The organism is Brucella sp. NBRC 12950, assembly GCF_030268145.1.
Lineage (GTDB): Bacteria > Pseudomonadota > Alphaproteobacteria > Rhizobiales > Rhizobiaceae > Brucella.
Genome location: NZ_BSQC01000003.1, coordinates 170,961 through 286,303 on the forward strand (window position 1 = coordinate 170,961; position 115,343 = coordinate 286,303).

A 115,343-nucleotide genomic window follows, 5' to 3' on the forward strand; every position below is an offset into this window, starting at 1 on the left:
AATCCATTGAAAGCGTCAATGCCATCGATGCAAACACAGTCGAGTTCAAGCTGAAAGAGCCGTTCGCGCCCTTCCTGTCAAACCTCGCCTATCCGACCGGCCTCATCGTTTCGCCAGCCGCCGTCGAACAATATAGCGCTGAATTTGGTCGCCATCCGTCGGGCACCGGCCCATTCAAATTTGCAGAATGGCAGTCTGGCCAGCGCGTGGTGGTCGAGCGTAATCCCGACTATTGGGATAAGGCTCCGACCTTGAACGCGATTGTTTTCCGTCCCATCACCGACGCCAATACCCGCGTTGCTGAAATGATGGCAGGTGGCATCGACATCATGGTTGAGGTTCCGCCGGATAATCTCGCAACCTTCAAGCAGGATGCAAACTTCGCTGTCACAGAACAGGCGGGACCTCATGTCTGGTTCAGCATTCTCAACACCAAAAGCGGACCGTTCGCCGACAAGAAAGTCCGCCAGGCTGCAAATTATGCAGTCAACAAACAAGGTTTGGTCGATAATGTCCTGCAAGGTTCTGCAACTGTCGCGGCTGGTCCCGTGCCACCTGCATTCAACTGGGTTGATGATAAAACCGAGCCTTATCCTTACGATCCGGAAAAGGCCAAGGCGCTGTTAAAGGAAGCAGGAGCTACCAATCCTGAACTCACTTTCTATGTGACAGAAGGGGGCTCGGGGATGCTTGACCCGCTTAACATGGGTGCAGCTATTCAGGCGGATCTTCAGGCCGTCGGCTTCAAGGTGAAGATTGAAACCTACGAGTGGAACACCTTTCTTGGTCGTGTGAATTCCGGTCTCGATGGCAAAGCAGACATGGCTGAAATGGCATGGATGACCAATGATCCAGACACGGTTCCATTTCTCACGCTTCGCACCGAAGCCCTGCCGGACAAAGGCGGCTTTAACTCGGGCTATTATTCCAATCCGAAAGTCGATGAATTGCTGACCAAGGCCCGCACATCGACCGATCAGGCAGAGCGCGGCAAGCTCTACGGCGAGATCCAGTCCATCGTCCACGACGATGCGCCATGGCTCTTTGTTGCCAACTGGAAACAGAATGCTGTCACAACAGCTGCAGTTCAGGGCTTCAAGCTCCAGCCGTCATTCCTGCTGCATCTCAAAGATGTGACCAAACAATAAAGCTTTGCGCCAAAGGTCCGAGGCCGCTGGCGCAATTTTGCTTACGCATTTTAAGCAGAAGCGAAACCCGGTTTTGCAAGAAATGCGCCCTAGCTGAAGCGGAGGAGGGCCAATGCCAGCCTATATCTTCAAGCGGCTCATCGCAGTCGTTCCCGTACTTTTCGGGCTGTCCATCATCGTGTTTCTGGTGATGGCATCAATTCCCGGCGATACTGCCACGGCCTTGCTCGGCTCTTATGCGACGCCGGAAAATGTCGAGCGTATCAATCGCGATCTCGGCCTCGACAAGCCACTGGTCCAGCAATATTTCATCTGGATCGGCAATCTGTTGCACGGCGATTTCGGTCGCTCCTTCGTGCTTAATCGTCCTGTTATCGATGAGGTGCTGGAACGCTTTCAGGCAACGCTTATTCTGGCGGGCGTTTCTCTCGTGCTCTGTTCGATCTTCGGACTTTTCGCAGGTATTGTCTCAGCCGTTCGTCAGTTTGGCTGGGCAGATCGCACCATCACCTTCATCGTTCTGGCAGGCATTTCGATCCCTTCATTCTGGCTTGGCCTTCTGTTGATTTATCTCTTCGCGGTGCATTGGCGCATCCTTCCGGCATCGGGCATGTATGCAGTCTATGGCGGCGGCGATCTTAAGGATCTGATCTGGCATTTGATCCTGCCTGCATCGACGCTTGCAGTCGTTGCTGCTGGTGTGATTGCCCGGCTGACGCGCGGCGCAATGCTTGAAGTGCTGCGTCAGGATTATATCCGCACCGCACGCGCCAAAGGGCTCAATGAGCGTCGCGTGATTTACGGCCACGCCTTTCGTGCAGCCCTTGTCAGTGTCATTCCCGTCATCGGCATTCAGGCGGGCTTTGTGCTGGGCGGTGCAGTCTATATCGAGACTGTGTTTCAATGGCCCGGTATCGGCGCCATGCTTGTGAAGGCAATTTCGACTCGCGACATCCTGCTTGTGCAGGGCGGCGTGCTGATCGTCGCAGCCAGCTATGTGCTGTTCAATCTGCTCGCCGATGTCCTTCAGACCATGCTTGATCCGAGGATACGCCCATGAGTGCCCTTCCGGAAACCTACACCCCAGCCGCTCCTGCACGTCTGTCGTCATGGCGACTGCTGATGAGTAATCGTCTGGCAGCTTTTGGCTTTTTCCTGCTTGCGCTAATCTGCGTGCTGATAATACTTGTGCCAGTCTTGCCATTGCCCAACCCGGATGCGACAGCACCCGCAAACCGGCTACAACCGGTCTTCTCTGCAGGTCATCTGTTGGGCACAGACCAGCTTGGACGCGATATTCTGAGCCGCCTTCTCTGGGGCTCACGTGTCTCGGTGGCGGTTGGCTTTGCAGCCACGCTGATTGCCGCCGTGATCGGCTCGGCTATCGGCATCGTCGCAGGCTATGCAGGCGGGCGCACCGACAACCTTATGATGCGCGGCATCGATATGCTGATGGCCTTCCCCTATATCCTGCTGGCTCTTGCAATCGTTGCTGCGCTGGGACCGGGATTGATGAATGCGCTTTATGCCATTGCCGTGGTCAATATCCCGTTCTTTGCACGTAATGTGCGCGGCACAACACTCGGCCTTGCCAATCGCGAATTCGTGGACGCTGCCCGGCTTTCCGGCAAAGGGCACATTTCAATCCTGCTTACCGAAGTGTTGCCCAATGTATTGCCGGTTATCGTCATCACCATGTCAACCACGGCAGGCTGGATGATCCTTGAAACGGCAGGCCTCAGCTTTCTGGGTCTTGGTGCGCAGCCGCCACAGGCTGATCTTGGCTCGATGCTCGGTGAAGGCCGCGCGCAGATGTTCACGGCACCACATGTTTCCATCGTGCCGGGCCTGATGATCTTTCTTATTGTCATCAGCCTCAATGTGCTGGGCGACGGCATCCGCGATGTGCTTGATCCCCGTTTACGCTCCGGTGCCCTTGCCCGCCCCGGCTCAGTAACGGCAATCGCCAAGAACAGAACCGCGCCCAAGACGAGGATGATGGATGCAGCCCTCGCGGTCGAAAAGCTCGAAACAGGATTCGTCAACAATGGCAACTACACGCCTGCGGTCAACAGTGTTTCCCTGCATCTTAATCGCGGTGAATGTCTTGGCCTGATTGGCGAAAGCGGCTCAGGCAAAAGCGTCACCGCACTTTCCATCATGGGGCTGGTGGCCTCACCGCCTGGATTGATCCGCAACGGCGCCATCCATCTTGACGGCGAAGACGTACTCGACATGAGCGAAACCGAACTGACCGCCACGCGCGGCAGCAAGGTCGCCTATGTATTTCAAGATCCTTTGACCACGCTGCACCCGATGTACTCAATCGGCAAACAGGTGGAAGAGGCAATCGCTGCGCATAAATCGATCAGCGCATCCGAACGCCGGGCAGAAGCCATCGCCTTGCTGGAGAAAGTGGGTATTCCGGATGCAAAGGAGCGTGCAGATCATTACCCGCACCAGCTTTCAGGCGGTCAGCGTCAGCGTGTCGGCATAGCCATGGCACTTGCAAATGATCCCGACATCATCATCGCCGATGAGCCGACCACCGCACTTGATGTGACCGTACAGGCGCGCATTCTCGAGCTTTTACGCGATCTGCAGCGCGAACGCGGCATGGCGCTTTTGTTCATCACTCATGACTTTGGCGTCGTTTCCGAAATCTGCGATCGCGTTGCCGTCATGAAAGACGGGGTGATCGTCGAGACAGGGACCGCCAGAGAGGTGCTCGCCTATCCGCAACACAGCTATACCAAGCGGCTGATTGCCTGCGTGCCAGAACTTGGCCACGGCAAGGACTTCTATGAGCGCGTGGCAAAGCTGTTCAGTCGCAAACAGACGGAGGCCGCAACATGAGTCAGGCTGCAATCAGTGTCCACAATCTGAGCAAAACCTTTGGTGGCGGACGCACATTTTTCGGCAAACAGCGCCATGCTGTTGAAGCGGTCAAGTCTGTATCGCTCAATCTCGCGCGCGGCGAAACATTGGCAATCGTAGGCGAAAGCGGCTCAGGAAAAAGCACCCTGGCGCGAATGCTGGTGGGGCTGACAGAGCCGAGCGACGGCACGATGAAAATCGCCGGACGGGATGCCAGCGCACTTCGTCGCTCTGGTCCACAGGCTTTTGGCAAGGTGATCCAATATGTGTTTCAGGACCCCGTGGCGTCGCTTAATCCGCGCAAGTCCATCCGGCAGATACTGGAAACACCCTTAAAGCTGCTCGGTGAACTTGATAGTCAAAAGCGCGAGACGCGTATGGAAGAACTGCTCGATGCCGTGCAGATGCCAAAAGATACTCTTCTGCGCTACCCGCATGAGTTTTCCGGCGGGCAGGCTCAGCGTATCGCCATTGCCCGCACACTTGCAGCAAATGCCGAAATCATCGTGCTGGATGAGCCGGTAAGTGCGCTTGATGTCTCCGTTCAGGCGCAGGTGCTGTTGCTGCTCGATGAGCTTAAACAGCAGTTCGGCCTGTCCTATCTCTTCATCAGCCATGATCTTGCGGTGGTGGAAGCCATCAGCGACCGCGTTGCCGTCATGTATTATGGGGAAATCGTCGAGGAAGCGACCGCCGGGGACCTTTTTGCGAAGCCACAACATGCCTATACACGTCAGCTGATAGACAGCGCGCCGCGTATGAAAAGAGAGTAGCAAGGTATGGCCCGGAACAGCCGCAGCAAATCGGACAATGCTTCGCTGACCAGATCAAAGCGACGGCCTGAGGTCATTGCTGACCGTATCAAAGACGTGATTCAGACCGACCATCTCAAACCCGGTGATCGGCTGCCACAGGAAAAAGACCTGATCGACCAGTTCAAGGCGGCCAAGGGTACTGTGCGCGAGGCGATGAAGGCGCTCGAAACCCAGGGCTTGCTCTTCACCCGCACCGGTCCCGGTGGCGGTGTTTTCGTTGCGGAACCATCTGCGCAACATGCGATGGAAATGCTCGGCAATTATTTTTTCTTCGACCAGCCAAGCCTTCAGGAAATCTATTCCCTACGCAAGCTGCTGGAGCCTGAGATCGCCGCATCCCTTGCCGGCAGATTGAGCAATGAAGATCTTACGAAACTGGAGAGCACAATGCGGTTTTACGACCGCCCTCCGACCAATCTGGACGACCAGTTTCAGCAGCGTGTGGCAGAGCTGGATTTTCATACACAGCTCGCACAACTCTGCCCGGACCGCCTCCTGGGCTTCATGTGTGGTCTAACGCATAATTTGCTGCGCAACATGCCTGTTGCCCGCTCAATCTATGCCGATCCGACACCCGCATCCCGCGAAGAAGGCCTGCTTTTTCAACATCGCCTTCTGACAGCTCTGATGGAAAACAGGGCCGAAGATGCACGCAAAATCGCGCTGGAACATATGATTTCCGCCGAAAAATACATGCATTCCAAAGAAAACGAACTGAAAAAAGCATCAAGCGCATAAAAATCAGAAATTTCGGAACCATCCCGGCGTGCGTGCATTAGCCAATATGCAGGCCGCCGCCATAACTCATGCGACGGCCTTGCTTGTTGTGTTTGATCATGGAGGTTTTGACCCTTTTTATGTGTGGAATTTGCGGAGAAGTCAGGTTCGACGGTGCGACACCGTCGGTTTCGGCAATCTCGAAAATGGCAGACATTCTTGCCCCCAGAGGGCCAGACGCTTCTGGCATCGTTGTGCGTGGCAATGTCGGCTTTGGACACCGGCGATTGAGAATTCTCGATCTTTCGGAGAAATCCCAGCAGCCCATGATCGACGCTGATCTTGGCATAAGCGTTGTCTTCAACGGCTGCATTTACAATTTCCGCGAATTGCGCGCTGAGCTCGAAGCCAAGGGCTACCGCTTCTTTTCTGATGGCGACACAGAAGTCATCATCAAGGCATGGCACGCCTGGGGCGAGGAATGTGTTTCCCGCTTTTACGGCATGTTCGCCTTTGCCATCCATGAGCGCGATACCGGCAGACTGATCTTTGCCCGCGACCGTTTTGGTATAAAACCGCTTTATCTGGCAGAGGTCAGCGGCGCTTTGCGCTTTGCCTCGTCGCTGCCTGCCCTTGTGAAGGCTGGCGGTGTCGATACCTCAATCGACCACGCGGCACTGCATAATTATATGAGCTTCCACGCTGTGGTTCCACCACCGCGCACCATCTATAACGGTGTGCGCAAGCTGCCTGCGGCAACGATCCGTGTTTATCAGGCCAATGGCGAATTTCGTGATCGCATCTATTGGCAGCCGCCGCATAGCCGTCTGGCTGGCGACAGCACTATCAGCCGTGAAGACTGGCAGGAACAGCTCCTCGACATGCTGCGCGTTGCCGTCAAACGCCGCATGATTTCTGACGTGCCGGTTGGCGTTCTTCTGTCAGGTGGTGTGGATTCGAGCCTGATTGTCGGTCTTCTTGCGGAAGCAGGTCAGACCGGCCTCATGAGCTTTTCGGTCGGCTTTGAAGAAGCCAACGGCGAAAAAGGCGACGAGTTCGTCTATTCCGATCTGATTGCAAAACATTTCGGCACCGATCATCACAAGATTTTTGTGCCTAGTTCTGATTTGATGGATGCGCTTCCCGGTACGATTGCCGCCATGTCGGAACCAATGGTTTCCTACGACAATGTCGGCTTTTATCTGCTGTCGAAGGAAGTTTCCAAACATATCAAGGTCGTGCAATCCGGTCAGGGTGCCGATGAGGTCTTTGCGGGCTATCACTGGTATCCGCCACTGGTCGACTCCAATGATGTGGTGAGCGATTATGCCAAGGCATTCTGTGACCGCTCGCATGATGTGCTTAAAACCCAGCTGTCGCCCGACTGGATGACCGATCGCGACTATAGCCGCGAACTCATCGAAGAGCATTTGTTGCGCGATGGCGCTGATACACCCGTTGACCGCGCACTTCGTCTCGACAGCAATATCATGCTGGTCGATGACCCCGTCAAACGCGTCGATAACATGACGATGGCCTGGGGGCTGGAAGCCCGCGTTCCGTTTCTCGACCATGAACTCGTGGAACTTGCAGCGCGTATGCCGCCAGAAGAAAAGCTGCGGGATGGCGGCAAGGGCATTCTGAAGGATGTCGCCCGCAAGGTTGTGCCAAGCGAGGTGATCGATCGCAAGAAGGGTTACTTCCCGGTGCCGCAGCTCAAATATATCGCTGGCCCCTATCTCGACATGCTGCGCGATGCTTTGTCATCGCAGAAGGCACGCGAACGCGGGCTTTTCCAGCGCGATTATCTCGACCGGTTGTTCGCAACTCCTTCCGAACACATCACCCCTTTGCGCGGCTCGGAGCTTTGGCAGGCCGGACTGCTCGAAATGTGGCTTCAAACTCAGGAAGCATGAGGTCGGGAGGCCCAAAATGAAAAAGACAGGTGAGGTTGAAATGACCCGGCAGAAAGCAAGGGGCAGAAATGCTTTCTCGCACAGGCTCACGCGACTGCGCACACCCGAAAGTGCGGGCTTTTATCAGGAGCATCTGCACGGTTACGCGCAGGAAGATGAACGTTCCGCCAACCGCAATATCGTGCTCGACTGCGGTTGGGGGCGGTTGCTTTTCGCACAGACGTTCGAGAGCAATGAAGGGATCATCGAAGCATTGCGCGCCGAGGCTCCTTTAAGCCGCGATATCCTGTTTTATGTCAGCGATCCGCATGTGCTTCTATCGCAGGCACCGCAGGAAATCTTTCTCGATCCCTCGCACACCTACCGGCTTGAACTTTCCAATTACCGCGCCGGTGGGCGTCGCACACGCGGCATCACCATTCGTCGCGCAGTATCGGAAATTGACGCGGATGGCATCAATGCGGTCTATGCCGCCTGTGGGATGGTCCAGTTGCGGGCTGATTTCTTCTCATCAGAACGCGATAACCGTGCCGTCACCTATTTCGTCGCGCAAGATGATGCGACGGGCGAAATTGTCGGGACAGTCACCGGAATTAATCACCAACGCCTGTTCAATGATCCTGATCAGGGTGGTTCGCTCTGGTGCCTGGCGGTGCATCCGCAGGCGCGCCAGCCCGGCATTGGTGAGAAGCTGGTTCGCAAATTGGCCGAGCATTTTCAGGCGCGTGGGCTCAACCATGTCGATCTGTCGGTGCTGTATGACAATGACAATGCAATCCGCCTCTATGAGAAGCTGAAGTTTCGTCGCGTCCCGCTTTTTGCGATCAAACGCAAAAACGCGATCAATGAGAAATTTTTCGCCCAGCCGATCAACTCCCTTGATGCGCTCAATCCTTACGCCCGTCTCATTGTGGACGAAGCGTTGCGTCGCGGAGTGCATGTGGACATCACCGATGCGGAAGGCGGCTTCTTCCGCCTCTCCCATGGCGGACGCTCGATCCATTGCCGCGAAAGCCTGTCTGAAATGACATCAGGTGTCGCCATGTCGATCTGCGACGACAAGGCAGTCACCCGCCGCACCGTCGCAAAAGCCGGTCTGAGCGTACCTGAGCAAATCGCAGCCGATGCAGATGATGAAACGCTGGAAGCCTTTCTTGCCAAACATCAGAAGCTGGTTGTGAAGCCCGCGCGCGGCGAACAAGGTCGCGGGATTTCTGTCGGTGTCACCACGATGAAGGACTTGCGTGCTGCCATCAAGCAAGCGCGAGAGGTTTGCAATCAGGTGTTGCTCGAAGCCTGTTTTGAAGGTGAAGATCTGCGACTGGTGATTATCGATTACAAGCTGGTTGCCGCCGCGGTGCGTCGTCCACCACGCGTGATCGGCGACGGCAAATCAACGATCAGACGCCTTATCGAAGTTCAATCACGCCGCCGTATGGCTGCAACGGGTGGTGAAAGCCGCATTCCGGTTGATGCCGAGACAAAGCGTTGTCTTGAGCAGCAAGGTCTGATACTAGATGACGTGCTTACAGACAGACGTGAAATTACCGTTCGTAAAGCAGCCAACCTTCATACCGGTGGCACGATCCACGATGTAACGACTATCGTGGAACCGACATTGGTTGACGCTGCGTGCAAGGCAGCACGCGCTATTGATATTCCGGTTGTGGGCATTGATTTCATGGTGAAGTCACCCGAAACACCAGAATATGTGTTCATCGAAGCGAACGAGCGTCCTGGCCTTGCAAATCATGAACCGCAGCCGACAGCTGCGCGTTTTATTGAATGTTTGTTTCCTCAACTGGGAACCAATATTCCATAATCGAAGTTTGTTTTGCACTGAAAGTGCCATTCACAATCCGGTAGCACAAACGTGACATCGGATTGTCGTGGATTTGGTCTATATTGCGACCTTCGCCCAAGATTCATCATTCGTGGAGCAAAATATATGCTGGCAGAAGCCAAAGTAGAACAGCTGGGTATTACGATCGATGTATATCAGCGAGAAGCACGTCACTGGATTGCATCCGGTGTATTCGATGGAAAGCATATTGTTGTAGAAAATGTGACGCAGGGAACTGCGGTAAGTGCGTGGAGAGACTGTGCCCTGGCATTATCAAACCGGGCGGCCTAATTATTTATCTTCAAATTACTGAACTTAATTACTGAGCGGCTTCTGCGATAATTGGTATGGCAGGGGTCTTTTTCTCAAGCGTCATCGTCTTGAGATTACCTGAAAATAGAATGCCGGTGATCGGCAGAACTGGTTCCGCAGGCAGTGCTTCATGGTGGGTGCTGTCTTTTGGAACATGAAGCTTATGCTCGGTGCCTTCATCGGCACCGGACATGATAAGCGATACATTCCCGCGCGCTTCCAGCAATTTTGTCCCGTACAGGAACTCGAAGCTCAGCATCGAAACGAGGAATTTATAGGTTCCGTCGCGCACGCCACCCTTCATCATGGCGGCGCGATGGACCTCCTCGCCGATTGCTACATCAAGCGGCGGAATACGGGGATCACAAACATAGCCAAGCGCGAGCAGTTGGCCGTTATCAACCTCAAAGCGCATTCTGTCTGCACCAAGATCGAGCGCGGAAATTGAAAAGCGGCGGTTGCTATATTGAATTGGCACGCGTCCTAACCGCTTGCAAAGCTGTTCGCCACTCAACGCGCGTGCATTGGCGAAATGGTCGGGATCAATAGCAAATGGCAGCGCTTTTGGGCGATGCTGCACAGACAAAGCTGGTTCGAGAACATCAGCGATCAAGTTGGCTACAATCGTCGTTGAAACAGGGCGCGCATAATGACCCTGATCGAGATAGAAAGCCGGATTGCTTACGACATCACGGCCATATTGCTGCATCAGCATCCGCGAAACATCGACTGAAATGGTGCCATACCATTGCGATATGTAATTGATGCCCGCGTCAATTGAAGGAACAGAATTCAGGAACGAGCCATTGCGTGCGCCAAATACAAGCGTTGCGACCCGCAGGTTTGGATTGCGTTCCAGCGCGTAACGAACGATCCCTTCGTAAAATCGTGCCCAATGGCGAAACGGACGCCGTTCATCACCGTAAACAAAGGCATCATTGATCGCATATTCGATCAGCAGCAGCTCGCAATCCTCGAGGTGTTCAAACTGCTTGAGCTGATAAAGGCCAAGTGCGCTCGTGGTGCCGCCCACGGCAAGATCAGCAACAATGTCCAGCTCCACGCCGCGTTTTGCCATCGTCCCCAGAAGGGTTGGTAGATAGCCGGGCAGCATGACGGTGTTTGAACCACCGATGATTACAGTCCTGAGCTTCATTTCGTCACCGTTGCAGCTTGGCCTGCCGGCGTCAGCGAACCGCAACGCCACACACCGTAAGTGCTTGCATCCCAATCAAAATAATAAGCGGCTGCGATCTGGCCACTATGCATCATCTGACGAAACCGATCGCGTGCCTTCTCGACCAGCTGTTCGCGGTTGTTGTCATTGGCCGGGCAGGCTTTGGAGGTATTCGCAAAACCCCATTCGGTGATCCAGCATGGCTTGCCATCGGTACCACCGCAGAAAGACAGCGCACTGGTGATGTGTTTCGCGCGTGCAGCCCGTGTGCCGCGGCTTCCCGGATAAATGTGAATGCCATAGCCGTCGGCCACATCATTGAGACCATATTTCCTGAGAAGATCCGTAAAGACGGCTGGATCAACGCTGTCTATTCCGCGCCGGTCGGCATCAATGAAAGGAATATCGGACAAACCAGCAGATACAACTTTGGCTTTGGCGCTTTGCTTGGTCTTTGCAAGCTCCGTCCTGACAATGCGCAGAAGATCGACGTATTTTTCTGCACCCTTTTCGACCAAAGGCAGTTCTTCCATCTCATCCAAAGAACGTGCGGTCTTCATCTTTTCCTTGGGTAGAATGGCAAGATCGCCATTATAGGCACCCCAATTGATCTCATTGCCGGGTTCCACAGCAACCAGAGACACTCCAATTGCATCAATCTTTTGCAAGGCATCAGCGATCGCCTGCTGAAAGCGATCCGGCGATATATCTGAAAGCCGATACATATCCCAGATGCGCCCGCGACCGGATCGGGGCTTTGTTCCTTCAGGATAGAAATCCGCGTTATTGAGCGAGATTTCGAGCAGGATGGCCAAACCTTTTTCATGAGCAAGACGCACCGCATCGATACTCTGATCTACTGGTCGCGTGAGGGACAGCCGAACTGCCACCACGCCATTATCCACCATCTGATCGAAAATCTGCTCACGCTCTGCTGGCTTGAGCCAGGCCATATTGACCCGGTTGACGCCGAAGCGCGTATCGGCAAGAGCGCTTTGAGGCTGGAGAGCCAACGACAAAGCTCCCGCAAGCGCTAACATCGTCACCATCTTGCCCCTGATGCTCTTGCCGCTTGGCATCATCTTATCCCGATATCCTTGAGTGCGCCGTTGAAATTGGCTTCACATTCCGAATAGCGATTGATGGCAGCAGGCACATCGATCTTGGAAAGGAAGTCACGCAGATAGGCCTTCTTCTGCGGCTCACGGTTCCAGATGCTTGCATCAATATGTGGAAAGCCGACGAAGCCGAGCATTTCTCGCATTCGGTCATCGACCGCGATCATCAGCCCCGGAACACCCGACTGCATACCGATGATCGTGCCGTGGAAACGACGGCTTAACCCGAAATCCTGGCTGGAAATCCAGCTGCGCCATTTATGCGTATCGAAAAACACCAGCAACTCGTTTTTGCGCTGCCACTTTTCCATGTGCTTGTAATCGACAGGTGCGGTGATGCGGCTTGCAGCCTCATCGAAAGCTTGCGCATGATCTTCGCCTGCGATGTTCATATTATAGACGATCACCTCGTCCTGAATGACATAGCTTGCAACGCTGTCTTTTTCGAGCAGCGCATGTGCATCGACAATCGTATCGGCGACACTCCCGAGATAGCCGCCGAATGAGATTTTTTGCGCATCCGCAAGGCTTGGATCAGCAAGACGGCTCAGCGATAGCTTCATCTGCTCTGGCCGATAGTAGAGCGAAGGGCAGCCAGTCGGACGGACATATTTCATGCCCGCATCTTTTAGAAACGCTTCCGTGAAATGCCCGCGTGTGAGGAAGAAACTTTCCTTGCGGCGCAGAATTTCCAAAAATCGGCGCGTGCCTTCCGGCAATTCGGCTTTCAGATTTTCCTTCTTCTGAATGCCGATGCCCATGACGACAATCGGCATGTTCAGCTTTTCAAAGACGAAGGATTCGGTTGTTGCGGCATAACCGGGACGCAAAAGATTTGCCGATGCAAACAGGCAGAGGTCAAAGCTTTCATTGAGCTTTGCATAGGTGTCAGGTGAATTGAGGCTGTTGGCCAGATGCCAGAACGGAACATAGGTCACATCATGGCCGCGGACGGCATTGGCAGCGCCTTCACCAATGAGGTAATTGCCGGTATTGGCAATCTTTTTGACCTGATCGATTACATCCTTTTTGGTGCGGATGGGCTCGAAATAAGGGCGGTGTTTAACACTTGCGCCCGAGACGCTTTCGACGGTCCGCATCAAATAGGACGGAATGCCGGTAATCATTATGCGCATGGTGATCCATCTTCGCTTAAATTAAAGAAAATTGCTGGATTTGGATTAGGCGTGAGATGCCCCAATGCCGATGTCTGAAAGCACGCTTCGGAAATTGCGTTCGCGAGCCGAGTATTTTTCAACCACATCAGGGATGTTCATTGCTGCGATATGATCGCTCACGAAAGCGCGCCGGTCGTTGGCTGCATTGAGATCACGGGCATCGATCTTTGGCAGACCGGAGAAATTGAGCATTTCACGCATGCGGTCATCAACGGCGACCATAAGGCTTGGTACGCCCGCCTGCATGGAGATGATATTTCCGTGGAAGCGGCGACCGAATGAGAAGTCCATCGTCGAGCACCAGGCACGCCATTGATTGGTGTCAAGGAAAGCGTGAACGCTGAGCTTCTTCTTGAGATCGCTTGAGCCTTTGTAGGTCAGCGGCCCTACCAGCTCGCCAGTCGTTGAATCATAAGCACGGCCATTGGTGTCCGATTCAAGCTGCATATCGAAATGCAAGAGCTCATCCTGAACCACATAGGCTGAACGACCGTCATCCGAACTCAGCGCATTCATGTCGCCGATGGTTTCAAGTTCTGCACCCATATAGCCTGTGAAAACTGTGCGGCCTTCACCTACTTTGACCTGCGGTAGACGCGTAATGGCCTTGCGCATATTATCAGGACGGAAATAAAGCGACGGGCAACCAACCGGACGCACATAGGAAAAGCCCTGATCACGAAGATAGCCGGCTGCATTTTCACCGCGGGTAAGGAAATAATGCTCGCGGGATTTAAGCACTTCGAGAAGCTTCTTCGTGCCAGCAGGCAAACCGTCTTCGCCTTCAATATCAGGGCGGTTCTGGATACCAATGCCGAGCATAACCACCGGCATATCGAGCTTGGATATAACCAGCGCTTCCGCATCTGCTGACAGGCCTTTGCGCAGAAGGTTTGCGCAAGTGAAGACGCAGATATCGAACTCCTTATTGATCTCCTCGACACCTGTTCCATTGTTCACGCAATTATAGAGATGCCAGAACGGAATATGCTTGGCTGACGGCAGAAGAGCCGTCATCGCGCCCTCGCCGATCAGATAATTTCCGGTATTGGAGATGTTTTTCAGTTCCTGGATAAAATTATCCCTGGATTCTGAGTCCTTCTGCTTTTCTGAATAATAGACCTGCGCTTTGTCTGCGCGATCAATGAGACGTGTCAGATGGCTCGGAATGCCGGTGACAAGAATTCTTGGGTTGGTTGGGCGGCTCATAGGTCGACCTTTCTGGTATAATCAGGCAACTGCACGGCCGGGGAAAACGGCAATCGTGCTCGTATCGTCTGCAACGTCCGGCTGGGAGGACCGGGATTTCGGATAGACCGGGCTTATTTCATTGGCCCAATCGGTAAATTCGGAGAAAGCAGCGCTCCAGGTGCGGTGGGCGGCTGACGCCAATGCGCCTTCAGCCGTACGCATCAGGGCTTCACGATCCTGCGCGAGAATGGTGAGAATGCGCGTCATATCGGCCACGATCTGCGCATCATTGCCATTGCGGATTAAGATGCCGTCGCGACCATGATTGATCAGCTCATCGACAGCACCTACCGCAGTCGCAACCGGCACACAGCCGAGCTGCTGGGCTTCGGCAATCATCAGCGGTGCGCCTTCCCAGCGCGACGGCATCAAAAGCACATCTGCCCAGGCGAGATGGTTTGCGATATCTCTGCCGTCGAAGACCGGTGGCGAGACCTTCACGCCCGCATCTTTGAGACGCGTCATCCAAGATGCACTTGGATCGTCGGAAAGGATTTCTCCACCGATGGCTTGCGCTTCAAACACAATGCCCTGCTCTTTGAGCTTGACGATTGCGTCATGTAACCGGTCGATCCCCTTTTGGCGATCAAGACGGCCCATATAAAGCATCCGAAAGGGCTCTCCCTTGCGTATCTGCTTACGCGCCGCTGTTACCTGCGCGCGCAGCTTTGAATCAATAGAGAAGCTCGCACCATTAGGCACCGAGAATACCTTCTCAAACGGCACGCCAAAGCTGTGCAGGTAGATTTTCAACTGATCTGAACAGGTGAGAAACGCGTCATAAGCGTGTTCGAAAGCAATCGCCGCATAGGGCTGGCCCGCTTGCCTGCGGAAGACGGTTTCGTCCACCACATGCAGATAACAGGCCGTGCGTGTGCCTTCCGAACGCAGCTTGCCCATTAATGGATGCGCTGCCATGACGTGATTGTTTACCACCAGATCGAAACCGGAGAGTTGCCCCCGCAGGATGCCCCAATCAAGCGGATGATCCTCGGTTATGAAGTCCTGCCCAAGGAAGCGGTTTGTGTCGCCCCACGCCGGAATACCGTCTTTCCAGAAGTGCAAATAGTCGAAGGATTGATCGAACTCGTCGAGCACATCCATGCGCTCATTGCCAAGCACGAACAGATGCGTTTCAAACCCCTGGTTCTTGAGCTCACGACCAGCCGCATAAGCCACCTTCTCTGCTCCCCCAAACGAGGCATTGGGCACCAGAACTGCAGCCGTCTTCTTTCTTGCGATGTTATGCGCAAGCGGCAGAACTGGTCCACCGCCCATTTCATCGCGCAGCACCTGATACATTTCTGAAAGTGCTGGCAGACGACGCGGACGCCATGTCCAGCGCATGGCGGCACTTTGTTTAAGCGGGCTTGTCGCAATCGATGTCACCAGATTGAGCATCGACTGTTCGGGGCGGGAAAGCGCCCTGCGCTGTCGGACGCGCGGAAAAGGGAAGCGGACTTTCATGCGCGCCGAGGTGGGCCATAATTGCTGCGTACCCAATGACGCAAACCAATCCAGCGCATCGTTTTCGATGATGTCTTTGATCAGTTTCGTCGAGACGAAAATCAGATCCGCATGAGGCTGGCGCGTGCCGGAAGGCATGATTTCAGTATCGATACGCCGCTCGTCTTCAACATTGGTCAGCTCAACAAAGACGATATTCGCGTGTTCAGAAAGCCTCTCAAGCCGAGACAGGATGTTTGGCAACAGCCGCGACCGCGCCAGAAGCTTCAAAGTTTCAGTGTTGGATGAAGCAAGAAATGGCGGGAAGTGAAAATTATCCGGCTCGGACACGCTACCCCAAAATGCGCGGATGGCATCATCAAATTTAAGATCAGTCGTGCCAAGGCTAAGATCAGTAAAAAGACTGACTGTTCCTTCGCCTGCACGGATCACGCCATAGCGCGGACATTCCTCATGCTCGAAACCCACAAGCGTCGGGCGACGAAACAGCGCCTTATGTCGTTTGCGGAGAAAATTTATGGAGCCAGAGCGGTCGCGATTGGCTTCCTTGAAGCGGCTCTCGGCCCGCAGGCGATATTCGAAACCGGTGTCATGGCACGGCGTTCCGACGAAACCCGCTTCAATGGCCGAAAGCCAGAATTCCCAGTCTTCAAAACCATTCTGCCGGTCGTCGTCAAAGCGCACGCCGCTGCGGAACACTTCCGCTGAAATCATCGAGCCGGTATCGCAGATATTGTCAGTAATGCAGTGAATAAGCCGCGAATAGCTATCGCCATAATGCGCGCGCCAATTGACCGAAAACGTGTCGATATTGGTGTAAACCCAACCGGCATTGCTCGCGAGAAGCTTGCGATAAAGCGTGTCGATAGTTTGCGGTTGCACCCGATTATCGGCATCTACGAAATAGACGGCTTTCACATCCGGCATATCTTCGAGAATATAATCGACCGCGCGGTTGCGTGCGCCACCGGGACCGGCATTCTCTCCGAAAATGACATGAATATTGGGATGTGCGGCCGCATAAAGCGCCAGACTGTCAAAAACTTCGCGACGCGGATCACCATCGACGGAGACGACGATCTGGGTACGGAAAACCGTTTCCGAGGCAAGAAGGGTTTCAAGCGCTTCAAGCGCAAGCGCCGCATGGCCATAAAGCGGCATGGCAACGACGATCAAATCTCTCGATCTATCGTACATTCGCAACCTCTTTGGCTAATTCCTGAACGGGGCTTGCGGCTTCGATGTGCTTGACAAGGCGGAAGTTGAAAATCTTCAACCAGGAAAAGTCGACTGAATCACCTGCAGCCTTGCTGAGCACAATCAGATCCATCGTGCGATCAATCGGCTCTTCGAGCATGAAATTGATATCGATCGGACGATTGGGTGCCACTTCCGACCAGCCACTGAACAAGACCTGTGCGCGCCGGCGGTCCATATTTGTGATCGCGTCGATCTCGTCCTTCACGTCGGACGCGAGATTGACGAGCAGCAAACCCGCCACGCATGGCTGCCCCTCAGGGTGGTCGATCACGGCACGCGCTGAAATCCGGACCGTACCGGGGGCAACAACCCGGCGGATGGCAGCGGCCGTAATACCTTCCTCAAGTGGATGACAACCAATTGCATCCTCATGTTCAAGAAACCGCACGGTTGGGAAATCCGGCGTCAGGGGGGTAACGGAAACATTGGCGACATTGCGCAGCAATTCAATCGGCAGGCGATAATCATCAACCTTGCGGCCATTGATGAGCGATGTCGGCACAATTGCGTTGGGCAATGATGCTGGCCGAACGCCCGGAAGCCCCGTAAAAATACGAAGTGCCAGCGGACGCATATCGAGATCGCCATGCGGGATGCGGGCACGAGCCGCATAGCGTTCATTGGCAATCACATTGCCCAACGAGAGTTCTGGTGGCACACCGCCGGTCGCGGAAATTCGCAGACGCAGGGTCCGGTGGCTACCATCGCAAGCCTTAGGCAGCGAGAAGAAATTCCATTCCGAATGAAGCGTGGCATAAGGCACGAGCCATTCGGCAATGCCTTCTCCATTCTCTAGATAATCGAGCGTCACGATCAGCTGTCCGTTGCGATTGGCAGGCATATCGCGGAAATGCAGGGCAAAGCCCGAGACGGCATAGCTTGAAACTGGAAAGAGCTGTTCGATTTCCGATTCACGCAGCAAGCGTGCAAAACCTTCATCCTTTGGATCAACCAAAGGCGCATGGCTGAAAATCTCTGTAGAGGAATCCCAGTTGCGGGCGTGAAAGGCATCCTCGATAGCGCGATAGTTTTCGAACATCGTTTCGCGTTCACGACGCAGCATCGCAAGCTCGGCATGCACTTTGCTCACATGGCCGACAAGCCGGTCGAGGCTGTTTTCAAGCAGCTGCGATACGAGAAGCGGTATGGTTTCAGGGGACGCCTCATCAACGCGCACGACGGGGACTTCAGGAATGGTGCGCATCCGATAAAGCTGCTGCAGAACGCCATTGAGTTCTTTTGCGCCCTCATCGGAAGCGGCAACAGCAACGAGTGGAAATGTATTGGCCAGACGCAGACGCTTGCCGTCTCCTTCAACGAAAGCTGTCAGTTCGCCGAGAGAAGTCGATTCCAATGCTTCACGATCACGCATTGAAGCGATGGCATAACGGCGGGTTTTCCGCGCCGAGATCGCTGGAAGTGGTGTGCTCAACATAATCATCCATTGTCTAAGAGCCAACTTGGGAGGTTTGGCTTCTACTCTCAATGAGAAAATACTGATTATGTATTGTCAACAATAATATAACGAAGACTATATGATAATATTGCGAATATTTGGAATCTATTTAATTCAAAATTTGAAACAATATGAAAACATATTGAACATAGCGCTTAAACACGCAGAAATACGGGATTTTCTATTATATCATTTGGCCTTGTATGCCCGATTGTCGCCACATAACACTCATCGGCCATCTAATACTGCTTCGATCAAGGTTTTTTGCTGTTGTAAACATTCCGACAACCGAAAGCGCGTTTCCACTGTTCTGCGTGCGGCAGCACGCATCGGCAGGCACGCATCGGGATCTCGAAGCACGTTCAGAATCGTTTCCGCCAATATGTCGGTATCGTAAAATGGTACCAGAAGGCCGTTTTTCCCTGCCCGTATCACCTCGCGCACCGGTGGCGTATCAGAGCCTATGATGAGCGCACCACATGCCATGGCCTCAATGACGGACCAGGACAGGACAAACGGGTAGGTGAGATAGATATGGGCGGTCGAGATCTGGTAGAGTTTGCGCAGCTGCGCATGGGAAATGGTGCCAGGGAAAACAATCCGGTCCGGTGGCAACTCGGTTTCACGAAGCAGATATTCGCGCCACGAACCACCACCGGGCGGCGGCGTGCCGTAGCTCACTCCATCTCCGCCAACAAACACGAATATCGCGTCGTTATTTTGCCGGATAACTTTTTGCGCCGCTTCCAGTGCCTGAGGGAAACCTCTATAGGGCTCGAGATCGCGCGCAACAAATGTAATCACCCGGGATTCACCTGCCTTGAGGACGCGCGCGCCCGGCAGTTCAATTGAAGCGTGCCGGTCTGGATAAAACAATTTCGTATCCACGCCCTCATGCACGACAGCAATCCGCTTCTGGGCAGATTTGGGGTAAAGGCTCTTCTGCCAGTGCGTGGGGCTGAAACCGCCATCAATACCGTCGAGCGTAACAAGCTGGGCCATATTTCGCAGGCGCAGCCGCTTTCGGGTTTCCATATCCGGCCTGTCATCAGGCGCAAAGCCGACATCCGCGCCATGCGCGCGGTAGAAGAATTCGCAGTAACCCAGCGCGGGTGTGGTGGGCAGTACGTCTTTGACGAACATCATACTGCCCCAACCGATGTGACCGATCACAATGTCGGGCGCTTGGCCATGACGTGCCATGGATTCCAGGGTTTCAGCCACCCGATACCCGATCCTCGTATGATGATCGGGTATTTCCAGATATCTGGCCATCGCCCCATTTGGGCGAGGACCAGATTCTACTCGGTGGCGGATGACGCGGACCGCTGGGAGGCGACGGTCCACTGTCTCACAAATCAGGCTGACATCATGTCCACTGGTAGCCAGATTTTCGGCTAACGCAGCAAACTGGCCGAAACCGCGCCTGTGCACAAAAGCTATACGCATGTCACAAAAAGTGTCCGGTTATCGGTCGAAAAACCGCGATTCAGCATCAAATGCCATAACGCGCGGCATTGCCCCACACGAGCTCAAGCCGGTGCAGAGTCTGGTATGCGATTTCGAGATTTCGAAGATCGTCGTCATCGCGGGCAAGCACATGGCTGTAGGTTCTGCTTGCATTTCGCAAGCTCGTACACAGCCGTTCACCCTTGTCAGTCAGACGAATACGAGCCGATCTTTTATCCCTCTGAGAGGCAACGCGATCGACATACCCGCCGTCTGTAAGTTGTTTAAGATAATAGGAAATGTTGGAACCGACATAGTGCCCGCGATCCAATAGTTCACCCACAGTGAGCTCGACATCGCCAATAGCCATCAGAACCAAAGTCTGTGCTGGGCCAACGTCTTCCACGCCCAACTTGGTAAGCTCCGTTTTCAGAAGGCTTACAAAGCGACGATTCACTCTTTCTATCATCCGGGCCAGCTCGAAATGGGTAATTACAACTGTATGAACCGGATGTCTGCGTTCCTGTTTTTCGGCGGTAACTTCAGGAAAGTCGACGGAAGTAAATCTATCGACTGATGTCTCGACTTCCACTCCCTCGTGCAGAAGTTTTTGCATCTTTAGCTCTCCATTTTTCAATTTTACTTCAAATTTTGAAGAAATTTGCAGTTATATTTATTTGGCTCCTTTCACATTTCCCCGCCATAAAAACTTTTTTCTGTCACATTCTCTGCAGTATTACTTTACTGATCTTTAGAACTAGACCACACTTTTTAGGGATATCCGCCACCTGTGACCATTACAAGGCAGATCGCGTATGAATGATACTCGCGAAAACAATCCAGTTGGCAAGAGCCCAGCGGATAAAAAAAGGCCCGACGATTCTGTAACTACGTCCAAAAGCCTTATTTTCAAGGCTCGGCGCGTTTTCCTGTCAGGCCTGCTTTATGCGGTGCTTTTGAGTGCCTGTATCAATTTGCTACAACTCACTGTGCCCCTCTATATGTTGCAGGTTCATGATAGGGTGCTGAACAGCCGAAGCATGGACACACTGACCATGCTCACGATTCTGGCCGTGGGCGCGATGCTCGTATTCGGCGTTCTGGAATACATTCGGGCACTTTCGTTTCAGGCCATGGGCAGCGCACTCGTTCGCCGGCTAAACTTGGCAGTGCTGACTGCGGCCGTGCAGGCATCGGTCAACCAAGGCCTGCCAAAAGCCACCCAAACGCTGCGCGATCTAACTGAACTGCGCAGCTTTCTAACCTCACCCGCCATCAATGCGCCGCTTGATGCGGCTTGGTCGCCGATCTTCCTTGGTGTGCTGTTCATGCTGCATCCAATGCTCGGCCTGATCGGTCTGGTCGCAGTTATCATTCTGGTCGCCTGTGGCGTGCTGACAGATCTTTTGACCCGCAATCTCATACAGGAAGCCAATCAGGCCAATGTCGAGGCTGTCGCCAAAATCGGCAGCAGCCTGCGTCATGCGGAAGCCATTGAAGCCATGGGCATGTTGCCCGCTTTGGCACGCCGCTGGCGCACCATGCAGATGCAGGCGCTTGAAGTGCTTGATCTGGGCGGAACACGAGCCCGCGCTATGTCATCCATTGCGCGAACGGCACGCTTCATCGTGCAGATCGGCTCACTTGGCGCCGGCACGCTTCTGGCGATGCAGCAGGAAATCACGCCGGGCGCAATGATTGCTACCAGTATCATCATTGGTCGCCTGCTGATGCCATTTGACAGGATTGTTGAGAACTGGCGTCAGTGGGTCAGCGCAATTGCAAGCTGGAAACGCGTTCAATCCCTGCTTTCCGAAAACCTTGCTGTGCGTCAGACAATGCCCACCCCCCGCCCCAACGGTGATCTGGTTGTCGACAAGCTGATCTATGCGGCACCCGGCGTCGATGTGCCGATCATCAAAGGCATTTCATTTTCGATCTCACCGGGCGAAGTGCTTGGCGTCGTCGGCCCCTCGGCTGCTGGGAAGTCTACGCTTGCTCGCTTGCTGATCGGTATCGTTAAGCCAACGTCCGGCGGTGTTTTCCTGGATGGCAACAATGTCTATCTCTGGGAACGCGGCTCTTTTGGCGAAATTGCCGGCTATCTGCCGCAATCGGTATCGCTACTCGACGGCACGATCAAAGACAACATCGCCCGCATGGGTGACAGCGATCCGCAGCGCGTATTGGAAGCCGCACGCCTTGCTGATGTGCACGAGATGATCGGGCGTATGCCACTTGGCTATGATACGCCTGTTGGTGACGGACGACTGACACTTTCGGGCGGTCAGCGCCAGCGAATCGGATTGGCACGCTGCCTCTATAACCGTCCGCGCATCATCGTATTAGACGAGCCGAACTCGAACCTTGATGCGGTTGGCGAACGCGCCCTAATGCGTGCTATCGAACACGCGCGCGACGACGGTGCCATTGTTATCATGATCGCACACCGCCCGTCTATCATGCAGGTCGCAGACAAGCTGCTTGTGCTCGAAAACGGTCGGATTTCGCAATTCGGCCCACGAACCGATGTGGTCTCCACACTCACCCCGGCCACGACTGGCCCTAAAATGGGAGCAGCAAGCGCATGATGGGCAAATCCGTTATTCCGCGTCGTGTTTCCAGCCTGCTCGCCCCGCGTGCAGAATCATCCGACAACAAGTCGTTGACCAGATTTGGCTCTGTTAAGCCAGAATGGGCGCATGATATCGAACAGGAAGATATGAAATCGCCGCTGCGGGGGCTGATTATCGCTGGGCTTGCAACAATCGGCGTTGCCTTTGGCGGCTTTTTTGCCTGGGCCTATTCCGCCAATCTTGGCAGCGCGGCTGTGGCACTGGGTACGGTTATTGTTGATTCCAAACGCAAAACGATCAGCCATCTCGAAGGCGGCATTCTTGATCGGCTACTGGTGCAGGAAGGCGATGTCGTCAAAGTTGGTCAGCCGTTAGTCCGGCTCGATGCAACAAAGGCGCGATCCGAACTTCAATCACTCGAAAGCCGTCGGATCGGTCTGATTGCAAAACTTGCGCGCCTGCGTGCAGAGCAGTCTGGTGCAAAGGAAATCACCTTTCCTGAAAAGTTTGCTGAAGGTGGCGAGAATGCTGAAAACGCCGTTCGCGCGGAGAACATCTTCTTTCAGAAGCGCCTCGCCCAGAAGCTGAGCAAAATCGACATTCAGCAAAAAACCATTGAGCAATATACCGAGCAGGAAAAGGCTTCGACTTCACAGATTTCCGCAACTGATCGCCAGATCGAACTGATCACTGAACAGCGCAATGCCATCGCAAGTCTTGTTGAGAAAGGCTTCGCGCAGAAATCAAAGCTCACTGAAATCGATACACGTTTGAGCCAGCTTTCCGGTGATCGTGGTGAATATGCTGGCGACAAGGCAAAGGCTGGACAGGCAAAAGCCGGTGCCGAATTTGCACTGAGCGCGATTGAAAGCGACCTTCAGTCAGAAATTGCTGGCGAGATTACATCAAGTCAGGTCGAATTGTCCGATGTGCAAGAAAGGATCGTGGCGGCCAAGGATGTCATGCGTCGTGTCGAAGTAAATTCACCACAACAGGGCATTGTTGCCAATATCCGACTGCGGACGCCTGGCGGCGTTGTGGCTCCGGGTGAACCGATCATGGATATCGTACCGGAAAACGAACCCATGGTGGTGGAAATGAAGATCAGCCCACGCGACATCGATAGTATTTCTGTGGGGGCAAGCGCGCAGATCAAACTGACAGCTTACAACCAGCGCTCAATGCCACCGCTCGACGGCAGACTGACCTATATCGCCGCCGACCAGTCGCTCGACGAAAAGACAGATACGGCTTATTTCGTCGCCCGCGCTGAAATTACGCCTGAGGCGATTGTCGCCAATCCAACTGCACGGCTTTATCCCGGTATGCCTGCAGAAATCATTATCGTTCACAAAGACCGCCGCGCAATCGACTATCTCGTGTCGCCGATTACCGACAGTCTCAATCGCGCATTCCGCGAAGATTAAACTGCATCCGGCTGCGTGCTTAACACAACAACAGCCGGATAGTCGTCAAACGTAACGAAAGAGTATTCTATAATATAACTCATCCATAGGTTGAATAAACTGAAAATACCTGCGCCGCGCATGTTCCAACATGCGCGGCTTCATCATATTGAAATATATTAATTTTTCTATTCGAATCGATCCAGTTCAAAATTTGAAGTAAATTGGATTTAAATATAATATAAATAGAAATTATATTGATATTAAATATACATCATAATTGTGTTTACAAAAATGTAATATAAATTATTCGTAATAATTTGTTACTTACGGATGCCAAAATTGCAACAATTAATAGTGTTGCAATCCTTATTGATGCGGCGCAAACTACTACAAGCATGATGGTCGGTTTATTCCCGACCTTTTTGTAACCCATACAGGAACACAAGGAGAAGCAGATGGCCACTTTAGAAGGCGGCGCCTACGACGACGTGTTGTTCGGTTCCCGCTTTGACGATTTCATCCGCGCCCATGGCGGTGATGATCTCGTATTCGGAGGTGATGGCAATGACACCATCTTCGGCGATGACGGGAATGACATCCTCTTCGGCGGAAATGGTGATGACCTCCTTTTCGGCGGAAACGGAAATGACATTCTGTTCGGTGATGCAGGAAACGACGTCCTAAGCGGCGGCGATGGGAACGATGTGCTGTTTGGCGGCGCTGGAGACGATGTTCTTCAGGGCGGTGCAGGCTCGGATCTTCTCTTCGGCGGCGAAGAGAATGACATTCTCTTGGGCGGCGACGGCAACGACATCCTCGATGGCGGTGCTGGAGACGACATCCTTATCGGCGGCGCCGGTAGCGACGTCTTCTTGTTCAATGGCGGCGGCGGAAACGACGTCATCCTTGACTTCAACCCAGGCGAAGACATCCTTCAGATCCAGCAGGGCATCAATGGCCTTGATGTCAATTCGGCGGATGACCTCGCAGACCGTGTCACACAGGTTGGTGGCAATGTCGTTGTCGACCTTGGCAATGGCGACACCGTTACCCTCGTGAACACCAGTGCAGAAGATATACAGGCTCATCCCGACCAGTATTTCACTGTCCACTGATTAAACGATTGAGTGCGTGCCCGGCATCCTCCCGCCGGGCATGTTCCTTCTTTAATTCTTTTCAATCTCGACTTTTGGCCCGACCCAGCCTCGTTAGCGCTGCTTCAGGCCCTGCATTTCCAACAAGAATGAAAGGGCGCTCACATTGAACCTCGACCATTCGGCGGACACTGAAAGCAAAACCGAGAATCTCTCCATTTGCCGTCTATGCGCCGACGTGGCTGTGGTCATCTGGGATGTTCCCGGCCCGGCTCGCTCCACAAACAAATGCAAGCTGGAAACGCCTGTCCAGCCCGTCCCACTGCTCAGTGTTGGCATTCCGCTGGAAAATGGTGGGATGCGTATGTTCTGGGCCATGCGGACCGGAACCGAACCAATCGAATTATCGCTGAGTGCAGGTTCATTGGGACCTACGGCACAAGCAATCCTTTATCCGGCCAATGAGCTTGCAGCATTCGACGTCAATCATGTCGTCAGTGATCTCACTTTGCCCGGCCATATCAAGCTTCTGACCAATATCCTCACAACCTGGCGCAGCACGTTCCGGCTGACGCGAAATCAGGCATTCGCATCCCTCGTGCGCGAGCTGACTTTCGCGTTAACGCCGGAACCCCGGGAAGCACAGCATTGTGGTGAACCTGTTTCCGGGCATCATCTTCTCGAAACAGCCGTTGATCCGATGCTCGGCGAAATCTCTGCCATTTACGGCATAACGCCGGGCAGCGTCATGGTCATTCCGCCGCGATTTGTGCTTGGTCAGCAGGGCCGCAATGCCTGGCAGGCCTGCCATCTTCTGGTTGAAGCTCCGCAGGATCTGCCTTCATCGCTCCTGCTTGTACTAAGCGGGCAGAAGGGTGTCGCGGTGCGCAAGATGGCAACCCGAACGGCAGAACAAAACGACTTCACCAAATGGTGGAGCAAATGGCAGAGTAACGGTGCTTTGCGGGAATTTCTGGTTCGCCAACTGGGCAAAATCAATGCGGCAGGAACCGCCGTTGCCATTGATTTACAGACGCGCTCGCCGCTGCCTGTCCGTCAAATTGCACAATCTGCTTCTCAGCCGGCAGCCGAAATCGATCTGGCGCTGGCATTGGATGAGGGCCTGATCGTCGGTGGCTGGATGCATGATCCTTCGGCCATGCTAGCCGATATCGAATATTTACCTGAAGGCGGCAGCGCTCAGTCGCTCAAGCCTTATTTCCATAAGTTTGCAGGTAAAACTACCAAGCGTGAGGATGCTCCACAAAGGGACGTGACAGGCTTTGTTGCGTGGTTGCCGTCGGCAAAAAACCTTGGCCCATTGCTGCAGCCGCGTTTTCAGATGCGACTTACGTCGGGCAGCACCGCACCACTGGTGCCTGCGCCACAACCTTTTGAACCATCCGCGCAGCGAATGCGGATCTTGCGTTCCGTCCCGCCACAACAGGCGCGACCGCATGTTTTTGAACAGATTCTCGCGCCCGCACTCACAGAAGTTGAAAAGAAGATCGGCGCAACGGTGCGCATCACGGAAGTCAAAGAATTTGGCGAGACGCCTGCTTCTCCTTTGGCCTCGATCGTCATCCCGCTTTACCGCAATCTCGATTTCCTGCGGTTTCAGTTTTCATCGATGGCAACTGATCCGTGGCTGATCGCCAATGCTGAATTTATCTTCGTGCTCGATTCACCTGAAATTCAGGATGACACGGAGCATATGCTTGGCGGCCTCAACATCCTGCATGATATGCCGTTCAAGCTTGCAATCATGAACCGCAATGGCGGCTATGCGCGCGCCTGCAATGCGGGCGCAAGCATCGCGACAGGCACAACAATTGTTATGCTCAATTCGGATGTGGTGCCTTCCGAACATGGTTGGTTGCAGCAGCTGATCCAGCCGCTATTCGATGAGCCTAAGCTCGGTGCAATCGGTCCGCGCCTTTTGTTTGAAGATGGCTCTCTGCAACATGCCGGGCTTTACTTTGCCCGCGATCGACAGGGCATCTGGCTCAATCATCACTACCACAAGGGTATGCCGGGCAATTATGCGCCTGCGCGCCGTGGGCGTGATGTGCCTGGCGTTACCGGCGCGTGCCTGATTACCCGCAAGGACATCTTTGACCTCGTGGGCGGCTACAGTGAAGACTACGTCATCGGCGATTACGAAGACAGCGACCTGTGCCTGAAAATTCGCCAGCTCGGCTTCCAGATTTACTACGAGCCGAGCGTTGCCCTCTACCATTTCGAGCGCCGCTCAATCCGCCGCAGCGCGGATTATATGCGCGGCCTTGCCAGCCAATATAATTCCTGGCTGCACACACAGCGCTGGAACGAAGAAATCAGTGAATTGATGGCCCCGCAACACGACGAGATGCAGCTCTCAATGCCCTCAAATGTGATCGTGGCCAAATCTGAAAGGAGCGCCGCTTGACGGAAGTGGTAATGCTGAAACAGCCAGAACCTGAAGCCAAACCAGCAATACCCGAAGAACAGATTGACTGGCTGATACAATCTGTTTTGAAGAACCGGTTTCTGCCCTCACCCGACCCGAACAGCGTGTTCGTCGGAGACGGCGATTATCGCGCCGTGGGTGCCGAGTTCCTTAGTCATTTCATCCGCAAGGGCGGGCTGAGGCCTGATTCACGCGTGTTGGATATCGGTTCGGGGATTGGCCGCATGGCCGTACCCCTGACGCAATATCTCGACACGGCGAAGACACGCTATGCCGGTATTGATCCTGTGGTCGGTGGCGTTAACTGGTGCCGCCAGAACATCACTGCGCGCTATCCCAATTTCGAGTTCCGTCATCTCGACATTGCCCATGATCTTTATAATCCAAAAGGAAGCGTGAGCGGTCTGACCCTCACATTGCCTTTTGCGGATAAGAGCTTCGACTTCGTCATCATGACCTCAGTGGTCACGCATTTACCGCCTGACGAGGTAAAATCCTATCTGGAACAGATTTCGCGCGTCCTGGCGCCTGGTGGCAAACTGTTCATGACTGCCTTTGTCGTAGACGACATTGCCGCTCGCGACCGGCACGGCAAGCGCGACAAGCGCCTCTCCTTTGAACGTCACGGAACCGGCCCATGCTGGTTTGTGCCGGAACTTCCGCCCCTTGCGGCGGTCGGCTTTGAAAACGGCTTTCTGGACCGTGCGCTTATAGGTGCCAAACTGGAGCTACAAACAAAGTCCTTTGGGCATTGGCGCGGCATTGAAGCCGATCACTATCAGGATATCTTCATTGCCTCGCGCGGAGGTGGTGTCTGATGGCCCCGCGTGTACTCATCGCAGCCCACAACCATCCATCGCTGCACCCCGGCGGAACGGAAATTTTCGCCCATGATCTGTTCCGCGCCTATCAGCGGGCAGGATGTGAAGCGATGTTTCTAGGTGCAACCAACAAGGTGCATCGCGAAGCGCGCCCGGGCACGAGCTTTCAGAGCATCGGCGATGGCGGCGATGAAATTCTGCTGTGGTCCGGGCACTTTGATCGCTTCTATATGAGCCAGATCGACCTATACGGCATTGTGCCGGATATTGTTGAACTGCTGCGTGACTTCAGGCCCGACATTGTGCACCTGCATCATCTGCTGCTTTTGGGCGCAGAATTCCCCCATATCGTGCGCCGCACACTGCCCGATTGCCGGATCGTCCTGACGCTGCACGATTATTACCCCATCTGTCATCATGACGGGCTGATGGTTCGTACCACCGGCAAAGAGCTTTGTCATGGGGCAAGTCCAGACCGCTGCCACGCTTGTTTCAAAGATATTGCGCTGGATAAATTTGTGCTTCGTGAGCGGCACATCAAATCGCTGCTGAGCACTGTCGATGCGTTTGTGTCCCCAAGTGCTTTTCTTAAACAGCGCTATGTAGAATGGGGCCTTGCCGATGATCGCATTCAGATCATCCCCAATGGCCAGCCGGAACGTGCAAGATCAACGGCTGTTCCGCAAGAGCGGGCCAAGCCGACCTTTGGCTATTTTGGCAATCTCAACCCGTGGAAGGGTGCAACGGTTCTGCTTGAGGCCGCAAAGCTGCTGATTGCCGAGGGATTTGATTTCGAGCTCCGTGTTCATGGAGCAGCTCCCTTCCAGAGCGAGAGCTTTGTTAGCGAAATCGATGAGCTTTTTGCCCAGACATCTCCTGTTGTGCAGCGGCGTGGTGCTTATCGCCGCGAGGATATCGCTCAACACATCCAATCCGTGGATTGCGCGATCATGCCTTCGATCTGGTGGGAAAACGCACCGCTTGTCATTCAGGAAGCACAGGGACAAAGCCGTCCCGTCATCTGCAGCAATATTGGTGGAATGGCCGAGATGATCACTGATGGCATCAATGGTCTCACTGTTCCGCCCAATGATCCGCTGGCGCTCGCCCAAGCAATGCGACGCATGGCGGAAAACCCGGACCTGCGCCAGTCACTTGGCGAAAACGCGCGGCACCCGGACACCATCGACACCACCGCAGCACGCTATCTCGATCTGATTGGATCCCTGCGCGCGGCCCGTGTCGAGGCAGCATGAGAGGTAGATCATGAACATCGCGACCAAAATTCCATCCGAAGTGGCACAAAAGCCGGTTGAAGCACAGAGCGCTTCGCCGACAGCTCAAAGGGCTGAAGCCATGAAAGGGCGCGTTGACGCTATTGAAGAAGGACGTCTTTACGGCTGGGCCTTTGATCCGTCCTATCCGACTGAGCGGCTTATCATTCGCGTTCTGTTGGACGACAAGCCTATTGCCGAAGCACCCGCCGACAAAGAGCGACCAGACCTCAAGCGCAATGGCATTGGCGATGGGCTCCACGCTTTCGAAGTGATGCTGCCGCAATTTGCTGCAGCCCGCGCTGGCGATCTGGTGGTCGTGGCAGCCAATGCCGCAGGCAATGAGCAAAAGCTGCGCGTTCCAAAGCCTGATGAGCAAGCGGCCGAAGCGCTCATCGCAGCACCGATGACCCGCATTCTCGATAAACTCGATATGCTGATGGCTGCACAGCGGCAATTGCAGGTCAACCAGCGGTCATTGCAGCGCGCGGCACCCACCATCGACAGTTCCGGCAATGCGGCACCAGCAGAGCTTCTCGATATCGCCGGTTCGGTTGATGCGCTGCGCACCGATCTTCACCAGCGCATGACCGAGCTTGATGTTCATATCATGCGCATGGATGGCGTGGTGGCGGGCCTTGAACAGCGCATGGAAGACGTGCGCAAGAGAAGCAGCGGTGACATCAAGGTACTTTTCGTGCTGGCTGCCGTTTTGACCGGCTTTGTCGCAGGCGCAATTCTGACGCTTGCAGTCATGCCGTAAGGACAAGCCGTATGGTGCAAGACGAACGTCCGAATTCAGCCCCAAAACAGCCCAGAACACCAGACCGCCCACCCATGATGATGGAGGGTGAAATGGTGGTCGGCAGCGTGATTGAGGACACGCTGGTTTTAGTGCTGGGTATTGGCAGTGCGACCAATGATCAGGTTACGGCCTTTCTGAACGGCGACCCGGCAATGAGTGTGAAAACAAATCTCATTACCTGGCCGCTGAAAGAACCTTCGTCTGCCGGAACGCACGGTTTTGTGGCAATTGTTCCGACCAATGTACTGCGTCGAGGCGTGCTCAAAACAATCATGTTCCAGCACCGGGCCAAGGTAGGGCGCTATAACTTTGCCTCACGATCCGCCTCCATTGCGGATTTTGTTGCAATGATTGCTGATCTGTCGGGTTCGGCTCTGCCCGGCGTCATTGACGAGCTCGTCGAAGGCCTGATTTCAGGACCAATCAGCCGGAAGAAGCTTTCAGCGATCACTGTTCTCTTACAAGCAGGAGCGCGTTCGGATGGCTGTATCGAATTGATCGGCGCTAGCGATGAAGGCGAGATTTTCGTTCAGGGCTGGGCACAGGATTTGATACCCAGTGTCACGCGACTGCTTATCAGCGGCAAAAATTCGTCGCTCGCCGAATGTGCGATCAGTGTTTTCGCCCGCCCTGACCTCAACGAACAAGCATCCGGTTTTGCCGGACTGCTGCTCTCCAATGAGCCGGTTGAAGCCAATGATATTGAGCGAATTCTGTTTCGCGGCAGGCGCGGCTGGCGGTTTACAGAAGTCTATGATCGCAGACTTTTGTCCGGCTCCCGCGAGACGCCGGCCCATATCCGCGCAATCCTGCCGCGCGTTAGAAGCTCAACAGATATTTTGTTAAGGCTGCGTTCGGCAGCCAATCGCTTTGACGGCACCGACACTGTTTCGGCCCTCCCGTTTCCGGTCCGGATTGGCATCGACAATGTTTTCCGCGTTGAAGGCAGTGGCCTTCTTGTTGCAGGCTGGTTGCTCGATCCCGACAGCCACGTGGAAGGTGTAAAACTGCGTCGTCATCGTGGAGAAATCCAGATCGACACAACATGGACGCGCATTGATCGTCCGGATGTGACGCGTGAATTTGACAATCAACCACCGTTCAATGCTGGTCTTGATCCAAGCAGACATGCTCATGGCTTTGTGGCATTTGCGGCGGAACTTGATGGTGACAGTACGTCACCCTTCTACCTAGAATTATCCATCAGCGACGGGCGGCGTGCCTTCTTTCCGCTAACGCCGACGCGCGTGACCTCGCGCGATGCAATCGTGCGGCAGCTTCGCGCAACGGACCCCAACGCCTGGGCATTACGCCACATCGTCGATCAGCAGCTGGTGCCGCTGCTGCGTGGCGTTACCCGCCCGGCACCTGAAGTATTCGGTGTGGTTGATTTGGGACCATTTGAAGACGCAATAGGGCCAGCAATCATCATCGGGATTGACGAGCGCGTCGAAGAGATCGAGCCATTGCTTGCGCTGCTTGCTCTTGATCCTGAAACGCGAATAGCACCGATTGTGATCGCAGCAGCAACCGAAATCATAGACCGCGTCGGCGTTCAGATCAGACGGCTTGCTGATTTCTATCGCCTGCGCATTCGACTTGTTTCGGCCAATGGCTCGGAAGATCTTTATGACGCGCTGGAAGTCGGCGCGCGCACTGTTACTACCGATCAGGTTGTCTTTCTGGCAGGCTCCCTGCTGCCACGAAAGGCTGGCTGGCTCAACAAGCTGGTCAATGCATATGAAACCCATAAAGACTGTGTGCTCTCTCCGACCCTTGCCTACGAAGATGATTCAATCCGCTGGGCAGGGACGTGGGTCGCAGGACCACAATCGGATCGCGCCCTCATCAGTCGCTATGCGGGCTATCCGATCGACGCCATATCCGGCATGTCGCTGACCGAAGTGGCAACGGCAACTTTTGAATGCTGCATCATGCCGCGCGAAGCATTGTTTTCAGCCGGAGGCTTCACACGAGGCTACCTCGGCACGCATGAAAAGGGCCTGGACCTTGGGCTAAAGCTCAAACAATCGGGCCTGCGTTCCTACTGGCTGCCATCAGCACAGATGCTCGGTGCGGATGATACTTCTCTCACCGACAAGGCCTCAACAATTGCTTTAATTGAACGGATCGACCGCCAGGTTTTCGACGCCCGGTGGTCGGCCATTCTCGCTGGCAAGCGCAAAATACAAATGGAGGAACCCGTATGAGCGAGAAGCTCCGCGTTCTGGTCATTTCCCACGCCCATCCGTCGATCTCACTCGGCGGTGGTGAAATTGCATCCTATAATCTGCACAGGGGCTTAAACACCATTCCCGACGTGCAGTCAGTCTATCTGGCACGCGCGGCACACCCCATCCCCCGGCATGGGACGACTGCACTGATGAGTATGCGTCGCGCAAGTGACGAAATTCTCTTTCATGCTGACGAGTATGATCACTTCTATCTTTCAAACAAAAACACCGACGAAATCCGCCGCGATCTGCTGCGGTTTGTGCGCGATTTCGACCCGGATATCATTCACTTTCACCACGTACTCGGCCTCGGCCTAGAAACGCTTTATGCTATTCGCGAGACATTGCCGGATCGCATCATTTTGGTGACGTTTCACGAGTTCCTCTCGATCTGCAACAATGACGGGCAGATGGTAAAAGCAGGCACCTCGAAGCTCTGCAATGAAGCGTCACCAATTGATTGTCACGCCTGCTTCCCGCAGATACCGCCTGCCCGCTTTTTAAAGCGCGAACGTTTCGTGCGCGGGATGCTGGAACTGGCAGACGCTTTCGTGTCGCCCAGCGAGTTTCTGGCAAACCGCTATCGCGAATGGGGTATAAATCCTCAGAAAATGGCAGTGATCGAAAACGGGATCGCGATCACACAGACAACGCCGCCGCGCGAGCTGACGGGACCGGACCCACGGCGCAGTCGCTTTGCCTTTTTCGGGCAGATCAACCCGTTCAAAGGCATTGACGTGCTTGTCGATGCGGTGTCACGCGTTCCCGAACAGGTATGGGGCGAGGATTCCCGCCTTATGATCTTTGGCGGTAATCTCGAAAAGCAACCGCCGGCATTTCAGGCACGAATGCAGAAGCTCATTGAAGAAGCAGGACCGCGTGTCCGCTTTTACGGCGCCTATCAGAATGCTGAAATGCCGCGGCTTATGCAGTCGGTGGACTGGGTTGTGATGCCTTCGATCTGGTGGGAAAATTCACCTATCGTCATTCAGGAAGCATTGCATCATCGCCGTCCTGTCATTTGCTCGAACATTGGCGGCATGGCCGAAAAAATTCGTGACGGCGAGGACGGCCTGCATTTCCGCGTGCGAAGCGCCGAAGATCTGGCTGATCGTTTTACTGAAGTGCTGAGCGATCCGAATATCTGGAACCGTCTTCATCAATCCATTCGCAAGCCTGTTCATTATGTCGATTGTGCAAGAGAGCACCTCGATCTTTATCACCAGTTACGGGAAGCCCATCCGCGCAGGCTAAAGCCTGCCGTGGATACAACCGTACTTTCACAGGCCAGCTGAGCCTGGCTCGCCTGTATCTGTTACAAAAGAAGGAATAGCCTATGGCACGCGCCCTCGTCATGATCCCCGCAGGAGAAGTGTACGATCACGACAATGTCCGCTGGTATCGTCATACCGACGTGCAGGGCAGCATCAATCACTATCACAATATCGGCGACGCCTTTGTTTTTGAATCTTCGCTGAAGCTGATGAATTATGAAAAAGCTTCCGAGCTGCCGATCACCAATTTCTCACCGGAGAAAATCGATCAGCTGCGGGAAGAATATGATTATGTGATCCTGCGTGGCTCGAACTACATAAACAAGGACATGAACTGGCGCGATACGATCCCTGTTTTGCAGCGATTGAAGTTGCCCGTCATCGCTTTTGGTGTTGGCGCACAAGCGCCGGTGCGCGGTGAAATCCAGCTGTCAGAGGAAACAAAGGCGGTTCTGCGCATGATCGCAGATTCAACCGTCTCTGTTGGAGTGCGTGGGGCTTATACGGCTCAGGTACTCAACGATATCGGAATTCAGAATGTCCGTATCATCGGTTGCCCGACGGCGTTTCGCCGTAACAATCAGCATCTGCGCATCAAACTGCCACCGCTTGAGGAAGTGAGCCAGGTTGGTGTTACGGTGCGGCGCGAGGTTTCACCGGCTTACGCGCAGGATATTGAACAATATCTGACCCGGCATCGCGATCTGATCCGCACAATGGCCGCACACTTTGACGTAACGCTCATGGCACAGGGCGAGATTGAAGAAAAAAAGATGGTGTTCGGCACGGCTGAACAAAAGGAAGAGGCTATCGCCGCCCTCAGAGCGCATCGCTGGACCGCTGACTGGTATTTCGATGACACAATCGAAAACCTTTATCGGCATCGCATGTTCTATTCGGATGTTGTTGCCGACTACGAGGAATTGGTGCGCAAGCAGCAATTGGTCCTGGGCTATCGCCTGCACGGAAATCTGATGGCGCTCGCTAACGGCATTCCATCGATCTATTTCACTTATGACAGCCGCACTGCGGAATTTGCCGAAACCTATAAAATCCCAAGTTATGATGTTTTCAGTGACAAGCAATTCCGTTTGGAAGATTACTGGGACCAGTCATTATTCGACAAATACAACCGCGCCTGGTTTGAGACCTATGCCGAAATGAAGCAGTTTCTCGATGAAAATGGTGTCGATAACAAAATGACCGACACCGGTCTGCCAATTGGAGAATTAAAGGTGGCCTGATGCTTATTGCGGCTTGGCCGGATCACTGGTTTTAGGCTCTTCGGGTTCTGGCTTGCTCAGATGCACTTCAAATGGAGCAATAAGCTTCTTGGGCTTGTCGCTTGGCATATCTGGCGTGAAAGGTGGAAAAGCTGCACCAGCGGTCGGAACTTTCAATGCTGCAGCATCGACGAGATCGTCGCCTGAACTTTCCACGAGCTCGACATCAGAGACAGCTCCATCCGGCGCCAGATAAAAGCTGATCTTCGGTTTGAAAACACCATTCAGTTCAAGAGGGCGGAGTTCGCGCGACAGAAGAACCCCATAGCGTCGGAGGATGCGGATGACAGCGCTTTGCCATTCAGTCTGATTGGTGATCGGAGGCTTTTCCGCCTCAGATGGTGCGGCCGGTGCCGTAACACGAGGCCCTGTCTGCGCAACAGATGACAAACTGTAGGACGTCACGGTCAGCAAAGAACCAAACATCATGAACAGGCGCCAACTCGTTTGATTTTTCATTTTCATGATCCTCAATGTTTGGTCTTTTACCCTTGAAAGCACCGATCATTCTTATCAGCCACGTGACCGGGAAAGACGTTATTACTATCCCGGCAATCCAAAAACCGCGTCAGCAATATCGGATTGGCTTACCTTTTCAAACTTCTCACCAATATATTCGGTCAAGAGAACGCCAACTTCTCCGATACCCAATTCATCAAGCTGATCTGGTGTGCCGAAGCCATATTCCATATGCCCACGCCCAATGATGCCGACGACAAGCGCTTCGGGCTTTTCTTTGAGATATGCCGCGATGTTGCAGGCAAAGGCCCGATCCCAGGTTTGCTGCGCACGAACAAAGCGGTCAAACTCAGGTGCGTCGGCAGGTTTTCCCTGCATGCTCGGCGGCCCGCCATTGGTCAGACGCAAAAGATGTTCGCGATGCGCAAGGCTCGCCGGACGTGCCGGGGTCAGGCCATCACGATCTTCTTCCGCAATCGCATCCCAGCCTTCTTTGCCCACACGGGTCACGAGATCGCGGCGACAATTAAGCGCCAGCATCTTGACGTTAAACTCGCGGCAGAAGTGGAAAAGCGGCCAATAAAGATCTGCATCAAAGCCCCAGACCTTGCCCCATTCAGCTTTCTCCAGAAACTGCTCGGCCTCAAGCTTGCCTGCCACCCATTCATCAAGCACTGGCTGAATTCTTCTCGGAAACATCTCAAAGCCGACGGCAAGCTTATCGCGAAGAGCAAGAAGAGACGCAGAAACATTCACCTGCCAGCGATGAATATCGTGCCGATCATGCTGTTCGCCGAGAAGCACAACGCGCTTCTTGGCCATTTCATGCATAACCGATTGATGCGTGCGAACTTCTGGCGTTATTGAATCAATCCATTGCCCGGCTTGTACCGATAAAGGCTCTAAGCTCATCGAAACGCATCCTTTTTGCCCGACACGACGAGACCCGTTTGCTGACCCGCCTCATTGAGAGCGTAGAAGCGATACTCATCCCCTTCTTCTACCTCATGCCAAGAAGCAACGTGGCCCGCTTTGAGATGCAGATGAAAATCCGGTTTCATCACATTGATAAAGCCGCGGGACGGACGCACGTCGGGCATTTCGCCCGACCATTCCTGCTTGAAGGCTGGTAAGTCGAGCGCAATGCGCACCTCTGCCTTATTGCGCTGGGCTGCCGCAAAAGGCTTCAAACCGGGTTCATCATCACCGACTTCCAGCGCTTCGCCGGTACCGCGATCTTTGTCTTTGGGTGGAAGAGCCGAGAACTCAAAGCCATTCAGAGCCTGATCGAACGGTTCCGCACCATCAAAGCCGATCACGCTGCCGACCACACTCTCATCTTCAGCAAGAAGATCGATACGGGGATAGACCTTCTCCTGCATTACACTGCTACGATCAGCAATCAGCGAGGCAATTGCCGAAAGATCGATGCGCGAATGATGCTCGCTACCTGAGAAATAAATCCAGCCGTCACGAACCTCAACCTGCTCCACGACACCGATACGCTCATGTGTCGCGCCGCCACTTTTGGAGTTGATCATAAGTTTGCCCATTAAGGGCAGCGTCTTCAGAACATCAGCCGCATCGGCCAAAAGCTTCAAGCGGATCGGTTGTTCGCTCATAATTTCCTCATGCAGTTTGTGGGACAGGTGCTTGCTTGCGCGTTTGGGCCGCGCCAAACGCTTCAAGATCGATCACGCTGTCGATTGAAAGATTGCCCGGCTCCCGGTGAGCCAGAATAACGATGGTTGAATTGGGAAGCTCACGTCGCAGGAGATCGAGCAACTCGGTTTCAGAAAGCTTATCCAGCGCACTCGTCGCCTCATCGAGAAAGAGCCATTCTGGCTTCATTAACAAGGCGCGAGCAAGGGCAAGCCTTTGCATCTCGCCGCCAGAGAGCGTTCCCGGCGCAATCTGCTGCGTCGATGCTGCGGGAAGTGAGAGTTTCGACAAGCCAACCTTTTCCAGGGCCGTCGCAATTTCGGCTTGGTCAAACTTTTCCGCAAAAAGCGGATAGGCTACGGCATCATGGAGAGGTGCATTCGGCATATAGGGCTTTTGTGAAAGCACCAGCATTGTCGCGTCAGGGCGGTGGAGAGTGCCGCTCGCAAAATTCCACGCGCCGGCAATAAGCCGAAGCAATGTCGTCTTTCCCAACCCCGAACGACCTCGCAACCAGACAGTTTTACCCGGTTCGATATCGAGATCCGAGATTTTCAACAGATCCTGCCCCTCTGGTGTCTTCAGCGCGACATCACGCAACTGCAGCGATGAATGTGCAGACCTTGCAACTGATAATTGTCCTTCACTACCAACAGTCTGAATCGCATTTAGGAATCCAGACAGTCGGGAGACTGCCGATACGAGTTCGGCCAATGTTTTATACTTGAATATGAACCACGAGAGGTTGGTAGAAACATGCGAGAAGGCTTGCCCGAGCTGCATCAGTCCGCCAAATGTTACTGTGCCCGCAAAATATGCCGGTAAACCAAGGAAGGTTGGAATTCGGAAAATGCTGTGGCGATAGGGAAATGTGAACACGCCGAGCTGCACCTGACGGAAGACCAATCGGTACCAGTTCTCACGGACAGAAGAAAATTTATCTGCCAGGATCTGCTTCTCACGGCCTTCGCCATTCATGATAGCAATGTCGCCAGCATGCTGCCGCACATGCGCCATAGCAAAGCGAAAGTCAGCTTCTTTCTTCTGTTGCTGAACGAAGGTTGCTTTCAAACGACGCCCACAGAAGTGAGTTACAAATGATGAAATGAAAACATAGAGAAAGGCTGCCCAGAGCATGTAACGTGGAATGGCCATATCTGTGCCGAAGACACTAAAGCTTAGCACATAAGTTGAGAGTCCCCAGAGCACGGCAACATAAGAAAACAGGGCTATTATTGTGGTGATAAGCCCCATACCTTCCGTCAATATGTGCTTAACAAACAGCTCGCAATCCTCGGCAATACGCTGATCCGGATTATCAGGCTTCTGTCCATCTTTGCGGATCGCCAGATGCCAATAGGCTTTATTCACCATCCAAGCAGAAATAACTGTCTCCGTAAGCTTCTCACGCCAGCGGATTTTCAATGTGCCCTGAAGATATTCGCCACTAAGGCCAAGACACGTATTAGTCAGGACGATGAGCCAGAAAACCCCGATTTGATTGACGGCATCCGAAACATTGCGTTGCTCAAGGGCATTATAAAAATCTGCGGTCCATTTGATGAGCCAGAGACCTGTATAGATACCAACCAGCTCCAGTGCGAATATCAAAGCAAGAAGCAGCCAGCCGAGGACTTTCCCCTCGCCAGAATTGCAATATTTGAGCAGCTGCCAAAATTGTTTAAGCACAGTGAACATAATCAACCGATACTGACATGAGAAAGCCGGAGCAGCTTTAACCCTGCCCCGGCATGTTGATCATCAATGGCGATCAAAAACGCATCGTGGCGCCAACCTTGAAGGTACGGCCTGGCGCAACTTGCATCTCAAGCGGATTGACATTGGCAACGGAGGACGTCTCCGGCGAATTGGCATAACCTGTCAGCGTATTTGGGAAATAGCGCTTGTCGAAGATGTTCTCGACACCGAAATTCACATCAATATGCTTGGTTGGAGACCATTTCGCATAGGCATCAAACACCGTGTAGCTCGAAGGTTTGAAGGCATCTTCGTCGGCACGGCGCTTCACACCGGATGCGAAAGTTCCAACAAACTCGGTTTCAAGGTTCCAGTCTGGAATTATGTAACGCAGGCCGAGAACGGTTGTAAGTGGCGACGCACCATCAAACGGCGTCTTCTGAGACCCGGCGTCCACACGCTGATCGCCACGCATATAAGAAAGCGCCGCGTTGGCAAAAACATTGTTGTAAACCTCGTACTCTCCGCCGAACTCGATACCCCAAACCTTCACGCTTTCCACGTTGTCGGATGTGTATTTATCTGCTTCTCCCGGAACCCGCTGCAAGCCACGGATAAAGTCCTTGTAATCCGAATAGAATGTGGAAGCGCTGAAATAGCCTCGATTAAATTCTCCGCGTAGACCAGCTTCATAACTGCGAACAAATTCCGGCTTCAGGTTCGGGTTTGGAATGACCTCAACCATGCTCGTTGCGCCGATAGAGGTGGACGAAACAAAGAGCTGCTGAGCAGTTGGCATTTTGAAGCCCTCGCCATAGGAGGCGAATACCGAATAGGTGTCGTCGAGCTTATAGATCGCACCGAGGCGCTTGATCAGACGGGTTTCATCCATCTTCTCCGGCTCAAACCCATCGAGTGACACATAGCCATCATCCTTGGTCGGATCGAGGGAATAGGTTGCCAGACGCAAGCCGGGTGTCAGCGTCAAACGTTCATCCAGCAGCTTGATTTCGTCCTGAACATAAAAGTCCGCACGAATTGTATCGACTTTCGGGAAATTGAAACCCTGCCGCGGCGTAACCGTCGTTATACCCGTGTTGAGATTGGTGGTGATATTATCACCATCATAATTGCTTTTGGTGATATCGCCCGCAAAACCATAGATGAATTTATGGCTTGTCTGACCAAGATCAAATGACGATGTCAGCTGAACATCTGCCTGTAGAAAGTCTTCGCTATAATTGCGAATCTGAATACGCTTTTCACGTCGCGGCGTTGCCAGAAGGGAGTAGTTGCGGATCTGAGTGCTGGTAGTATCGCGTTTTTGCGGTGAATAGGAAATGTTCCACTTCACCTCATCCAGCCAGGAGGAACCGACGGTCCAGCGATGATCCAAAGCAAAGCGAGCGCGCTGCATTTTCAGCGAACGATCCCAACTCTCGTTTTGGTAATAAAAACTGTAGTAAGCGGGCATGCTTGCATAAAGCGGGTTGGCAGCACCCGAATCATATTTCTGATCGACATCGGTATTCCGCTCAAACCACTCGCCCGTCAGCTTGAATTCATGATCGGCAGATGGATTCCACTGCAGTTTCATTAAGCCATTATAAGCGTCGGTATCCATTGGAAATGCCTTGTTGCAAGGCCAAATAGACTCACGTGGGCATCCCCAAATACCACCATCTGCACGAGCCTTACCCATATCTGGTTCAGACGAGCTCATATGTCCGAAACTACCGATAACCTTGAAGTCTCCGGCTTCGGCAGCACCGGTAATCTGCTTTCGGAACGATTTATCGAAACTGTCATAGCTGAACTTGGTTTCGACGGCCCATGGCTTGGTACCATCCAGAAGATCGTCGGCATCAAGCGTCCTGAAAAACACGACGCCGCCCAATGCGTCAGCACCCCACAGAACAGAGTTCGGCCCGCGCGTGATCTCAACCGATTTCATATTAAACGGATCGACAAAGTCGCGGCTACCATCGGTGGTGCGCTCCTGAACGCGCGCGCCATCGACCAGAATTTGCACACGGTTGCCGCCAACACCGCGAATATTGAAACTGTTGAGCTGTCCGAAAGGATTGGTGAGCGACGTCTGACGATCAACGCTTACACCCGGCTCATACCGCACCATATCCTGGATATCACGTACCTGATGACGGTCGAGCGTATCACGATCAATCACACTGATGGACATCGGAACATCGAGCAGGTTTTTGGCCGCGCGCTCCGCTGAAAGTGTGATTGTCTGCAACCTTATCACTTCAGCGGTTTCGCCCACGGTGTTCTGGCTTATAGCATTCTTTTCAGGCGCAGTCTGCGCATGAGCTGGAATCGCAGCCAACAGAGCGACGGAGGCGGAAAGAGCTTTCAACCAGCGCTGGTTGATCGTATTTTGGAAAGATGGAGTCCCCAGCATAATGTCCCCGAAATAGGCGTTGCATGATCGCTGGCTTGCCTATCGGGACTTGCTGGCTAAAGTTGAGTAAATTGGTCATTATATCATTTGCCGGTTGGCGCAATCGTCAAAGCGCTGGCATCAACAAGATTTAGACATCAGAAAGAACACAGAAGCATTTTTGCAACAGTTGCACCGGCTCATGCTACAACAGAAGGCACTCGAGCTTCTCTTGGAGAAATATCGTAGAAAGTTTCAAGCCTTGTGCCTCGCTCGGTTTTCCATGTTGTTACAATTTTTAGGACAGTAAAGCATTAGCACCAGAATTCGCTATTGTTGCATCAAAGACCAATAGATCCCGCAGAAACGTTAATCATACATTTTTGATCTTTGTTGGTCTTTGCAGCAGTTTTGGCACAGGCGGCAAGTAAAGCGTGATTAGCTCTTACAAGTTTATCCGAGCGGACCAGGCTACTCCAACCTGATGGACTAAACGCTTGCATAAGCCGAGATCCAGCTGTCCAACCATTCTCTTTGAGTACAATTGTAGCAACCGTCTCGTCGAAATCTCCGGGAACGATCTGTGGACCAAATAACACGAGTAATATCCCAACGATAACGCCTATACCACTGAAGCCTGTGAGCATTCGGTTTTGGCGGTCGCGATGACGGGCGCTCCTAAGTTGAGAGTTCAACATTTGTCTTAATTGCTTCAAATCCGCCGTCTCCCGCTCTAGCTGAAGAACTGTGCTGCGAACCAAACTGACGGCGCGTTGCTCTATGAGAGTTGCCATGGTCTGCGGATCCTGGTGCAGAACAGGCATGCGTTCAATCTTGTGAAGGATTTTCGCAATCTGGGCCAGTTGCTTTAATATCTGCGCAATTTCAGTATTGTAATCGTGAACACCGCCATGTCGGTCGAATTCTTCGAAAGCAGCCTCGACGCCTTTGCGGATGATTGTCATTTCACGGCTGAGATCACGCGCAACTGCATCCACAGTATATCGCAAACTATCGAAGGCCAAGGCGGGATCTGTTGAACCAGTTTCTGGTGCGGCCTGCGTCGAGGCGGTTATTTCTTTTGATACGGCCATGATAATCCCTCTACAGCTTAAGAACCAAATCGCGATCATGCTCTCGCACATGACGAATTCGTTGACGAAGCTCCTGAGAAAGGCTCTCGTGTCCACCCAGGACATAATGAAATCCCAGAGCTTGCCTTTGAGTGCGTAACTCCGCCTCAATCAGAGGGTTTTCAGAGAGGCTCTTCACTAGTGCATGCATCTGCCGCTCGACCTTTCGGCGATCATCGCGCGACCTCCAATCACAGAGGTGGCTATGTTGGATTTCTAATGTTTGCCAGCGCTCAATAAAGCGTTGCGCCCCTATCTCCGGATCAATTCGCGCTAAGTTTTCACGTCGCATACTCGCAACGAGGCGCGTAACGCGCTCCCGACCACTGAGCTCAGTTAGGCTGCGCGCTGCTTCAGGATCATGCTGCAAAGCGGACTCTAAAAGCACTCGCTTGCCGGTCCCCAACTCGTCCAGCTTATTTCCTGCATCCCGCAGTTCTCGCCTTTGTGTGGAGAGAACAGGAAGACCTTCGTTGATGTGACGTTCGATTGAGCTATAGGCTCGTGCGTAGCGATCAACCGCTACCTCAAGCGGCAGCAGGCGCCGCGTACGTTCAGCCAAAGCATCATTGCTTTTTCGAGAGCTAACGTATCGTGCGTCGGCGCCAGTAACCATCTGATGCAGTGAAGACTCGTAATGGATTAAGTCCACCTGAGCAGGTTCTGTATGAACTTTGAGCTTAAGGCCATCAAACATTCCGAGAGGTGTTTTACCAGTCACGGAAGGTGTACAGAGCGCCTTTTTTTCAGTTCGCTCTTTCTCGCGACTATGCCGTAGGGCGGGGATGTTCTGCGTAAGATTGGCTTGCTCCACCCGCTCAAATATTTCCAAGGCCATTGCGGCAGTAGTTCGTTGTATCGGGTGGCGGGATCCAACAATTGCCGGGTTATAGTCGATAACATTTTGTTTGATGCCTGACCGAGACAGCCGACGCGCCATGTGATCGAAAGCCATTTCCTCCTCGGTAACCACTTTCCACTTATTACGATGCGTCGGCGTTCCGTTTGACAGCACCAACGGATCAGAACCCTGGTGCTTGAGACCAATCGTATCTCCTATTTTTGGTGCAACGAGTTTCATAGCCCTTTCAAGATCAACACCCCATACCGTATTCCGTCCGATCCCCTCCTCTTCCAGTGTGACGAAGTAACTGAGCTCCTCGCTCGCGCGATGTTCGAAAGGAGCTTTACCATGCTCTACAAGGCGTCCGATTTTCCGCGACATATCTGGACGATGGAATGCGTCCAATGCAGCATATAACTTAACGTCCTCACGATGGCGGGTCATGGCGACATAGGTCAAATGCCGATCCATCGTAGCTGAAGCCAGCACAAAACTTCGGTCTACGGTCGCACCCTGATTTTTGTGGATCGTTGTTGCGTAGCCATGGTCAAATGAGCAATAGTTCTTCGTAGAAAATCGAACCATTTCGCCAGCTCGATCATCCAAGGTGACGCACATAGCGGAAATATTTCCCGCCCGGTCTGCTTGAATACTCGAGACGGTCCCGAGCATCCCGTTTCTGACACCGAGATTTCGGTCGTTCTTAAGAAAGACAAATCTGTCTCCCGTTGCAAAACCCCTTTTGCCAAGGCTTGTTTCGACAACCGCCTCGCTGCGTTCTGCTGTCTCGGACAAGCCTTTTTTCCCGACCTTTATTTCGCTAGAGTACTCAACGCGCGACAGCTCACCACGCTCCATCAGCGCCGAGCGGATTGCTTCGTTTATTGCGCGTACATCCACGCGCCGATGCGCCATGACCACGCGCGTTCCTAGCGGTCGTTCAAACCGATCAGCAAGATAATCCAAGACAATTGATTTACAGGCTGTCTCTTGGTCAGCAAAGAAATGAACTGCACCCTGATCTCTATAGGCTGCAAGCGCTGTAGATGTATCATGCGTCGCAAATGCAACTGAAGCTTCCTTCTGCCAGTCTGCTCGCTGCCGTCGGATCTCAGTCAGTTTCGCATAACCCGTTTCCTCAGCAATGGCTCGGAACGGAGCACCGGCACCGATTGCCTGTAACTGTTCGTGGTCTCCCACGAGAACGATCTTGGCACCCCGCGATTCAGCCTCAAATATCACACGGCTCATTTGCTGTGTTCCGATCATGCCCGCCTCATCGAGGACAAACACGTCACGACGGTTCAGATTGCAACGTTCTTGCTGCCATCCGTACTCCCAGGAGGCAAGCGTTCGGCTTGGTATTCCAGTCGCTGCCTCCAGCCCTTCAGCCGCTTTTCCAGACAGGGCCGCCCCATGAACTGCGTGGCCCTTTCCTTCCCAAGCTCGTCGCGCTTGCGCAAGCATGGTCGATTTCCCCGCACCCGCATATCCAACCACGACGGCGATCTGTTCAGGCCCAGTGACGTGTTCAACCGCCGCCATTTGCTCCAGTGACAGCTGTATCGTTTCGCGACATTCCTTTTGATCTTCCGAAGAATGCCACTCCGCATCATAGGAGCATGACTCACGCATAAGCATCGAAGCTTTCAACATGCGAGACTCAAGGTCCATCATCTCGCGCGTCGTGTAGCCGGCCGACGCCGATTTCCTGTGATCAGGATCACTGCATTTGTCTTCAAGTTCGACAAGTTCACGCGAAGACAACACGCGTGCAAACGCGTTTTGAAACTCACTAGGATCCCCATTAAGATAGCGATGCAGCGTTCTTGCAATATCCTGGCGATTAAACACAGATTTCTCATCAGTAATAATCGACAAGACTTGCGCGGGGTGTTCGCGAATCAAGGTTGCATTCTGTGCGACGGACGCTGCACTCAGCCGTGCCCGTTCCAAGTCAGATCCGCGGCGCTCAATCTGCGTTGCGTGCACGCCAATATGAACTGTCGGCTCAATCCGGTATCCGCGGTCCCAGTGCGAGCGATGATCAATGGTCCGACCGCATCCGGACACCGCAAGATGTGTGTTTGCAATGTTTTCCCAACAACGCCTGAGGTCGGCAATTTGCACGTCGGTTGTTGGACGATTGCGAGCCATCAACCACTTATTTTCGCGTTCAATTAGAGTCTTCTCACCCAAGCCTGTGGCTGTAACTTTTCTTACGGTCATCATTAGGTGAACATGGTGATTGCGCACGTCGCCTTCCCGATGAGGCTCGTGAACGGCAAAATCCACGGCAGATTCATAACGGTTTGCCAGGACCTGCGCGATAGCCTGAGCAGCATCCAAACGTTGGGCAGCCGTTAATTCGTGTGGCAATGCAATCTCAAATTCGCGTGCGACTCGAGCATCTTTGCGCTTCTCAGCAAACTCTGCGTTATTCCAAAGCTTTTCACGATTGTATGCCCAAGGCGCTTTCACGTGTTCCGGCAGAACGATCTGCGAATGAATCACACCCTCTTTGCGTGAGAAATCATGAGTGACACCATCGCGTTCATTTAAGAGCTTCGCAGCGGCGCGGTAGGCGATCGCTGCAACCGCACTGCGACCCTTTCCACGTGATACCGGCTTCATGCTGAAGTGATAGATCGCCACGCGAACTTCCTCTTCTCGGCTTTTAGGCTACATCTGATCTTAATCCGAGCTGGAGACCAACTCGTAAGTGCGCCCTTAGCAAAATTCTCCCTCTGGCCTGGCTTTCCCAATACCGACACGTTTGTCGTCCTTCTCAATCAAACCTGCGCATCAGTGTGACGTTTTTGCCTGCCATTTTCAAAGCCACACTCTTGGGAGTGACAACGGTCCCGTTTCCGCGCTCTGATAAGGGCAACAGGAGGATCACGATGACGCACAAAACGATTGAAGAGCGACTGGCACAACTTGATGCTCAGCGAAGCGCACTCAAATTGCGGCTTTCAAAACAGGAACGCGCGAATGAAACTCGCCGCAAAGTGCTGATTGGAACATTCGTTCTACAACGACTGGAGAGCAATGACGATCCTGAATTCTCGCGCAGACTGCGTGAGTGGTTGCGCCGGGAGCTACCCAATTTTTTGCGGCGAGAAATAGACCGATCCCTGTTTCAAGATTTGATCGGAACAGCACCCGACTTGCAACCACTCCAGACCCCAGGAGAATTAGCGAAATGAGCCAGATTCGGCAGGCATCCGTAGCTTTCAGGACCATGCTCAACGAGGCACGGCGCGATCCCATCTGGGCGATCACTCAACTCGCTTTTCTGCCTATTCGTGCCATCAAAGCACTGATCGGCGGTATCGTTCTCCTTGGGATCGTTGGACTGTTTTGCTGGAGCATTTCCACCGGTCTGCTTTTTGTTACCCATCTGGAAAATAATCCAATCGCCAACGCGATCGTCGTTTTCGGTGTGACAGCAATTCTGCTTGCTGTCGCATTCCGTCTATTGACCAATCCGTTGATCACCCATTTCGGAAGTCTGGACGGCAAAACGCACGGTACGGCTCGTTTCGCCAGTACGAAAGAAATCGCTGCTCTTTCTCAAATCAATTCTGGCTTGTTGATCGGGCGCGATGTCAAAAGCGGAAAAAAGCTTCGCTACGATGGTCCCGGGCATCTTCTGACGATCGCTCCAACACGGACCGGAAAAGGCGTCGGTACCGTCATTCCCAACCTGCTGACTGCCAATCGCTCGATCATCTGCGTAGATCCCAAAGGTGAGAATGCCAAAATCAGCTACCAAACCCGGCAAAAATTCGGAGCGGTTTACGTCCTTGATCCATTTGGAATTACCGATCGGCCTTCAGCCGCATTCAATCCCCTTTCTATGCTGGATTCTACCGGCCCCGATCTCGCAGAAGACGCAAGCACACTTGCCGATGCACTCGTCTTCGAAGAGCCAGGAGTATCGGTGGAACCGCACTGGAATGAGGAAGCAAAGGCACTGATTGCTGGCATTATTCTCTACGTGGTTTGTCATGCGGTCGCCGGGGAGCGTACCCTCACAAATGTGCGTTCACGCCTCACTTCAGCTCCCGATACTTTTCTCGAAATGCTGCGGCAGATGCAGCAATCTCACAGCGCGCACGGACTGATCGCTCGTGCTGCAAATCGTCATCTTTCAAAATCTGATCGAGAAGCAGCCGGAGTACTATCTGCTGCGCAGCGCCACACACATTTTCTCGACAGTCCTCGCATGGCGTCAGTGCTTGATCGAAACGATTTCAGCTTCATCGATTTGAAGGATACGCCGGCATCGGTGTTTCTCGTTCTTCCGCCCGACCGATTGTCTACATATTCCAGATGGCTTCGCCTGTTAATTGCACAAAGCCTAACAGACATGGCGCGCGATCTCTCGACGCCGACGACGCCGGTGCTTTACATGCTGGATGAATTTGCGGCCCTGGGAAATCTGGCACCCGTCGAACGAGCGATGGGGCTTATGGCAGGCTATGGTGTTCAACTCTGGCCGATTCTTCAGGATATACATCAATTGCGCGCCACATATGGGAAACGCGCCGGCACTTTTCTTTCAAACACTGCTCTGCTACAGGTCTTCGGCGTTAACGACCACGACAGCGCGCGACACATCTCTGACCTTCTTGGCCAGCAGACAATTATATTTGAGACCAAGAACCGATCGTTGGATGCCGAAGAGACCGGGATTTCTTATTCAGCCCATCACACGGCCCGATCATTGCTTACTCCCGATGAGGTCCGCAATCTGCCCTCACATCTGCAACTACTATTCCTAGCCGGTCAGCGCCCAGTCATAGCTCAAAAGCTGTCCTATTATGCAGACCCCGACCTAAGGACGCTGCTCGATGTGCTTTGAAGTGTGTATCAGTTTGTTCCGGCACCCATTGTGCCGGAACGATCGGGGGAACGCAGCTTATTTCTTGAACAGAGACTTTAATGTTGCCGGCTGGCTCCGAAGATATTGCGGTGCAGCGGTGACTTCGCCACCAAGGAGCGCGGCTGCGTGCCAAGGCCAACGTGGATCGTAAAGGATAGTGCGTGCCAATCCGATAAGATCAGCGTCACCCGTGGCAATGATTGCTTCTGCCTGAGATGGCTCAGTAATCAGGCCGACTGCAACAACGGGCATTTTTACCGCCGCTTTCAACGCGCGTGCAAATGGTACCTGGTAACTCGGAGAAACTGGGATCGTCTGCTCGACATGCAATCCTCCACTCGACACATTGATGGCGTCGCAACCTCGCAACTCGAGCTCCTTCGCAAACGCGATCGTCCCATCAATATCCCATCCACCATCAACCCAGTCGGTTGCTGAAACGCGAACAGAAACTGCTTTTTCTGCCGGAAAGGCGGCTCGAACAGCATCAAATACTTCAAGCGGGAAACGCATGCGGTTTTCCAAGCTCCCGCCGTATTCATCAGTCCGTTGGTTAGATAGCGGTGACAGGAACGAATGCAGAAGATAGCCGTGCGCAGCATGGATCTGCACCGCATCAATTCCAATACGCGCTGATCGGACAGCGGCTGCAGCGAACGCATCCCGGATCTCGCTCATACGATCGCGGCTAAGTTCAGTAGGGACAGAATCTGCTACATTGAACGGTACCGCTGACGGGGCTTCGGTTCGCCATCCATTCTCGGCGCCAGCTGCAATCTGCTTTCCGCCTCGCCAAGGAAGATCAGTTGAGGCCTTGCGACCAGCATGGGCAAGCTGAATTGCGATTGGGGTCGTCGACCACTTCCGGATCCCATCCAGAATTTTCCGCATGGCTGCCTCAGTAGCATCGTCGTAAAGACCAACATCGGCATAGCTGATACGTCCCTCGGGAACGACCGCTGTTGCTTCAATCGTGAGCAATCCAGCCCCTGATAATGCAAGTTGCCCCAAATGGATGAGATGCCATTCGGTCATGCAACCATCCACTGCTGAATAGGTGCACATCGGTGCAATAGTGATGCGGTTTTCAAGTTCTAGATTACGAATCTTGAATGGCGTGAAGAGCTGCGGTGCTGGCATAGGGCTCACTTTAACGACGAGTTATGGATGTCATAATCTGCCCGCTTTTATCTTACGCTGACGAGCGCAAGCGTACGGACAAAATGCGAAGGCTTCAGTAATATAGATCGACACAAAGCCCACCTTAACTAACGCGGGCAAAGGTACAGGTCAATCCATACCTTAGACTTGCATAGTCGTTATGGTTTTCATATGAGTGTACAATGCCTGAGCTTCTTGCCCAACCCTCGCGTGACGAACTTGATCTGAGTGTCGTGTTTTCGGCTTTATCCGACCCACTGCGTCGGACCGTAATCGCTACGCTTGCCACATTACCAGATGGCAGCGAGCGAAATTGTTCGTCGTTCGGTTTTCCTGTTGCTAAAGCCTCTCTCACCCATCACTTCAAAGTACTTCGTGACGCGGGGTTGATCAGCCAGGTGGACTACGGGAACCGCCGCGCATCTTCGCTCCGAAAAGAAGATATTGAAGCGCGCTTCCCCGGCCTTCTCGCGATGCTCATTGCGGAATTTAAACATCGCGGCGGGCTTGAGCGATCAAATCCGCAACTGGACGAATGCTGAAATGTGTAGCCCGCCTTTCGGCGGGCTTAAGTGTTTACCGTATGGTTCCTGGGCGGTTCCAGATGATGGTGAAGGTATTGGGATCATCCTGGCCTGTAGTCGGTCCAAGATTGGCGTGGATGCGGCGGGCGAGCTCAGGTGTATCGATCATCAGCGCGATATAGGTGTTACCTGTTGATTTGACTGTTCGGATCCAGGCAGCACCTACTTCGGCACGGTTTGACAGGATACGATAGTCCGGCGATTTCTCGCTGGTCTTTGTGATCGGCACCAGCTTGATGGGAGCGTCGATGGTTAGAGTGCGCAAGAAACCTTCGTAGGTGCCGTTTTCTTTGTAGGTGACGTAACCGATTGCAGACATTGTCTTACTCCTTAACCGAAGGGACTATTCCCTTCGTAAGAGATCGGTCGAACAGCTGATAAAGCGGATGCGCCAAGGTTTGGTTGAGCGTGTTTTGCAGCGTAGCGGCCGCGAGGAGACGAGAAGTCGGGGAAAACACGCGTTGCGTCAGCACAAGCATGGCCTTGCGCATTCGCTGAAGCGGTTCAGATTTAAGACGAAGTGAATATAGCCCGCAATTATGGAGCAAGCGAACCTGCCAACGGTCTATCCCGGGCAATAGAACTGACTGCTCAAGTAATTGGAACTCGGGAAGCTTCTAGCTTTTCAAGTGAAGAAACGCGTGCGCGATAAGCAGGTTGAATCTATCTTAATAGTCTCCGAACTGGCCATGTCGGGATTGGGATCGGCAAAGCATCCTAACCGGTTTAGCGATAATATTGATCGAAGACGAAAGCGCTCCACTGCAGCAGCTCGGCTCTGGCACCACCGATGGTTAAGATAATCAGCATCATGCCCTGCGAAATCACCCATTCACAGCTGAACCGGCGACTTTCGCGAACCATTTTCCACATGGCGCCACTTGGTCCCTACCGTTCTCGCAACGCTTCGCTTGCCCTGTTGAGCGGTTTGATCAGGTAATCAAAGACTGTCTTGCTACCAGTATGAATATCCACCGTCGCAACCATTCCTGGAACGATGGGAAAGCGTTCTCCATGCTTGTTTAAAAGCGCATCTGTCTCGGTCTTGATGAACACGCGATAATAATAATTTTCAGGCTTCGCTTCATCCTGGATCGTGTCGGCCGAGATGCTGACAACCTTGCCTTCCAATCCACCATAAATCGCATAATCATATGCGGTCACCTTGACGGTCGCACGCTGATCCGGGTGAATATAAGCAATATCCCGCGGCGAGATGCGCGTCTCGATCAGCAGCTGTTCATCAAGCGGCACAATAATCATCAGTTTGCCATTCGGAGGCACCACACCACCAATGGTCGAGACTTCGATATTCTTGACGATGCCGCGCACCGGCGAACGCAACGTCAGACGCGCAAGCGCATCCGATCGTCCGCGAATAACCGATGAAAGCGATTCCACCTCGGCATTTGCCTTTGCAAGCTCCTCACGCGCCTGAACGATATAATCCGATTTGATCTCGGTTTCCTTGAGCTGCAACTCAACCAGCTGCCGTTTCAGGCGGATCACCTCCACATTACTGGCAGCACCCATTTTGCTTAGTGACTGGCTGATATTGAGTTCGTCTTGCACAAGCTTTTTGGATTCGGTGATCCATTCAAGCGAATCCTGCAGGCTGCGTGTACGCGCATCGAAAAGTCGTGTTTCTGCAGCCACCAGCATCGGAAACGCATCAAGCTCCGGCGAAAATTGCAGCTCAGTCTGGCTGACTTCAGCAGTTAGCCGCGCAGAACTTGCCAAAGCCGCACGATATTTGGCGGCACTTTCCTGCACGCTTGATTCTGTAACGGTCGGGTCGAGCTGCGCCAGAATCTGCCCCGGCTCCACCACGTCATCCTGTCGTACCATGAGCTTGGCGACAACGCCGCCCTCAAGTGACTGAATGACCTGTTCCTGCGAAGTCGGCACCACTTTACCTGTCCCGTTAGAGACTTCATCAAGCAAAGCCCAATAGGCCCAGCCCACCAGAATGATGAAGAAAACGAAGACGAGCCGAACAAAGCGCTTCTTCTTCTTGAGCTGAAGCCCTTGCTCGCTTCCGTTTACCCAGGCACCAAAGTCTCCGCCGATGGCTGCCATGCTGTATCCCTTCCGGATCACGCCTGTTTAGGTGTTTCTACCTTGCTCATGCCCAGCAATGTCTGCAGACCGCGTTCCTTGCTGTCGTCCAATGCAACCTGCCCGTTCTCAACGACGATCAGCCGCTGCACGAGTTCGAGCACGCGCATTCGGTGCGTCGCGATAATGACCGTGCGGCCGACACTCCATTTCGCGAATTGTTCGATAAAATGCCGCTCTGTGGCCTCGTCCATAGTTGATGTCGGCTCATCGAGAAGTACAACCGATGGATCGCGGATCAAAAGTCGTGCCAGCAAAATGGCCTGTTTCTGTCCCCCTGAAAGACCGCCACCACCTTCTTGAACCAGATGTTCAAGACCTTTCTGCAGGCGACGTACAAAGCCATCTGCTCCAACCATGGCAAGCACCCGCTGGATCTCCGCATCCGAAGCATCAGATGCACCCAGGGTGATATTCTCGCGCAAAGTGCCAAAGAACAGGCGCGAGTTCTGAGTCAGCAGACCCACATCCCGTCGCACATCCGCGGGATCTATTTGCGGCAGGGCAAGATCATCAAGCAGAACCTCACCTTCAGCTGCATCAAGCAGTCCGGAAAGAGCAAGCAACAGGGTCGATTTGCCCGCACCATTGCGCCCAAGCACGGCAATGCGATCTCCATGCTTGATCTTCAGATCCTTGATCAGAAGGACGGGGGTTGAGTTCTCATCGCCATAGCGGAAAATGGCATCCTTCAATCGATAAGAGCCGTCAATCTTCGGGCAGTGGATACGGGTTTCGCTATCGGGATGATCGACCGGCATTTGCATCAGCTGATCAAGGCCACGCTTGGCAATACGCGCATGTTGCAAGCGCCCCATGATCTGAGACAACTGACCCATCGGCGCCAACATGCGGGAGCCAAGAATAGATGCGCCGACGAGTGCACCCGTCGTCATGTCGCCCGAAATAATCAGTGGCGCACCCACAAAAACTGTCAGAGCATAAACCCCGCCCTGCACATTCTGCGTCCACACACTGAGACTATTGGTCAAGGCACGAAGCCTGATCTGTGCCTCACCCGTTACAGCATTGAAGTGGTTCCATTGCTGCTGAAACCGATCTTCTGCCTGTAGCCCTTTGATATCCTCAATACCCTGCACGGTTTCAACCAGCATGGCATTGCGAAGCGAGGCCTCACGCATGGCCGCATTGGCATAGGCTCTTAACCGCCGTTGCAGGAAAAGGCCTGGCAAGATCAGGAGAACGAGCGCGCCCAGCGGTATGAAGACCATCCAGCCAACAAGCGCCGAATAAATGACAAGGAACAGGAAAAAGAACGGAAGGTCGGCCAGCGCGGATACCGTCGTCGAGGTGAGCAATTCACGCACCTGATCAACGTCACGCAATTGCGCGATAAACGATCCTGTCGATGTCGGTCGCGCCCGATTGCGAACACGCAAGGCGTGACCGAACACGACATCGGACATCTGCAAGTCGGTCTGTTTGCCGAGCATGTCGATGATGCCCATGCGCGCACGGCGCATCATGAAATCAAAGAATATTGCCAGCAAAACGCCGCTGAACAACACGTAAAGCGTGTTGAACGATTGTGCAGGCACGACGCGATCATAAACCTGCATCGAGAATAATATGCCGGCGAGACCAAGCGTATTGGCAATCAACGAGGCAACCAGCACATGGCCATACGATCCGATATCGCGGAAAATAATCTTCCGTAGCCAGTTTTCTTCATACGGCTTGATATAGGCATCGACACGCGCATCAGGCACGGTTTTCGATGGTCGGGCAAGCACAACACTTTCTGTCTCAGCTAGAAGATCTTTCAGCGCAAACGGCTGCTCAAGCCCCTCTTCGCCGCTTAACCAGACACTCGCCTGCCCGTCCTTTGAAAGCGTATGCACCACTGCAAGCTGCTTATCCTTGAGCATCAGAACAAACGGCAGATGCCAGGTCGAAAGGGTGATCTTGGTTGGCTCAACAAGCCTGACACCCAGCCCCATGTGACGGGCCATAGCGCGAATTTTTGCTTTGTCGTCGATGTTGAGATCAGCGGCGGCCGCAAGCTTGGTTCCCTGCACGGATACAGGCATTCGGTAATGCTTTGCCACCAGTTCCAGCGCTTCGAGCCAGCCTTCAACATTGAAGCGTGATGGCGCCTCAGGCTTTGGTTGTTCGCCAATCAGACCAAGTTCAATCGACGGATCGATAATTGGAGGGTTCTCGCCACGCTTCATTGGTTGCTCCCGTCTCCCCGCAATGCCGATGCCTGAAGACCAAAACCTTGGCGCATTTTGCCTGAGCTATAGAGGCAGTTCAGATTGAGGCGCCTGATATCATGCACCGTGTTGGCTGACTGAAACCGGGACTCATGCAATTCCTGCTCGGCATTGAGCAGATCGAGCAACGTTCTTGTGCCCAGTTCCACATATTGTTCTCGATAAAGATCGCGGGTTTTCACCATCATACCGGCGCGCAATTCGAGCGATGACATAAGCCGGTTCAACGTACCGATCTGGCTTCGCGACTCCATGAGATTGCGTTCCATATCGATGCGTGCCGTGCTGATTGCCGATTCCGCTGCCTGAAGACCGTAAGCCGCAGCACGTTTGCGCGCACCTGTCTGACCGCCATTATAAAGGCTGGACGACACATTCACGCCGACCGAATATTCCGGCTGGCGATCATTGCTGGTCGTATTATCGCGGGACGCATTCAGATCATAACCCGTCGTCGCTTCAAGCGAAACGGTCGGGAAAGCCTCTGCTTTACTCGCTGCCAACTGTGCGACCGCCTCTTCTTTTTCAGCCTTCGCCTGCAGCATCGCCGGAACCTGATCCCAATCGGGTGCTGCAATGTCACAAGACTTGCCAAGCCAAGAAGGAACATCAGAGGAAGGATTTGCGCTTCCTCCGCCAATCATCGCAGCAAGCACAACCTGCCAGCGATTGAGTTCCGACTGATATTGAAACTGGGTCGCCATCGCCGCTTCTACACGCGCATCGGCCTGAACCTTGTCGGACATGGTGCTTGCACCCTTGTCCGTTCGCTCATTCACCAGGCCCGCAATGCGCTTAACGCCCTCGACCTGCTCCTGTGCTAAGGCCGAAAGCTTTCGATAGCGCTGGACCTCGACAACCGCACTGGCAGTGTCCCTTGACAGATTATCAACGGCAAGCAGCATACGGGCCTGATTGATTTCCTTGCCAGCACGCTCGGTATCAACCGCGCTCGAAACCTTGCCAAAATCATAAAGCAATTGCGAAGCGGCAACATTGAACTGTGGGCGCCAGCCTTCGCGATTATTGCTCTGATAGCCCGAATTCACACCGGCATTGAGCTTTGGGTAATAACCGGCCTGCGCCGCCCTGATCCGTTCGTCGGCCTGATAAATACGGTCTGAAGCTTCATTGATCGTTGGATGCCAGCCGACAGCGCGACGGACCGCGGTTTCCATTGTAAGGGAACCACGGTCCGACACCTTGGGAGTGCTGGCGCTTGTCACGTTTGCCCTGTCAACAGCAGGTAAGGGGGTTGAACCCGCCATTGACAGGGGCCGTGAGGCCTCGGTGTTTTTTGACTGCGTCAGCGTCTTCTCGCCCAAAGCAAGATTGTTTGCAGACATCTGGCACGCAGCCAAAAGGCATGAAGTAAACGTTATGGTCGCGAAACGTCTTAAAACCAGAATTTTTCGCATTTATTTTCCATTATAACCGGCAATAAGGCCGGTGATCTGTCATCTGAACCTCCGCCGCCAAAGAACTCAGCGGCGGAGGGTGGAAGCTGAAAGATCAGACAGTATGTGTCGTAAGAAGATCGTCCTCCTGCGTGAGCGGATCTGGCACCAGATGTCCGAGCGGATCATCCACTGAGGCCGTTTCCTCGACTGGAGCCGTACCCAGACCCGTGTCAGATGTCTGTGTGGCACTGTCATTGCTTGACGGCTGGTCATTGCTTGACGGCAATGTCACTTCACCACTGCCATCGTCGAGCAATATGCCCTCTGTCAGGCTATGCTGAGCTGGGGTTTCGCCAGCATCTGAGTCACCGTTTTCATTTCCAGTTGGTGCAAGTTCGTGCATCGGAATTACATCCGCGTCAGACGCAGACAATTCAAAGGCAACGTTTACGGGATTGCCGACATTCTCTTCGCCTTGGAGCGTTCCATTGATAGTGACTGTAAGGCTCGCTTCTTCAACCCGGCCATCTACCTCAACCTGATAGTAGAATGTGTCGGTCGACGTTCCGAACGTTGCCCGGTCATCAGGTGTGTAGGTATAAGTTCCATCCGAATTGATCAGCAGTGAACCGAACGACCCTGCGACAGTAAGAGATCCTCCGGTCACAACTTCCGTGAAATCGATACCATCAGTTGAGATAGACAAAGAACTCGGTTCGACATTCAGAAGATCATTTTCAAAGAGATCGCCGTTTGCACTGTAGACCTGACTTTGTACAAACTCATCCAGATGATTGACTTCAGATTCAACGCCGACCGTCACACCACCAGCGACAGACACGACGCTGAAGTTTAGTGCCGTACGTACGCGATAGTCGCCTTCAGGAATACCCGAGACCAATATGTCACCAGAACCGCCACTGCCTAACAAGCTCAATAATTGCGAAGTATTGTAAGTCGCGTACGGTACCCAATTGTTTCCGCCAGTGTTTACGTCAATGAAAACGGTAACACCGCTGCCAAGCGCAAGCAGGCTCCCTGTGTTAATACTTAGAGTGACGTCTTGTGTCGTGTTGGCTTCGACTTCGAAGCTTTGTCCTATGAGTGAGCCCGTTGTTCCAATCGGCGCCCCCAATACAACAGCGGTCCATGAATAACTCAGAGCATTAGGAATATCGATACCATCCGTGACGAGATAGTCGTATTCGATACCGGCTTGTGCTGTATCGGCCGCCAATCTTGCACCGTCGATCTCGACGGAAAGGTTAGCTTCCGCTGTATTGATGCCATCCGAAATCGTGTAGGTGAACGTGTCTGTCTGGCCAACCGACGCCGGAGTGCCGTTCGGTGTATAGGTATAGCTACCGTCCGACTGTAGAACCAAGGTTCCATAAAGACCTTCAATGGTTGCCCCATCTGGGCCTATCTCGACAATATCTCCTTCACTGTTGACGACCTGTGTCACTTGCGTTCCTGGCACCACACTGTCTTGGCCAGCTTCACCCTCCACGCCACCGTCCGGATCAATGACATTGCCGCTAATAGGTGTGTTTCCATTCGCGAAAGTATGTTCGGTAAGTGTAGCTGTGACAGAAGTATCCTGAAGGAGTGTCAACGTGTTGCTAAGCAATGCATCTGCGACCGCGCCCAATACTTGATCCAGTGCAGAAGTAAGTCCCAGATTTGCTAAGGTGGTCGAGAGAACTTCAACAAGCTGTCCCGCGCCTAGAGCATCGACGGTTCCCAGAGCAAGTTCCAATACGCCTCTGACAGTCCCTCCCAGGACCGGACCAAGCGCGTCTTCCACGGCATCCAATACAAGCGCCTGATTTTCCGCTCCGAGGACAACGCCACCCTGTCCAAGTTCTTCCAGCGATACACCATCACCATCAGCGTCCAGCAAGGTACCAAGAGCACTGTCACCTTTTCGAACCACGACTGTGTAATTACCCGGCGCTAGTCCCGTGAAGTTGGCCGTGAGCGTGTTGTCACTGGTTAGTCCAAGGATTGTAATTCCAGCAATATCTCCAACCAGAGGATCATTGCCAGTTGTAGCAACCGCCACAAGATTGCCGTTCGCGTCATAAAGTTCGATATTGAATGCGTCTGCGACCGCAATCAGAGCGGTTTGTGTGACAGTTATTGAAAGATCGCCCGTCGAACCTGCGGCGACAGTCACAGGTACACCATTAGTCGGCGTGCCAGTATCCAACAATCCTAGCACTTCAAGGCTTTCGTCGCTTATCGGTGCCTGCGTGGTCGACGTCCGGCTTCCCAGATCCGCTGTTGCATCATCATCAGCGGCAGCGATATCGATGATCGATATTGCGCCAAGAGAAGCGCTCTCGCTAACATTCTCCGCAGCATCGTACTGCCTAACAAGCACCTGCCCGTCCTGGTAAACGCCTGCTGGGACTTGGAAATTGGTGCCTACTCCGTTTTGCCAGGTCTCTCCTCCATCCGTTGAGAACTCCCATCTTCCGCCATCTTCGAGCCCGTCGATGGAAACAGTTCCATCGCTCGTTATCCCATCGCCCGCGATTCCCGTGTCGTTATCGAGTTCGACAGCGAGCGGTTCCGGCGCAAGCGTATCCGGAAGTACTGCTGGTGTGCCGGTGGATTCATTATCTGCACCATCTGTCAGCGTGACAGAGACTTCCTGACCATTGCTGGCTGCAACCGGGAAGGTCGCTGTGCCTTCTTCTCCTAGTTCAACGGTTCCGATCAAATCACCAGCAGCATTGATAATGTTGGCTGTAGTGTTTGGCTCACCGCTGATGATTAGCGAAAGTCCGTCTTCAGCCACCTCAACTGTCGGTGCTGCAGGAGCAAGTGTGTCTGGCAGAGTCGCAGGTGTGCCGGCCGATTCATTATCAGCACCATCTGTCAGCGTGACAGAGACTTCCTGACCATTGCTGGCTTCAACCGGGAAAGTCGCTGTGCCTTCTTCTCCTAGTTCAACGGTTCCGATCACATCACCAGCAGCATTGATAATGTTGGCTGTAGTGTTTGGTTCACCGCTGATGATTAGCGAAAGTCCGTCTTCAGAAACCTCGACTGTCGGCGCTGCAGGAGCAAGCGTGTCTGGTACAGTGGCCGGTGTTTCCAACGACTCGTTGTTTGCTGCATCAGTCAGTGTAACACTGACGTCCTGGCCGTTACTTGGTTCCAGTACGAACGTAGCCGTACCCTCGTCGGAGAGAGGAACGGTGCCTATCACACCACGTTCTGCATCGTAAATTGTAGCAGTGCTATTTGGCTCACCAGTTATGGTGAGCGTGCGGCCGTCCTCACCAACGGTAACGCCAGGGGCGTCAGGGGCATCAGCGTCTGCGTCAGCATCAGCGTCGGCATCCGCATCGGCGTCCGCGTCAGCGTCCGCATCAGCATCAGCGTCGGCGTCAGCGTCCGCGTCGGCGTCAGCGTCCGCATCGGCATCCGCATCGGCGTCAGCATCCGCGTCAGCATCCGCGTCGGCGTCAGCGTCCGCATCGGCATCCGCATCGGCGTCAGCATCCGCGTCGGCGTCAGCGTCCGCATCGGCATCCGCATCGGCGTCAGCATCCGCGTCGGCATCCGCATCGGCGTCAGCATCAGCATCAGCGTCCGCGTCCGCATCCGCGTCGGCGTCAGCGTCCGCATCGGCGTCAGCGTCAGCATCGGCATCCGCGTCGGCGTCAGCATCGGCATCCGCATCGGCGTCCGCATCAGCATCGGCATCTGCGTCGGCGTCCGCATCGGCATCCGCATCGGCATCCGCATCAGCGTCCGCATCAGCATCGGCATCTGCGTCGGCGTCCGCATCGGCATCCGCATCGGCGTCAGCATCCGCGTCGGCATCCGCATCGGCGTCAGCATCAGCATCCGCGTCAGCATCAGCATCAGCGTCCGCGTCCGCGTCAGCATCCGCGTCGGCGTCAGCGTCCGCATCGGCGTCAGCGTCAGCATCGGCATCCGCATCGGCGTCAGCATCCGCGTCGGCGTCAGCATCGGCGTCCGCATCAGCGTCAGCATCGGCATCCGCATCGGCGTCAGCATCCGCATCAGCGTCCGCATCAGCATCGGCATCTGCGTCGGCGTCCGCGTCCGCGTCGGCGTCAGCGTCCGCATCGGCGTCAGCATCCGCATCGGCATCCGCATCGGCATCGGCATCGGCATCAGCATCCGCGTCGGCATCCGCGTCAGCATCAGCATCAGCGTCCGCGTCAGCATCAGCATCAGCGTCCGCGTCGGCGTCAGCATCGGCGTCCGCATCAGCGTCCGCATCGGCGTCCGCATCGGCATCCGCATCCGCGTCGGCGTCCGCGTCAGCATCAGCATCGGCGTCAGCATCCGCATCGGCGTCAGCGTCCGCATCGGCATCGGCATCAGCATCCGCGTCAGCATCAGCGTCAGCATCGGCGTCCGCATCCGCGTCGGCGTCAGCGTCCGCATCAGCATCGGCATCCGCATCGGCGTCAGCATCCGCATCCGCATCAGCGTCCGCATCAGCATCGGCATCAGCGTCGGCGTCCGCATCAGCATCGGCGTCGGCATCGGCATCAGCGTCAGAATCTGCGTCTGCATCGCTGTCGTCACTGCCACCTGATGCCGCTCCGATAGCAGCGCCTACAGCTCCCAAACCAAGTAGACCTAGTAAAACTGGGCCTGCATCACCACCGCCACCAGCTAACTGATCAACGGATTGTATTTCGGAAAAATTGAAATCCGCGAGACCGTCGCTGTGATTTCCGGCCCATAGCTTGCCATCACTGTCCTGCAAGACGAGGTCGTTATCCTCACCGCCTTGATAATGCGTATAGAAATGAACAATTCGGATTGTTTCGCCATTATGCAGTCGAATAAGGAGGTCGTCGCCAACTCGCTGATATTGGGCAATCGCATCTGGATTGAGCGTTAGTTTAACCACGCTTGGCCCAGAAAGAATGATGTTATCACCCGTAATGGTACGCGAACTGCCACTCGCCTTATTCGTAATAACTGCAACCATGACTCTCTCCTCAATCCGAAACTGAGCTTCGAGGGTCCGTATGAAACAGAACTCGAACTACTGAGAGAATGCTTATCTATGGCAATAGAATCTGCGTTTTGAATACAAGTAGGATCACGCGCAAAGTATAAAACTCTGCGAGAAATAATGCCATACGATTGCATTTCATAATAGTTGCTGAGACGACCCCTCGAAGACGATAACTACCCGGCCATAGAATTCTCGGGACCGTATCGATTGTCTATGACAATACGAACAGATCTTGTCTGATATGAACATGAAGCTGAATTTAACGCTAATTCAGGATGTGATTGATAAAGTTTTTCTGTTGCAGCAAAATCAGAGTTTTCGTTTGTTGGTTCAGGCACTTGATATGCTTGAGAGCATAAATATTCGTTTGAGCTTTATGTAGGGCGACAAAATCAACTGACTGTATCGACTGCGCCTAAAAATGCTTTTTATATAAGATATAAGGAAGAACGGTTTTTCACTACTGTTTAGAGCAAACAAGAGATCGCTTTGAAGAGGTTGCACTCCGTCACATCAAATCTCCTTGCCAGTATGCCGTCGGAAAAAGCCAGTGTATGTCCAGAAGCGGGCTAAGCCCAAATATTCGAGCAATCGGAACGGGGCCTAACCACCCATCACTTCATATCTGTTACTGCCAGAACTCAGTTGGAATGCGATCTTCGCATTGGTCTAGGGAATTCGAGGCATCGCGGCAGGAAACTCTTTGAAGGACAGCACGTCAGCATCATCAAGAGTTCTGTGCGCGATAAAATGTTGAAAGAAATCTATCTTCGTCCTCGATCGAGGCAATGCCCATATTGAACTCGGCGTAAGCAGCGCCGTTAGCCGTTGCAGCGTGGTCAGATGATTAGAGGCTGCATAGTGATGACTTTGGATGTCCGTTTCGCCACTGCGCTTTCGAAAGAAATTCGCAGACAACGTCGCACATAAGATACAAATAAATTCCATCTTATCCGCCGCACCATTTGGAAGCAAAAATAGTTCAGACTTGCGTAATCTACGGCTGGCGTCGGTATCTGGCTTCGAAACGACGAATGGTCCGATATTCGTGGCGAGTTCATGCTCTACGTTTCTGAAATGCCACGATCGGCCACACTTATGTTCATGACCATGCAGTGAAGTAGACCGGTGGATGTGCAGGGTGCTGCCGAGCGGCTATTTGCGCTTATAAGCAATGCAGTCAACCTCGACCTTGCAATCCACAACCATACTGGACTGCACACAAGCACGAGCGGGAGGGTTTTCTCCAAAAAATGTTTCAAAGACACCGTTAAAGCTCCAGAAATCGCGCGTGTCGTCAAGCCATACACCAACGCGCATGATGTCTTCTGCTGCGTAGCCCGCATCATGCAAAATCTGAAGCATATTTTCGATGGCGATGCGTGATTGCTCAACGATGCCGCAGCCAACAACCTCACCATCACGCATCGGAGTTTGACCCGATACATAAAGCCAGCCGTCCGCTTCAGTGGCTTTAGCAAATGGAAGAGAACGTTGGCCGGACCCTTTGCCTGTGCCAACCCCGTGGCGCACTATAGACATGATATTTTCCTTCCTCGTGGTGAGAATACTTACAAATGGCGCAAACAATGCGCCACCATGCAACCTCACGAAGAGGTTTTGAAAGAACGTGCTTGGCGCCCTCAATAAGGGACGCCAAACTTATTGCTACAGAGCTGGCAGCAGTTCGCGTTTCGTGCCGAACCACTTTTCCTGCAGAGCGGATAACTTTCCATTGATTACATTCGTGAAAACAAAGGTATTTACCCATTGCAGTAGATTGTGTTCGCCCATCGCGACGCCTATATGCGCGGGCGACTGGCGAATTTCAAAGACAGGCTCAAGCTTGGTGTCAGGCCGATCCCGGCGCAGATTGCTGATGATGGCACTGTTTTCGGCCAACATATCCGCCTGTCCTGCGAGATAGGCCGCCATGGCACCTGGCACGTCATCAAATCGTGCTAGCTTGGCTCCCGAGGGTACATTGTCACTCAACCACAAATCCAGCGTAGTGCCGCGTGCCACAGCAATAGTGTGACCGTTCAGGACCGAAATGTCTTCCGAAGCACCGATATCAGGAGAACCGAAGACGCCCAACTGTACGGCAGTATAAGGCTGCGAGAACATCACCTGTTGGGCTCGTTCAGAAGTAGCTCCCATGGCAGCAATAATGATGTCGGTTTGATCCGACAAAAGATTGGGAATTCTGTTTGTACCGGTAACCTGTACGATCTCAAGTTCTACAGAGAGTTCCTGTGCCAAAAGTTGCGCCACTTCCACATCCAAGCCCGTAGGTTTTCCTTCGGCATCGTTCATGCCCCATGGCGGCACGTCGAGCAGGATACCCACTCGGATCTTACCGTTGTCCAGAATATCCTGTAATTTATCTGCATATGCCGACACTGGAGCAAGCAACATCGCTGCCATGCTCAAAGAAGCTAGAAATACTTTCAATCCCATTTGGTTCTCCCTTTTTTAGTTGGATTAGTTTTGTGATCGCCGTATGAAGGCCTGCAGTTCAGGTGTTTGTGGGTTTCCAAACAAATCTGCGGGATGACCCTCTTCCCAAATCCGGCCTTCGTGCATGAAAACCACCTTGTTTGCGACATTGCGGGCAAACGTCATTTCGTGCGTGACCAAAACCATGGTCATGCCCTGATGCGCCATATCTTCCATCACCTTGAGCACTTCTCCCACAAGCTCAGGGTCAAGTGCAGAAGTCACTTCATCAAACAGCATCAACTCTGGCGCCATCGCGAGACAGCGTGCGATGGCGACGCGCTGCTGCTGCCCGCCGGAAAGCTGCTCGGGCCATGCTTCGATCTTTTCCAGTAAGCCGACCTTGGTCAGACATGCCTCTGCGAGAGCGCGCGCCTCCGGCTTGGCAACCTTGCCTGTCAGAATTGGTGCCAGCGTTATATTCTTCAATACGTTCATGTGAGGGAACAAATTGAATTGCTGAAAAACAATTCCGACCCGTTGGCGGTATTCTTTGAGACCTTCCATTCGGGCACTGATGGCTTGTCCAGCCACTGTTATCGAACCGCCCTGCGTTTCCTCGAGCCCGTTTATGCACCGCAGTAATGTGGACTTTCCCGAACCGGAACGACCGATAAGTGCAACAATATCGCCTTTGTCGACAACTAGCGTCACATCTTTGAGAACTTCTAGAGTGCCAAATGATTTCCGCAGGTTCTTTATTTCAACGAGCGCCATGCAGACGTGTCTCCAATTTGCGCGACAAATAAGTCAGCGGGGAACAGATAGCGAAGTAAATCGCAGCGATGGTGATATAGACAGGCAGCGGTTGCAGCGTTGCTGCTGCCGATAGTTGTCCCGCGCGTGTTAGTTCAATAAAGCCAACGACAGCAGCGAGCGAAGTTCCCTTGATGAGCTGAACCAGAAATCCAACGCTGGCCGGCAGCGCGATCTTGAGCGCTTGGGGGGCGATAACATGCACGAATTGTTGCCATCCACTAAGCCCCAAACAAGCCGCAGCCTCCCACTGAGTTTTTTTAACAGCCTCAATTCCGCCTCGCCAGATCTCGCCCAGAAAGACAGCAGTATAGACCGTAAACGCTGCTGTAACCGCCATGAGCGGGGGCAGCCGCACCCCGAGAAAGACTGGCAGGCCAAAATAAACAAACATAAGCAGTGCCAGCAGCGGAACGCCTTGCATCAGTTGGAGGATCAGCGCAGCGAACCAACGTAGAGGCGTTATCCGCGATACACGCATCATTGCAAAAAGCAGTGCAAGCGGACCGCCGATGACCAAAGCAAGTAGCACCAACAAGATGGTGTACTGGAACGCGGTGGCAAAGGAGATCACGTCAACCATGCCCAATGGACGCATTGTTTTCTCCTATCGTGTTACGGGCCAACGGAAAGCGAGCTTTCCGAAAACGAAAAAGAGCAGACGGAACGCGACGACCATCGCCACGTAGATACATGAGATAAGCGCGTAAACTTCAAAGCTACGGAAGGTGCGACTTTCGACGAAAGCTGCAGTGTGGAACAATTCCTCGGTCGAAATGAACGACGCGATTGATGTTCCCAATAACAGGAGGATGAACTGGCTGGTAAGCGAGGGATAGATGTTACGTAATGCCGGCAGAAGCACGACATGGAGGAACACCTGCAAATTTGACAGCCCTAAGCAATGGCCTGCTTCAATCTGTGCCTTGGGGATCGAATTCAAACCTGAACGCACAATTTCCGTGACAAACGCCGCAAAATAGAGCGTCAACGCTACAACCGCCGCCTCAAATGGCGGCAAGCGCAGACCTATTTGGGGCATGACGAAAAAAATGATAAATATCTGCAATACCGGTGGCGTATTACGGATTACCTCGATGTAGGCGCGGATCGCAAGGCCAACATGACGATTACCCCGCCCCATCAAAAGCGCAAAGACGAGGCCGAGTATAAGCCCCACTGCGCCGGCCATGAGAGCAAGCTTCAAGGTGACATAAACACCTTCGATGAGATTATCCTCGTAACGCCATAGGGGACGAAAGTTCAAAGAAGACATCGACCTACCCGAAATATGTCGGCAAGGCGTTAGTTACCTTGCCTTCAGAATTAGTGACAAATATCCACGACCACCGGTCAAGCGCTGTACAAGGATGCGATATGCCGAAGCCAATTATGTCGCCGACGAACAGGTCAGCGGTCGCAGGGATTTTTAGAAAGGCATGCTGGTCATTTAGCTTAATTACTTCCGGCCACTCGGGCATATCCATGGCTTTCCCGTCACGATAACAGGACACCGGGACAGGAAGCCCCTGATCAAAGGAAACATCTCTCATTCCCATACCGCAGATTGCAAGTTCTGGCTCGGGGCGCGAAAGGACTTCAGCATAGACGAGAAGTGCTGGCTTAAAAGCCTTGCTTGCTAGCCCAATGCCTGCCGGTTCAAAGCCGTTGCGGCGGTCCAGATCAGCCAATCTTCGCGCGTAGACGCCGTGATCACAAAAGAAGATGGCACCAGAGCGCAAAACCAGATCGGCATTTCCATCTGCTTTGACGAGAGGGGCGAGATCCTCGACGACCAGATCGAAAAAGCTTGATCCACCCGAAGAAAGCGTAAGGCGATCATTCGGTAGAAAGGTACGCAGGCGCGAGAAAGCCGCAGAGGCGAGCGCATGAAGCGCGGCAATCGTGCGTCGCGTCTCCTGCGGATCGTCAGTTACAGACGCTCCTTCATATGCGGCAATACCAGCCGCCCGAAGATTTGGGAACCCTGCCAATCCATCCAGTATGGCGGATACGGTTTCAATCGTTCTGGACCCTGCTCTTCCACCACCCACTTCGATCAGAAAATCGATTGCACGTCCGGCATGAGTTGCGACTTCGCCAGCAGTTGCCAATGAAGCAAGACTATCGACATAAAGAGTAACTTCCGCCGACGGATATTGGGCCAACAGTCGGCCGAGCCTCGCTCCGCTGGCTTTTCCTCCGATCTGATTTGCAAGAATCAGGCGGTCTAGGCCGTTCTCAAGCATGACTTTAGCCTGACGGGTATCTGCTACCGTCAACGCAATGGCTCCACGCTTAATTAAATCGCGCGCCAGTTCTGGTGACATCGGCGTTTTGGCATGCGGTGCTATTTTTGCGCCGACTGCTCGAGCGTAAGTAAACATTGCATCACAGTTCTGATCCCATGCTGAAGGATCCAAAGTCAGAAGCGGAAGCGACGCTGATCCGTTGCGAGGATCGATATCCAGTCCTCCGATCTTGCAGGCGGGCATCGCGTCAAGATCGGTCGGGTATCCGCGAACTGTTCCACTCATCAGATCTTGTGTCATTGGCACATGCTTCCCTCCGCATCGCATCATCTTCACTCCTGACGCAAAAACTGCTTTGAAAGCGTCAATGATAACGTTACCATAGTCTGGACGTAATCATTCCGCATCGTCAAGCAGATTCATGGACGCGAAGTAAAAAAATCTTGAGTGCAAGGGATAAGCCTATGATTTCTTTGGATGATATCCAAGCAGCAGCCCAGCGTATAAAACCTTATGTTCGCCGGACACCTTTAATTGCTTCCAACCATATAAAATCACCGATCACACGCGGAGAGCTTTCCCTGAAGCTTGAATGTCTCCAAGTTTCCGGTTCCTTTAAAGCGAGAGGGGCGGCAAATCGGGTCATGTCGCTTGCCCCAGACGTGCGTGCGCAGGGACTTGTCGCCGCCTCAGGCGGAAATCATGGTCTGGCAGTCACACGTTGTGGCTTTATTGCAAAGGTGCCCGCGACTATTTTCTTACCCGAATCGGTGGCTGCAGAAAAAGTAGCGAAAATGCAGGCATGGGGCGCAAGTACCGTTATCGGCGGTGCCGACTTCGATCACTGCAATCAGCTTGCCCTTGAATTCGCCGAGAACAATAAAGCCACTTATGTTCATCCTTTTGCGGACCCTTTTGTTGTCGCGGGTCAAGGGACAATAGCACTTGAGATATTGGAGGATCGACCGGACACCGAAACGGTGATTATCGCTGCGGGCGGTGGCGGCTTTGTCACCGGGGCGGGAACGGCGCTGAAAGCTTTAAGGCCTGCCATCAAGGTCGTTGTGGTCGAACCTTTTGGCTCACCCACATTGCACGATTCAGCCCTCGCTGGCGAAGTGATCACGCTTCCCGAAATTAAAAGCGCAATTCCCACAATGTCATGCCGCCGCACGGATGACAGGCTTTTCGCGCAGCTTTCGAAGGTGGTCGATGAATACGTTTTGATCGAGGACGATCATATGGCCCAGGCCGCACAGTGGCTGTGGTTTGAAATGGGCATTGCGGCCGATCCTGCAGGGGCAGCGGCAGTCGCCGCAATTTTGTCAGGCGCTTATATACCGCGAGCCGAGGAAAAGATTACCGTTACAGTCTGTGGCGCCGGTTTGCCTGCCTGACGTCTTGCCATAATATGCCGAGGTCATGGACGCTATATACGCTTCAAGATGGCGCGCCGCGATTTCGCCACGACAAACTAGCGCTGGGTGTATTCTAATTCTCGGTTCACTCAGCGAAAAATTTTAATGTCTGGGATGCTCTTGTTAATTAGTCGGCGCGAGGCCCATTTCGGGGCCGCGCGTTGATTTGCATATCCTGATCTTGCTTCAAGCAACGATCTGCGAAGAATGGCTTTCCCCTGTCTCATCCAGACATTTGACGCCAGACGATAGACTGGCGCCGAACTTACGGCGTGGAAATAGATGGAGATACGACCTCGTACCCATCGCAATCAAAGCGGTATCTCCAGGTCATGAGCCAGATCAACAAGCATTTTTGCAGCTTTTATTATCGGATCGATTTCAGCAAACTCATCAATTGCGTGCGCCTGATCGATGCTTCCGGGCCCGAAAATGACTGTTGGAATGGCTGCATTATTGACCATTTTTGTCGCATCTGAACCATAAGGCACGCCGATAGGTTCCGGGTCGACGTGATGACGCTCGCAAACTCTGCTCATGTGCGCAACAATATCGCTTGTGTGGGCGATATCCATCGCTGAAGAATCAACAAATGGTGCTTCAACGCTCACGATTGCATCAGGGTATTCTGCCATTACTGCTTCGGCAATGACCTTGAACGCACCGTGAACTTCCATTCCCAACTCTGTTGGTAAATATCGATAATCAAAGCGCAATCGACAAACCGCAGGAACCGTGTTGGGCCCAATCCCGGCCTCAATTGCCGTACAGGTCAATGTTGCTGCACCAAGCAATGGATGCACAAGCGTCCGACGGCTCATTTCAAGATCATAGAGGTCCAGAATCCGCCGGGCAATTGTTATGCCGTTGATCCCTTCTTCAGGCTTTCCTGTATGGGCATTCCGACCCTCGATCTCCACCCACCATCGCACCGTGCCCTTGCAGGCTCTGACCACCCTGAGTGAAGTCGGCTCTCCCGCAACTCCAAAGTCATAACGCTTTTCTTGCGAAAGATAGTGCAGAATCCCTTGATAACTGAACTCCTCGTCCATCGCCGCGAGGAAATCGACATCCGCCTGCGGCGGCATTGCATTTAATGCACGCATCGCAAGCATAAAGGCGACGACGCTTGCCCCATCATCCACGGCACCGCGACCGAATATCCTGTTGCCCTCTATCCTAGGAACGAAGGGATTTGTCATGCCGGACACTTGAACTGTGTCCAGGTGTCCCTCCCAGAGCATCCTCTTTGCGGCGCTTCGCCCTTTTACCCGTGCGATTAGATTTGGCCGTCCCGGTGTCACTTCATCAATCGAACAATCGACATTGGCGGCCATAAACCATTCGTGCAAAGCTTCAGCCAGTGCCTGTTCTCCGAAATGAGAAGCTTCTCCATCATTCTCGGTGCGAAACGCTGGGTTGATCGAGGGAATTTCAATAAACCGCGACAGGAGAAAGATTACAGCGTCCCGATCAATTCCGGCATATTTCATCATGGCATATATCTCGCATTTATGACAACGTTAACATTCGATACTTGATTTTTTTCTCGTCCCAGCCGGCTGACCGGTTTAGAATTCGGTCACCCCCGGCTTATCGAGGCTTTCTCACGATGTGCGCTACATTCACATGCAGATCTCTGACCTGCTTCATCAAAAGGAAAAAAAACCGTAATCAGCATGATCCTCGCTGGATCAAGGTGAGCGGCAGGAGCACTCTATCTTTTTGCGGTCCTGTCTTCATCAGTCTCGCGGCGAGCATTTCCCCAGCCAAACGACCCAGATGTATTGAGTCTACAGCGACCGTTGTAATTCCAGGAGGCAATTCCTGCATCAATGCACTATCTCCAAAGCCTGAAATAGCGATATCTTCAGGCACTCTTAGTCCGCGAGCTTTTGCTTCAAGCAAAGCACCACAAGCCAAAAGGTCATTTGCGCAAAAGACGGCATCCGGTTTGTGCTGGCGTAACAATTCAGACAAAGCAACTCGCCCGTCTTCTTTTGAGCGAACCGTCGGTAGAAGTATGGAGCCCGCGGCCTCAAGCCCAAGCCGGGCGCATTCATTTTGAAATGCAACATGCCGAATATGTCCGCGACCATAAGCACGTCCGATGAAAGCGGGACGCCGATAACCGCGCTCAGCCAAATACTGGACCATTGCGGTAACGCCATCGGTATTTGAAATTCCGACTAGCATATCAATCGGCGTATCACAATAAGCCCAACTTTCGACGATCGGGATTTTAAGGCGACGAAACAAATCCCGATTGAGTTCCTGTTCAAGCATGCCAGTGATGAATGCTCCGGCCGGTCGGATTTGCGACAAGCTGCGCGTTAATCGCACCTCTCGCTCGTAGGAGTAAGAAGTACGGGCCAAAACGACCTCAAACCCTAGCGCCTCCACCACGTCCGAAAATGCGCCGGCAGCTTGCAGAAACTGTTCACTTGCCATGGAGGAAATAAACACAGCCACAACATTTGAACGGCCGGAACGCAGAGCGCTCGCGTGAGGATTAAGGCTAAATCCCGTCGCTCGAACAGCTTCAGCAACTTTGACGCGGGTACTCTCTGCAACGACTTCCGGCTTGTTCAATGCGCGCGAAACTGTGATCGCCGACACCCCGGCGAGCTTCGCTACCGCCTCGATACGAACTTGTTTGCCATCCTGCGGAATTTGGTCACTATCGTCACCCGGAACACGAACAACGGGATCCTGAGTAACGGTAGGGATCGTCATATTCTGCATTGAGGGCCTTTATGCCGATATCTTACGGCTTAATAACGAGTGAATCGGATTAAAAGTACGTTTATTGTTGAACTTTGCAAACAAGGATCAACAGATTGTGGAATCATCGGCGGTTGAGATCATCACTGCTCGATATTTTCGGATAACCGCATGTATCGGCCATGAATGATTTTCCTCAGCAGTCGCAGCGGTAATCTAGATGAGAACGATAAAGTACGAATCGCAGTCCAAGATCGGTGAAATACTGTCCGCGTACGGAATATGGTAACGTTACCATAATCTAAAACTGGTACCTGACGTCAAGCAAAAATATAGAACAACGGAAAACGTTTCCAAAATAGCGCGGACTGAGGTTTCGAGCTGCTCAGAAGCAGTTTGGTCGACTGCGCGGGTTTGGGCGGCACTTCTCTATGCCCGAACGGATATGATCTCTATCTGCTCATCTCGCTTGAAGAGGAGAATGGCGCATCTTTCCTTGCCGCGCATCCTATCTGAGGATCAGGCTTAGGTGGCAGATATTCACTATCAACTATGTGGATATTTATTCGTCAGGAACAAGGTCTTTAAGAAGTGGCCTTACGTGTTGTTGAAAAGTTAGGCAATCCGAATAGATACCATCATTGACTCGCTGTCTGCCAATCTTCTCCCAAAGGGGGTTATATTCAGCTTTCCAATCAAAGGACTGTGATATCAATCTTTCTTCGTCAAATGCCAGCGGATCTTGTTCTAGTATTCTTCGAGCTTCTTCAGCTAATGGCGTATAGCTTTTGACAGACATAGTTTTTCTTGCACGCGCTTCTGCGTTCAACTGAAGAGAAACTTCAACACTGCCTTGCACATTCGTTGTTGCTGCTGAAGCGAGAAATGGCAAGGCCGTTGCGTGTTGCGCAATTCGATGATGGACAATTTTGCCGATAAACCATGCCATATCGTGCATCGGGTTATAGCCGTCCAAAGCATCAGCAACAATTTGAACCCTACAGTTTTTGGGAGCATCATCAACGATGGTTTGAATGGTTTTTGCGAGAAGATCATTTTTACCTGCCATTATCGACGCATACCAGTCCTTATCTGAAATCTCGCCAAAAACAGCACCAGACCTTGCACCACATCGATCTATCAGGTCCTTTGAAAAATGAACCCTTGAAGCCATCTGACCGCCCGAACCATCCGTCAGCAAATAGACTGTGGGCGTGTTTATCTCTAGCCAGTGATGAATTCTCAGCTCATGTCCCGGATGGGCTAAAATCAGAATATTATGGTCGCCCTGAAGCATCTAGACCTCTATCGCTTTTATCATCTTCATGTATCACAATATTGCTAGGAATTGGAGGATAACAAGACGTGCGAATTTTGATAACGAATATGTTTATTTCGACCAATTCGGGCACTGAGACTGTCTCAGCTTTGACCGCAGTTGGCTTGCGCAGAGCGGGTCACGAAGTCCTCTTGTACGCCCCTCGGATCGGGGAATTAGCCGAACGTATGAGAACCCAAGGCTTCCAAGTCTACGACAGAATTGCTGACATCAAAGAAATGCCAGACGTAATTCATGCGCACCATGTAACGCCGACTTTAATTGCGATGGCTCGGTTCCCCAACGTTCCCGTTGTCTTTACGTGTCACAGTTCAGTTTTTATGGTGGAAGCACCTATTGTTCACCCTCAAATTAAGAGATGGGTTGCCGTCGACGAGGCGTGTAGACGGAAGAGCATTGCATGTGGCGTTCCAGAACAGAAACTAAGCGTCATCCATAATGCAGTCGATTTAACACGGTTCATCCCACGCAGCGTTCTTCCCACGAAGCCTGTGCGTGGCCTTATGTTGACTAAAAATCATCATCATCAAAAGGTCGTACGTGAAGCTTGCTTAAAAATGAATATTGATCTGGATGAACTAGGTCCAGCAACTGGAAGAGTTTCCGATGAAATTGAAAAAGAACTAATCAGGTACGACGTTGTGTTTGCGACCGCCAGAATGGCAATTGAAGCTGCTTCGGTTGGCTGCGCGGTTGTTGTGTGCGACGCTCGCGGCTTCGCAGGTTTATTGACTTGCGAAAATATGAATAATTGGCGCGATTGGAACTTAGGGGTAGGTTTACTATCCCAACAGACAAACGTAGAAAATTTAATAGAAGCAATTGGCGCATATAATTCAGAAGATGCTTTTCGAGTATCTGAATATTTCCGCTCAGTTGTGGGCCTTGATAAATACACCGAAGCTTATCTCGTTGTATATCAACAAGCGATCGATGATCATTTAAAATCTGCAAACAATGATTACGCATTGGATAACTCAAGGTGGATTGAAGAACTTTCAGTAACAATACCTGAGCGGAAATGGTTCAATATTGCTACAGAGCTAGGAATGATCCAGAAGGGTAATGATCAAGCTCTCTTGGTCTCTCGCTTCGATGCTATATCTGATGCTCTGCAAAATTATGAGAGCATGGCGAGAATTGGACAAGCGAGTGCGGAGCAAGCAGTTTTGCAATTGAATGCGACTAATCAATCGTTACAGACTTTGGTTGAAAAAGTTACAGAGATTGAGAGGTTCAACAGTCAAATCAAACGTTTTTATCACTCAATATTGCCAACATTCATCAGGAAGTATCTGTATAAATTGCGGAAATAGACAATTAACGAATTAACAATTATTTATTTTAAACCTCGAGCCTGCTTGCGCCCTGAAATAGGGGGCGCAGAAGCCCCACACTTCAAAAATAATCGATCTCAATGGTACGGAGACGGCGTATCCTGCAGTACCTGTCCAACCTGAAATGATTTCCCTCTGCTCGTTTCGCTACAGGGGAACAATGCGCGACCTTCATTGCTGCGAACCTATCGTTCATATCCGGTTGCGGTAGCAGCGCTTCCATCTCAGCGTAATCCCTCGTAAGCGTCTCGGGTTTAAGACAGGGCTGAAGTCTTCGCCTTTCTTTTGCAGCAAGCAAACGTAATCAGACAGCCTCACTTACGGCATTTTGCGCTCAGGTTAGCTATCCATTATTTCGGATGCGCTGTGCCAGTGGGAAAGGCAAGAGAGCTCGCCACCACGGGGTATATTTCGCAGGAGCTTCCACCAAGACAGGAATCTGCAGTGGTGGAGCATTAACTTCACCGAACCAACGAACCCCTTCCTCGACCAGATCCACTTCTATAATGGTGGACCCTATGGTGTTGGGTACTCTGATACTAAGTGTAATAGCGATTTTTTCTCCAGGTTCCAAAGGACCGCGTAAGGGCTCGCGACCATCTGACCAGATCAATATCTCCCCAGCCGTCGAAAGCCAGTGATTGCCGACAGCCAGCCCGCTTTTCTGATAAGGCGCCCAGACTGAGTTGCCCGTATTGGTCAATTCCAGTTTTAGATCGTAGTCCTGGCCCGCAATTAGCTTCAGGTTTTCCTGAGACGATGTAATCGTACGGTTATAAAACCCACTTTTCAGGGGCAAGGGAGCTGGCAGTCCCTCGGACTCAGGTACCAATTTGCTCCACTCTATTGCTTCAAATACTAAATCGGCCGCCGATTCATTATATGGCTTTTGCCAAGTCTCGCTATAACGGCCGGGCAAAATCGACAACTTTAGTCCCTTGGGTGCGATTTTCCTCAGACCGACAACTGGGTCTTTGAACCAGCGCTGAGGGTTGAAGCGGCTTCCACTCATGGCAATCAAGGCCACTGGCATGCCAAACGCCTCGTCTTTACTCAGTCGCGGAAAATCGGTGTCGGCTATGATGAAAAGACAAATCTCTCGGCCCGCCCTTTGCAGGAGCGGGATAATCTCGTTCATCATCGTGGCGCCTTGGCAGTTACCACCGAGAATGAGCGGACCGTGAGGCGCAAGTCTTTGAATTTCATTAGCATAATGTTCAGCGGCAGCCTGCGATTGTATTGTGTCGTAATGAAATAAATACGCGCCCGAGCGCAGTATGAAACTATTAACCTTTGTACCAAGCGTCTCTTGGAGATTTTCAGCTTCGATAGGGGTCTGCGCGCACCAGAAGAGATTAGCGCCTTTCGAGAGAGTTTCGCCGCCGCTCAGTCGACGAATTAGCCCACCCTCCAAGCCTGGTTTTCCCGGCCAGGACTGCATCAGATTTTGCATCTTCTCAAGCCAAGGGTCGGGCGAAGGGGTATAGCCGACATTGACGCCGTTTAAATACAGCGAGACATTTCGCAAACTTAAGGTTTCAGCAAAATCTTGGAGATTGAGGCTTGTGTTATAGACACGCTCGACTTCAACGATCAGGTCCAGCGCCATCAACGAGTCTCCTCCTAGAAGGAAAAAGTCCTCGTCAGCATCAAAATCCCCTTCAAGCTTTAGAATTTCCCGCCATATACCTAAGAGGGCTCCAAACTCATCCAGCGTGCTGGTTTTGGCTTGGCTTCGATAAGCGATATTGGGGCTCGACAGATCAGGCAGATGCAGTCGGCGTATTTTCCCCAAGGCTGTTCGGGGCACTTGGTCGGGACTTATAAGTGAAACCCGCGCGGGAACGAAATTGAAAGCCTTGGCCATGGTGAGTGCGACGTCTTTTGCGACCCTTTCAGGATCAGGACAAACGGTGCAAACAATGAAAATTCCGCATCTCGCGCCCGAGGACAAGGTAAACTCGGGAGATAAGGGAGCCGCATAAATCTCTGAACAGCCCGGAATTGTAAGTAGTTGAGCTTCTATCTCCTGGCATGAATATTTCTTAGCATTTACAACGACAAGTTCCTTTTCGCGCCCTGTTACCGTTAATTTTCCCAGGCGGAGCTTCCCTAAATCTCCTGTTCTGAGCCAATGGTCGGCAGTGAAAAGCTGGGAATTTGCGTCGGGATCGCCAATATAGCCTGAGGTCATGGTTACACCACGAACCTCGATTGCGCCAATTGCGCCCTCAGATAACACCACACCATCAGGATTGGTTATGCGCAGAGCATGTCCAGCTGTTGGCCCGTCCAGTTCTAGCCCCCCTTCGCTGGCTTTTTGCCCAGGCAACAAAGAGGTGCCGCCTCCGACAACAGGGCCACATTCAGAAAGTCCGTATCCCGCAATCAATGCATCTTCGCGCAGACCAAGCGGAACCAGTGCGCGCAACGCCGCTTCGACTGTTGCAGGCAAAACGGTTTCCGCGCCTATACCGATACGTTGGATGTGCTGCAAATCCCACCTCCGGTCAGGGGTGAGAGCTAAGGCACGGACTACCCGGTCCAATCCGAAATTCGTTGTAGTGGCATGGGTCGCGCCGGTTGATACTAAGGCATCCAGCCATGTCAGTGGGTTTGCAACAAACCGTTGAGTTGCGAGATGGACTTTGACGGCAAGATCGGGCATCGCTAGGCCTATGCCCATGACGTGATCGAAGGATGTCCAAGACAAAAACCCTTTGGCTTGACTGGCTTTCGGCACTCGAGGCCACCAGCGCGCCAAAGAGGCGCTGTCCGAAAGGCCAACGAGCCTAGACGCACCGGTTGTTCCCGAAGTTGGAATACCGAAGCGCAAATCCGTCGGTGCTCCCGTAGACGGAGACTTGCAGCTGGCGTCATCACCTTGGGTCAATCGATTGAATGCAGCAGCGTCGATATCGACAATCCGCGGAAATTCCGCAGTGACCGCTTCTGGTAGAAGTTGTTCGGGCCGGGCGGACATTGGTAAGATCACATACCCGCCTAAAATTCCGGCGTGGATAGCAGTGACAATCTCCTCTGCCTCCCGCAAACGCAAGACTATCGCGGATCCCGCGGTGACACCATCGCGCCTTAACGCGGCGACGATCCTCCAGGCACGCAGAAGGCTTTCGCCCCAAAGCATTTTTACCTGTCGCCCGTCCGGCTTGATACTGAGGAAGTGGCCCTCCTTCGCCATCTCGCACCCAACAATCAGTGCTTCAGCTAAAGATGGGTAAGGGGAGAGGATATCATCTCCGCTAGCTATAGCGGGTCTCGGGCTACTGTCGTTCACAGCTGCGGCTCCGGGACCAGATAATACCGTTGGATTTTGGCGGCTTCATTTGCCACATCCGACCGTGCGCGGTTAGATTGGCGCCAATTCTCCGCAGTATAGTGACGGCTATCATAGCAGCTCCAACCGCTGGTCGCCCTCGGGCCGTGCCATCGCGCTACCGCAAGGCGCGCGCGTCGAAGATGAAAGTGCACGGTGACGAGCAGCAATCGGGGTGGCGGGGTTTCTTGGCGTAAAAGTTGCGCCGAAAATTCGGCATTCTGATCAGTATGACGGGCGCGGCTCTCAACCAAGATTGCCTTATCGGGAATGCCAGCCTCGCGAGCCAAGTCAGCCATGACTTCAGCCTCGATAGCACCTAGCTGAGTATTGAAGCCGCCCGTAAAAAGTAACCGGCGTACAAAGCCTTGATGCCACAGATTGATGGCATGATTTGCGGGTCGCTCTGGAGAGTTCATCCCGAATACTAGTGCGATATCCGCCTGAACAAGCCGGTTTGCCGGAAAAAGATCATCATCACATTGCGATCCCCCAAGAGTTATCACGTTCCGCCACCCCGCTGCGAACATCTTCAATTTCGAAAATTTAATACCTTGGCCAAGCTACATAACGAAAGCTGGCTCTACAACTGATTTTGGGAATATTGGAGGACACGAAAACCGTGCCAGTGCTGACAATGAAATCGAGTAGACTTTTCACACGTCGCCACAAAGTTCAGTTAAAAAAGCAAACCTGGGTAGTGTGCACAATTCAAATAGGAACGTGGCAACACTCATTGAAGCATGCCACGTTATTGATTTTCCATTGCAATTTCTAGCCAAGCCTGGCGACGACGTCCCTTAGCGACGATTGCCAATGAGGCACTGTCCAGTGGAAGGTCTCTTGGAATTTTGTTGTCGAAAGACGCGAATTGGCTGGACGAACGGCCTTGGTCGGGTAATCAGCCGTGGCAATGTCTGCAACTGTAGCCGTCGGTCCGCCGCGTTTTCCACTTTCAGTGAAAACGGCGCGTGCAAAGTCACTCCAATTGGCGTCACCGCTACCGACCAGGTGATACACACCGTACGACGCAAAATCAGGCGTTACCGACAGATGCTGTGCCACCGTGATGATCGCGTCGGCGATATCAAGCGCACTAGTTGGGTTCCCCCACTGATCAGAGACCACGGAGAGAGCGTCGCGTGTCTCAGCCAGTTTGAGCATCGTTTTGACGAAATTCTTGCCAAAGGGGCTATAGACCCACGCAGTGCGCAAGATTATGTGCTTTGGATTGGCTAATCCAACCAAGCGCTCCCCTTCAAGCTTGGAACTTCCATATGCGCTGCGAGGTCCTGTTATATCGGTTTCTACATACGGTTCACTCGAGTCCCCCGCAAAAACATAATCGGTCGACAGATGGATGACGGGAACGCCACAAGTCTTAGCCGCCTCGGCGACTGCTTCAGCCCCGGCGGCATTCACTGCAAAGGCAAGTTCTGGTTCGTCTTCAGCCGTATCCACTGCTGTATAAGCAGCGGCCGAGACAACAAGGTCCGGCTTGATCGCCTCAATGGCATCGCGTACTGCGTCCGGCTTTGTCAGATCAAGCTCCGGACGGCCGAGCGCAATCACCTGGAGACCAGGGTATTGCGATGCCTTTTCGAGCAGGCTCTGGACCACCTGCCCCTCCCGCCCGGTTATTACGATTTTCATGCCCTAGCCTCTTTAGCTGACGTGCTGCCAAGACGATGGCCAGCATAGGTACCGCTACGGATCGGCTGCCACCACCAAGCATTATCAAGATACCACTGAATAGTCTTTTCGAGACCTGACTCAAAGGTCTCTAGCGGTTTCCAGCCCAAGTCACGCTCAATCTTCGACGCATCAATCGCATAGCGACGATCGTGACCAGGACGATCTGTTACAAAAGTTATCAGATCGGCGTAACTCTTACCGTTGGCGCGCGGACGCTTCTTGTCAAGAATAGCGCAGATCGTTTCCACGACGTTTAGGTTCGTGCGCTCCGCACGACCTCCGATATTGTAACTTTCACCCAATTTTCCTGTGGTCGCAACTAATGCCAGAGCGCGGGCATGATCTTCGACATAAAGCCAATCACGCACATTCGCACCTGCGCCGTAAACTGGCAGAGGCTTCTCGTCTAGTGCATTGAGAATGACCAGCGGAATCAGTTTTTCCGGGAAGTGAAACGGTCCATAATTGTTCGAACAGTTGGTGAGCACTACCGGCAGTCCATAAGTCTCATGCCATGCGCGAACAAGATGATCTGATGCTGCTTTAGACGCAGAGTATGGCGAAGAAGGCTGATAAGGCGTTTCTTCAGTGAAAATGCCGCTATCAAACGGCAAATCGCCAAACACTTCATCTGTCGAAATGTGATGAAACCGAAACGCAGATTTGCGTGGCTCTGGCAGTTCGCGCCAGTAAGCCAATGCTGCGTTTAAAAGACGGAACGTACCGACAATATTTGTTTCAATGAACGCACCTGGCCCATCAATGGAACGATCAACATGGCTTTCTGCAGCCAAATGCATGACCACATCGATTTCATTGGCCCGCAAGGCTTCTAAAACACCTGTATCATCACAGATGTCAGCCTGAAGGAAGCTGTAATTAGGATGATTTTCAATCTGGCGCAACGAGGCGAGATTGCCCGCATAAGTTAGTTTATCGAAATTGACGACATTAATCTTAGGATCGGATGCTAGATGCCGGCACACTGCCGAACCAATGAAGCCAGCGCCGCCAGTAACGAGAATATTCATATCGTTTCCTCAAGCAAATATTTCGGCATCGGCAAGAAGCGGCGCCTTTTGATCTTTATCGGAGAGCTGAACGCCAGATGTCGGAAGTGGCCACTCGATGCCAATAGCCGGGTCATCAAATCTGATCGAGCGGTCATGCTCGGGAGAATAATAATCAGTCACCTTATAAATAACTTCAGTGTTCTCAACGAGCGTCATGAAACCATGGGCGAAACCTTTTGGCACCAAAATCTGGTTCCATTTTTCAGCCGAGACCTCCAATGCAACCCATTTTCCGAAAGTAGGTGAGCTTTTACGGATATCGACAGCCACATCGAGAATTGCGCCACGAACGACACGGACGAGTTTATCCTGTGCGAACGGCGGAAGCTGATAATGCAGGCCTCTGACCACCGATTTCGCAGCCGAAAACGAATGATTGTCCTGTACGAAGTTGAGATTAATACCAGCCTCTGCCAGCGCTGAAACCTTGTAGGTCTCTGAAAAGAATCCTCGATCATCTCCGAACTTTCGTGGGACAATCTCAAAAACACCGTCTAGGGCTAAAGGGCGGACTTCCATCAATCTTTTCCTAGTTCATCAACACGCCGACGTAGATAAGCCGCATATTCAGTTTTGCCGAGCTTAGCCGCTCGCTCTAAGACCGCTTCACTGTTGAGCCAGCCTTTATCCAAGCCGATTTCTTCTGGACAAGCTATCTTGATACCCTGTCGCTTTTCGATGGTTTGAACGAAGGAAGACGCTTCATGGAGACTGTCATGCGTTCCTGTATCCAACCAAGCGTAACCACGTCCGAACCGCTGAACGTTTAATTCACCGCGTTCCAGGTAGACATTATTGACGGTTGTGATCTCTAACTCACCTCGAGCAGAGGGTTTAATCGAACGGGCGATGTCGACGACCTGATTGTCGTAGAAATATAAACCTGTAACCGCCCAATGCGACTTTGGCTTCTCAGGTTTTTCCTCAATGGAGATTGCTTGACCTGTCTTACTGTCAAATTCAACAACACCGTAGCGCTGCGGATCATCCACGCGATAAGCGAAAACCCTGCCGCCTTTCATCGGAGTCGACGAAAGCTTCGATAGCTCTGAAAGTCCATCTCCGAAGTAGATATTGTCACCAAGGATCATAGCAACACTGTCATCGCCTATGAATTCTCGACCAATGATGAACGCTTCAGCCAATCCGTTAGGATGTGCTTGTTCAGCATAAGAAAAATTGATACCGAATTCGCTTCCATCGCCAAGCAGCTTTTGGAAAAGTGGCAGATCATGCGGAGTGGAGATCACCAGGATTTCTCTAATCCCTGCAAGCATAAGAACACTCAGCGGGTAATAGATCATAGGTTTGTCATAGATTGGTAAGATCTGCTTAGAAACCGCAATTGTCAGCGGATACAGTCTCGTACCACTACCACCGGCGAGAATAATTCCCTTCATACGAATTCACTTCCTATCATCTTACGTCCCTCGCTTCCTTCATGTAGATACATCATTGACCAACATGATGGCTTCGTTTTGACAACACCTGCATAAACGCAGAGATATAACTAAATTACTCAGCGTACAGACCCATCGAAAACACAGGGATACATTTCCCACCTAACCCTACCCAGTGAACTGAGCATTAAATAATGACTAGTACTGTTTCAACCGCGGATCAACAAACCAATAAGCAGCCATTGCTGACAATTTCAATTGTCACGTACAATCCGAATTTTATTGAACTCGAGAACACCCTGAATAGTCTGAAGGTCGCACTGAGCGGATTCTCGATTGGATCATTTTCAGTCACTATCATAGATAATTCTGACAGCGAGGAGGTTCTCTTATTCCTGAAAGACAGATTTCAAGATTTTCCAATCAAACTGATCTACGGGCAAGGCAATATCGGTTTCGGGAGAGCCCACAATCTTGCAAACAAAGAGATGGGAGAATTCCATCTTATACTCAATCCGGACATCCAACTCGCTCCTGATGCTCTAGTAAATGCCCTTGCATTTATGAAGAGTAACGACAATTGTGGTTTATTAAGCCCCCATGCATCTTGGCCAGATGGAAAAAGACAGTATCTTTGCAAGCGTTATCCGGCTGTATTTGATTTAATACTCAGGGGATTTGCACCTGCTAGAATACGCACGCTTTTTTCTTCGCGTCTGGCCCGGTATGAAATGCAAACTCAAACACAAGACGAAATTTACTGGAATTCGCCAATTGTAAGCGGATGTTTTATGATGTTCAGAACAAGAATACTTATAGATTTAAACGGTTTCAATGATGATTTCTTTTTATACTTTGAGGATTTCGATCTTTCTTTACGATCCCGAAAATTGGCTGACACAGCTTATGTTCCCAGCGTCAAAGTAATCCACTCAGGCGGACATGCCTCGAAGAAGGGATTTTGGCACATTAAGGTCTTTATCCGGTCGGCTATTACCTTTTATAGAACCCACGGAATCAAGCTATTCTAGTATTCGTCAGTATACACTCATTCCAAATCGCGATAATATGCCTGCCACCTGACGTCAACTAGAAATAACATGCGTAACAAGGACCAGTATTTGATCTTCCCCTGAATATTTGCTTCAGAATGAATCCGCCCCCTACTCATCGGGATGGTAGTATTAAAGAGGCGATTTTCGAATCGATCACTCCCGCTTCCAGCTTAGCTTGCAAAGCTGGAATCCAGGAGTTGCCCTTCCAGTGTTTAGTCTGAATGGCATGTACGTCGAATTGCTGGGGTAGTTACACACGCGTCTGGTCGCAGCGAGCGCCAGCTTTGCCTGGAAAAACAGACTATGTTACCCGCGCGGACATCTGTTAATAGCCCCGGCAATCAACATGGTTCGAAAATAGACTTTTCTCGGCATTTTGATCGAGGAGTTCTTTGATGAAGAAGAGCAGATTTAGCGAATCGCGAATTCTTGCGATTCCGCGAACATGGAATGAGCAATACTTCATTTTACATCTATGGGCTGCTCCCCTTTGCAAGCTTGATGGTGAAGCGGTCTGACGCGAGTCGATTGCAAACATCTATACGGCGTCATCATTTTCGAAGCGTCCAAATGGGGTATCCGCGCGCATACGCCTCAACAAATGGAAGACCTTGTCGGCCATTATAGAATACAGGTTCCGTATGTGCTGGTTCGACCGTTCATTCCATTTCAACCTTCAACCTGCAATTCGCATCCTCTCAAGGATTGGCTCGTTATTCACCAGTGTGCTGAAGCACGGCCCGCATCTGAGAGATTAGGGCGACACGATGATTGACCAACCTCTGCCGAGCCCTGTGGAGGCCCTGAATGTCCTGCTGGATGATCTATTTCTTCGGCAGGAAACGCATATGTGGCTGTTGAACGGCAATACATAGTGCCTGAGAATTGTTGCCGTCATTCTTCTGGTCCTTTAAAACGGCTTCACATACTGCGGTGCTATTTTCTTCACAGTATGCCCTTGAGCCGCAAAAGCAGCTGCCGGTGAAAGGCACCGGTGCAAGCTTCGATCCCGATCAGGCAAAGTGGCATAGCCTCGGTGACCTGCAGCAGTTGATTGCGCATCACGCGCCGTTTCAGGACAGCCTGACCATCAGCGTCTACACCATGGGCCCATTAAAAATAAGGGATTCCCATGGTGACTGAGTTATCCCGTAGGGCCACACGAGGAGCAGCTTCTTTCCTCCGGCCAATGGGCACAGCCAGCTCAGCGCCACATGCCCGAACTAATGCTGTAATACTTATAACACATCCCCCCAGCCGGAGGCAGATCACTCCCATAACATCGTTCAACTGCCCACAGTGAGCCAAGGATGTCGCATTCGCATTTCTACGATGAGGTCATTCTGATTATTCACCGTGTCGGTCCTCAACATGGAAGTTCCATGTACTCTGTAGCGACAAAGAATCTGAGGAACAAAAATAGATTCTAACCCGTTATCCACGAACTTGCACCAGAAGTCATAGTCTTCCCAGCCACCTTCCATATGGGTATAACCGCGCACGGCCTGCCAGGCTGAGCTAGAGATGAGTGCCATCGCATCAACATAATTGTTCTCTCGAAAAAAGTCAGGTGACCAGTAGTCGGCGTGTCCAAGTCCTGACACATCCCCGAAAAACTCGAGTTGAGTGTAGGCTGCTGCATATCCTTCCTCTAATACCCAAGGCGCAAGAACTTCTATTGCTCGTGGATAGATCATGTTGTCCGCGTCCATGATAAATAGCGCGCGGCTATCGCTGACAGCAAATGCAGTGTTCCTGGCTTGTGCAAGTCCCTGATTAAATTCGTGACGAACAACAGTGGCTCTCACAAACTTTTCACTGTTGCATTTTACCCACGAAACGGCCTGCTCAAGCGAATTGTCCTTTTGAGAACAATCGTCGACGATGATAAGTGAAAGGTTTGGGTATGTCTGATTTTTAATGGATTCCAGACAATCCACCAACTCTCTTTCGTAATTGTAAAGACTCACTGCAACGGTAATGGTGTCGTCATTTGACGCGCGAGAAACATGATCAAATTGCACATTGTACTTTGAGCGATAAATTCGGTTAAGCATCGGTGTTCTCTGCGATGAAGTCCACAAGGGTTTCAGCATTCGAATGCTCGAACTTGTTGTTATTCAACAAAGTCCGATTGGCTCTACGGATGGTTGCAGCCCGTCGCTGACCATCGTGGTCGTTTAGAACCCAGTCAACCGCATCTCCAACGTGACGAGCATTAACCTGAATATAGTGGATCCCAGGCTTGTAGAGAGGATGCTCAAGGCAATGATCACTGATGACTACACAATCATTTCCGATGCCCTGTCGAGCAATTCGATGCCACTCAAAATATGGCATCACATCTCGGTGTATGTTGAGATATATCTTGGATTTTTGCGCAATTGTTTCAGCTACTTCAGTTAAGCTCCTATCAAACCCAGAGGTCAAAGGGGTAGACCTGCGTCTATAATAAATAAACGAGTTAAGGCCAGCGATTCTCGGTGCAATTCTACCAAAAGCCTTTTCACGCCGAGGGCTTTGCGCGCCAAAAAACGATAGATCTATGGGGCGGTCTTGCCAGTCTACCTTGTCGTGGATGTTTGGCACCGCCTTGAGAAGAGGATGTTCCTCAATAGAAGCAAGGTCCACAGTGGTTGGTTTGATTGCCGGCTCCCAATGGAGCGTCCGCATGTTCGCCGAACGAAAAATCGATGCGCTCTGATAGCATATATCTATAATTGCAGCTGAACTCAGCATTTCTGGAAGAGCCGAGGAAAACCACTGGGTCTGTAGCTGTTCAGTATTGTATGCGATACAATTCTTCATGAAAGTGGGATTGAAGTATTCCCGGCCGGCGTTTAATAGAAAAAACTCGTGCGGAGCAACGACAATTTTGGGTTTCGGATTTAAATAATCTCCATCCAATTCGCTCTTGAGATTAACCTTCACATTACATAAATTGATCGCATCACAGACCCCTCTGGCAATCTCATCCATGAAGATATTACCAATGGAGGAGACGTATACATCTACCGATCCGAGCCTTTTGCCAAAGCCGTTTATAGGTTCTGTTACCGGTATGCCCGAAATGCTTGTCGCAATTTTAATTGGATCGAAAATACAACGCCCTTCCTTGGCGCCGTGGTAAACAACATGAATGGCTGGATCTATGCCGACAATATCAGGGTTTTGCTTTACGTACCAATCCGGTTGAAAGATGGGGAGAGACCGGAGACGTTTTGCTGCTAATGTTAACATTTGATAGACGACCGTGGATGTCAAAAGAATGAACGAATTTTGCGGAAAAGCTTCGTGTATCGCCAACTCTTCGATGACTGGAAAGCTTTCAATTTTTCACGAAGCGAAGAAAGCTCAGCCTCTAGTAAAGCATTACCTGGCGGCGCGCTGTCATTCGCTTGGCTTTTAAGATGCTGGATATCGTTCTTCAAAGAAGACAATTCTGTCTTCAAGAGATTGGTGTCCGAATTATACTGATCGGTTAGCTGCTGTATCTTAATTCTAGATTTTCGCCGGGTCGAGTTGTGCAGATCTCTCTCTCGATCCAGTTTTCTTTGAACGCTTTGGGCATCAATTGTCGGTGCTTTCGCTAACGCTCTGGCTCCGGCTGGAGAGGCTTCTCGTTCCTCAAAAACTACATTATTAAATCGTTCTTTAATCGAATGATCGAACACGGCTTGGTTCTTAAAATAATTGTTTGGGTGCATAGCGACTTCTCGGCCAAGCAAAGCTGACATGATTGCCACGTGTAAACGATCAGTTTTAACTTCCTTGTACTGGGAGACAAATTCGGCCATCGACAAAACAGCGGCTTTTACGAACGCAGGTGTTGTCCAAACATCGCCATTCCAAGCCAGCGATACGTCTATATTGTTCTGATCGCGCTCGCCTCCCAGCGACTCTCCATCTGTCCTCATTGCGCTTAGGCGACCACTTCCGACCGCTTTCGCCTGTTTGAAATGTTTGGAGTTGAGGTACAGGGCAGCATCTTGACATAAATGGATTCGATCATTGCGACCACCGGCTGCAGAGCAATGATCGAATGAAAGCTTCTCCCGACAAAAAACAGTGAGATTGTTGTGGGTTTCCTTTATGATATCATCATATCCGACAATAGATTGCGGGAGTAATATTACTCGGTTAGTTTCTCGATGTTCCCAAATCAGCTTAGCTACGTCTTCGTATCTACCCTCGACCATATTGCCGCCGCCGCCGACGAAGATTATCTCGCCGTCAAACCGCTCATCCTGCCGATGTGTAGTGTAGTTTATTCCAAAGTGGTCGAGCAATTGCATGGTGGCATATGTGATGAGCCCGTCGCCCAAATTGCCGGAATGTGGGAAAAAGCGTACAGTAGACTGCGAATAATTACGAAGCTCTGAAAGAAGAGGGTCATTGTCGGGTAAGTAAAGGTTCATGATAGGTCTGACTCAATTTTTTTGGAAAACAAATAGGTGAATTCGAGCGGAACTAGAAAAATAGGATCTTAAATTTACCGCCTATTCTTATTCATATTGTCTTCAAGATAGGTATCGTTACTTCTTTTGAGGGTCGTAAAGATCCCACTAAACCCGCTAGTAGTGTAAACACCGCGAGGGAAAAAAACACGCTGTTAAAGATTATCATCTCCAGTTCGCTCATTAATGCCATCAGCTATTTGTGCAGCTTGTGCTGACAACTTTCTCCAATTTCTTTGCATCTGCATTGTTGCAATGGCCCCGAAGATGCGGCCCTCCATTTTTCTATCTATGTGACAGTTTGTACGCGTTTGACGTCACTGTTCTCTTCGAAGCAGAAAGATTTATGTATAGTGCTCTTGAGAAGAGAGGATATAAATCTTGAAATCGGCACAACCCATTGGGCCGATTTGAAACTACAGAAGATGACTACAACGAACAGCGCGAAGTAGCCAATTTCGTTGAATTCTTTGATTGGCATTGTTCCTACGGCGGTATCCATGAATCGCCGATGTATAAGGATCGCCACAAAAGAAAAAGGGGCCAGACGAGAAATCGCTTTGTTAATGGTCTCGGAATGCCAGATGCGGGATATCTCGTAGTATATGACAACAGTTGCCGCTGCAAACAAGTACGCAGTAAAACCTAGTGTCATTATATTCAATCCGTTGATTATGTAGATGACAATTAATGTCGCCACATAAATGCACGATGTTAAAACAATGTAACGACGAAAACGTTCGGTCGAATATCCATTGTACAAGTATATACCAAACATGAACTCGAAAATTCTTGTTGCTGGGTTCATCGCTTTATTTGTGGATGGCGATATCCAACTAAAGATTCCGTTTATCTGATCAGAATGGTAGCTAATGAAACTTAGACATAACCCACCGATTACAGCTACAAGTCCGAATTTTTTTATGGTCGCGCTACATAGGGGAGCGATAGCAAGGAAAATGATTATGAAGCCGGTGAACCATTCACCGACGGTGAGATATCCACGCATTTCGAGCTTGGAAACCCAGAGATAGCCATCAAATCCTACGATGGTTGCCAATAGATGGCCAAAGTTAATAGGCTCGTCTGTGATTAGTTTGAAAAAGTTTGAATATGTCGTGAGGCCGAAAATATGTTTGAAAACTAGAGCTATACATCCAGAAAACACGAAGGCAACCCAAATCGGTGGAAGCAATCCAGTGATTCGATTTATGTAGAACTGGCTAGTTGAAAACTTAGATAGAGCGTTCGCTGCCAGAAATCCGGAAATTATAATGAATATACTTACGCCATATTGACCAATAGTGGTGTGAAGGTAATATAAAATGCCGCCAGATACTCCACCACTCTCAAGCGAATATACGGTATGCGAGATCATCACCATAATGATCGACGCCACCCGTAGATGGTCAATGAAGAAGTGGCGTTCCATTTCGGCAGACATCGATTCCCCGCATTGCACTGGATGTACAGTGTAAGCGGTTGGGTTTAACCTGCGCACCAGAAAATGCAACACGGTTTTGACATAATTGTTAACTTTTCGCCTTTTGCCTAGAGGGATCTGAAGATGCAGATCGTCTTAGCCTGCAACTGGTTAGACTTGCCGTGAATTCTCGTTCCGAGGGATTATCCCACCATCCCATGCTCTTTTACCAGCGATGAGATACTTAAGATCGTCGACCCCGTTGGTGGGACCTTGTGTACTATCTTTGCTGCCATATGGACATAACGACTTGAGAGGCACCGTAGAAGCGTCCTGTTCCGTCGCCTTAAAGATTAATCCCGGACGCTGCCTCAGCGGCTCAGAACTCGTTAACACAAATGGATGTTAAACTTCCAATAGATCGCAATTCCAAGTGATTTTGAATTTGGATTTTTTCGAAGTAAAGTGATTTCTCTTTTTTTATCTCCTACTGTAATTTAAAGAAGGAAGACAGAGTTAAGTACATGACCTTCAAAGACACTGGAAGAGCAATGAAGATACTTGTATTGACTAATCATCTTTCCGCATTTGGCGGATCTGAAATAGTAGCAGTCGAAGTAGCCGACGTATTCTCCCGAATAGGCTGCGACGTAAGTATATACTCTGCGTATATAAATAATCCTATTCGCAGCTACATGGATGAGGTAGGCTTAAAATATGGCGCGATCGAAGAATGTCCAAATCCAGAGACTTTTGACATCATATGGTCACAGCACCACTTGCTGCCATATCTTCTTGCAAAATACGGAACAGAAAGCGTTAGAAGTGTTTTTCTCGTCAATGCAAGTTTATCACCGTACGAACCGTTAGAAATACCGGGCGCCATCGCGGAAGTAGCGGATATTATCGTGGCAAATAGTCCCGAAACGGCAGAAAGACTGACCGGTTTGGGTATAAGTGGTGATAAGGTCTTGGTATTTTATAATTCTGCGCCAGAAATATTTGATATAACTCGCGAATCTGCGCCCGAATTAAGGCGAGCATTAATCATTTCGAACCACATGCCCGATGAAGTCGCGGGCGCTGCCACCATTTTAAGAGAGCGGGGTCTTACAGTGGATCACATTGGACTTCCGTTTCAACAAAAGAGAATAACACCCGAGATCATAACATCATACGATTCCGTTATTGCCATCGGTAAGTCTGTCCAATACTCTATTCTCTGTGAAACACCCATATACATCTATGACCGGTTTGGGGGGCCTGGCTGGCTGAACGAGGCAAACTTCTTGGAAGCTGAGGAGTATAACTTTTCTGGACGGTGTTGCCGTCGCCAGATATTACCCCAAGAGATTGCGAATGAATTATTATACGGATATCCAGAGGCAACATTGTCTATTCGGGCTGTAAAGCGAGCACACTCAGAGAAATACCATCTTCAGAAATATCTCTTGCAAGTTATTGAACGCGCATCAAATAAAATAGATAACGAGTATATTCGCCACATCAAGAGAAGCGTATCAAACATCATCTACAGAGAAGGATCGATGTGTTATAAACTGATGGCTTTGTACAACACTACACAAAATCAATCATCCGATATTGCTAGGCTAGTTTCAAGGATGGGCAAACTATCGTCAGAAGTAGAATATCTCTCTCAACAGATTTCCGAAATGGAAAGTGCCCGTGAAGATACAATTCGTTTCCACCAGGAAGTATGTGTTCTAAAGGAGAAAGAAATAATAGATAAGAATGCGAATATTGGACAGCTAGAAGAAAAATTGCTGGAAATTGAGAATAGTAGATCTTGGAAAATCACAAAGCCATTACGAGAAATTAATAAAATATTATCACGTAAGAAAACAAAGTAAGTGTTGGTTGTACTCCAGCTTTCTCTCTTATTTCGGATGGTCTCGGTTGAGGCGTATCATAATTAGGGCTAAGTTTCTCCACACTTAGTACATTGGAGGCTCTACCTGTTGGTGTCAGAAGCTGCGCAAACCGAAACTGGCCGGCTGAGACGAAGGCGCGGAATGTGGCAGAAGAGCTTCTGCCTCGTGTTACCGTGAATGATGCGGAGCGTCGTCACGGTTGGCCTGCAAATCATTTATCGACGTGTCGAACGGCTGCAAAAATGGGATTAACTGTCATTGCCTGCATCAAAGGATAGGATGTGAGCGATGGAGTTTGCAATTTTAACGGTTGTCGCGTAGAGATCAACTCCAACAGATTTGAAAATCTCACTCGGCCCATCGCTCTCAACCGGAAGAACGCGCTTCTTGAAGGTCGCGATAAAGAGAGAACTGCGTGGGGTCGTGTCGCTTCGCTGATCGAGACTGGCGAAATCAACGGTATCCAACCCTTTGCTTATCTTATGGCAATACTGATCGGCATCTCAGTCGGACCATCCCAAAGCCGCTTCGACAACCTACTCGCATGGATCTTTAATACCTCAACCTAGATCACAGGTGCTACGCTCTGTGAACGCTTACGTTGAGAGTAGTTGCCAATTCGATCAATTGACAACTACCATAATAATGTCTCCATCAATATAAATTGAACCTCGTGCGGGCCAATGCGGCTTCGTAAGTGACCGATTTATCAACTGCGCCCTCTCTGAGTCGTCGGCTCGGACGAACCTATTATCCAACAAACGGAAAATCCACTCTTGCGACCAAGGGCTATATCTAGCAGATAACACTTGCCCTCTCGGTCCGGCATCGATTGGTTGATCAAAACGGACTGCAATTTTCAACGCCGGTTGGGAAGCGAGAGGGGTATCCTGAATTATATCATCAATCCTTGAAATCATTCGATTGATGGTCATTCGATCTTGTTGCCATGCCATAACGTTATCATAGGCTAACTTCGACGATTGAAGTGCGCTGATTAAGACTATAGCACCTCCGCTCATGAAAAGGATGCCGCAAGCCCTTTCTTGGATTCCAGCACTGGAACCTAGATCCCCGGTATTGAGCCAATGTACTGCACTACAAATATAGAATGCATGCACTATCGAGAATGTTATTAAGGAACGCGGTCCGAATTGATCAAGTGGAGACGCAATTGCGAGAAGAAAAGGCGAAACAGATAAAAGGAAAAAAAGAAAAAATCCAAAAACAATCGAAACTGCATTTGCTTTGCTTCGCAAGCAAACCAATAAGAAGGACAATGAACTAGAGATAAATGCGAAGCTTACGATAAATCGGAACGCCCATGGGAAATAATAATCGTTAATGCCTGCCCTGAATGGCAAAGCATGATTGAATACCAAGTCTATTATTCTGTGAAAACTAATAATAGCTGCAATTATATCGACTTTGCTCCTATCCCACAATGGTATTCCACTGAAATATGAGGCAAGCTTTGTTGATATTATATAAGAAAACAAAGAAATTACAAGTATAAAAAATCCTATTAAGAGCTGCCTGAACGTAATAGCAAAACCTTTTACGGGTATGTTTATTATTGAATGTGCGATTAAGATAGCCACATATACTTGAATTGCTGGTTGATAGAAGGCTGGCGATGTAGCCAAAAGAATGCCACATAACACATACCGTTTGTTCCTCACAAAAAGGAAGGCACTGCTGGCTGCTAATAAAATTCCGATCGGATAAGCAATCCAAACGCTATCAAAAATCAGGAGGTGTCCATAATATATGGACACAGACGACACCATCGAGAACAAGAGGGGCGTATATCGCCCATTCAGGCCGATCGCTTCGGACGCGATAAGTCCTGACGCAAATATGCAAGATAAACCCAGAAATAGCCCGAATGGTCCAGATGGATTTTCGCCCTGCAGAAAATGAAATACTAAGTAGTATCCCCATCGTCCCTGCCCCATAAACGTCATGCTGTCACCAGATACGCTCTGGGTTTGTATAATATCATCTGCGTTAAATATCGGATACCAAGCATTGCCCCCGAATGCCAAAAGACAGATTAGGAGACAGAATAATAAGTGCGACGCTTTATATTTTGATGCTAATATATCAATCATCGGGAAGTTCGTCTCTTAGGATCATTCTTCAGAACATACCTGGGTCTCTCTTTGACTTCCGAGTATATTCTCCCAATATATTCGCCAAGCACACCAATACCAATAAGTTGAATTCCGCCAAGAAATAATATTGCTACCATAATAGACGTATACCCACTGACAGAATTACCGAATATTAATGTCCTAGCAGACGTCACTATTGCAAAAAAAAGGGAAAATATTGAGACAAATATTCCGGCGTAAGTCCATATTCTTAGCGGCACCGTCGAGAATGATGTGAGCCCCTCGAGAGCTAAGTTCCATAGTTTCCATCCATTAAACTTTGTTTTTCCAGCTACTCGTGGTGCTCGAGAGTATTCTACAATTGTGCTTGTTCCACCCACCCAAGACAATACGCCCTTCATAAAAAGGTTTCGTTCTTTTAAAGTAATTGTCGCCTCGACGGTTTGTTTCGATAGTAGCCGAAAGTCACCCACATTCGGCTCGATAGTGGGCCTACTTATCACATTGTGCAATTGATAAAATGCTTCCGCTGTTCGGCGTTTGAGATATGTGTCCGATGTTCTATCAACACGCTTTGCTAACACAATGTCAAAACCATCCAGCCATTTTTGAACTAGTTGCGGAACAATTTCAATCGGATCCTGTAAGTCAACGTCAATTGGGATGATCGCATCGCCTTTCGCGTGCTCGAGACCAGCGAAGAGGGCCGCCTCTTTGCCAAAGTTGCGTGTGAATGACAGCACTGTCACGTGAGGGTCGATTCTTTCGAGTTGACGTAGAATAGCTTCTGTCTGGTCAACGCTTCCATCATTAATAAAAACAATCTCGACAGGTATATCATTTGGCATCGATGTGGATCGAACTGCCGCGTGAAATACGGTGATTGACTCTTCTTCGTTGAAGACCGGTACGACTAAGCTAATTAACATCTCACGCTCCGAAAACGAAATATCGAGAAAAAGCGAAGCCGGCAACTAAGCTCAGTGTGGTAAAACTAATAAAAACTATCATCGGGGATGTTTTCATTATGTCTCCAATGAACCCCGTGGCATAAGCTAGACACCCCATGAAAGAGACGAATAGCAAGTAGCGAGTCCACGAAGGTTGCGACATGAACGTCCAGAGCGAGTTGGCAAAATAACTAAATGTCACTGCACAACCAAATGCTGCCAAATTTGCAATTGCTAGGCGAAACCGGACACCTCTAACCAATAAAGCCATGATAGCGCCGTGTATGGCAGTATTTGCCAATCCAATCAGCGCATAACGCAAAAACTGTCCCGAAATTTCCATAAACGGCCCGTGTCCCTCTGGGCTAGCAGCACTCATCCGGTCGCTTTTCTCACCGTCTTATCCAATTTATGGACAGAACTCACAGATTGCAGAAGCAATAAGCCTTCTTTGGCTGCAATGAATTAAGCGACAATTTGCGATTGTATATCAGAACAGTGCATTCACGATCCACCGCTAAAACGTGCGTTTTTTGAGTAAAATTCGCTGACCCGTACCTCTCGGATGATTTTCGGGAAGTAGCACTTGCTCCGTTCGAAAACTTCGTCCTAATCGACGAGACCGTGTTCCTCGTCGGCGTGAATCGAAATGCGTCGGCGCAAGCGGCGGCCATTCGGTGACTGGCTTCACACCCAGCGTTACAGGGTTATCCGCTAAATCCCGTCTGGGAGAAAAGCCCACTTATATCCATAACCAATGGGACGGCCTGCAAACCTTTCTGTCAGTTGTTCGCGTAGAGATCTACTCCAATAGGATCGAAAATCTCTTGCAGCCCATCGCCCTCGATGGCAAGAACGCGTTCCATGCAGTTCACGAGGAAGACGGCATCGAATCGAGTCGCATCGCTTCGCTGATCGAAACTTGCAAAAGCCGCGTGACAACCTGCTCCTCCGGAACTTTAATACCTCAACCTAGTTCACAGGTGCTGCGCTGCGAACACGTCCAGACGGTTAGCCTGATGTTTCTGTACTCGAGCGTATGGACCACATAGACTTGTGGATTGAGGCAATCCACCTTGATGGTCTTCATTGTCGTTGCGACCATGTCAAGAATCTCGCTGTCATCCTCTCCAACAAAACCCAACTCGCCTTTGAACGCCGGCATGCAACCACCAGATACAGTTCTCGCCGTCTCAGACAACATTTTCAGTTCCACGCGAACAGCAATACACTCTCCCAAGCGAGGAGGTCTCCTCCACGACGCAAGCCCTATCGTCTTTATGCTTTACGGCCGGCGCAGTCTCGGGTTCAGTAAAGACGATCGCTTGTTTCAGCTTCAATTGCGCAAGGTCTGGCTCTATTTCTGCAACCAACCTCCTTTCGCAGTCGAAAAGTGTTAGGATGATCGCCTAGAATATGCACGCAAGTCTGCGATTGATCTTATGCATCCGCGAACACCGCTGGATCTGATTGCTGACGTTAAGTTTTTCAGATTGGCTACATAATCAGCTGGGTGCAATAGAAACATTACAAGACCATGGATGAAACGAGAACTTGCTATGCTCTTTCTATCCAACCAAGAAAGATGCGCATTCTGTTGGCCTACAATATGTGAGCCGTTAGGCCCTATGCGCGCAGAAAAAGCTTCTCCTATGGAGAGCGCCACATTGTTGCTGGTATTAGAGCAAAATTGGTGGGCGAGCTCAGCCTGAGATTGATTCCACCTCGTTCTATCCGCAACGTTTACGGTATTGGCGAGGCTACCTCCTGCATTTCTAATAGATATTCCGGATAACAACTTGGGCAAGCTAAAGAAAATAGAATTTTTGTTTAGTAATGCGAACAATGATAGAGTATAATCCTCGTAGAATGTGATCTTTTCAAACGTTTCTTTCGGCTGCTGAGATATAATATATCTACTATAGAACGCCCCGCACATAGGAACGTAATTGTTTCCCGTGAAGTTTAATGGCCAGTCTCGTGATTCAAATCGCCTCTGTGGCCGAACAGATGAGTTACGCCAATCCGTTTCTCCTGGAACCAGGATCGCTTCGGAGAAGTGCTGACTCTCAACAATTAAATGCGCGTTGGTTGGCAAACAGGTCAGAAGATTGGTTATGTAATTTGCTTCATTGGGGAACACCCAATCGTCATCATCGAGAAACAAGATAAAATCTTCGTCAACTGATCTAATGGCGTGTTCAATCAAATGATTTCTTGAGTCTGATTCTTGCGAATGATCTGCTGCAATTACAGAAATGTCGTCCGGCAAGTGTTCGATCACATCACTATGGGGATACTCAGTTACAATATATGTCTTAATTGATCGGTTCTGCGTGGCTGCCGCAAAGGCCAATGTACTATTGATAGCCCGAAGAAGCAGTGCGACCTCGCGAAACTGGGTCCTGATAACAAACGCAATCCTAGCTTCTGGCCGACGAAGCGAGGCGTTCTTAAGTGAAGTATCGCAAATATCAAGCTGACCTCGTCTTTTCCCGCTAAACGGCAATTTGAGTATTCCGTTCAGTGAATTAACTGTACGATTTGAGAGTTTGTTAGATAAGTATTCTATCAGTGCCTTCGATCCGAACGCACGGTCGAATTCGGACTGGTTCCCTTTACTGTCATGATAAACGGCAAGCTGAGGGGCCAATAAGACGGCAAGTCCGGCCGCGAGTGTTTCTACTGACAAACAGATATCATAGAACTGAAACCCTTCGAAAGAAGGCAGTCGTACCCCAGCGGCTCTGAGGGCTCGGCAATTCAAAAGAATCGTGTTGCCATCTACGGTTTCCGCAGGAAGGATGAAACCACTAATCGAGGGGCCCCCGTGCGGATCAAATAGGAAACGACAGACTCGCGATCCGCTAGCAAGCGTGGGAGCAATTATTCCCGCATTTCCGCAAATTCCCCAGTTCGGCCAATCCTCATTAAGCATCTCTATTAAATCTGAAAGGTAATCGTTGATCGACGATGGTAGAAATACATCATCGTGCACGAAAAGGGCATAATCGTCTTCACCGTCTATAATGGTTTGCAGTAACGTAAAAAGAGATTTGGCGCCACGGTGCAGAACCACGTCTTTAGCATCTCTATTATTTTTTGAGAACTTCTGCACATACTCTTCACTTCTAGCAGCGACGTGAATCCTCATTGGCGAACCTCGTGGAACTGATTAATGCCTGTCACCTTTATCTGGGGAAATTTCATCAGATCGAGGTCTTTTAGGGGTTCGAATGCTTCGAAATTGTCTCGAATGTCCCTCAGTGATGCAGAAACGACTTCTTGGTCAGAAAAGTTCCTAAGCATCTTTATCGCTTTTTCCTCCCCTTCTTTGCCAAAAAATTTGCGCGAAAGGAGTATGAAGTTTCTTATCGAATAGAACTTCTCGTTCTCGACAAGGTCATCCCGATAGAAATACCCACCCGTGAAATGCGTTGCGACGGCTCGGGGCTCGTAGATTACCGAGGCTCCCTGTAGCCACATGCGCCAGCTTATATCCACATCTTCCAAATATAAAAAGAAGCGCTCGTCCATCCCTCCGATTTTTCGATATTGTTCGGCATCAAACAAACAGAAAGCGCCACTTGCCCACGGCGTCGTGAGGTCTAAAGGATCGTATTCTTTTGGATGTTCGAACGGCCATTGGCGCCCTTCAACAATTCCCACAGGCTTCTTTGTCGCATTATAGCGCTCAATAAGCATGTCGATAGCCCCGTCATGAAGAATACAATCCGGGTTTATGATTATAAAAAGCGGTTCCGCAATTCCTTTGGCAAGAATGTTATGCGCTTCCGCAAAACCAATTGGGCCACCAGTTTCTTGGCGGCTCAATAATATCTCCACGGTAGGCGAGAAACCCGTGAAGATGTCTAGTTCGGAAGGGCCAGCGTAATTAATGACATTGAAGCGAACCCTTCGGCGGGTCGCTTTGACCAGACTAGGAATCAAAATCTCGTTAAGGTGCCGATGGTGATCGCGCCCAAATACGCAATTTACGTCAATTACATCATCCAGCATTTTTACCAATCTCGTCGCAACGGTGTTAAATTTCCGTGAATGATCTTCACGTCTTCGACTAGTTGAATTGACTAAATCAATTGTGGAGAGGAATTGCCATGAATTTGCTACCAAAAGAAAAGAGTATCATTGTAGAAGTCGACCCCAAGAGCGGAATATTTCAAAATTGGAGAGTTTTATACGTTACCGAAGATGTTGATCTCGACCTAGTAAACCACACGAACTCGGTATGCTGCTATAAAATCATGGCTCGTGGTGCTTTGCCAGTGCTTGCGAAACAGTCGACTCTAACAATCAAATGATCCTGCCAAGCCCCCGACATTTCAGACTAGTGGTTCTGTTGATCTCGGATCAAATCTTCAATCTTTCGCTGCGCCTCTGCAATCAGTGGAGTATACCGCTCGTTTTCAAATCCCCACAGCGTAGAGGTAGCATCTTCTTTATGACCAACTATAAATGGCACAACGACAACGACCCGAAGGTCTGGCTGGCACTCCAGGTACCTATCAATGGTATTTGTGACGGCATCTGTATTGTCCGGATTCCATTCCGATAGAAGTTTCAGAGCACTATGGTTATATATATTGAATACAGTGCTAGTCATCTTGTCGATAGTGACATAAGTACGACCCTGGAATTCGTCCACCGATAGAACCTTCGCGTCGGGATGGACATCGGCCATCAATCCTGAAAATATATCCCAATCTTCTTTCCGCTGGTCGAGGTAGCCGTCTACCTCATGCAGAATTGCGTTGAAATTTTCTGGAAGGTCAGCATCGTCTTCGATAACGATCAGCTTGTCTAATCCATTCCCGAGAGCAAAACGCGAAAGGGCGTTAAAGCTGCTACCACAGCCGATCCAACCCAATCTGTGTCGGATGCCGTCAAACAGTTCGCACCCAACCGGTAACGACTTAGCCAACGACCGCCGCCTATCTATCGTCTCTGGTAACGAAAGGGCGAAAAAATCACTTTTGCGAGCCACATAGATTGGTCCATCTAGAATCACATTGGCTGGAACGACGCCCATGGCGACGAGGAAGCGGTCGAACATAAAGTTGAAACGTGCAGTGCTAGCAGAGACTGCGGGTGCAATCGTTTTGCTTATTTCTTCAATGTTATCCAGCATTTCAGAAGCGGCGGCCATCATAGCGTCAATCGAACCCTCATCGAAAAATGTCACCGCGCCGTCCAGTTCGGGATATTCATTTTGGTCTGCCGTACCTTCTGACAGAGCCGGTACCCCTAATGAAATACATTCACACAAGCGTGGCATCTCTAATAGAGCTCCCTCATAGTAATGAATATTAATGACAGCCTTAGCTTGCCGAAGCTCCTCGTATAACTCCGTTTCAAACAAGTCATTACAAATTTTTACTGTGTATTTTTCTTGGAGCTTATTAAGAAATGAGCGTCTCCTTTCACTACTTAAACTATCTCCGTAGAAAATAAAATCATACTTTTTTGGATTTACATTACTCGAAAATGCATCTTCATTAACAGATCCAATGGGAAGATAGTGTACATTGGGGTAACTCACACCATTTTTGGCCAGAAAATCGATATTCGTTAAAGAATACTCTAGAACTCCCAGAGACTCTTTTAATGTACTCATGTATTCCTGCGTAAACCATCGCGAGTTTACAGACTGCTCAAGCTGGAAAATTACACGCTTGCTTGCTGGAGGAAGTCGCTTAAACATCTGTGCGCATAAAACAATGTAAAAATCATGGTCAAATGTCTTGAGCGAACCGGTGATGATTTCACTCTCAATTCCATGTTTCGCTAGACGTTCCGACACGGCCCTCGCGATGAATAGGGTGTGCGGCGTGCAAAGGATTCCCCACACGACACCGTTTCCATTGGCGAGATGGCGACGCAATTTAACGTGGGAATACTCTCTCTGGTACCATTTTAGACGCTTCCACAGGCCTGAGAAGTCACCTCGACCTAGGTATCGTAGTGCGTTGTTTAGCTGTCTGAGGCGGCTATAGAATTTTGGCATTATGAATTCATCCTGAACTGGTAACGAAAAATCGTACGCCGCAAACTTTGGTGGTTGCCGTTGCCTCGCCTATAAACTTAGACCTCCTGACTTCGAGGCCAAACGAATTAGCTTGCTTAGAACAAACGCCAAAAAAATATCCGCTTTATCGCACAAATTGTTTCCGTGTTAGAGGTTTAGGCAGCGTCTCATCATTCTCCGAAGTAAGTCGCAAGGACCTCATCAGGCGGGCCGTCCATTTTAACTTTTCCGTGTTCAAGCCATATTATTCTATTGCAGTTCTTTTTCATCAAATCTTTCGAGTGGCTCGCCAGAACGAGTATCTTTGTGGAGTCCACAAGCTCGCGCATCCGTGCATTTGCTCGCTCTTTGAAGTCTTCGTCACCGGTTGAAAGCCACTCATCCATGATTAAGATCTCAGGCCGGACAGCGGTCGAAGTCGCAAATGCTAATCTTAACTGCATCCCCGTCGAATACGTGCGGAAGGGAACGTCCAAGAATTCTCCAAGGCCGGAAAACTCAGCAATCTGATCGAACTTCTCAGCAATTTCCTCGGGCATCATACCCATCATTGCGGAGCGCAGACGAATGTTTTCTTTGCCTGTCGCATCTGGGTCGATGCCAAGATTGATATTAATCAAAGAAACGCAATGACCGTTGATCACAGAACTTCCGTGCGTTGGCGTATAGATACCTGAAAGGACACGAAGAAGCGTAGTTTTCCCAGATCCATTATGGCCGATCAGTCCAACACGGTCTCCATCCCTGAAGGTCAACGAAATATCATCGAGACCGCGTACAATCACCAACCGATCGCTGCGGCGCTCTATTTTCCCGCCAGTTGCGATGCTAAGGACCCTGTTCTTAAGCGAACGGCTTGTTGAGTTGTAAATGGGAAACTCGACGCTGACATTTTGAAGCTGAATCAAACTCATTTTCTATAACCAATACGCTACGCGCCAACGATATCGACCGAAAAATACGATGGCAGCAATCCACCCAATTACTGCACATGCAACACCGTATGTCCAATCGAGCGGAGATGGCGGTGACCCAAAGAGTGGGGCTCTTACAAGCTCGATAAAATGGTAAAATGGGTTAAAATCAATAAAAGCCCTTGAAACGTGATCCGGGAGAATTTTGACCATCCACATAATCGGAGTAGCGTAAAATAGGACTTGTAGAATATTTGTTACAACTTGGGTCATATCCCGGAATCTAGCGCAAACAACGGCTAGTATTAACATCATCCAAGAAAGATTTAGACACACTAGAATGAACCCGGGGATCGCCCACAATGCATTCAAGGTAATCATCTTTCCGAGAATCAGAAGTAAAACAGGGAAAATTACGATGTTGTGACCGAAAATTATTATATTTCTCCATACTGCGCGCAAAACATGCGTGAAGAGTGGCATCCTGACCTGAAGGATAATCCCATCTGATGCGGTAAAGGTTGTGCACCCCTCGCTCAGACAAGTTGAGATAAAGCCCCATGTAATCACGCCAGCGCAAAGATACGGCAGAAATTCACGCATCTCACTTTGAAAAAGCGTTCCGAAGATCAGTCCAAGAGCACCGATGAATACGGCCATATTCAAAGTCAGCCAAAATGCACCGACGCGTGAGCGGCGATATCGTTGAGCAACATCCTGCCAGCCGAATATCAAGGCCAAGCGATATTTCGATAGAGCTTCACAGATGTCGCGAAGAGCAACCTTCGCTCCCTTCGTCGGCTCGGCGATTACGACCTCGTGGGTGACATGCGCTGTCGAAATGTCGGTACTCATGATTTTATCTGGGCCAATCTTTTTTTTGTCACGACTGCCATTTTCTCGAATTTATTAGAATGCGTTATAGCGTAATTGAAGAACTAGCGCTGTTAAGTCAACTGCGTCATTATCTTTGAATAAGGCCCTTTTGAGGGTCTCACTTTGTATTCTTTACTAACCACGCAGCAATTTGCCAAAATCATATTGCAAGCTGCTTCCATCCTTAACACGAGTCTGTTGGTCAGCAGCCCGCGATCAAAATCAGGGCGTGTTTTGAAGGGTCAACAGTGATCAAACTAGAGTTAACGCCCTCATCATAGGAAAATTAGCTCTCGGCAGAACATACAATCCGCTTGTCGTCACGTTGGTCGACAATTTTTTAAAGTTTGCCGCTGGTACGCACGTAGGTCAGCGCCCAGCGTCCCTTACTGACTCCTGACCAGTCCTGCCGTCTTGTTGCATGCCTGGCGATATTCACGCAATCGAAAGTATTATGAAGAATCTGTCGCCCTCGGCCTTATAGAAGCCACTGTGCACCTTAGGGGGTTATCCTCTCGTAGATCAATTATTGCCGAAGAAACTCAACAACATTCCGCAGTGGCTTCGTAAGTCTCCAACAAGTTGAATTACGCAGTTGGTCTATTTCCTCTTTATTGTCCCTTGCGTCTTGACGCGACTTCGCCAATGCCACTAAACCCGTCGCATTTTCTGCCCTTTGAGCAGCCAGTTGCTCTGAAAGTACCCGATTTAATTCAGCCATTGCACTGTTAGATTCAGCTAGTGCACTGTTGGATTCGGTCAGCACGCGTAAGTCTTCCGATAGCTTTTCTATCTTCCTCGCGTCGTCACCCAAAACTTTAATGCGATCCCAGGCAATCCTATTCACTGTATCCGTTGTGGCACGTCGCAGTTTCGCAGGCCAAACGACTGGTTCCTCAAGCAGCTTGGACGCGAACACGCTCTGTTCACTCATTGACGCAGGTATGGTCGGCTTGAGCGTGTCCGGCCACCAGTCCGAATTGTCTGCGATCTCAAGAAAATTGGCGAGCTGAGGCATGCCGGAGTTCCGAGACTGCTTCCAGCGAGCAGAAAAATGAAGAACCGTAGGCACAGGGCAATAAACTAACGGGCTATCTGGATTCTTCTGAATGATTTTGTGCCATAGGCGCCAATCGGCGGCTGAAGAAACATCTTCAGGCCAAGCATCCCTTCTCGACAATGCGTCCGCTCGATAAGCAAAGCAACTGGCTGGTATCGAGTTTTGATGCAGCATGAAAACTTCACACTCATCAGCAAATTCAAGATTTGTCAGAAAAGGCGCCGCAATTCCATCAGTTGAAATCCAAACGGCCTGCGAATACGCAAGCGCACTGCCGCCGTTTAATGCATTCTCTAAAACCTGTAGATGATCCGGCAAAACCAGGTCGTCATCCGCCATGAAGGCTATGAATTTACCCCGCGATTGCTTCAACGCAATGTTACGATTTGCATAGCCAAAATAAGGCGCCTTCGGCAGATCAAAGAAGCGAATTCGGGGATCATTAAACCCCTGCAAAACAGCAGCCGTTTCCGAGGGGCAGCCGTCTCCGACAACAAGGAGCTCGAAATCCATAACTGTCTGATTTAGGACTGACTGTACCGCGTGCCCAATCACATCAACCCGGCTATGAGTAGGAAGCAATATAGAAAACAGAGGACTGCTTACCATCCTTTTGCTGCTCCGAAGTCATAAGGTATCAGATCCGTGTCCAGAGGAAGTCGATATTTATCGGGTTTGGAATGATCATATTGGATTGTTGGGAAATTAAGCACTACCAATTCAGACGTACCAATATTATGATCTGCGTGCCAAACAAATTTTGGAACATTTATAAGCCTCGGCTGGCTTCCAGACAAATATACTTTGCAAATTTTATTATACGTGCTCGATTCAGGTCTTGGATCGAACAAAACTAGTTCTAACTCTCCGCTTAAGACAAAGTATCTGTCTTCATGCTCCTTATGCAGTCCCCAGCCCTTCACCTTGCCTGGGCGTATCGTGAACATGTAGGAAAAAACCATCGGATCGGGATGCCAATCCCAGCGTGGATCATATATTTCGGTTACGCTGCCTCGGTCGTCATTGTGACGGACGCTTTCATAGAAAGACATTCCCTCTAGGAGAGGGGCTATGCTGCGGCGATCCTCATCAACGGTTCTTTGATCCTGTTTCGCTGCATCCAGAGTTATGTTCAGCAGGTTATCCATTGCGCACCTTCGGCAGTGATGTTTGCGGAGGATTTAATACTGTCTTTGTATATGTTATTGTATTCGGACATTAAAGAAAGATTTTAGCGATCAACGGGGCAGCGCATTCCGTTGATCGCTAAGAGATACTTTCAACTATTTGCAGGAACGATGCACTATTGCATCAAAACTCCAGTCTTGGGCATTGCTCGCGGTTATAAAAGGCGCGCGAAGAGCCGTGGATGTAGATTTTCATAAAATGTCTTTGGCAAAGGAAACAGATTTGCCAACCAGCAAGCTTTAGCGGTGCAGACAATCTAGGTCCCGGAGTGCCTCTGCCGCTTAGTTGTTTCGCCTTCGACTGTCAGAGCCCCAGCCCCCAACCTTTAGAGGAAGCGCTCGTCCACTGTAAACAAGGCTTGTGGTTCCAGGTTCCCTGTAATGACAAGATAGTCGCCGGCTAACTTTTCATCACCTTAAGGCGGGCACTTTTCGTGAAGAAGGCTTCTCCTCCATGCGGCTCACATATTCGAAGTTCCCTTCGAGCCTGAAGAAGAAATAGTAAAATCAACAAGATTTGGAATTTTCTGATGATTGATGGCTGGGGCGCCTGGATTCGAACCAGGGAATGCCGGTACCAAAAACCGGTGCCTTACCGCTTGGCTACGCCCCAACAAATCGGATCAAAGTGATCGATTGCGCGGGCTTATAGCCGCTCCTCGCGCCCAGTGCAATCGCCTATTGATAAATTTGCTCAAGCTTAGCAACAAGCTTCGCAAGCTCTGGGGATAACCGCCAAGCCAACAGCGCGTTTCATCTTAGCGCAGGATTTGCGCTAAGCCTGAAAGCTGGTATTCCAATTGAGGAATTTCACGCTGATTGGTCGCCGTCATGATCCTGCTGCTCGTCTCTTTTCTTTCAAGCGCCATTCTTTGCGGCGCCGGCCTTTACATCCTTTCGAAAATCCTGCCTTCGAGTTTTCTCGCGGCTGGATTTAATGCGCGTTCGAACCACAGCGTAGCCGCACGCCAGATTGGTGGGCTCGCTCTTGTCCCCGCAATACTGATGTCACTTTTGATATTTGCGACCGACTTTGGGCTGACCATCGATCTCGTTTTGTGCGTCTCAGGTGCGTGCTTCTTACTTTGGATCATTGGCGGGCTGGACGACCGTTTCGATCTTTCTGTTTCAACGAGATTTGGCTCGCAATTCGTTGCGGCTTGCCTTGTTGCGTATGGCTTGGGTCCAGACTTCCGGCTGCTACCTGATCTGTTACCGCATTGGTTGGAAATCACGTTGATCGTAATTTCGCTAGTAGCAGCTATCAATGTTACCAACTTCATGGATGGCTTGGACTGGATGACCGTCGCGGGCCTTGGCGTGCCTCTTACGGGTATAGCGCTACTTACTGCTTTTCACCTGTCAGGCGTTGAAAGCGGCACAATTGCTGCAATCGCGGCAGGCGGGCTTTTGGGATTCGCCTTTTTTAATCGTCCTCCAGCCAGTATTTTTCTCGGCGACTCCGGTAGCTTTCCACTCGGCCTCATGGCTGGCACGGTTCTATTGTTATTGGCGCGCGAAACACATCTCGTTGTAGCACTCATTCTGCCACTTTATTATGTGCTGGATGCTGGCACGACGATCGTTTTGCGGGGGCTAGCGGGCGAAAATGTTCTCAAAGCGCATTCAAAACATGCTTATCAAGTTGCAAAGCGCTCTGGCCGAAGCGTGCTTAACGTTGTTAGCCACGTCGCGATCCTCAACGTCGTCCTCATAGCATGCGCGGCCGCAATTCTGGTTTTCGACCACCTGCTTTCGCAGATTATATTTCTGCTTGTCGCGTTGGTAGCCGTTTTATTGCTGCTGCTTGATTTCCGCGGCCGATTTAGAAAGTTATAACTTCGAAAAGCACTTTACGCACGGCAGCCTCATCCTCAGTCTCCATCGCAGCCCTTAGTGCATCGAGGCCTTTTGGAACGTCGACGGCCACCTTCTGTCCTTTTGGCGCACGCATGATCTTTGGATGTCGGGTCGTCTGAGCATGAGAAGGATCGTAGAAGAGTTCTTCGTACATCTTCTCACCCTCTCGTATGCCCGTCACCTCAATCGCAATATCGCCATCCGGATTATCAGCACCGCGCACGGTGAGACCGGCAAGCAGGATCATGTTTTCTGCAAGATCACGCACCTTAACTGGATCGCCCATCTCAAGAAGTACGGTATCGCCTGATTGAGCAATCGCGCCGGACTGAACGATGAGCTCGGCAGCTTCCTTGATAGACATGAAATAGCGCGTCATGTCCTCATGCGTGAGCGTCACAGGGCCGCCATTGGCGATCTGTTCGCGGAAAAGTGGTACAACAGAGCCGTTGGAACCCAGAACATTGCCGAAGCGAACAGAATAGAACGTCTTATCGCGCCCAGCTTTTTCAGCAAGGGTTCCATAATAATAGACGACTAGCTCAGCCCATCGTTTGGTGGCGCCCATCACATTTGTTGGGCGCACGGCCTTATCTGACGATATAAGCACCATGCGTTCGACATCTGTCTCGAAAGCTGCTGCGGCCACGTTCAACGTTCCGAACACATTGTTATAAACGCCAACGAGCGGGTTTTTTTCAACGAGCGGCACATGTTTATACGCGGCACAATGATAGACAGTATCAACGGAGTGAGCGCGGATGGAATTCTCGACACAATGCTGGTTTGCGACTGTGCCAAGTACTGGAATGACATCGCATTGAGCAATCTGGCGTAACTGCCGCTCGATTTGATACAAGGCAAATTCGCTTGATTCGAAAAGCACGATGCAGTCAGGATTCCATTGCGCGATCGTTCGGCAAAGCTGGCTACCGATTGATCCGCCGGCCCCGGTCACCATAATGCGACGGCCTTCGACGACCTCACGCAGAAGATTTACATCGGGTGGAACGGGTGAACGACCGAGCAAGTCGTCGATTTCGACGTGACGCAGAGCACTCACGAGATATTTTCCCGCTGTTAAATCAGCAATGGGCGGAAGAATACGAGTGCTTACCGGAAGCCGACCAAGCAGGCGCGCCAGTTCCTGACGCTGTTTTTGATCAATCTCTGGTTCGGATATGACGACCTGGCTCACACCCAGGTTCTCAATCAACCGTGGGATCGATGCAATGTCATAGACACGAAGTCCGACAATATCCATGCCTGCGAGCTTGCCGGCAGGATCGACGAAGCCAATGACATGCGTATCACTATGACTTCTGAGTGCTGTCGCAAGCTGACGCCCGGGTTCACCGACGCCGATTATAAGAGCGGTGCTCGAATAATTCTTGTTGGACTCGGCGCTGCGCAGCAGCCATTTAGCGCCAAATCGGCTGGCAGAAATAAGTACCGTGCTAAGCAACCAGTAAAGAAGCGGTACCGATCGCGGCAAACCGGAGCCGCCGTAAGATTCCATAAGGAACACCAATGCAACCCAAAAGAGTGCTGCAATGGCGGTTGCCTGGAAAATCGGCCAGATAGCACGTTCGGCCAAATATCTTATGATCGCTCGATAAAGCCCGAAGCGAACGAAAACGGGAATAGCGAGCGCTGGTGCAATGGCGATCAAGAATATCTGCGTTGGCGTTGGGACAAAAACAAAGCCCAGGCGCATTACAAATGCGAGATAGGCACTCACCAAAAGCAATAGAGAGTCACTCAGCAGAAGGATGATCTGCTTACCAAAGCGCGGCAATAATGCCAGTCTCTGCCATGGATATTTGACACTCATAGAACTATATCCTGCCCCCCAAAGGCGAGAACGCGAAAAAACACCGGTGAAGATTCGGTTAAACCGATCTCTTCTTTAAACAACAAAATCAGATATCTAGCTCAGATATCCGACCACGTACCAATCCATAAGTTGCACCGTTAGCATGAGTCCCACTTTAGGGCCATATCAATTGAGATTGCATGTGCTCACGAAGTTTGTCGGAGTTGGTTTAATTATATGTTTTTATTCAAATTCTCCTAAGTCGGCTACCCGATTGCTGCTCGCTCACCTCATCCTTTAGGTCAAGAATTTCTTCGTTGAGGTGCATAATCACATAAACATTTCTTTATGTGAAAATGACAACTTGTTCGATATGCAACAAATTCCGGTTCGTTATGGGTCTTTCGTGGATTTTTGAGGAAAGCGAAGAGGGAACCGGTGCGTCTAAAGCCGTACCGGTGCAGCGCCCTGCAACTGTAAACAGTAAGTCTCGGCCCATCACGCAACTGGAAGAAATCATTCCGGCTCTGCTCGAGCGGTGTTGCCGATGCAACGCAGATCCACACCCATATTTACTATTTAGAATTCAAAGATATCATCGGCGTTATCGAACAGATCCATGCCGACGTGATTTCGATTGAAACTTCGCCCTCATGCATCGAGCTGCTTGAATGACTTCAAACATCCCAGCGAGACTAGCCCACGCGTCTATGATATTCATTCGCGCAGCGTGCCCAATGTTGGCGAGATGATTGAATTCCTGCAGCTTGCGCGCAGGCAGCTTTTCGACGACCTGCTTTGGATCAACCTCGATTACGGTCTAAAAGTCCGCAAATGAGATGAAGTACGCCCTGCGCTCGCTAACATGGTGTCGGAGGCGCTGCGTAAAGCGTGTGGCGGCAAAGTTGAAATTGGTCTCTCCGAAAACGACATGCGCAAAACCAAACATTTAGCCTAAACAAACCAGCTCATGCCGGATTGCATGTCGCATTTCTGGCCACATTTCTGGCCACATTTCTGGCATGGATTATCCGCCGTTCACAAGTGACAGAATGAGCTGTTCAACATTACCGCCCGATCCCATCTCCACGCGGTCGAAATCCCGCCCTTGCTGACGTTGAACGTTTACCAGATCGGTAATGCGAGTGATAAGTTCACGGCGCATTTTCTGGCATTTTGGATCATTCGGAATTGAAAGGCCCACTGTTGTACGGACGATCTCGCGCGTCATGTCTTTGGCAGTCTCACCGTGAACAAGTTCATGCTTATAGATGCCATCATAAAAACGTTCCCAGTTTTCCTTCACTGGAGAGGCGAGCTTCTGAGATGGTTTTGGAAGCGTATAGGTAATTTTTAGCTTCGGCTTTGCTGAAACAATCCGACAACCATTATTGGAATTGTCGAATTTGCGATCCCAGGTCAGCACAAAAGTCGTGTGCGCAATGACCCGGGATTTGCCAGCCTTCGGGCCTCGCTCACCGATTGATTCATAAAGCTGCGGACCCGTACGTCCAGAAATCGCATAAGGCTTTATGACTTCAACGGCTTTCCAGTCGTCTTCCGCATGGGCTTGCTCTGTAAGAGCCAAGCCCGAAAACAGAAAACCGCAAACAACACTCAACACAGCTATACGCACGATGACTCCAAGCCCGACCAGCCAAAACAATGGGCGCAGGCTACAATATGATGACGGCGAGCAGAAGCCCTTTCAATATCGGTGATAGCGAACCTGTTGATCAGAACCAAATTCCCCCATTGGCATATTTTTTAGTAATATTGACTATATCTTCATATTTTCGTAGATACGTATTTATGAACAAAACTGACCCAATCGACCCGGGCGTACAAACCCACCTTGCGGCCGACGAGGCAAGTCAATTCCTCAAATCTATCGCCAACAATCACCGGCTCATGATCCTTTGCCGGTTGCACGGAGGTGAAAAGTCTGTGGGAGAACTTGCCGAGCTGATCGGCTTAAGGGATTCCACAGTCTCACAACATCTGGCTTTGTTACGACGCGAGGGCATTATTGCCGGACGCCGTGAGGGGCAGACGATCTGGTATCGTGTTCAAAGCGATATAGCGAAGCAGGTGATGGCGGTTATCTGCAAACATTTTCAGATGCCAGTGAAAGATTAGCTGGAGACTGAATGCAACTGCATAAGCGACGATGAAGAAGTATAGAAGATGACCGACCAGACTATCGCCAGACGCAATATTTTTGTGCTGACTGCCGCTCAGGCACTGGGTGCTGCAAGCCCTCCAATCATTATTTCGCTAGGCGGTTTGGTCGGCCAGCAGCTTTCTTCTGATCCAGCGCTCGTCACCCTGCCAGTCAGTCTGTTCAATCTTGGTCTTGCAGCAGGCACCCTGCCGGCAGCCTTTGTCATGCGGTCCTTCGGTCGTCGCAACGGCTATCTGCTGGGCGCTTGTTTCGGCATGGCTGCAGGTCTCATTGCAGCGCTCGGCATTTTTTCGGCGTCTTTCGTCATCTTCTGTTTCGGCACATTTATTGCGGGCTTTTATGCTGCCTATGTTCAAAGCTATCGGTTTGCTGCGACCGACGCCGCCACAGGTGCACTTAAAGCACGCGCCATTTCTTGGGTGATGGTTGGTGGTTTGATCGCCGCAATCATCGGACCGCAGCTTGTCATCTGGACACGAGACTCATTGCCAGCAACGCCCTATGCAGGCAGCTTCTTGAGCCAGGCAGTCCTTGCGCTGCTGGCTATTCCTGTTCTCATGTTATTTCGTTCACCAAAGGCTGAAAAATCCAGCAATACCGCCAATAATGGCCGCCCCCTCAAAGAAATATTACTGAGCCGGCGTTACATACTGGCTTTGGCCGCTGGCGTCGTCTCCTATGGTCTGATGACATTTGTGATGACAGCCGCGCCTATCGCCATGGTTGGTCATGGTCATTCGGTCGATCATGCAGCACTTGGTATTCAGTGGCATGTGCTGGCAATGTTTGCTCCAAGCTTCTTCACGGGCATGTTGATCACTCGCTTCGGCAAGGAACGCGTCACCGCTATGGGCTTGCTGATCATTGGCTTGTCGGCAATCGTTGCACTCTCGGGCCTTGATCTTACTCATTTCTGGGCTTCGCTGATCCTGCTCGGCATCGGGTGGAATTTCGGCTTTATTGGCGCAACCGCGATGGTTGCTGATTGTCACACTCCGGAAGAACGCGGCAAGGCACAGGGTGCGAACGATTTCTTCGTCTTTGGAACGGTTGCATGCGCATCGTTCTTTGCCGGATCACTGCTGCATTCGTCTGGTTGGGAAACCATCAACTGGCTGATCTTCCCGGCTGTCGCTCTCATTCTTGTGCCGTTGGTCTGGCAATCTGCACGAATGCAGAAGGCCAAAGCCACAGCCTAACAAAAAGCCCGCCCTAATTGCTCAGGGCGGGTTTTTTCAGATCAAAGCGCATCCCAAAACTGGAAGCCCGTTTCTGGAAGAAGATGCACGTAAAGACCAAAAATACGATCTTACTTTTCGATCGTGCGGTTCCAGCGGCTGTTGAGCTGCTGACGGCCTTCGTTAACAGCATCCCAATCAAGCGTGTTGGCTGTCTTCATGTAGCCATTAAACGCATCGAGCTTTGCCTGTGCATCTGGCGAACCGGCTTTTGCCTTCAGGTTCGATGGAATGACATTGCCATGATCAAGCGCTTTGCTCTGCGCATCAGCGGAAAGCAGGTAGTGGGCGAGCTTCTGGCTCAATTCCGGCTCGCTGTTACCTGCAAGCACGCATTCGGTCACTGCGAGAATGACGGAGCCTTCCTTTGGCTGAGCATATTCAACCGGAATGCCCTTGTCCTTCAGGTTGTTTACGCCGGTTGGGGTCAGCGGGAAGATCGCTGCCTCGCCGGTCTGGACCATCTCCGAAATCTTCGCCGATGACGGAATGAATTCCAGAACGTTCTTGCCAATCGTGTCAGGGAATTTTTCAAAACCTGGTTCGAGGTTCTTGTCGTCACCACCCTGAATGCGATTGAACATCAAGAATGCATGCAGACCGAAAGTCGAGGCCGAAGCCGACTGGAACACAACGGCGTTCGCATATTTCTCGTCAGCGAAATCCATCCACGATGTTGGAGCGGCCCAGCCCTTCTCGTCGAACAGCTTCTTGTTATAGGCAATACCGGTCATGCCCATATCGACGCCGATTGCCATATCGTCCTTCAGACGTGCGGCTGGCTGAATGTCAGCGAGAACCGGATCCTCAGAGATTTTCTGGCAAAGGCCAGAATTGATTGCACGCACCATGACACCATCGTCGAGCAGCATGACATGCATCTGTGGCTTGTCTTTCTGCGCCGTTGCCTTGGCGAGAATATCAGCCGAAGTGCCTGGAACGACGACAACCTTGACGTCGTTGGCTTTTTCGAATTCCGGCAGAACGTGCTCGGTATAGGCGCGTTCCATGTTGCCGCCATTCATGCCGATATAGAGCGTCTTGGCCTCAGCCGATGCGCCCGATACAAAGGCTGCCGATAGGCCCAGTGCCATTGCCGCCATAGCGGTAATATGTTGATTTTTCATGCTTAGTTCCCTTCCATGTTAAGTTTGGTATTGGTTGAAGTAAAACGGTTGATCGAAAATGCATCGATCGGTGTTTCTGTCTCGCCTTTAAGCGCCAGATCTGTAAGCACAGCGCCGACTGCCGGCCCGGTCTGGAAACCGGCACCGCAAAAGCCGAAGGCGTGATAAAGGTTCTTGACCCGACTGCTTGGGCCAATCACCGGATTATCATCTGGTATTTCAGCTTCCGTTCCGGACCAGAAACGGATCACCTGTGCATGTTGGAGATGCGGAAACAGTTCGATTGCACGCAGCATCACCGAGGAAGCTGCATTGACCGAAGGCCGAGAAAAATCTGGGTTCACCAGCCGCGTACCACGTCCCCCACCCATGACGTAATTGCCGCGCGTGACCTGACGGCCATAAAAACCGCCGCCTTCTTCGCCAAGGCTCATCGGCAAGCGAAACGGCATTGGCTCGGTCACGACCATCGTCGGATAAATCCGCGTTAACGGAACCGGCTCGCCGAACGAGGCCGCAAACTGATCCGACCAGGCGCCTGCGCAATTGAACAGAAGGCGCGAGCGGATTTCGATGGTGTCGCCCGCGGGATTGCCTCCCGCCAAGATAGCAAAACCGTCACCCGTTTCACGCGCTTCGATGACCGGCGTGTTTTCCAGAACGGTGGCACCTGCAGCTAGTGCGGCGCGGGCAAAGGCAGGCGAAACCAGACGCGGATTGGCATTGCCATCTTCCGCACAAAGAGAAGCACCTGCAACATCGCCCGGAAGCCATGGAAAACGTTCGCGCACCGCATTGCCGCCGATCAGCTCAACATCTAGGCCGAGCGGTTTGACTTTTTCTGCATAGGCCTCAAGCTTGGCGAAATGAGCTTCCGTGCGAGCAAGTTTCAAATGTCCGCTGCGGTTATATTCGCCGTCGATGCCGATCAGTTCTGACAGACGCGCCCATAATTTGTGCGAACGCTGTGCGAGCGGCAGTTGTTCGGGCGCGCGACCCTGCCTGCGGACACCGCCATAATTAACACCACTCGCCTGCGCACCGCAAAAGCCCTTGTCGAGCAGAATGACCGACAATCCGGCTTGCCGCATGAAAAGCGCGGCCGATCCGCCAACGATTCCGCCGCCAATAATCACCGCATCCGCCTGAAGTTGTCTGGTCATGACGAAGCGCTTTCCTTAGCGGGAGCGCCAAAGCCGAGCGGGATCGGCTTGACCGGCGCCTGTGCGCGGATCCGCCCGAATTCAGCAGGCGTTTTGTCCTGCATTGACGCGAGAAGTTCTGCGGCGGCAGCAGTACACATACGCCCCTGACAACGGCCCATTCCTACACGAGTAAGCGCCTTGAGCCGATTGATCTCCCGCGTATCACCAAGACTGATGACTGCCTTTGCATCACGAACGGCGATTTCTTCGCATCGGCAAAGGGTGACATCGCCTGCAATCGTGTCGAACCAGTTTCGCGGGAACGGGAAGGCTTTTTCGACGATGAGGCGTTCGCGATAAATATGATCGAGTTTTGTGAGAAGCCTGCGTTCGATGCCTTCATCAAACGGCAGGTCCATGTCGCGCAACATTGCAATTGCGGCCAATGACCCACGAATTTCAGCAGCATCCGCACCGGCAATGCCTGCACCGTCACCTGCCACATAAACACCTTCGCGGCTTGTCCGCCCAAGCTGGTCTGCGGCAGGAAGCCATGCGCGGTCGCGCTCTTCAAAGCGGAATTCGCAACCCGCGAGATCGGCAAGCTGGCTTTCAGGACGCAGCGCAAAACCATAAGCCAGCGCATCACACTTAACCTCGCGAACGCGGCTGCCCGTGCGAAAGCGAATGCCTTCCACATGACCTTCGCCCAAAACCTCATCCGGCCGCACATTATAATGGATCGGCACGCCACCAAGCTTGAGACGCAGACCATAATATGCGCCGAGCGCAACGATGCGCGGCGCATAAAGCGCAAGATGTGCCAGATGAAACTTGGAGGTAAAAGGTGCTGTGTCGAGAACCGCCACGACCTTCGCACCTGCATTATGATACTGCCAGGCCACCAGATAGAGCAGCGGACCTGACCCCATGAACACCACGCGTTCGCCGACGGTACAGCCTTGGGCTTTGAGTGCGGTCTGCGAAGCGCCGAGCGTATAAACGCCCGGCTTGGTCCAGCCTTTGAACGGCAAAACCCGGTCGGTCGCACCTGTCGCGAGAATGAGATGGCTATAGGCCAGCTGGCTATGCGAACCGTTGGTCAGCAGATCGAGACGATCGCCCTCGCCGCGCGTGATATTCCAGACGAGCGTTTCCGGGCGATATTCGATTGCGCTGCGCAACGCGTCGAAAGTGGTGTGCAGCGCTTCAGCCTTATGCGCCTCAGAACCATAACGGCTGCGATAGCTGCGTCCGTCATCAAGTGGTGGCCGTCGGTAAATCTGACCGCCCGCGCGAAAGCCCTCATCGATGACGAGGGGTTTAAGCCCAGCTTCAACGAGGATTTCGGCTGCACGAATGCCGGCAGGTCCTGCGCCCACAATAACCGGATTGAGCCGAGTGCTCATAATGCAGGCTCCGTCACAAATGACATACCCTCTTCAAGTAGCGTGGTGCAGGCACGAAGCTTGTAGCCCTCAGTCGTCATCACATGACAATCCTGACACGCGCCGATCAGGCAGAAACCGGCACGCGGTTCTCCGGTAAATTCGGTATGACGCACCTTGCCCTGCACCGAAAGGATAGCAGTCAGCACGGTATCGCCACGGCGTCCCTCAAAGGAGACGCCATCAAGCATGAAGCTGATCGGCTGCTCAGTCAGCCGATACCGTCTGCGGAACTGGGCCGCGGCAGGCGAAGCCGGGAATGTCATGATCTGCCTGCTTAGCCTTTACCCACCAGCAGTCGGTCGAGACCGAACATGCGATCGATAATGATCATGGTCACGGTGGCAACTAGGATCATCAGGGCGGAAACAGCCGCCATCATCGGATCGATAGATTCGCTTGCATACATATACATGCGGACCGGTAGCGTAACCGTGGACGGCGAAGTGACGAATATCGACATGGTCAATTCGTCAAACGAATTGATGAAGGCGAGAAGCCAGCCACCCGACAGGCCGGGCAGCAGCAGTGGCAGTGTGATGCGACGGAACACAGTCCACTCGCCTGCACCCAGGGTGCGTGCCGCGTTTTCCGCATTGCGATCCATGCTGCCTAGCGAAGCAAGGATAAGGCGGAGCGCATAAGGCGTGACGACAATCGTATGTGCGGCCACCAGCCAGCCAAAAGTGCCGGTGAAGCCCATCAGCGTGAAAAGACGCAGGAAGGCAACACCCAGAACCAGATGCGGAATGATCAGCGGCGACAAAAACAGCGCGTTGAGCGCATCGCGGCCACGGAACGCATATTGCGCGATTGCAAGACCTGAGGGCACGGCCAGCGCTGTTGAAATGGTTGCCGAGAACAGAGCAAGCTTCAGACTGTTGCCAAAGGCGGTCATGAAGTCGTTATGCGCGAAAACGGCCTGGAACCAGCGAAGTGAAAGACCGTTCCACGGCATGGACAGTGTGTTTTCCGGCGTGAAGGCAACAAGACAGACGACAACCATTGGCGCCAGCATGAAGATGACGATAAGCGTGTGAAAGAAAAGGGCGAAAGGACCGTTCTTGACCATGGCGGTTACCCCAGCTTCTTTTTCGCTTGCCCTTCGAGCATGCGATTATAGGCGATCATGATCACAAGATTGGCGACCAGAACGATGATGGCGATGGCAGCACCCAGCGGCCAGTTCAGCTCGATTAAGAATTCGTCATAGACGACGGTTGCCGCCATTTTCAGACGACGTCCGCCAAGCAGACCCGGAATGGCAAAAGAGCTGGCCGAAAGCGCGAACACGATAAGGCTACCCGACAGGATGCCAAGCACTGCCTGCGGAAACACCACCCTGCGAAGTGCCGTCAGTCGCGATGCACCAAGCGTCAGAGCAGCTGCTTCCACCGAAGGATCGAGTTTCTGCAGAACAGTCCAGACCGGGATCACCATGAATGGCAGCATGATATGCACCAGACCGATGACAATGGCCGTTTCGGTGTAAAGGATCTGCGTAGTCGGCAGGCCGACCATGTCGAGCACGCTGTTCACAAGGCCATTTCGACCCAGCAACATGCTCCAGCCGAATGTGCGAACCACGACCGAAACCAGAAGCGGACCAATGATGACCAGCAGGAAGATCGAGCGCCATGGCTTGCGCATGTTGGACAAAATATAGGCCTCAGGCACACCGATCAGCACCGTGATAACGGTTGTGATCAATGCCAGTTTGAGCGTGCGCCAGAAGATTGCGAGATAATACGGGTCTTTAAGAACCTGCGTATAATTGGCAAGTGTGTAGACGTCCTCGATACCCTTGTCGTAGCTATAGCTATTGAATGAGAGCAGCACGGTGAGCCCAAGCGGCAGCAGCACGAGTGCGAAGAAGAGAAGCGTCGAAGGTCCGACCAGAAAGAGCGGG

General features: G+C 51.5%; 90 protein-coding genes, 1 tRNA gene and 1 pseudogene (2 of these 92 cut by a window edge). 32 read left to right on the top strand and 60 right to left on the bottom strand.

What is annotated here, in order from left to right:
• From QSJ70_RS06300 to QSJ70_RS06320, 5 genes are all read left to right on the top strand, one after another.
• On the top strand, positions 1-1,148 hold the 3' portion of the coding sequence (locus QSJ70_RS06300) for an ABC transporter substrate-binding protein (RefSeq protein WP_285535170.1). 415 nt of this gene lie to the left of the window's left edge; the window shows 1,148 of its 1,563 coding nt (coding positions 416-1,563); its start codon lies off the left edge, out of view; its stop codon occupies positions 1,146-1,148.
• A gap of 112 nt (positions 1,149-1,260) precedes the next feature.
• A complete protein-coding gene (locus QSJ70_RS06305; protein ID WP_215778075.1) occupies positions 1,261-2,208 on the top strand; it encodes an ABC transporter permease in 948 nt (315 codons plus the stop codon).
• Entirely contained in the window at positions 2,205-4,004 is a 1,800-nt protein-coding gene (locus QSJ70_RS06310; protein WP_285535171.1) for a dipeptide/oligopeptide/nickel ABC transporter permease/ATP-binding protein, read from the top strand. Before QSJ70_RS06305 ends, QSJ70_RS06310 begins: the two co-directional genes overlap by 4 nt.
• Positions 4,001-4,798 carry an ATP-binding cassette domain-containing protein gene (locus tag QSJ70_RS06315; RefSeq protein WP_285535172.1) on the top strand — a complete coding sequence of 266 codons (798 nt, stop codon included), beginning with the start codon at positions 4,001-4,003 and terminating at the stop codon, positions 4,796-4,798. Before QSJ70_RS06310 ends, QSJ70_RS06315 begins: the two co-directional genes overlap by 4 nt.
• A gap of 6 nt (positions 4,799-4,804) precedes the next feature.
• Positions 4,805-5,578 (top strand): FadR/GntR family transcriptional regulator, encoded by a 774-nt coding sequence (locus QSJ70_RS06320; protein WP_285535173.1) that lies wholly within the window; start codon positions 4,805-4,807, stop codon positions 5,576-5,578.
• Between the two features lie 37 nt (positions 5,579-5,615).
• Here QSJ70_RS06320 and QSJ70_RS06325 read toward each other — a convergent pair whose 3' ends face one another.
• Positions 5,616-5,774, bottom strand: coding sequence for a hypothetical protein (locus tag QSJ70_RS06325; RefSeq protein ID WP_162699591.1), 159 nt, complete (start codon positions 5,772-5,774; stop codon positions 5,616-5,618).
• Between QSJ70_RS06325 and QSJ70_RS06330 the strand changes: the two genes are divergently transcribed.
• From QSJ70_RS06330 to QSJ70_RS06340, 3 genes are all read left to right on the top strand, one after another.
• The gene (locus QSJ70_RS06330) at positions 5,698-7,473 is read left to right on the top strand and encodes an N-acetylglutaminylglutamine amidotransferase (RefSeq protein ID WP_285535174.1); all 1,776 of its coding nucleotides are present in this window, start codon (positions 5,698-5,700) and stop codon (positions 7,471-7,473) included. The genes QSJ70_RS06325 and QSJ70_RS06330 overlap by 77 nt on opposite strands.
• 16 nt (positions 7,474-7,489) lie before the next feature.
• Positions 7,490-9,295: an N-acetylglutaminylglutamine synthetase gene (ngg, locus tag QSJ70_RS06335; RefSeq protein WP_285535175.1), complete on the top strand. Its 1,806-nt coding sequence runs from the start codon at positions 7,490-7,492 to the stop codon at positions 9,293-9,295.
• Positions 9,296-9,421: 126 nt separating this feature from the next.
• Positions 9,422-9,607, top strand: a complete 186-nt coding sequence (locus QSJ70_RS06340; RefSeq protein ID WP_007877280.1) for a hypothetical protein — start codon at positions 9,422-9,424, stop codon at positions 9,605-9,607.
• 28 nt (positions 9,608-9,635) lie between these two features.
• On the opposite strand, the gene QSJ70_RS06345 is transcribed toward QSJ70_RS06340, so the two are convergent.
• From QSJ70_RS06345 to QSJ70_RS06380, 8 genes are all read right to left on the bottom strand, one after another.
• A complete protein-coding gene (locus tag QSJ70_RS06345) occupies positions 9,636-10,784 on the bottom strand; it encodes an SGNH/GDSL hydrolase family protein (RefSeq protein ID WP_285535176.1) in 1,149 nt (382 codons plus the stop codon).
• Positions 10,781-11,887 (bottom strand): glycoside hydrolase, encoded by a 1,107-nt coding sequence (locus QSJ70_RS06350; protein ID WP_285535177.1) that lies wholly within the window; start codon positions 11,885-11,887, stop codon positions 10,781-10,783. The genes QSJ70_RS06345 and QSJ70_RS06350 overlap by 4 nt, the downstream gene beginning before the upstream one ends.
• Positions 11,884-13,059, bottom strand: coding sequence for a polysaccharide pyruvyl transferase family protein (locus QSJ70_RS06355; RefSeq protein ID WP_105519262.1), 1,176 nt, complete (start codon positions 13,057-13,059; stop codon positions 11,884-11,886). Before QSJ70_RS06355 ends, QSJ70_RS06350 begins: the two co-directional genes overlap by 4 nt.
• Positions 13,060-13,104: 45 nt before the next feature.
• Positions 13,105-14,310 carry a polysaccharide pyruvyl transferase family protein gene (locus QSJ70_RS06360; RefSeq protein WP_285535178.1) on the bottom strand — a complete coding sequence of 402 codons (1,206 nt, stop codon included), beginning with the start codon at positions 14,308-14,310 and terminating at the stop codon, positions 13,105-13,107.
• Between the two features lie 21 nt (positions 14,311-14,331).
• Positions 14,332-17,016 (bottom strand): glycosyltransferase, encoded by a 2,685-nt coding sequence (locus tag QSJ70_RS06365; protein ID WP_285535179.1) that lies wholly within the window; start codon positions 17,014-17,016, stop codon positions 14,332-14,334.
• A complete protein-coding gene (locus QSJ70_RS06370) occupies positions 17,006-18,514 on the bottom strand; it encodes a DUF6212 domain-containing protein (RefSeq protein WP_285535180.1) in 1,509 nt (502 codons plus the stop codon). Before QSJ70_RS06370 ends, QSJ70_RS06365 begins: the two co-directional genes overlap by 11 nt.
• Before the next feature lie 249 nt (positions 18,515-18,763).
• Positions 18,764-19,984 carry a glycosyltransferase family 4 protein gene (locus tag QSJ70_RS06375; protein ID WP_215778054.1) on the bottom strand — a complete coding sequence of 407 codons (1,221 nt, stop codon included), beginning with the start codon at positions 19,982-19,984 and terminating at the stop codon, positions 18,764-18,766.
• A gap of 46 nt (positions 19,985-20,030) precedes the next feature.
• Positions 20,031-20,600 carry a MarR family transcriptional regulator gene (locus tag QSJ70_RS06380; RefSeq protein WP_007877300.1) on the bottom strand — a complete coding sequence of 190 codons (570 nt, stop codon included), beginning with the start codon at positions 20,598-20,600 and terminating at the stop codon, positions 20,031-20,033.
• Positions 20,601-20,799: 199 nt separating this feature from the next.
• Here QSJ70_RS06380 and QSJ70_RS06385 point away from each other — a divergent pair, with 199 nt between their 5' ends.
• The 10 genes from QSJ70_RS06385 to QSJ70_RS06430 all read left to right on the top strand — a co-directional run bounded on the left by QSJ70_RS06385 (position 20,800) and on the right by QSJ70_RS06430 (position 35,164).
• Positions 20,800-22,575 carry a type I secretion system permease/ATPase gene (locus QSJ70_RS06385; protein WP_079213259.1) on the top strand — a complete coding sequence of 592 codons (1,776 nt, stop codon included), beginning with the start codon at positions 20,800-20,802 and terminating at the stop codon, positions 22,573-22,575.
• Positions 22,572-23,987 carry an HlyD family type I secretion periplasmic adaptor subunit gene (locus QSJ70_RS06390; RefSeq protein WP_007877304.1) on the top strand — a complete coding sequence of 472 codons (1,416 nt, stop codon included), beginning with the start codon at positions 22,572-22,574 and terminating at the stop codon, positions 23,985-23,987. The genes QSJ70_RS06385 and QSJ70_RS06390 overlap by 4 nt, the downstream gene beginning before the upstream one ends.
• A 437-nt stretch (positions 23,988-24,424) precedes the next feature.
• Complete coding sequence (locus QSJ70_RS06395; RefSeq protein ID WP_285535181.1) at positions 24,425-25,084, top strand: calcium-binding protein; 660 nt, start codon at positions 24,425-24,427, stop codon at positions 25,082-25,084.
• Positions 25,085-25,229: 145 nt separating this feature from the next.
• Positions 25,230-27,491, top strand: a complete 2,262-nt coding sequence (locus tag QSJ70_RS06400) for a glycosyltransferase family 2 protein (RefSeq protein ID WP_285535182.1) — start codon at positions 25,230-25,232, stop codon at positions 27,489-27,491.
• Positions 27,488-28,330: a class I SAM-dependent methyltransferase gene (locus QSJ70_RS06405; protein ID WP_502871669.1), complete on the top strand. Its 843-nt coding sequence runs from the start codon at positions 27,488-27,490 to the stop codon at positions 28,328-28,330. Before QSJ70_RS06400 ends, QSJ70_RS06405 begins: the two co-directional genes overlap by 4 nt.
• The gene (locus QSJ70_RS06410) at positions 28,330-29,589 is read left to right on the top strand and encodes a glycosyltransferase family 4 protein (protein WP_285535184.1); all 1,260 of its coding nucleotides are present in this window, start codon (positions 28,330-28,332) and stop codon (positions 29,587-29,589) included. Before QSJ70_RS06405 ends, QSJ70_RS06410 begins: the two co-directional genes overlap by 1 nt.
• Before the next feature lie 10 nt (positions 29,590-29,599).
• Positions 29,600-30,370: a hypothetical protein gene (locus tag QSJ70_RS06415; protein WP_285535185.1), complete on the top strand. Its 771-nt coding sequence runs from the start codon at positions 29,600-29,602 to the stop codon at positions 30,368-30,370.
• An 11-nt stretch (positions 30,371-30,381) separates the two neighbouring features.
• On the top strand, positions 30,382-32,622 hold the full coding sequence (locus tag QSJ70_RS06420; protein WP_285535186.1) for a glycosyltransferase family 2 protein: 2,241 nt from the start codon (positions 30,382-30,384) through the stop codon (positions 32,620-32,622).
• On the top strand, positions 32,619-33,941 hold the full coding sequence (locus QSJ70_RS06425; protein ID WP_285535187.1) for a glycosyltransferase family 4 protein: 1,323 nt from the start codon (positions 32,619-32,621) through the stop codon (positions 33,939-33,941). Before QSJ70_RS06420 ends, QSJ70_RS06425 begins: the two co-directional genes overlap by 4 nt.
• A gap of 41 nt (positions 33,942-33,982) precedes the next feature.
• Entirely contained in the window at positions 33,983-35,164 is a 1,182-nt protein-coding gene (locus QSJ70_RS06430) for a polysaccharide pyruvyl transferase family protein (RefSeq protein ID WP_285535188.1), read from the top strand.
• Positions 35,165-35,167: 3 nt separating this feature from the next.
• On the opposite strand, the gene QSJ70_RS06435 is transcribed toward QSJ70_RS06430, so the two are convergent.
• The 7 genes from QSJ70_RS06435 to traA form a co-directional block, all read right to left on the bottom strand.
• Positions 35,168-35,662, bottom strand: a complete 495-nt coding sequence (locus QSJ70_RS06435) for an energy transducer TonB family protein (protein WP_285535189.1) — start codon at positions 35,660-35,662, stop codon at positions 35,168-35,170.
• An 84-nt stretch (positions 35,663-35,746) separates the two neighbouring features.
• Positions 35,747-36,574: a ChaN family lipoprotein gene (locus QSJ70_RS06440; protein WP_285535190.1), complete on the bottom strand. Its 828-nt coding sequence runs from the start codon at positions 36,572-36,574 to the stop codon at positions 35,747-35,749.
• Positions 36,571-37,284 carry a hypothetical protein gene (locus QSJ70_RS06445; protein WP_285535191.1) on the bottom strand — a complete coding sequence of 238 codons (714 nt, stop codon included), beginning with the start codon at positions 37,282-37,284 and terminating at the stop codon, positions 36,571-36,573. Before QSJ70_RS06445 ends, QSJ70_RS06440 begins: the two co-directional genes overlap by 4 nt.
• A 7-nt stretch (positions 37,285-37,291) precedes the next feature.
• Entirely contained in the window at positions 37,292-39,013 is a 1,722-nt protein-coding gene (locus QSJ70_RS06450) for an ABC transporter ATP-binding protein/permease (RefSeq protein ID WP_285535192.1), read from the bottom strand.
• 82 nt (positions 39,014-39,095) lie between these two features.
• Positions 39,096-41,444 carry a TonB-dependent hemoglobin/transferrin/lactoferrin family receptor gene (locus tag QSJ70_RS06455; protein ID WP_285535193.1) on the bottom strand — a complete coding sequence of 783 codons (2,349 nt, stop codon included), beginning with the start codon at positions 41,442-41,444 and terminating at the stop codon, positions 39,096-39,098.
• A 320-nt stretch (positions 41,445-41,764) separates the two neighbouring features.
• Positions 41,765-42,517, bottom strand: a complete 753-nt coding sequence (locus QSJ70_RS06460; RefSeq protein ID WP_285535194.1) for a DUF6118 family protein — start codon at positions 42,515-42,517, stop codon at positions 41,765-41,767.
• A gap of 10 nt (positions 42,518-42,527) precedes the next feature.
• A complete protein-coding gene (traA, locus tag QSJ70_RS06465) occupies positions 42,528-46,055 on the bottom strand; it encodes a Ti-type conjugative transfer relaxase TraA (RefSeq protein ID WP_285535195.1) in 3,528 nt (1,175 codons plus the stop codon).
• Positions 46,056-46,303: 248 nt separating this feature from the next.
• On the opposite strand from traA, the gene QSJ70_RS06470 reads away from it, so the two are divergent.
• Together QSJ70_RS06470 and QSJ70_RS06475 are read left to right on the top strand one after the other, a co-directional pair.
• Complete coding sequence (locus QSJ70_RS06470; RefSeq protein WP_285535196.1) at positions 46,304-46,609, top strand: mobilization protein; 306 nt, start codon at positions 46,304-46,306, stop codon at positions 46,607-46,609.
• Complete coding sequence (locus tag QSJ70_RS06475) at positions 46,606-48,270, top strand: type IV secretory system conjugative DNA transfer family protein (RefSeq protein ID WP_285535197.1); 1,665 nt, start codon at positions 46,606-46,608, stop codon at positions 48,268-48,270. Before QSJ70_RS06470 ends, QSJ70_RS06475 begins: the two co-directional genes overlap by 4 nt.
• Positions 48,271-48,327: 57 nt before the next feature.
• Here the strand turns inward: QSJ70_RS06475 and QSJ70_RS06480 are convergent, their stop codons facing one another.
• A complete protein-coding gene (locus QSJ70_RS06480; RefSeq protein WP_215778020.1) occupies positions 48,328-49,431 on the bottom strand; it encodes an NADH:flavin oxidoreductase/NADH oxidase in 1,104 nt (367 codons plus the stop codon).
• 203 nt (positions 49,432-49,634) lie between these two features.
• Between QSJ70_RS06480 and QSJ70_RS06485 the strand changes: the two genes are divergently transcribed.
• A complete protein-coding gene (locus QSJ70_RS06485) occupies positions 49,635-49,994 on the top strand; it encodes an ArsR/SmtB family transcription factor (RefSeq protein WP_215778019.1) in 360 nt (119 codons plus the stop codon).
• Between the two features lie 34 nt (positions 49,995-50,028).
• Here the strand turns inward: QSJ70_RS06485 and QSJ70_RS06490 are convergent, their stop codons facing one another.
• The 11 genes from QSJ70_RS06490 to QSJ70_RS06540 all read right to left on the bottom strand — a co-directional run bounded on the left by QSJ70_RS06490 (position 50,029) and on the right by QSJ70_RS06540 (position 66,618).
• Entirely contained in the window at positions 50,029-50,355 is a 327-nt protein-coding gene (locus QSJ70_RS06490) for a DUF736 domain-containing protein (protein WP_215778017.1), read from the bottom strand.
• Between the two features lie 569 nt (positions 50,356-50,924).
• Positions 50,925-52,115, bottom strand: a complete 1,191-nt coding sequence (locus QSJ70_RS06495) for an HlyD family type I secretion periplasmic adaptor subunit (RefSeq protein ID WP_215778013.1) — start codon at positions 52,113-52,115, stop codon at positions 50,925-50,927.
• 17 nt (positions 52,116-52,132) lie between these two features.
• Positions 52,133-54,349 carry a type I secretion system permease/ATPase gene (locus tag QSJ70_RS06500; RefSeq protein ID WP_285535198.1) on the bottom strand — a complete coding sequence of 739 codons (2,217 nt, stop codon included), beginning with the start codon at positions 54,347-54,349 and terminating at the stop codon, positions 52,133-52,135.
• On the bottom strand, positions 54,346-55,737 hold the full coding sequence (locus QSJ70_RS06505; RefSeq protein ID WP_285535199.1) for a TolC family outer membrane protein: 1,392 nt from the start codon (positions 55,735-55,737) through the stop codon (positions 54,346-54,348). Before QSJ70_RS06505 ends, QSJ70_RS06500 begins: the two co-directional genes overlap by 4 nt.
• A 166-nt stretch (positions 55,738-55,903) precedes the next feature.
• On the bottom strand, positions 55,904-60,781 hold the full coding sequence (locus QSJ70_RS06510; protein WP_285535200.1) for a BapA/Bap/LapF family large adhesin: 4,878 nt from the start codon (positions 60,779-60,781) through the stop codon (positions 55,904-55,906).
• 1,185 nt (positions 60,782-61,966) lie between these two features.
• Positions 61,967-62,353: a RidA family protein gene (locus QSJ70_RS06515; protein WP_285535201.1), complete on the bottom strand. Its 387-nt coding sequence runs from the start codon at positions 62,351-62,353 to the stop codon at positions 61,967-61,969.
• A 126-nt stretch (positions 62,354-62,479) separates the two neighbouring features.
• Positions 62,480-63,271, bottom strand: coding sequence for a transporter substrate-binding domain-containing protein (locus QSJ70_RS06520; RefSeq protein WP_215778007.1), 792 nt, complete (start codon positions 63,269-63,271; stop codon positions 62,480-62,482).
• Positions 63,272-63,295: 24 nt separating this feature from the next.
• A complete protein-coding gene (locus QSJ70_RS06525) occupies positions 63,296-64,027 on the bottom strand; it encodes an amino acid ABC transporter ATP-binding protein (protein WP_285535202.1) in 732 nt (243 codons plus the stop codon).
• On the bottom strand, positions 64,014-64,664 hold the full coding sequence (locus QSJ70_RS06530) for an amino acid ABC transporter permease (protein WP_215778004.1): 651 nt from the start codon (positions 64,662-64,664) through the stop codon (positions 64,014-64,016). The genes QSJ70_RS06525 and QSJ70_RS06530 overlap by 14 nt, the downstream gene beginning before the upstream one ends.
• Before the next feature lie 9 nt (positions 64,665-64,673).
• Positions 64,674-65,342 (bottom strand): amino acid ABC transporter permease, encoded by a 669-nt coding sequence (locus QSJ70_RS06535; RefSeq protein ID WP_252349092.1) that lies wholly within the window; start codon positions 65,340-65,342, stop codon positions 64,674-64,676.
• A gap of 4 nt (positions 65,343-65,346) precedes the next feature.
• Positions 65,347-66,618: an alanine racemase gene (locus tag QSJ70_RS06540; protein WP_285535203.1), complete on the bottom strand. Its 1,272-nt coding sequence runs from the start codon at positions 66,616-66,618 to the stop codon at positions 65,347-65,349.
• Positions 66,619-66,782: 164 nt separating this feature from the next.
• Here QSJ70_RS06540 and QSJ70_RS06545 point away from each other — a divergent pair, with 164 nt between their 5' ends.
• Positions 66,783-67,715: a threonine ammonia-lyase gene (locus QSJ70_RS06545; RefSeq protein WP_285535204.1), complete on the top strand. Its 933-nt coding sequence runs from the start codon at positions 66,783-66,785 to the stop codon at positions 67,713-67,715.
• 332 nt (positions 67,716-68,047) lie between these two features.
• Here QSJ70_RS06545 and QSJ70_RS06550 read toward each other — a convergent pair whose 3' ends face one another.
• The 3 genes from QSJ70_RS06550 to QSJ70_RS06560 form a co-directional block, all read right to left on the bottom strand.
• Entirely contained in the window at positions 68,048-69,232 is a 1,185-nt protein-coding gene (locus QSJ70_RS06550; protein ID WP_285535205.1) for a M20 family metallopeptidase, read from the bottom strand.
• Positions 69,233-69,410: 178 nt separating this feature from the next.
• Positions 69,411-70,481, bottom strand: a complete 1,071-nt coding sequence (locus QSJ70_RS06555) for a LacI family DNA-binding transcriptional regulator (RefSeq protein WP_215777996.1) — start codon at positions 70,479-70,481, stop codon at positions 69,411-69,413.
• Between the two features lie 541 nt (positions 70,482-71,022).
• Complete coding sequence (locus QSJ70_RS06560) at positions 71,023-71,757, bottom strand: hypothetical protein (RefSeq protein WP_285535206.1); 735 nt, start codon at positions 71,755-71,757, stop codon at positions 71,023-71,025.
• A gap of 89 nt (positions 71,758-71,846) precedes the next feature.
• Here QSJ70_RS06560 and QSJ70_RS06565 point away from each other — a divergent pair, with 89 nt between their 5' ends.
• Positions 71,847-73,115 carry a glycosyltransferase gene (locus QSJ70_RS06565; RefSeq protein ID WP_285535207.1) on the top strand — a complete coding sequence of 423 codons (1,269 nt, stop codon included), beginning with the start codon at positions 71,847-71,849 and terminating at the stop codon, positions 73,113-73,115.
• A 364-nt stretch (positions 73,116-73,479) separates the two neighbouring features.
• Here the strand turns inward: QSJ70_RS06565 and QSJ70_RS06570 are convergent, their stop codons facing one another.
• The 6 genes from QSJ70_RS06570 to rfbA all read right to left on the bottom strand — a co-directional run bounded on the left by QSJ70_RS06570 (position 73,480) and on the right by rfbA (position 80,638).
• A complete protein-coding gene (locus tag QSJ70_RS06570) occupies positions 73,480-76,335 on the bottom strand; it encodes an AMP-binding protein (RefSeq protein ID WP_285535208.1) in 2,856 nt (951 codons plus the stop codon).
• A gap of 92 nt (positions 76,336-76,427) precedes the next feature.
• Positions 76,428-76,976: a YdcF family protein gene (locus QSJ70_RS06575; protein WP_285535209.1), complete on the bottom strand. Its 549-nt coding sequence runs from the start codon at positions 76,974-76,976 to the stop codon at positions 76,428-76,430.
• Between the two features lie 268 nt (positions 76,977-77,244).
• Positions 77,245-78,123, bottom strand: coding sequence for a dTDP-4-dehydrorhamnose reductase (gene rfbD, locus QSJ70_RS06580; protein WP_285535210.1), 879 nt, complete (start codon positions 78,121-78,123; stop codon positions 77,245-77,247).
• Entirely contained in the window at positions 78,120-79,196 is a 1,077-nt protein-coding gene (gene rfbB, locus QSJ70_RS06585) for a dTDP-glucose 4,6-dehydratase (RefSeq protein WP_285535211.1), read from the bottom strand. Before rfbB ends, rfbD begins: the two co-directional genes overlap by 4 nt.
• A gap of 9 nt (positions 79,197-79,205) precedes the next feature.
• Positions 79,206-79,757, bottom strand: coding sequence for a dTDP-4-dehydrorhamnose 3,5-epimerase (rfbC, locus tag QSJ70_RS06590; protein WP_285535212.1), 552 nt, complete (start codon positions 79,755-79,757; stop codon positions 79,206-79,208).
• Positions 79,757-80,638, bottom strand: a complete 882-nt coding sequence (gene rfbA / locus QSJ70_RS06595) for a glucose-1-phosphate thymidylyltransferase RfbA (RefSeq protein WP_285535213.1) — start codon at positions 80,636-80,638, stop codon at positions 79,757-79,759. The genes rfbC and rfbA overlap by 1 nt, the downstream gene beginning before the upstream one ends.
• Before the next feature lie 194 nt (positions 80,639-80,832).
• On the opposite strand from rfbA, the gene QSJ70_RS06600 reads away from it, so the two are divergent.
• Together QSJ70_RS06600 and QSJ70_RS06605 are read left to right on the top strand one after the other, a co-directional pair.
• Positions 80,833-81,669, top strand: coding sequence for a glycosyltransferase family 2 protein (locus QSJ70_RS06600; protein WP_285535214.1), 837 nt, complete (start codon positions 80,833-80,835; stop codon positions 81,667-81,669).
• Between the two features lie 912 nt (positions 81,670-82,581).
• Positions 82,582-82,836, top strand: a complete 255-nt coding sequence (locus tag QSJ70_RS06605) for a hypothetical protein (protein ID WP_215777978.1) — start codon at positions 82,582-82,584, stop codon at positions 82,834-82,836.
• A gap of 143 nt (positions 82,837-82,979) precedes the next feature.
• Here the strand turns inward: QSJ70_RS06605 and QSJ70_RS06610 are convergent, their stop codons facing one another.
• The 4 genes from QSJ70_RS06610 to QSJ70_RS06625 form a co-directional block, all read right to left on the bottom strand.
• Complete coding sequence (locus QSJ70_RS06610) at positions 82,980-83,750, bottom strand: glycosyltransferase family 2 protein (protein ID WP_215777976.1); 771 nt, start codon at positions 83,748-83,750, stop codon at positions 82,980-82,982.
• On the bottom strand, positions 83,743-84,933 hold the full coding sequence (locus QSJ70_RS06615) for a CgeB family protein (protein ID WP_215777974.1): 1,191 nt from the start codon (positions 84,931-84,933) through the stop codon (positions 83,743-83,745). Before QSJ70_RS06615 ends, QSJ70_RS06610 begins: the two co-directional genes overlap by 8 nt.
• A gap of 20 nt (positions 84,934-84,953) precedes the next feature.
• Positions 84,954-86,111 carry a polysaccharide pyruvyl transferase family protein gene (locus QSJ70_RS06620; RefSeq protein ID WP_285535215.1) on the bottom strand — a complete coding sequence of 386 codons (1,158 nt, stop codon included), beginning with the start codon at positions 86,109-86,111 and terminating at the stop codon, positions 84,954-84,956.
• A gap of 328 nt (positions 86,112-86,439) precedes the next feature.
• Positions 86,440-87,594, bottom strand: a complete 1,155-nt coding sequence (locus QSJ70_RS06625) for an acyltransferase family protein (protein WP_285535217.1) — start codon at positions 87,592-87,594, stop codon at positions 86,440-86,442.
• A gap of 503 nt (positions 87,595-88,097) precedes the next feature.
• Here QSJ70_RS06625 and QSJ70_RS06630 point away from each other — a divergent pair.
• Both QSJ70_RS06630 and QSJ70_RS06635 read left to right on the top strand, forming a co-directional pair.
• Positions 88,098-89,444: a glycosyltransferase family protein gene (locus QSJ70_RS06630; protein ID WP_285535219.1), complete on the top strand. Its 1,347-nt coding sequence runs from the start codon at positions 88,098-88,100 to the stop codon at positions 89,442-89,444.
• Between the two features lie 302 nt (positions 89,445-89,746).
• The gene (locus tag QSJ70_RS06635) at positions 89,747-90,034 is read left to right on the top strand and encodes a transposase domain-containing protein (protein ID WP_285535222.1); all 288 of its coding nucleotides are present in this window, start codon (positions 89,747-89,749) and stop codon (positions 90,032-90,034) included.
• 54 nt (positions 90,035-90,088) lie between these two features.
• Here the strand turns inward: QSJ70_RS06635 and QSJ70_RS06640 are convergent, their stop codons facing one another.
• From QSJ70_RS06640 to QSJ70_RS06650, 3 genes are read right to left on the bottom strand one after another with little or no spacing between them, the layout of a single operon-like run.
• Positions 90,089-91,579, bottom strand: a complete 1,491-nt coding sequence (locus tag QSJ70_RS06640) for a glucosyltransferase domain-containing protein (RefSeq protein ID WP_285535224.1) — start codon at positions 91,577-91,579, stop codon at positions 90,089-90,091.
• Positions 91,576-92,511 (bottom strand): glycosyltransferase family 2 protein, encoded by a 936-nt coding sequence (locus QSJ70_RS06645; RefSeq protein WP_285535226.1) that lies wholly within the window; start codon positions 92,509-92,511, stop codon positions 91,576-91,578. Before QSJ70_RS06645 ends, QSJ70_RS06640 begins: the two co-directional genes overlap by 4 nt.
• A 1-nt stretch (position 92,512) precedes the next feature.
• Positions 92,513-92,911 carry a GtrA family protein gene (locus QSJ70_RS06650; RefSeq protein ID WP_285535227.1) on the bottom strand — a complete coding sequence of 133 codons (399 nt, stop codon included), beginning with the start codon at positions 92,909-92,911 and terminating at the stop codon, positions 92,513-92,515.
• Between the two features lie 298 nt (positions 92,912-93,209).
• Between QSJ70_RS06650 and QSJ70_RS27670 the strand changes: the two genes are divergently transcribed.
• On the top strand, positions 93,210-93,584 hold the full coding sequence (locus tag QSJ70_RS27670; RefSeq protein WP_352230995.1) for an IS66 family transposase: 375 nt from the start codon (positions 93,210-93,212) through the stop codon (positions 93,582-93,584).
• A gap of 344 nt (positions 93,585-93,928) precedes the next feature.
• On the opposite strand, the gene QSJ70_RS06655 is transcribed toward QSJ70_RS27670, so the two are convergent.
• The 8 genes from QSJ70_RS06655 to QSJ70_RS06690 form a co-directional block, all read right to left on the bottom strand.
• Positions 93,929-95,686 (bottom strand): hypothetical protein, encoded by a 1,758-nt coding sequence (locus QSJ70_RS06655; protein ID WP_285535228.1) that lies wholly within the window; start codon positions 95,684-95,686, stop codon positions 93,929-93,931.
• Positions 95,683-96,552 (bottom strand): glycosyltransferase family protein, encoded by an 870-nt coding sequence (locus QSJ70_RS06660; RefSeq protein WP_285535230.1) that lies wholly within the window; start codon positions 96,550-96,552, stop codon positions 95,683-95,685. The genes QSJ70_RS06655 and QSJ70_RS06660 overlap by 4 nt, the downstream gene beginning before the upstream one ends.
• A 328-nt stretch (positions 96,553-96,880) precedes the next feature.
• A complete protein-coding gene (locus QSJ70_RS06665; protein ID WP_285535232.1) occupies positions 96,881-98,353 on the bottom strand; it encodes a methyltransferase type 11 in 1,473 nt (490 codons plus the stop codon).
• A gap of 395 nt (positions 98,354-98,748) precedes the next feature.
• Positions 98,749-99,492, bottom strand: a complete 744-nt coding sequence (locus QSJ70_RS06670) for an ABC transporter ATP-binding protein (RefSeq protein ID WP_285535234.1) — start codon at positions 99,490-99,492, stop codon at positions 98,749-98,751.
• A 3-nt stretch (positions 99,493-99,495) separates the two neighbouring features.
• Entirely contained in the window at positions 99,496-100,347 is an 852-nt protein-coding gene (locus QSJ70_RS06675) for an ABC transporter permease (RefSeq protein ID WP_285535236.1), read from the bottom strand.
• A 547-nt stretch (positions 100,348-100,894) separates the two neighbouring features.
• Positions 100,895-102,037 carry a glycosyltransferase family 2 protein gene (locus tag QSJ70_RS06680; protein WP_285535238.1) on the bottom strand — a complete coding sequence of 381 codons (1,143 nt, stop codon included), beginning with the start codon at positions 102,035-102,037 and terminating at the stop codon, positions 100,895-100,897.
• Positions 102,031-102,576 carry a polysaccharide biosynthesis C-terminal domain-containing protein gene (locus QSJ70_RS06685; protein ID WP_285535240.1) on the bottom strand — a complete coding sequence of 182 codons (546 nt, stop codon included), beginning with the start codon at positions 102,574-102,576 and terminating at the stop codon, positions 102,031-102,033. Before QSJ70_RS06685 ends, QSJ70_RS06680 begins: the two co-directional genes overlap by 7 nt.
• A 577-nt stretch (positions 102,577-103,153) precedes the next feature.
• A tRNA-Gln gene (locus QSJ70_RS06690) sits at positions 103,154-103,228 on the bottom strand.
• A 218-nt stretch (positions 103,229-103,446) separates the two neighbouring features.
• On the opposite strand from QSJ70_RS06690, the gene QSJ70_RS06695 reads away from it, so the two are divergent.
• Positions 103,447-104,454 carry an MraY family glycosyltransferase gene (locus tag QSJ70_RS06695; protein WP_285535242.1) on the top strand — a complete coding sequence of 336 codons (1,008 nt, stop codon included), beginning with the start codon at positions 103,447-103,449 and terminating at the stop codon, positions 104,452-104,454.
• On the opposite strand, the gene QSJ70_RS06700 is transcribed toward QSJ70_RS06695, so the two are convergent.
• Positions 104,441-106,309, bottom strand: coding sequence for a polysaccharide biosynthesis protein (locus QSJ70_RS06700; protein ID WP_285535244.1), 1,869 nt, complete (start codon positions 106,307-106,309; stop codon positions 104,441-104,443). The two genes, QSJ70_RS06695 and QSJ70_RS06700, sit on opposite strands and share 14 nt — an antisense overlap.
• A 501-nt stretch (positions 106,310-106,810) precedes the next feature.
• Between QSJ70_RS06700 and QSJ70_RS06705 the strand changes: the two are divergent.
• Positions 106,811-107,126: pseudogene (locus tag QSJ70_RS06705) on the top strand (5-methyltetrahydropteroyltriglutamate--homocysteine S-methyltransferase); the annotation flags it as partial.
• A 192-nt stretch (positions 107,127-107,318) separates the two neighbouring features.
• Here the strand turns inward: QSJ70_RS06705 and QSJ70_RS06710 are convergent.
• Positions 107,319-107,927 (bottom strand): DUF922 domain-containing Zn-dependent protease, encoded by a 609-nt coding sequence (locus tag QSJ70_RS06710; RefSeq protein ID WP_502871670.1) that lies wholly within the window; start codon positions 107,925-107,927, stop codon positions 107,319-107,321.
• Between the two features lie 176 nt (positions 107,928-108,103).
• Between QSJ70_RS06710 and QSJ70_RS06715 the strand changes: the two genes are divergently transcribed.
• The gene (locus QSJ70_RS06715) at positions 108,104-108,430 is read left to right on the top strand and encodes an ArsR/SmtB family transcription factor (protein WP_215777945.1); all 327 of its coding nucleotides are present in this window, start codon (positions 108,104-108,106) and stop codon (positions 108,428-108,430) included.
• Positions 108,431-108,478: 48 nt separating this feature from the next.
• Positions 108,479-109,675, top strand: a complete 1,197-nt coding sequence (locus tag QSJ70_RS06720; RefSeq protein WP_285535249.1) for an MFS transporter — start codon at positions 108,479-108,481, stop codon at positions 109,673-109,675.
• 110 nt (positions 109,676-109,785) lie between these two features.
• On the opposite strand, the gene QSJ70_RS06725 is transcribed toward QSJ70_RS06720, so the two are convergent.
• The 6 genes in view from QSJ70_RS06725 to QSJ70_RS06750 are tightly spaced (at most 11 nt apart) and all read right to left on the bottom strand, a layout consistent with a single transcriptional unit that may run on beyond the window.
• Entirely contained in the window at positions 109,786-110,841 is a 1,056-nt protein-coding gene (locus tag QSJ70_RS06725; protein ID WP_285535250.1) for an ABC transporter substrate-binding protein, read from the bottom strand.
• A gap of 2 nt (positions 110,842-110,843) precedes the next feature.
• The gene (locus tag QSJ70_RS06730; RefSeq protein ID WP_285535251.1) at positions 110,844-112,004 is read right to left on the bottom strand and encodes an NAD(P)/FAD-dependent oxidoreductase; all 1,161 of its coding nucleotides are present in this window, start codon (positions 112,002-112,004) and stop codon (positions 110,844-110,846) included.
• Positions 112,001-113,395, bottom strand: a complete 1,395-nt coding sequence (locus QSJ70_RS06735; RefSeq protein WP_285535253.1) for an FAD/NAD(P)-dependent oxidoreductase — start codon at positions 113,393-113,395, stop codon at positions 112,001-112,003. Before QSJ70_RS06735 ends, QSJ70_RS06730 begins: the two co-directional genes overlap by 4 nt.
• Positions 113,392-113,700 (bottom strand): (2Fe-2S)-binding protein, encoded by a 309-nt coding sequence (locus tag QSJ70_RS06740; RefSeq protein ID WP_285535254.1) that lies wholly within the window; start codon positions 113,698-113,700, stop codon positions 113,392-113,394. Before QSJ70_RS06740 ends, QSJ70_RS06735 begins: the two co-directional genes overlap by 4 nt.
• An 11-nt stretch (positions 113,701-113,711) precedes the next feature.
• Positions 113,712-114,506: an ABC transporter permease gene (locus tag QSJ70_RS06745; RefSeq protein WP_215777937.1), complete on the bottom strand. Its 795-nt coding sequence runs from the start codon at positions 114,504-114,506 to the stop codon at positions 113,712-113,714.
• A 5-nt stretch (positions 114,507-114,511) separates the two neighbouring features.
• A protein-coding gene (locus tag QSJ70_RS06750; RefSeq protein WP_215777935.1) for an ABC transporter permease crosses the window boundary here: on the bottom strand, positions 114,512-115,343 show its 3' portion. The gene runs 59 nt beyond the window's last position; only the last 832 of its 891 coding nucleotides appear in the window; its start codon lies off the right edge, out of view; its stop codon occupies positions 114,512-114,514.

What these genes read in the sequence shown, in the direction of transcription:
- QSJ70_RS06640 (WP_285535224.1), bottom strand. Translation starts at nt 91,579, where the DNA reads ATGATTGATATATTAGCATCAAAATATAAAGCGTCGCACTTATTATTC.
- QSJ70_RS06330 (WP_285535174.1), top strand. Translation starts at nt 5,698, where the DNA reads ATGTGTGGAATTTGCGGAGAAGTCAGGTTCGACGGTGCGACACCGTCG.
- QSJ70_RS06550 (WP_285535205.1), bottom strand. Translation starts at nt 69,232, where the DNA reads ATGATGAAATATGCCGGAATTGATCGGGACGCTGTAATCTTTCTCCTG.
- QSJ70_RS06425 (WP_285535187.1), top strand. Translation starts at nt 32,619, where the DNA reads ATGAGCGAGAAGCTCCGCGTTCTGGTCATTTCCCACGCCCATCCGTCG.
- QSJ70_RS06715 (WP_215777945.1), top strand. Translation starts at nt 108,104, where the DNA reads ATGAACAAAACTGACCCAATCGACCCGGGCGTACAAACCCACCTTGCG.
- rfbA (WP_285535213.1), bottom strand. Translation starts at nt 80,638, where the DNA reads ATGAAGGGAATTATTCTCGCCGGTGGTAGTGGTACGAGACTGTATCCG.
- QSJ70_RS06305 (WP_215778075.1), top strand. Translation starts at nt 1,261, where the DNA reads ATGCCAGCCTATATCTTCAAGCGGCTCATCGCAGTCGTTCCCGTACTT.
- QSJ70_RS06365 (WP_285535179.1), bottom strand. Translation starts at nt 17,016, where the DNA reads ATGTACGATAGATCGAGAGATTTGATCGTCGTTGCCATGCCGCTTTAT.
- QSJ70_RS06695 (WP_285535242.1), top strand. Translation starts at nt 103,447, where the DNA reads ATGATCCTGCTGCTCGTCTCTTTTCTTTCAAGCGCCATTCTTTGCGGC.
- QSJ70_RS06445 (WP_285535191.1), bottom strand. Translation starts at nt 37,284, where the DNA reads ATGAGCGAACAACCGATCCGCTTGAAGCTTTTGGCCGATGCGGCTGAT.
- QSJ70_RS06525 (WP_285535202.1), bottom strand. Translation starts at nt 64,027, where the DNA reads ATGGCGCTCGTTGAAATAAAGAACCTGCGGAAATCATTTGGCACTCTA.
- rfbD (WP_285535210.1), bottom strand. Translation starts at nt 78,123, where the DNA reads ATGAAAATCGTAATAACCGGGCGGGAGGGGCAGGTGGTCCAGAGCCTG.
- QSJ70_RS06370 (WP_285535180.1), bottom strand. Translation starts at nt 18,514, where the DNA reads ATGTTGAGCACACCACTTCCAGCGATCTCGGCGCGGAAAACCCGCCGT.
- QSJ70_RS06380 (WP_007877300.1), bottom strand. Translation starts at nt 20,600, where the DNA reads ATGCAAAAACTTCTGCACGAGGGAGTGGAAGTCGAGACATCAGTCGAT.
- QSJ70_RS06420 (WP_285535186.1), top strand. Translation starts at nt 30,382, where the DNA reads ATGGTGCAAGACGAACGTCCGAATTCAGCCCCAAAACAGCCCAGAACA.
- QSJ70_RS06455 (WP_285535193.1), bottom strand. Translation starts at nt 41,444, where the DNA reads ATGCTGGGGACTCCATCTTTCCAAAATACGATCAACCAGCGCTGGTTG.
- QSJ70_RS06345 (WP_285535176.1), bottom strand. Translation starts at nt 10,784, where the DNA reads ATGAAGCTCAGGACTGTAATCATCGGTGGTTCAAACACCGTCATGCTG.
- QSJ70_RS06675 (WP_285535236.1), bottom strand. Translation starts at nt 100,347, where the DNA reads ATGAGTACCGACATTTCGACAGCGCATGTCACCCACGAGGTCGTAATC.
- QSJ70_RS06355 (WP_105519262.1), bottom strand. Translation starts at nt 13,059, where the DNA reads ATGCGCATAATGATTACCGGCATTCCGTCCTATTTGATGCGGACCGTC.
- QSJ70_RS06360 (WP_285535178.1), bottom strand. Translation starts at nt 14,310, where the DNA reads ATGAGCCGCCCAACCAACCCAAGAATTCTTGTCACCGGCATTCCGAGC.
- QSJ70_RS06385 (WP_079213259.1), top strand. Translation starts at nt 20,800, where the DNA reads ATGAATGATACTCGCGAAAACAATCCAGTTGGCAAGAGCCCAGCGGAT.
- QSJ70_RS06395 (WP_285535181.1), top strand. Translation starts at nt 24,425, where the DNA reads ATGGCCACTTTAGAAGGCGGCGCCTACGACGACGTGTTGTTCGGTTCC.
- QSJ70_RS06415 (WP_285535185.1), top strand. Translation starts at nt 29,600, where the DNA reads ATGAACATCGCGACCAAAATTCCATCCGAAGTGGCACAAAAGCCGGTT.
- QSJ70_RS06745 (WP_215777937.1), bottom strand. Translation starts at nt 114,506, where the DNA reads ATGGTCAAGAACGGTCCTTTCGCCCTTTTCTTTCACACGCTTATCGTC.
- QSJ70_RS06430 (WP_285535188.1), top strand. Translation starts at nt 33,983, where the DNA reads ATGGCACGCGCCCTCGTCATGATCCCCGCAGGAGAAGTGTACGATCAC.
- QSJ70_RS06470 (WP_285535196.1), top strand. Translation starts at nt 46,304, where the DNA reads ATGACGCACAAAACGATTGAAGAGCGACTGGCACAACTTGATGCTCAG.
- QSJ70_RS06725 (WP_285535250.1), bottom strand. Translation starts at nt 110,841, where the DNA reads ATGAAAAATCAACATATTACCGCTATGGCGGCAATGGCACTGGGCCTA.
- QSJ70_RS06475 (WP_285535197.1), top strand. Translation starts at nt 46,606, where the DNA reads ATGAGCCAGATTCGGCAGGCATCCGTAGCTTTCAGGACCATGCTCAAC.
- QSJ70_RS06530 (WP_215778004.1), bottom strand. Translation starts at nt 64,664, where the DNA reads ATGCGTCCATTGGGCATGGTTGACGTGATCTCCTTTGCCACCGCGTTC.
- QSJ70_RS06660 (WP_285535230.1), bottom strand. Translation starts at nt 96,552, where the DNA reads ATGCTGGATGATGTAATTGACGTAAATTGCGTATTTGGGCGCGATCAC.
- QSJ70_RS06510 (WP_285535200.1), bottom strand. Translation starts at nt 60,781, where the DNA reads ATGGTTGCAGTTATTACGAATAAGGCGAGTGGCAGTTCGCGTACCATT.
- ngg (WP_285535175.1), top strand. Translation starts at nt 7,490, where the DNA reads ATGAAAAAGACAGGTGAGGTTGAAATGACCCGGCAGAAAGCAAGGGGC.
- QSJ70_RS06630 (WP_285535219.1), top strand. Translation starts at nt 88,098, where the DNA reads ATGACCTTCAAAGACACTGGAAGAGCAATGAAGATACTTGTATTGACT.
- QSJ70_RS06490 (WP_215778017.1), bottom strand. Translation starts at nt 50,355, where the DNA reads ATGTCTGCAATCGGTTACGTCACCTACAAAGAAAACGGCACCTACGAA.
- QSJ70_RS06515 (WP_285535201.1), bottom strand. Translation starts at nt 62,353, where the DNA reads ATGTCTATAGTGCGCCACGGGGTTGGCACAGGCAAAGGGTCCGGCCAA.
- rfbC (WP_285535212.1), bottom strand. Translation starts at nt 79,757, where the DNA reads ATGGAAGTCCGCCCTTTAGCCCTAGACGGTGTTTTTGAGATTGTCCCA.
- QSJ70_RS06310 (WP_285535171.1), top strand. Translation starts at nt 2,205, where the DNA reads ATGAGTGCCCTTCCGGAAACCTACACCCCAGCCGCTCCTGCACGTCTG.
- QSJ70_RS06350 (WP_285535177.1), bottom strand. Translation starts at nt 11,887, where the DNA reads ATGATGCCAAGCGGCAAGAGCATCAGGGGCAAGATGGTGACGATGTTA.
- QSJ70_RS06700 (WP_285535244.1), bottom strand. Translation starts at nt 106,309, where the DNA reads ATGAGTGTCAAATATCCATGGCAGAGACTGGCATTATTGCCGCGCTTT.
- QSJ70_RS06620 (WP_285535215.1), bottom strand. Translation starts at nt 86,111, where the DNA reads ATGAACCTTTACTTACCCGACAATGACCCTCTTCTTTCAGAGCTTCGT.
- QSJ70_RS06480 (WP_215778020.1), bottom strand. Translation starts at nt 49,431, where the DNA reads ATGCCAGCACCGCAGCTCTTCACGCCATTCAAGATTCGTAATCTAGAA.
- QSJ70_RS06495 (WP_215778013.1), bottom strand. Translation starts at nt 52,115, where the DNA reads ATGGCAGCCATCGGCGGAGACTTTGGTGCCTGGGTAAACGGAAGCGAG.
- QSJ70_RS06685 (WP_285535240.1), bottom strand. Translation starts at nt 102,576, where the DNA reads ATGGATAACCTGCTGAACATAACTCTGGATGCAGCGAAACAGGATCAA.
- QSJ70_RS06500 (WP_285535198.1), bottom strand. Translation starts at nt 54,349, where the DNA reads ATGAAGCGTGGCGAGAACCCTCCAATTATCGATCCGTCGATTGAACTT.
- QSJ70_RS06535 (WP_252349092.1), bottom strand. Translation starts at nt 65,342, where the DNA reads ATGTCTTCTTTGAACTTTCGTCCCCTATGGCGTTACGAGGATAATCTC.
- QSJ70_RS06720 (WP_285535249.1), top strand. Translation starts at nt 108,479, where the DNA reads ATGACCGACCAGACTATCGCCAGACGCAATATTTTTGTGCTGACTGCC.
- QSJ70_RS06460 (WP_285535194.1), bottom strand. Translation starts at nt 42,517, where the DNA reads ATGGCCGTATCAAAAGAAATAACCGCCTCGACGCAGGCCGCACCAGAA.
- QSJ70_RS06565 (WP_285535207.1), top strand. Translation starts at nt 71,847, where the DNA reads ATGTTTATTTCGACCAATTCGGGCACTGAGACTGTCTCAGCTTTGACC.
- QSJ70_RS06315 (WP_285535172.1), top strand. Translation starts at nt 4,001, where the DNA reads ATGAGTCAGGCTGCAATCAGTGTCCACAATCTGAGCAAAACCTTTGGT.
- QSJ70_RS06520 (WP_215778007.1), bottom strand. Translation starts at nt 63,271, where the DNA reads ATGGGATTGAAAGTATTTCTAGCTTCTTTGAGCATGGCAGCGATGTTG.
- QSJ70_RS06625 (WP_285535217.1), bottom strand. Translation starts at nt 87,594, where the DNA reads ATGTCTGCCGAAATGGAACGCCACTTCTTCATTGACCATCTACGGGTG.
- QSJ70_RS06670 (WP_285535234.1), bottom strand. Translation starts at nt 99,492, where the DNA reads ATGAGTTTGATTCAGCTTCAAAATGTCAGCGTCGAGTTTCCCATTTAC.
- QSJ70_RS06325 (WP_162699591.1), bottom strand. Translation starts at nt 5,774, where the DNA reads ATGTCTGCCATTTTCGAGATTGCCGAAACCGACGGTGTCGCACCGTCG.
- QSJ70_RS06615 (WP_215777974.1), bottom strand. Translation starts at nt 84,933, where the DNA reads ATGTTAACATTAGCAGCAAAACGTCTCCGGTCTCTCCCCATCTTTCAA.
- QSJ70_RS06485 (WP_215778019.1), top strand. Translation starts at nt 49,635, where the DNA reads ATGCCTGAGCTTCTTGCCCAACCCTCGCGTGACGAACTTGATCTGAGT.
- QSJ70_RS06570 (WP_285535208.1), bottom strand. Translation starts at nt 76,335, where the DNA reads ATGGCGAAGGAGGGCCACTTCCTCAGTATCAAGCCGGACGGGCGACAG.
- rfbB (WP_285535211.1), bottom strand. Translation starts at nt 79,196, where the DNA reads ATGAATATTCTCGTTACTGGCGGCGCTGGCTTCATTGGTTCGGCAGTG.
- QSJ70_RS06505 (WP_285535199.1), bottom strand. Translation starts at nt 55,737, where the DNA reads ATGTCTGCAAACAATCTTGCTTTGGGCGAGAAGACGCTGACGCAGTCA.
- QSJ70_RS06375 (WP_215778054.1), bottom strand. Translation starts at nt 19,984, where the DNA reads ATGCGTATAGCTTTTGTGCACAGGCGCGGTTTCGGCCAGTTTGCTGCG.
- QSJ70_RS06650 (WP_285535227.1), bottom strand. Translation starts at nt 92,911, where the DNA reads ATGAGTGCTGCTAGCCCAGAGGGACACGGGCCGTTTATGGAAATTTCG.
- QSJ70_RS06735 (WP_285535253.1), bottom strand. Translation starts at nt 113,395, where the DNA reads ATGAGCACTCGGCTCAATCCGGTTATTGTGGGCGCAGGACCTGCCGGC.
- QSJ70_RS06600 (WP_285535214.1), top strand. Translation starts at nt 80,833, where the DNA reads ATGACTAGTACTGTTTCAACCGCGGATCAACAAACCAATAAGCAGCCA.
- QSJ70_RS06435 (WP_285535189.1), bottom strand. Translation starts at nt 35,662, where the DNA reads ATGAAAAATCAAACGAGTTGGCGCCTGTTCATGATGTTTGGTTCTTTG.
- QSJ70_RS06655 (WP_285535228.1), bottom strand. Translation starts at nt 95,686, where the DNA reads ATGAGGATTCACGTCGCTGCTAGAAGTGAAGAGTATGTGCAGAAGTTC.
- QSJ70_RS06645 (WP_285535226.1), bottom strand. Translation starts at nt 92,511, where the DNA reads ATGTTAATTAGCTTAGTCGTACCGGTCTTCAACGAAGAAGAGTCAATC.
- QSJ70_RS06410 (WP_285535184.1), top strand. Translation starts at nt 28,330, where the DNA reads ATGGCCCCGCGTGTACTCATCGCAGCCCACAACCATCCATCGCTGCAC.
- QSJ70_RS06320 (WP_285535173.1), top strand. Translation starts at nt 4,805, where the DNA reads ATGGCCCGGAACAGCCGCAGCAAATCGGACAATGCTTCGCTGACCAGA.
- QSJ70_RS06340 (WP_007877280.1), top strand. Translation starts at nt 9,422, where the DNA reads ATGCTGGCAGAAGCCAAAGTAGAACAGCTGGGTATTACGATCGATGTA.
- QSJ70_RS06545 (WP_285535204.1), top strand. Translation starts at nt 66,783, where the DNA reads ATGATTTCTTTGGATGATATCCAAGCAGCAGCCCAGCGTATAAAACCT.
- QSJ70_RS06610 (WP_215777976.1), bottom strand. Translation starts at nt 83,750, where the DNA reads ATGCTTAACCGAATTTATCGCTCAAAGTACAATGTGCAATTTGATCAT.
- QSJ70_RS06390 (WP_007877304.1), top strand. Translation starts at nt 22,572, where the DNA reads ATGATGGGCAAATCCGTTATTCCGCGTCGTGTTTCCAGCCTGCTCGCC.
- QSJ70_RS06740 (WP_285535254.1), bottom strand. Translation starts at nt 113,700, where the DNA reads ATGACATTCCCGGCTTCGCCTGCCGCGGCCCAGTTCCGCAGACGGTAT.
- QSJ70_RS06680 (WP_285535238.1), bottom strand. Translation starts at nt 102,037, where the DNA reads ATGGTAAGCAGTCCTCTGTTTTCTATATTGCTTCCTACTCATAGCCGG.
- QSJ70_RS06540 (WP_285535203.1), bottom strand. Translation starts at nt 66,618, where the DNA reads ATGACACAAGATCTGATGAGTGGAACAGTTCGCGGATACCCGACCGAT.
- QSJ70_RS06440 (WP_285535190.1), bottom strand. Translation starts at nt 36,574, where the DNA reads ATGAGCTTAGAGCCTTTATCGGTACAAGCCGGGCAATGGATTGATTCA.
- QSJ70_RS06560 (WP_285535206.1), bottom strand. Translation starts at nt 71,757, where the DNA reads ATGCTTCAGGGCGACCATAATATTCTGATTTTAGCCCATCCGGGACAT.
- QSJ70_RS06555 (WP_215777996.1), bottom strand. Translation starts at nt 70,481, where the DNA reads ATGCAGAATATGACGATCCCTACCGTTACTCAGGATCCCGTTGTTCGT.
- QSJ70_RS06730 (WP_285535251.1), bottom strand. Translation starts at nt 112,004, where the DNA reads ATGACCAGACAACTTCAGGCGGATGCGGTGATTATTGGCGGCGGAATC.